The 114,610-nt window shown below is 61.7% G+C and carries 104 protein-coding genes, 2 tRNA genes and 1 pseudogene (1 of these 107 cut by a window edge); 54 read left to right on the top strand and 53 right to left on the bottom strand.

Annotation, left to right across the window (positions count from 1 at the left end; all coding sequences use genetic code 11):
* From PXK01_RS10670 to miaA, 6 genes are all read right to left on the bottom strand, one after another.
* A protein-coding gene (locus PXK01_RS10670) for a dipeptide ABC transporter ATP-binding protein (RefSeq protein WP_274859987.1) crosses the window boundary here: on the bottom strand, positions 1-1,569 show its 5' portion. The gene continues 519 nt to the left of window position 1, outside the view; the window shows 1,569 of its 2,088 coding nt (coding positions 1-1,569); the start codon lies at positions 1,567-1,569; its stop codon lies off the left edge, out of view.
* Positions 1,570-1,573: 4 nt separating this feature from the next.
* Complete coding sequence (locus tag PXK01_RS10665; RefSeq protein WP_274859985.1) at positions 1,574-3,010, bottom strand: ABC transporter permease; 1,437 nt, start codon at positions 3,008-3,010, stop codon at positions 1,574-1,576.
* 15 nt (positions 3,011-3,025) lie between these two features.
* On the bottom strand, positions 3,026-4,111 hold the full coding sequence (locus PXK01_RS10660) for an ABC transporter permease (RefSeq protein ID WP_274859983.1): 1,086 nt from the start codon (positions 4,109-4,111) through the stop codon (positions 3,026-3,028).
* A 156-nt stretch (positions 4,112-4,267) separates the two neighbouring features.
* Positions 4,268-5,938: an ABC transporter substrate-binding protein gene (locus PXK01_RS10655; RefSeq protein ID WP_274859982.1), complete on the bottom strand. Its 1,671-nt coding sequence runs from the start codon at positions 5,936-5,938 to the stop codon at positions 4,268-4,270.
* Between the two features lie 330 nt (positions 5,939-6,268).
* Positions 6,269-7,090, bottom strand: a complete 822-nt coding sequence (locus tag PXK01_RS10650; protein WP_274859981.1) for a helix-turn-helix transcriptional regulator — start codon at positions 7,088-7,090, stop codon at positions 6,269-6,271.
* Positions 7,091-7,231: 141 nt separating this feature from the next.
* Positions 7,232-8,095: a tRNA (adenosine(37)-N6)-dimethylallyltransferase MiaA gene (gene miaA / locus PXK01_RS10645; protein WP_274859980.1), complete on the bottom strand. Its 864-nt coding sequence runs from the start codon at positions 8,093-8,095 to the stop codon at positions 7,232-7,234.
* 131 nt (positions 8,096-8,226) lie between these two features.
* Between miaA and pyrH the strand changes: the two genes are divergently transcribed.
* The 13 genes from pyrH to lpxB all read left to right on the top strand — a co-directional run bounded on the left by pyrH (position 8,227) and on the right by lpxB (position 20,659).
* Positions 8,227-8,973, top strand: a complete 747-nt coding sequence (pyrH, locus tag PXK01_RS10640) for a UMP kinase (protein ID WP_274846302.1) — start codon at positions 8,227-8,229, stop codon at positions 8,971-8,973.
* A 169-nt stretch (positions 8,974-9,142) separates the two neighbouring features.
* Positions 9,143-9,706, top strand: coding sequence for a ribosome recycling factor (gene frr / locus PXK01_RS10635; protein WP_274859979.1), 564 nt, complete (start codon positions 9,143-9,145; stop codon positions 9,704-9,706).
* A gap of 8 nt (positions 9,707-9,714) precedes the next feature.
* On the top strand, positions 9,715-10,473 hold the full coding sequence (locus PXK01_RS10630; protein ID WP_274846300.1) for an isoprenyl transferase: 759 nt from the start codon (positions 9,715-9,717) through the stop codon (positions 10,471-10,473).
* Positions 10,470-11,246, top strand: coding sequence for a phosphatidate cytidylyltransferase (locus tag PXK01_RS10625; RefSeq protein WP_274859978.1), 777 nt, complete (start codon positions 10,470-10,472; stop codon positions 11,244-11,246). Before PXK01_RS10630 ends, PXK01_RS10625 begins: the two co-directional genes overlap by 4 nt.
* Before the next feature lie 17 nt (positions 11,247-11,263).
* On the top strand, positions 11,264-12,433 hold the full coding sequence (dxr, locus tag PXK01_RS10620) for a 1-deoxy-D-xylulose-5-phosphate reductoisomerase (protein WP_274859977.1): 1,170 nt from the start codon (positions 11,264-11,266) through the stop codon (positions 12,431-12,433).
* A gap of 9 nt (positions 12,434-12,442) precedes the next feature.
* A complete protein-coding gene (gene rseP / locus PXK01_RS10615; RefSeq protein WP_274859976.1) occupies positions 12,443-13,792 on the top strand; it encodes an RIP metalloprotease RseP in 1,350 nt (449 codons plus the stop codon).
* A gap of 119 nt (positions 13,793-13,911) precedes the next feature.
* Positions 13,912-14,037: a hypothetical protein gene (locus tag PXK01_RS10610; protein ID WP_274846296.1), complete on the top strand. Its 126-nt coding sequence runs from the start codon at positions 13,912-13,914 to the stop codon at positions 14,035-14,037.
* 211 nt (positions 14,038-14,248) lie between these two features.
* Positions 14,249-16,654: an outer membrane protein assembly factor BamA gene (gene bamA, locus PXK01_RS10605; protein WP_274859974.1), complete on the top strand. Its 2,406-nt coding sequence runs from the start codon at positions 14,249-14,251 to the stop codon at positions 16,652-16,654.
* Between the two features lie 70 nt (positions 16,655-16,724).
* Positions 16,725-17,360 carry an OmpH family outer membrane protein gene (locus PXK01_RS10600; RefSeq protein ID WP_446728442.1) on the top strand — a complete coding sequence of 212 codons (636 nt, stop codon included), beginning with the start codon at positions 16,725-16,727 and terminating at the stop codon, positions 17,358-17,360.
* A gap of 90 nt (positions 17,361-17,450) precedes the next feature.
* On the top strand, positions 17,451-17,915 hold the full coding sequence (gene fabZ, locus PXK01_RS10595; RefSeq protein ID WP_274859972.1) for a 3-hydroxyacyl-ACP dehydratase FabZ: 465 nt from the start codon (positions 17,451-17,453) through the stop codon (positions 17,913-17,915).
* Between the two features lie 5 nt (positions 17,916-17,920).
* Positions 17,921-18,706: an acyl-ACP--UDP-N-acetylglucosamine O-acyltransferase gene (gene lpxA, locus PXK01_RS10590; RefSeq protein WP_274846292.1), complete on the top strand. Its 786-nt coding sequence runs from the start codon at positions 17,921-17,923 to the stop codon at positions 18,704-18,706.
* A 4-nt stretch (positions 18,707-18,710) separates the two neighbouring features.
* Positions 18,711-19,502 (top strand): LpxI family protein, encoded by a 792-nt coding sequence (locus tag PXK01_RS10585; RefSeq protein ID WP_274846291.1) that lies wholly within the window; start codon positions 18,711-18,713, stop codon positions 19,500-19,502.
* Positions 19,499-20,659 (top strand): lipid-A-disaccharide synthase, encoded by a 1,161-nt coding sequence (gene lpxB, locus PXK01_RS10580; RefSeq protein ID WP_274846290.1) that lies wholly within the window; start codon positions 19,499-19,501, stop codon positions 20,657-20,659. Before PXK01_RS10585 ends, lpxB begins: the two co-directional genes overlap by 4 nt.
* On the opposite strand, the gene mnmA is transcribed toward lpxB, so the two are convergent.
* The gene (mnmA, locus tag PXK01_RS10575; RefSeq protein WP_274846289.1) at positions 20,653-21,798 is read right to left on the bottom strand and encodes a tRNA 2-thiouridine(34) synthase MnmA; all 1,146 of its coding nucleotides are present in this window, start codon (positions 21,796-21,798) and stop codon (positions 20,653-20,655) included. The genes lpxB and mnmA overlap by 7 nt on opposite strands.
* A 147-nt stretch (positions 21,799-21,945) precedes the next feature.
* Between mnmA and sciP the strand changes: the two genes are divergently transcribed.
* The 5 genes from sciP (at position 21,946) to PXK01_RS10550 (ending at position 27,880) form a co-directional block, all read left to right on the top strand.
* Positions 21,946-22,224, top strand: a complete 279-nt coding sequence (gene sciP, locus PXK01_RS10570) for a CtrA inhibitor SciP (protein ID WP_274846288.1) — start codon at positions 21,946-21,948, stop codon at positions 22,222-22,224.
* Between the two features lie 174 nt (positions 22,225-22,398).
* Positions 22,399-23,124 (top strand): response regulator transcription factor CtrA, encoded by a 726-nt coding sequence (ctrA, locus tag PXK01_RS10565; RefSeq protein WP_274846287.1) that lies wholly within the window; start codon positions 22,399-22,401, stop codon positions 23,122-23,124.
* Positions 23,125-23,293: 169 nt separating this feature from the next.
* Positions 23,294-25,519, top strand: coding sequence for an NAD-dependent DNA ligase LigA (ligA, locus tag PXK01_RS10560; protein WP_274860037.1), 2,226 nt, complete (start codon positions 23,294-23,296; stop codon positions 25,517-25,519).
* Positions 25,516-27,606, top strand: a complete 2,091-nt coding sequence (gene recG, locus PXK01_RS10555; RefSeq protein ID WP_274859970.1) for an ATP-dependent DNA helicase RecG — start codon at positions 25,516-25,518, stop codon at positions 27,604-27,606. Before ligA ends, recG begins: the two co-directional genes overlap by 4 nt.
* A 145-nt stretch (positions 27,607-27,751) precedes the next feature.
* Positions 27,752-27,880 carry a hypothetical protein gene (locus tag PXK01_RS10550; protein WP_274846448.1) on the top strand — a complete coding sequence of 43 codons (129 nt, stop codon included), beginning with the start codon at positions 27,752-27,754 and terminating at the stop codon, positions 27,878-27,880.
* 254 nt (positions 27,881-28,134) lie between these two features.
* On the opposite strand, the gene PXK01_RS10545 is transcribed toward PXK01_RS10550, so the two are convergent.
* A complete protein-coding gene (locus PXK01_RS10545) occupies positions 28,135-29,430 on the bottom strand; it encodes a methyl-accepting chemotaxis protein (RefSeq protein ID WP_274846285.1) in 1,296 nt (431 codons plus the stop codon).
* A 171-nt stretch (positions 29,431-29,601) separates the two neighbouring features.
* Positions 29,602-30,054, bottom strand: a complete 453-nt coding sequence (locus tag PXK01_RS10540) for an iron-sulfur cluster assembly scaffold protein (protein WP_274846284.1) — start codon at positions 30,052-30,054, stop codon at positions 29,602-29,604.
* Positions 30,055-30,112: 58 nt separating this feature from the next.
* Between PXK01_RS10540 and hisI the strand changes: the two genes are divergently transcribed.
* On the top strand, positions 30,113-30,490 hold the full coding sequence (gene hisI, locus PXK01_RS10535) for a phosphoribosyl-AMP cyclohydrolase (protein ID WP_274846283.1): 378 nt from the start codon (positions 30,113-30,115) through the stop codon (positions 30,488-30,490).
* Between the two features lie 22 nt (positions 30,491-30,512).
* On the opposite strand, the gene gluQRS is transcribed toward hisI, so the two are convergent.
* The 3 genes from gluQRS to PXK01_RS10520 form a co-directional block, all read right to left on the bottom strand.
* Positions 30,513-31,355, bottom strand: a complete 843-nt coding sequence (gluQRS, locus tag PXK01_RS10530) for a tRNA glutamyl-Q(34) synthetase GluQRS (RefSeq protein WP_274859968.1) — start codon at positions 31,353-31,355, stop codon at positions 30,513-30,515.
* A 15-nt stretch (positions 31,356-31,370) separates the two neighbouring features.
* Positions 31,371-32,714 (bottom strand): methylenetetrahydrofolate--tRNA-(uracil(54)-C(5))-methyltransferase (FADH(2)-oxidizing) TrmFO, encoded by a 1,344-nt coding sequence (gene trmFO, locus PXK01_RS10525; protein WP_274859966.1) that lies wholly within the window; start codon positions 32,712-32,714, stop codon positions 31,371-31,373.
* Positions 32,715-33,048: 334 nt separating this feature from the next.
* Positions 33,049-33,837 (bottom strand): enoyl-CoA hydratase, encoded by a 789-nt coding sequence (locus PXK01_RS10520; RefSeq protein WP_274859965.1) that lies wholly within the window; start codon positions 33,835-33,837, stop codon positions 33,049-33,051.
* A gap of 58 nt (positions 33,838-33,895) precedes the next feature.
* On the opposite strand from PXK01_RS10520, the gene PXK01_RS10515 reads away from it, so the two are divergent.
* On the top strand, positions 33,896-34,318 hold the full coding sequence (locus PXK01_RS10515; protein ID WP_274859964.1) for a PaaI family thioesterase: 423 nt from the start codon (positions 33,896-33,898) through the stop codon (positions 34,316-34,318).
* A gap of 3 nt (positions 34,319-34,321) precedes the next feature.
* Here the strand turns inward: PXK01_RS10515 and asd are convergent, their stop codons facing one another.
* Entirely contained in the window at positions 34,322-35,212 is an 891-nt protein-coding gene (asd, locus tag PXK01_RS10510; RefSeq protein WP_274859963.1) for an archaetidylserine decarboxylase, read from the bottom strand.
* Between the two features lie 166 nt (positions 35,213-35,378).
* On the opposite strand from asd, the gene PXK01_RS10505 reads away from it, so the two are divergent.
* The 5 genes from PXK01_RS10505 to PXK01_RS10485 all read left to right on the top strand — a co-directional run bounded on the left by PXK01_RS10505 (position 35,379) and on the right by PXK01_RS10485 (position 39,994).
* Positions 35,379-35,990: a holin-associated N-acetylmuramidase gene (locus PXK01_RS10505; protein ID WP_274859962.1), complete on the top strand. Its 612-nt coding sequence runs from the start codon at positions 35,379-35,381 to the stop codon at positions 35,988-35,990.
* A gap of 10 nt (positions 35,991-36,000) precedes the next feature.
* On the top strand, positions 36,001-36,573 hold the full coding sequence (locus PXK01_RS10500; RefSeq protein ID WP_446728441.1) for a holin family protein: 573 nt from the start codon (positions 36,001-36,003) through the stop codon (positions 36,571-36,573).
* Between the two features lie 79 nt (positions 36,574-36,652).
* Positions 36,653-38,620 (top strand): heme lyase CcmF/NrfE family subunit, encoded by a 1,968-nt coding sequence (locus PXK01_RS10495; protein WP_274859960.1) that lies wholly within the window; start codon positions 36,653-36,655, stop codon positions 38,618-38,620.
* 11 nt (positions 38,621-38,631) lie between these two features.
* Complete coding sequence (locus PXK01_RS10490; protein ID WP_274859959.1) at positions 38,632-39,111, top strand: cytochrome c-type biogenesis protein; 480 nt, start codon at positions 38,632-38,634, stop codon at positions 39,109-39,111.
* 106 nt (positions 39,112-39,217) lie between these two features.
* On the top strand, positions 39,218-39,994 hold the full coding sequence (locus PXK01_RS10485; RefSeq protein ID WP_274846273.1) for an enoyl-CoA hydratase-related protein: 777 nt from the start codon (positions 39,218-39,220) through the stop codon (positions 39,992-39,994).
* Positions 39,995-40,180: 186 nt separating this feature from the next.
* Here the strand turns inward: PXK01_RS10485 and PXK01_RS10480 are convergent, their stop codons facing one another.
* The 3 genes from PXK01_RS10480 to gltX all read right to left on the bottom strand — a co-directional run bounded on the left by PXK01_RS10480 (position 40,181) and on the right by gltX (position 44,164).
* The gene (locus PXK01_RS10480) at positions 40,181-41,092 is read right to left on the bottom strand and encodes a calcium-binding protein (protein WP_274859957.1); all 912 of its coding nucleotides are present in this window, start codon (positions 41,090-41,092) and stop codon (positions 40,181-40,183) included.
* 244 nt (positions 41,093-41,336) lie between these two features.
* Positions 41,337-42,632: a citrate synthase gene (gene gltA, locus PXK01_RS10475; protein WP_274859956.1), complete on the bottom strand. Its 1,296-nt coding sequence runs from the start codon at positions 42,630-42,632 to the stop codon at positions 41,337-41,339.
* 131 nt (positions 42,633-42,763) lie between these two features.
* A complete protein-coding gene (gene gltX, locus PXK01_RS10470) occupies positions 42,764-44,164 on the bottom strand; it encodes a glutamate--tRNA ligase (RefSeq protein ID WP_274859955.1) in 1,401 nt (466 codons plus the stop codon).
* 79 nt (positions 44,165-44,243) lie between these two features.
* Here gltX and PXK01_RS10465 point away from each other — a divergent pair, with 79 nt between their 5' ends.
* Positions 44,244-46,277, top strand: coding sequence for a ComEC/Rec2 family competence protein (locus PXK01_RS10465; protein WP_274859953.1), 2,034 nt, complete (start codon positions 44,244-44,246; stop codon positions 46,275-46,277).
* A 144-nt stretch (positions 46,278-46,421) separates the two neighbouring features.
* Here PXK01_RS10465 and lexA read toward each other — a convergent pair whose 3' ends face one another.
* From lexA to PXK01_RS10430, 7 genes are all read right to left on the bottom strand, one after another.
* Entirely contained in the window at positions 46,422-47,132 is a 711-nt protein-coding gene (gene lexA / locus PXK01_RS10460; RefSeq protein ID WP_274846268.1) for a transcriptional repressor LexA, read from the bottom strand.
* A gap of 122 nt (positions 47,133-47,254) precedes the next feature.
* The gene (locus PXK01_RS10455; protein WP_274846267.1) at positions 47,255-48,430 is read right to left on the bottom strand and encodes a molybdopterin molybdotransferase MoeA; all 1,176 of its coding nucleotides are present in this window, start codon (positions 48,428-48,430) and stop codon (positions 47,255-47,257) included.
* Entirely contained in the window at positions 48,431-48,901 is a 471-nt protein-coding gene (gene moaC / locus PXK01_RS10450) for a cyclic pyranopterin monophosphate synthase MoaC (protein WP_274846266.1), read from the bottom strand. It abuts the gene before it with no gap.
* Complete coding sequence (gene trpC / locus PXK01_RS10445) at positions 48,901-49,713, bottom strand: indole-3-glycerol phosphate synthase TrpC (RefSeq protein WP_274859951.1); 813 nt, start codon at positions 49,711-49,713, stop codon at positions 48,901-48,903. Before trpC ends, moaC begins: the two co-directional genes overlap by 1 nt.
* Before the next feature lie 14 nt (positions 49,714-49,727).
* Positions 49,728-50,378 carry a uracil-DNA glycosylase gene (locus PXK01_RS10440; protein WP_274859950.1) on the bottom strand — a complete coding sequence of 217 codons (651 nt, stop codon included), beginning with the start codon at positions 50,376-50,378 and terminating at the stop codon, positions 49,728-49,730.
* Positions 50,378-51,400 carry an anthranilate phosphoribosyltransferase gene (gene trpD / locus PXK01_RS10435; RefSeq protein ID WP_274859948.1) on the bottom strand — a complete coding sequence of 341 codons (1,023 nt, stop codon included), beginning with the start codon at positions 51,398-51,400 and terminating at the stop codon, positions 50,378-50,380. Before trpD ends, PXK01_RS10440 begins: the two co-directional genes overlap by 1 nt.
* Positions 51,397-51,978, bottom strand: coding sequence for an anthranilate synthase component II (locus tag PXK01_RS10430; protein WP_274859947.1), 582 nt, complete (start codon positions 51,976-51,978; stop codon positions 51,397-51,399). Before PXK01_RS10430 ends, trpD begins: the two co-directional genes overlap by 4 nt.
* 184 nt (positions 51,979-52,162) lie before the next feature.
* Here PXK01_RS10430 and PXK01_RS10425 point away from each other — a divergent pair, with 184 nt between their 5' ends.
* Positions 52,163-53,740 (top strand): divergent polysaccharide deacetylase family protein, encoded by a 1,578-nt coding sequence (locus PXK01_RS10425; protein ID WP_274859946.1) that lies wholly within the window; start codon positions 52,163-52,165, stop codon positions 53,738-53,740.
* 19 nt (positions 53,741-53,759) lie between these two features.
* Here PXK01_RS10425 and trpE read toward each other — a convergent pair whose 3' ends face one another.
* The 5 genes from trpE to fabI all read right to left on the bottom strand — a co-directional run bounded on the left by trpE (position 53,760) and on the right by fabI (position 60,007).
* Entirely contained in the window at positions 53,760-55,271 is a 1,512-nt protein-coding gene (gene trpE, locus PXK01_RS10420; RefSeq protein ID WP_274859944.1) for an anthranilate synthase component I, read from the bottom strand.
* A gap of 30 nt (positions 55,272-55,301) precedes the next feature.
* A complete protein-coding gene (locus PXK01_RS10415; protein ID WP_274859942.1) occupies positions 55,302-57,143 on the bottom strand; it encodes a peptidylprolyl isomerase in 1,842 nt (613 codons plus the stop codon).
* A 135-nt stretch (positions 57,144-57,278) separates the two neighbouring features.
* Positions 57,279-58,487 (bottom strand): aminotransferase, encoded by a 1,209-nt coding sequence (locus PXK01_RS10410; RefSeq protein WP_446728440.1) that lies wholly within the window; start codon positions 58,485-58,487, stop codon positions 57,279-57,281.
* 147 nt (positions 58,488-58,634) lie between these two features.
* A complete protein-coding gene (gpt, locus tag PXK01_RS10405; protein WP_274846258.1) occupies positions 58,635-59,138 on the bottom strand; it encodes a xanthine phosphoribosyltransferase in 504 nt (167 codons plus the stop codon).
* Between the two features lie 65 nt (positions 59,139-59,203).
* Complete coding sequence (fabI, locus tag PXK01_RS10400) at positions 59,204-60,007, bottom strand: enoyl-ACP reductase FabI (RefSeq protein ID WP_274859941.1); 804 nt, start codon at positions 60,005-60,007, stop codon at positions 59,204-59,206.
* 210 nt (positions 60,008-60,217) lie between these two features.
* Here fabI and pdxH point away from each other — a divergent pair.
* The 5 genes and pseudogenes from pdxH to PXK01_RS10375 all read left to right on the top strand — a co-directional run.
* Positions 60,218-60,829: pseudogene (pdxH, locus tag PXK01_RS10395) on the top strand (pyridoxamine 5'-phosphate oxidase); the annotation flags it as partial.
* A 118-nt stretch (positions 60,830-60,947) separates the two neighbouring features.
* Entirely contained in the window at positions 60,948-61,487 is a 540-nt protein-coding gene (locus PXK01_RS10390) for a cold-shock protein (RefSeq protein WP_274846256.1), read from the top strand.
* 25 nt (positions 61,488-61,512) lie between these two features.
* Complete coding sequence (locus PXK01_RS10385; RefSeq protein ID WP_446728439.1) at positions 61,513-61,980, top strand: DUF192 domain-containing protein; 468 nt, start codon at positions 61,513-61,515, stop codon at positions 61,978-61,980.
* A 43-nt stretch (positions 61,981-62,023) separates the two neighbouring features.
* Positions 62,024-62,100 (top strand) — tRNA-Pro (locus PXK01_RS10380).
* Positions 62,101-62,873: 773 nt separating this feature from the next.
* Positions 62,874-66,548, top strand: a complete 3,675-nt coding sequence (locus PXK01_RS10375; protein ID WP_274846254.1) for a vitamin B12-dependent ribonucleotide reductase — start codon at positions 62,874-62,876, stop codon at positions 66,546-66,548.
* Positions 66,549-66,716: 168 nt separating this feature from the next.
* On the opposite strand, the gene PXK01_RS10370 is transcribed toward PXK01_RS10375, so the two are convergent.
* Positions 66,717-67,376 carry an FkbM family methyltransferase gene (locus PXK01_RS10370; protein ID WP_274859939.1) on the bottom strand — a complete coding sequence of 220 codons (660 nt, stop codon included), beginning with the start codon at positions 67,374-67,376 and terminating at the stop codon, positions 66,717-66,719.
* A 115-nt stretch (positions 67,377-67,491) separates the two neighbouring features.
* The gene (locus tag PXK01_RS10365; RefSeq protein WP_274859937.1) at positions 67,492-69,045 is read right to left on the bottom strand and encodes a trimethylamine methyltransferase family protein; all 1,554 of its coding nucleotides are present in this window, start codon (positions 69,043-69,045) and stop codon (positions 67,492-67,494) included.
* Positions 69,046-69,658: 613 nt separating this feature from the next.
* On the opposite strand from PXK01_RS10365, the gene PXK01_RS10360 reads away from it, so the two are divergent.
* The 5 genes from PXK01_RS10360 (at position 69,659) to PXK01_RS10340 (ending at position 75,117) form a co-directional block, all read left to right on the top strand.
* On the top strand, positions 69,659-70,060 hold the full coding sequence (locus tag PXK01_RS10360) for a hypothetical protein (protein ID WP_274859936.1): 402 nt from the start codon (positions 69,659-69,661) through the stop codon (positions 70,058-70,060).
* Between the two features lie 253 nt (positions 70,061-70,313).
* A complete protein-coding gene (gene cysS / locus PXK01_RS10355) occupies positions 70,314-71,693 on the top strand; it encodes a cysteine--tRNA ligase (protein ID WP_274859935.1) in 1,380 nt (459 codons plus the stop codon).
* A gap of 55 nt (positions 71,694-71,748) precedes the next feature.
* A complete protein-coding gene (cimA, locus tag PXK01_RS10350; protein WP_274859934.1) occupies positions 71,749-73,371 on the top strand; it encodes a citramalate synthase in 1,623 nt (540 codons plus the stop codon).
* Positions 73,368-74,351: an alpha/beta hydrolase gene (locus PXK01_RS10345; RefSeq protein WP_274859932.1), complete on the top strand. Its 984-nt coding sequence runs from the start codon at positions 73,368-73,370 to the stop codon at positions 74,349-74,351. Before cimA ends, PXK01_RS10345 begins: the two co-directional genes overlap by 4 nt.
* Positions 74,341-75,117 carry a squalene/phytoene synthase family protein gene (locus tag PXK01_RS10340; protein ID WP_274859930.1) on the top strand — a complete coding sequence of 259 codons (777 nt, stop codon included), beginning with the start codon at positions 74,341-74,343 and terminating at the stop codon, positions 75,115-75,117. The genes PXK01_RS10345 and PXK01_RS10340 overlap by 11 nt, the downstream gene beginning before the upstream one ends.
* A 74-nt stretch (positions 75,118-75,191) precedes the next feature.
* Here the strand turns inward: PXK01_RS10340 and PXK01_RS10335 are convergent, their stop codons facing one another.
* Positions 75,192-76,409, bottom strand: a complete 1,218-nt coding sequence (locus PXK01_RS10335) for an MFS transporter (RefSeq protein WP_274846246.1) — start codon at positions 76,407-76,409, stop codon at positions 75,192-75,194.
* A gap of 106 nt (positions 76,410-76,515) precedes the next feature.
* Between PXK01_RS10335 and PXK01_RS10330 the strand changes: the two genes are divergently transcribed.
* Both PXK01_RS10330 and PXK01_RS10325 read left to right on the top strand, forming a co-directional pair.
* Positions 76,516-77,172 carry a DNA-3-methyladenine glycosylase family protein gene (locus PXK01_RS10330; RefSeq protein WP_274846245.1) on the top strand — a complete coding sequence of 219 codons (657 nt, stop codon included), beginning with the start codon at positions 76,516-76,518 and terminating at the stop codon, positions 77,170-77,172.
* Positions 77,169-77,834, top strand: coding sequence for an alpha/beta hydrolase (locus PXK01_RS10325; RefSeq protein WP_274846244.1), 666 nt, complete (start codon positions 77,169-77,171; stop codon positions 77,832-77,834). Before PXK01_RS10330 ends, PXK01_RS10325 begins: the two co-directional genes overlap by 4 nt.
* Positions 77,835-77,852: 18 nt before the next feature.
* Here the strand turns inward: PXK01_RS10325 and PXK01_RS10320 are convergent, their stop codons facing one another.
* Positions 77,853-78,542 carry an rRNA large subunit pseudouridine synthase E gene (locus PXK01_RS10320; RefSeq protein WP_274859929.1) on the bottom strand — a complete coding sequence of 230 codons (690 nt, stop codon included), beginning with the start codon at positions 78,540-78,542 and terminating at the stop codon, positions 77,853-77,855.
* Between the two features lie 217 nt (positions 78,543-78,759).
* Between PXK01_RS10320 and PXK01_RS10315 the strand changes: the two genes are divergently transcribed.
* Complete coding sequence (locus PXK01_RS10315; protein WP_274859928.1) at positions 78,760-79,344, top strand: HNH endonuclease; 585 nt, start codon at positions 78,760-78,762, stop codon at positions 79,342-79,344.
* A gap of 3 nt (positions 79,345-79,347) precedes the next feature.
* Here the strand turns inward: PXK01_RS10315 and PXK01_RS10310 are convergent, their stop codons facing one another.
* Both PXK01_RS10310 and rocF read right to left on the bottom strand, forming a co-directional pair.
* A complete protein-coding gene (locus PXK01_RS10310; RefSeq protein WP_274859926.1) occupies positions 79,348-80,406 on the bottom strand; it encodes an ornithine cyclodeaminase in 1,059 nt (352 codons plus the stop codon).
* Positions 80,403-81,329, bottom strand: coding sequence for an arginase (rocF, locus tag PXK01_RS10305; RefSeq protein WP_274859925.1), 927 nt, complete (start codon positions 81,327-81,329; stop codon positions 80,403-80,405). The genes PXK01_RS10310 and rocF overlap by 4 nt, the downstream gene beginning before the upstream one ends.
* A 115-nt stretch (positions 81,330-81,444) precedes the next feature.
* Between rocF and PXK01_RS10300 the strand changes: the two genes are divergently transcribed.
* Positions 81,445-81,870, top strand: coding sequence for an Lrp/AsnC family transcriptional regulator (locus tag PXK01_RS10300; protein ID WP_274846239.1), 426 nt, complete (start codon positions 81,445-81,447; stop codon positions 81,868-81,870).
* A 12-nt stretch (positions 81,871-81,882) separates the two neighbouring features.
* Here the strand turns inward: PXK01_RS10300 and PXK01_RS10295 are convergent, their stop codons facing one another.
* Together PXK01_RS10295 and PXK01_RS10290 are read right to left on the bottom strand one after the other, a co-directional pair.
* Positions 81,883-82,347: a disulfide bond formation protein B gene (locus PXK01_RS10295; RefSeq protein ID WP_274859924.1), complete on the bottom strand. Its 465-nt coding sequence runs from the start codon at positions 82,345-82,347 to the stop codon at positions 81,883-81,885.
* The gene (locus PXK01_RS10290) at positions 82,344-82,922 is read right to left on the bottom strand and encodes a YqaA family protein (protein WP_274859923.1); all 579 of its coding nucleotides are present in this window, start codon (positions 82,920-82,922) and stop codon (positions 82,344-82,346) included. The genes PXK01_RS10295 and PXK01_RS10290 overlap by 4 nt, the downstream gene beginning before the upstream one ends.
* A 161-nt stretch (positions 82,923-83,083) precedes the next feature.
* Here PXK01_RS10290 and PXK01_RS10285 point away from each other — a divergent pair.
* Positions 83,084-83,169 (top strand) — tRNA-Leu (locus tag PXK01_RS10285).
* Between the two features lie 187 nt (positions 83,170-83,356).
* Here the strand turns inward: PXK01_RS10285 and tkt are convergent.
* A complete protein-coding gene (gene tkt / locus PXK01_RS10280; RefSeq protein ID WP_274859922.1) occupies positions 83,357-85,378 on the bottom strand; it encodes a transketolase in 2,022 nt (673 codons plus the stop codon).
* A gap of 392 nt (positions 85,379-85,770) precedes the next feature.
* On the opposite strand from tkt, the gene PXK01_RS10275 reads away from it, so the two are divergent.
* Both PXK01_RS10275 and PXK01_RS10270 read left to right on the top strand, forming a co-directional pair.
* Positions 85,771-86,550 (top strand): colicin transporter, encoded by a 780-nt coding sequence (locus PXK01_RS10275; protein WP_274859920.1) that lies wholly within the window; start codon positions 85,771-85,773, stop codon positions 86,548-86,550.
* Positions 86,550-86,972 carry a cell division protein ZapA gene (locus PXK01_RS10270; RefSeq protein ID WP_274846234.1) on the top strand — a complete coding sequence of 141 codons (423 nt, stop codon included), beginning with the start codon at positions 86,550-86,552 and terminating at the stop codon, positions 86,970-86,972. Before PXK01_RS10275 ends, PXK01_RS10270 begins: the two co-directional genes overlap by 1 nt.
* A gap of 110 nt (positions 86,973-87,082) precedes the next feature.
* Here PXK01_RS10270 and grxD read toward each other — a convergent pair whose 3' ends face one another.
* From grxD to PXK01_RS10250, 4 genes are all read right to left on the bottom strand, one after another.
* Positions 87,083-87,445 (bottom strand): Grx4 family monothiol glutaredoxin, encoded by a 363-nt coding sequence (gene grxD / locus PXK01_RS10265; RefSeq protein ID WP_274859918.1) that lies wholly within the window; start codon positions 87,443-87,445, stop codon positions 87,083-87,085.
* 274 nt (positions 87,446-87,719) lie between these two features.
* Positions 87,720-87,956, bottom strand: a complete 237-nt coding sequence (locus PXK01_RS10260) for a BolA/IbaG family iron-sulfur metabolism protein (RefSeq protein WP_274859917.1) — start codon at positions 87,954-87,956, stop codon at positions 87,720-87,722.
* A 223-nt stretch (positions 87,957-88,179) separates the two neighbouring features.
* Positions 88,180-90,345 (bottom strand): phosphoribosylformylglycinamidine synthase subunit PurL, encoded by a 2,166-nt coding sequence (purL, locus tag PXK01_RS10255; protein ID WP_274859916.1) that lies wholly within the window; start codon positions 90,343-90,345, stop codon positions 88,180-88,182.
* Between the two features lie 545 nt (positions 90,346-90,890).
* Positions 90,891-91,796 carry a LysR family transcriptional regulator gene (locus PXK01_RS10250; RefSeq protein ID WP_274846230.1) on the bottom strand — a complete coding sequence of 302 codons (906 nt, stop codon included), beginning with the start codon at positions 91,794-91,796 and terminating at the stop codon, positions 90,891-90,893.
* Positions 91,797-91,972: 176 nt separating this feature from the next.
* Here PXK01_RS10250 and PXK01_RS10245 point away from each other — a divergent pair, with 176 nt between their 5' ends.
* The 5 genes from PXK01_RS10245 (at position 91,973) to ccmE (ending at position 98,927) form a co-directional block, all read left to right on the top strand.
* Positions 91,973-95,395, top strand: a complete 3,423-nt coding sequence (locus PXK01_RS10245) for an indolepyruvate ferredoxin oxidoreductase family protein (protein WP_274859914.1) — start codon at positions 91,973-91,975, stop codon at positions 95,393-95,395.
* A gap of 193 nt (positions 95,396-95,588) precedes the next feature.
* Positions 95,589-96,467, top strand: coding sequence for a lysophospholipid acyltransferase family protein (locus PXK01_RS10240; protein ID WP_274846228.1), 879 nt, complete (start codon positions 95,589-95,591; stop codon positions 96,465-96,467).
* Positions 96,468-96,504: 37 nt separating this feature from the next.
* A complete protein-coding gene (gene murI / locus PXK01_RS10235; RefSeq protein ID WP_274859912.1) occupies positions 96,505-97,314 on the top strand; it encodes a glutamate racemase in 810 nt (269 codons plus the stop codon).
* Positions 97,315-97,419: 105 nt separating this feature from the next.
* On the top strand, positions 97,420-98,448 hold the full coding sequence (argC, locus tag PXK01_RS10230) for an N-acetyl-gamma-glutamyl-phosphate reductase (protein WP_274846226.1): 1,029 nt from the start codon (positions 97,420-97,422) through the stop codon (positions 98,446-98,448).
* 35 nt (positions 98,449-98,483) lie between these two features.
* Positions 98,484-98,927, top strand: coding sequence for a cytochrome c maturation protein CcmE (gene ccmE, locus PXK01_RS10225; protein WP_274846225.1), 444 nt, complete (start codon positions 98,484-98,486; stop codon positions 98,925-98,927).
* A 78-nt stretch (positions 98,928-99,005) separates the two neighbouring features.
* Here ccmE and speE read toward each other — a convergent pair whose 3' ends face one another.
* The 3 genes from speE to PXK01_RS10210 form a co-directional block, all read right to left on the bottom strand.
* Complete coding sequence (gene speE, locus PXK01_RS10220) at positions 99,006-99,857, bottom strand: polyamine aminopropyltransferase (RefSeq protein ID WP_274859910.1); 852 nt, start codon at positions 99,855-99,857, stop codon at positions 99,006-99,008.
* Positions 99,854-100,360 (bottom strand): adenosylmethionine decarboxylase, encoded by a 507-nt coding sequence (speD, locus tag PXK01_RS10215; protein ID WP_274859908.1) that lies wholly within the window; start codon positions 100,358-100,360, stop codon positions 99,854-99,856. Before speD ends, speE begins: the two co-directional genes overlap by 4 nt.
* 211 nt (positions 100,361-100,571) lie before the next feature.
* Positions 100,572-100,805 (bottom strand): DUF1127 domain-containing protein, encoded by a 234-nt coding sequence (locus PXK01_RS10210; RefSeq protein ID WP_274859906.1) that lies wholly within the window; start codon positions 100,803-100,805, stop codon positions 100,572-100,574.
* A gap of 93 nt (positions 100,806-100,898) precedes the next feature.
* On the opposite strand from PXK01_RS10210, the gene PXK01_RS10205 reads away from it, so the two are divergent.
* The 3 genes from PXK01_RS10205 (at position 100,899) to rpsI (ending at position 103,413) form a co-directional block, all read left to right on the top strand.
* Positions 100,899-102,302 (top strand): aminotransferase-like domain-containing protein, encoded by a 1,404-nt coding sequence (locus PXK01_RS10205; protein ID WP_274859905.1) that lies wholly within the window; start codon positions 100,899-100,901, stop codon positions 102,300-102,302.
* 161 nt (positions 102,303-102,463) lie between these two features.
* Positions 102,464-102,922, top strand: a complete 459-nt coding sequence (gene rplM, locus PXK01_RS10200) for a 50S ribosomal protein L13 (protein ID WP_274846220.1) — start codon at positions 102,464-102,466, stop codon at positions 102,920-102,922.
* A 5-nt stretch (positions 102,923-102,927) separates the two neighbouring features.
* A complete protein-coding gene (gene rpsI / locus PXK01_RS10195) occupies positions 102,928-103,413 on the top strand; it encodes a 30S ribosomal protein S9 (protein WP_274846219.1) in 486 nt (161 codons plus the stop codon).
* A gap of 86 nt (positions 103,414-103,499) precedes the next feature.
* Here rpsI and PXK01_RS10190 read toward each other — a convergent pair whose 3' ends face one another.
* From PXK01_RS10190 to guaA, 8 genes are all read right to left on the bottom strand, one after another.
* Positions 103,500-104,117: a TetR/AcrR family transcriptional regulator gene (locus PXK01_RS10190; protein WP_274846218.1), complete on the bottom strand. Its 618-nt coding sequence runs from the start codon at positions 104,115-104,117 to the stop codon at positions 103,500-103,502.
* On the bottom strand, positions 104,110-104,979 hold the full coding sequence (gene ppk2, locus PXK01_RS10185; protein ID WP_274859903.1) for a polyphosphate kinase 2: 870 nt from the start codon (positions 104,977-104,979) through the stop codon (positions 104,110-104,112). The genes PXK01_RS10190 and ppk2 overlap by 8 nt, the downstream gene beginning before the upstream one ends.
* 61 nt (positions 104,980-105,040) lie before the next feature.
* Complete coding sequence (locus PXK01_RS10180) at positions 105,041-105,991, bottom strand: alpha/beta fold hydrolase (RefSeq protein ID WP_274859902.1); 951 nt, start codon at positions 105,989-105,991, stop codon at positions 105,041-105,043.
* 4 nt (positions 105,992-105,995) lie between these two features.
* Positions 105,996-106,913: a homoserine O-acetyltransferase MetA gene (metA, locus tag PXK01_RS10175; RefSeq protein WP_274846215.1), complete on the bottom strand. Its 918-nt coding sequence runs from the start codon at positions 106,911-106,913 to the stop codon at positions 105,996-105,998.
* A gap of 52 nt (positions 106,914-106,965) precedes the next feature.
* Positions 106,966-107,829, bottom strand: coding sequence for an ATPase (locus tag PXK01_RS10170; protein ID WP_274846214.1), 864 nt, complete (start codon positions 107,827-107,829; stop codon positions 106,966-106,968).
* A 59-nt stretch (positions 107,830-107,888) separates the two neighbouring features.
* Complete coding sequence (locus PXK01_RS10165) at positions 107,889-108,803, bottom strand: DMT family transporter (RefSeq protein WP_274859901.1); 915 nt, start codon at positions 108,801-108,803, stop codon at positions 107,889-107,891.
* Between the two features lie 83 nt (positions 108,804-108,886).
* Positions 108,887-109,783: a DMT family transporter gene (locus PXK01_RS10160; RefSeq protein ID WP_274859899.1), complete on the bottom strand. Its 897-nt coding sequence runs from the start codon at positions 109,781-109,783 to the stop codon at positions 108,887-108,889.
* 167 nt (positions 109,784-109,950) lie between these two features.
* Positions 109,951-111,519: a glutamine-hydrolyzing GMP synthase gene (guaA, locus tag PXK01_RS10155; RefSeq protein WP_274859897.1), complete on the bottom strand. Its 1,569-nt coding sequence runs from the start codon at positions 111,517-111,519 to the stop codon at positions 109,951-109,953.
* Between the two features lie 278 nt (positions 111,520-111,797).
* Here guaA and PXK01_RS10150 point away from each other — a divergent pair, with 278 nt between their 5' ends.
* On the top strand, positions 111,798-113,342 hold the full coding sequence (locus PXK01_RS10150; RefSeq protein ID WP_274859896.1) for a trimethylamine methyltransferase family protein: 1,545 nt from the start codon (positions 111,798-111,800) through the stop codon (positions 113,340-113,342).
* Positions 113,343-113,412: 70 nt separating this feature from the next.
* On the opposite strand, the gene PXK01_RS10145 is transcribed toward PXK01_RS10150, so the two are convergent.
* A complete protein-coding gene (locus tag PXK01_RS10145; protein ID WP_274859895.1) occupies positions 113,413-113,703 on the bottom strand; it encodes a DUF6477 family protein in 291 nt (96 codons plus the stop codon).
* A gap of 240 nt (positions 113,704-113,943) precedes the next feature.
* Between PXK01_RS10145 and PXK01_RS10140 the strand changes: the two genes are divergently transcribed.
* Positions 113,944-114,597, top strand: coding sequence for a helix-turn-helix domain-containing protein (locus PXK01_RS10140; RefSeq protein WP_274859894.1), 654 nt, complete (start codon positions 113,944-113,946; stop codon positions 114,595-114,597).
* The last annotated feature ends 13 nt before the right edge of the window (positions 114,598-114,610 follow it).

Raw genomic sequence — 114,610 nt, 5'->3', positions numbered from 1 at the left:
GGCGCGGGCGATCCCGACGCGTTGTTTCTGCCCACCCGACAGTTGCCGTGGCATCCGGTCGGCAAAGGCGCGCGGCAGTTTCACCAGGTCCAGAAGCTCCAGCATGCGGTTCTTGCGCTCGGCGTCGCTGTCACCGATCCCGAAGATCTCCAGCGCACGGGTGATCTGCCGCCCCACGGTCATCGAGGGGTTCAGCGTGTCAAAGGGGTTCTGGAACACCATCTGCACATCGGAAATGGTCTTGGTGTCGCGCGCCTCGATGGGGGTCTGTTCGATGTTCTGCCCATCCAGCAGGATTTCACCATCCGTCGCTGTTTCGAGCCCCATCAGAACCTTGGCAAAGGTGGATTTGCCGCAGCCAGACTCCCCCACGATGGCGAGGGTTTCGGATTCGCGGGCCTCGAACGACAGGGTTTCATTCGCCTTCACCACCTTCCTGGCGCCGCCCCCGAAAAGGGCGTTGGCCGCCACCTCGTAGTATTTCTTCAGCTGATCCATCTTCAGGACCACCTTGCCAGGCGCGGTCTTTTCCTTCTGCTCTCCGACGGTGATTGGCGCGTTCCAGTCGATCTCCTGGAACTTCAGGCAGCGGGTGGCGTGGCGGTCATTGCCGGGCACATCGGCCATCGGGATATCGCCTGCATCGCAGCGCCCGGCCTCGAAGTAATCGCAGCGCGGGCCAAAGTTGCAGCCCGGCGGGCGTTCGTGGGGCAGGGGAAAGTTGCCGGGGATCGCCACCAGCGGGCGCGCGTTCTTGTCCGCACCCGGCAGCGGGATCGAGCGGAACAGCGCCTGCGTATAGGGGTGCTGCATCTCGTCGAAGACATCCTCGATGCTGCCGCGCTCCACCGCCTCGCCGGAATACATCACGCAAAGCCGGTCGCAGGTTTCCAGAACCAGGCCCAGGTTGTGGCTGATGAACAGCATCGAGGTACCGTATTTCTTGCCCAGATCCTTGACCAGTTCGACCACGGCGGCCTCTACCGTCACATCCAGCGCGGTGGTGGGTTCATCCAGGATCAACAGCGCCGGTTTCGACATCAAGGCCATGGCGATCACGATCCGCTGCTGCTGGCCGCCCGACAGCTGGTGCGGGTAGCTGTTCAGCATGCGTTCGGGATCGGGCAGGCGCACGTCGGTCACGACCTCAAGGGCGCGTTTGTAGGCTTCATCCTCGCTGACGCCCTCGTGGATCATCGGCACTTCCATCAGCTGCTTGCCGATCTTCATCGCCGGGTTGAGGCTGGCCATAGGCTCCTGGTAGATCATCGCGATCTCGTTACCGCGAATGTCGCGCAGCTCCTCCACGCTCATCTCGCCCAGGTCGCGGCCCTTGAACTTGATCGAACCGCCCACGATGCGACCGTTCTTGCCCAGATCCTGCATCACCCCAAGGGCAACGGTGGATTTGCCGCAGCCAGACTCGCCGACAAGGCCGACCGCCTCGCCGGGCATGACGGAGACGGAGAAATCCATCACCGCAGGGATTTCGCGCAGCCGCGTGAAGAAGGAGATCGACAGGCGGTCGATTTCCAGGATGGGGCCGTCGGAGTATTCAAGCTTGCTCATGTCATCAATCCCTCAGGCTTTCTTCGCGCAACCCGTCCGCCAGCAGGTTCAGCCCCAGAACGAGGCTCAAGAGCGCAATGGCGGGCGGCAGGGCCGGGTGCAGGTAGACCGACAGAAGCTTGCGCCCCTCGTTGATGGTCGACCCCCAGTCGGGGCTTTCGGGCGGCAGGCCAAGGCCGAAGAAGCCTAATGTGCCCAAAAGGATGGTGGTGTAGCCGATGCGCAGACAGAAATCGACGATCAGCGGCCCGCGTGCATTGGGCAGGACCTCCCACAGCATGATGTACCAGGGGCGCTCACCGCGTGTTTGGGCGGCGGCGACGTAATCGCGCGTCTTGATGTCCATGGTCAGACCCCGCACGATGCGGAACACGGTGGGGGAGTTCACGAAGACCACCGAGACAAAGACCACAAGGATCCCGCCGGGCACGTCAAAGAAATCAAGTGGCCAGACGTCGATCTTGGAGCCCGCCGCGTTGATCAGCGACATGTACATCAGGAACAGCGGCATTAGAACCACGGCGAGGATCATGAGATTCTTCTGTGGCTGTGTGCGATAGCGGGCGTTCAGCAGGACACCGAAGAACACCATCGGAAAGGCAAAGAGCACCACAGCCATGTATTGCGGCAGGCCGGTTGCCACGATTTCGGGCGTCACCAGCAGGTAGAACAACAGGATTACCGGGAAGGCCAGGATCAGGTTGGCAAGGAAGGACAGGAAGGTGTCGAGCTTGCCGCCATAGTATCCTGCAGGCAGGCCAAGGGTGATGCCGACCATGAAGGCGAAGATCGTCGCAAGCGGCGCGATCTTCACCACCTCCCAGGCGCCTTTGACCATGCGGCTGAAGACATCGCGGGCAAGGTTGTCCCCTCCCAACAGATACCAGGCGAAATCGCCTTCCTCGGCGCCGCGCAGCGGCGTGCCGGGGGCCTTGTTCTTCATGCCGGAAGCCTGCGCCAGGGGATCATGGGTGATGATCATGTCAAAGGCGCCGAAGATGCCGGTGAAGACCCAGAACATCACAAGGCCAAAGCCGATCATGCCGATGGGGCTGTCGAACAGCTTGCCATAAAGACCAAGGCGGCGTTTGAAACTGATGGAAAGGGCGAAAAGGACGATCAGCGCGGCCCAGACCGGCAGCATCCGCTGCGCAAGCGCGCCGATGATGCCGGCACCCGTGCCCATGAACAGGCCCAGCACAATATAGGCCAGCAAGATAACGGCCGAGGCCAGGAAGGTGACGCGCACGGCGAGGGCAGCCAGCCCTTGCGGGCCAGCCGACAGGCTGAGCGTGCCGCCGACGTTGGTGATGGAGCGATCCTCTGGCGTCACGGCGCCGATGAGGATCCAAATAAGGATCGAAATGGCCAGCAGTCCCAAGGCCGCAAACAGAAGCGGGTTGAGAAAGGCGATCGATCCGGTCCAGCTGAGGGGGTCCATTGTCTTTCTCCGTCTTCAGGAAATGCGAATGCGCGGGTTGAGGTACACATAGCCGATGTCTGAAATCAGCTGTGTGATCAGCACCACGAGGACGGAGACGACGGACACGCCGAGCAGCAGTTCGATATCGTTGTTGCCCGCCGCCTGCACCAGCGTCCAGCCAAAGCCCTTGTAGTTGAACAGGGTCTCGACGATCACCACGCCGTTCAAAAGCCAGGGAAACTGCAGCATGATCACCGTGAAGGGCGCGATCAGCGCGTTGCGCAGGGCGTGTTTCATCACGATGTTGGGAAAGCTCACACCCTTAAGACGCGCGGTACGGATGTATTGCGCCGTCATCACCTCGGTCATCGAGGCGCGTGTCATCCGCGCGATATAGCCCATGCCATATAGGGCGATGGTCAGCACCGGCAGCAGGAAGTTTTCGAAGGTGGGGTTTTCCATTGCCCCTGTAGCAGTTCCTTTGAAAAGGGTGCGCCCTTCAATTAGACCGCTGTCTTTCAGGAACTGATTGATCGGAGAGGCGGAGGCCGCAAAAAGCGCGATGAACAATACGCCCGAGACATATTCGGGCGTTGCCGTGGTGGTGATGGCAAAGGTCGACAGGGTCCGGTCGGTGGCAGATCCTTCTTTCATCCCGGCCAGAACGCCGAGGATCAGCGCCGACGGCACCATGACCACCATCACCCAGAACATCAGGGTGCCGGTCAGCGACAGGCGGGTGGCGACGATGGAGCTGACCTCATCCTTGAACACGGTGGAATAGCCCCAGTAGCCTTGCAGGATGCCACAAAACCGCGGCGCTTCGGCCGGGTCCATCCCCGGTGTGATGCAGCGCCCGGTGACGGTGCCATCCTCGGCCACATGCTGGTAGGAGGGCGCGACACCGATCCACTCCATGTATTTCTTCGGTGTGGATTGCAGGTAGCCGCCCTTTTCCAGCCAGCTGGCGACCGCCTCGTCCGACATGCGGAAGTTGCCTTGGGTCTTGGCCAGTTTTTCAAGGTTCGGATAGAGGTTCGTCATGAAGAACACGACGAATGTCAGACACAGAGCGGTCAGGATCATGACCCCGACACGTCTGAGGATAAACAGTCCCATGGATGCCCCCGTTGGTGGCTATGCGCCTGGTACGTTGCCATGCGCTTGCTTGCGGGGCGCGGCTGCGCCCAGGTATTGGCTGTGGCCCGGAAGTCGCGGTGGTATGCGTCCAGCAGAAGCGGGCCGCGCGTCATTCGCGCGGCCCGGGTAGGGGGCTTAGGCCTTAAGCGCCCATTTGTAGATCTGCGGCAGATCGGCGATGTGCTTGTCGACACCCACCAGATTGTCCCGGTGGTGACGCATCGCCGTGCGCCAGTAGGGCTGGATGGTGACACCCTCGTCGATCATGATCGCCTGCAGCTTGCCCATCACCGCGCGGCGCTTGTCGGCGTCGGCGATCGAGTTGGCCTCGGCCAGCAGCGCGTCGAACTCGGCATTGGCAAAGCCGCTTTCGTTCCAGGCCTCGCCCGAGCGGTAGGCCAGCGCCAGAACCTGGGTGCCCAGGGGGCGGTGGTTCCAGTTGGTCGAGGAGAACGGATATTTCGCCCAGTCGTTCCAGAAGGTGGAACCCGGCAGGATGGTCCGCTTGACGTTGATGCCGGCATCACGCAGCTGGGCCGCCACCGCATCGGTGGTGTTACGGCGCCAGTCGTCGTCGATCGACAGAAGCTCGTGCTCGTAATCGCCCATGCCCGCTTCATCCATCAGGGCCTTGGCCTTGGCCGGATCAAACGGGATACGGGTGACGCTTGGGTCATGCTCGGGGTGCATCGGACCGACGTGGCAGTTGTCGGCGGGGATGCCGTAGCCGGACATGCCCAGTTCCAGGCAGACGCTGTTGTCCACGGCCATGGCCAGCGCCTGACGCACACGCTTGTCCGCGTAGGGCTTCATACCGTTCACTTCGGCCTGCTGGTTGGGGCGGATCACGATGGTAAAGCCCGAGGGGATTTCCGAGCGGGTCAGGCCGAGACCGTCGAAGATATCGACGTATTCGCCCACCGACTCCCAGTTCATGTCGATCTCTTCGGCCTCAAAGGCGGCCAGGAAGGCAGCCGGGTCGGTGCCGTAGTCGATGAACTCGATCCGGTCCAGATGGCCGCCCTTGCCTGCGGCATAGCCCCACCAGTCATGGCCTTCGTTGCGCACAAGGACGCCCTTGACGCCCACTTCCATGCTTTCGGGCAGCATGTAGCCGGTGCCGATCGGGTTCTCCAGCATGGTGGCCGCATCGTGGCTGGCGTGGGTGATCGCCGCTGGATAGTCGGCCATGCCGGGAATGATGGTGATGTCCGGAGTGTTGGTCTTCAGCAGCACCGTATGGCTGTCCACCACGGTGATGGCGCCATCGGCGGCCTTGCCGGTTTCCGCGTCGATCAACGAGGCCATCCGACCCGCCATCGAGTTACCTTCGACGCTCTTGTCGCACCAGCCGGTGATGTTGCGCGCCACGTCCTCGGCGGTGAAGTCGTCACCGTTGTTCCACTTGACGCCCTTGCGCACATTCAGCGTGTATTCGGTGGCGTCGTCATTGGCGCTCCAGCTTTCCAGCAGCATCGGGCCGAAGGAGCCGTCGCTGTTGTACTCGACCAGATATTCCAGCCAGCCTGCGGTGAAGGTCGCAATCTGGGTCCAGTCAAAGGTCCGCGGGTCCTTCAGCGCCCGCACTTCCATCTGCATGCGCAGGGTACCGCCCTTTTGCGCGTGGCCGTCGGCACGGGCCGGGCTGGACATGCCAATCAAACCGTAGGCCGCCGCGGCGCTGACGCCCAGGGCCGTGGTGCGCGCCAGAAACTCACGCCGGTCCAGCTTGCCGGATTTCACTTCCTCAGCGTGCATCTGGGCCGCCCAATGGAGCGGCGCTGCTGTGGTGGTTTTGGTAGTCATGCGGATCTCCCTATTGCACCGGTCGAGGCTTAAGCCTGCTTTGCGTTGGCGATTATTGGGCCCGGAATTTCGTCCGGAATGGTGCTTAGCTATGTATATCGCCGTTTAACGCATCCATTCGGCATCATATCCCCTGTCAGGTCAATGCACAGATTCGGCGGAATGTGGTCAAAAAGCGACGTTTTTGGCGTCGCATTCCGATCTTGGCGTGATCCTCGCCGACAGAACTGGGCAGAAGTGCCCAGTATTGCGAGATAACACATTTCCATAACCCGTATCCGGCGGCGGGATAACGCGCTGGCGCGCGGGAGTTAGAGCTGATTCTATGTGCTACCCGGGCAGGTCTGCCAGCCGCGCCGCCTTGCGCAGTTTGCTAGGGGTCTCACCGGTGTGCTGGGTGATGAAGCGGGTGAAATAGGCGGCACTGCCAAAGCCGAGTTGCACCGCGATGTCCCGCATCGGCAGATCGCTTGAGATCAGAAGGGTGCGGGCCGCGTGCAGCTGGCGTTCGGTCAGCAGAGCGGCGGCGGTCTTGCCGGTTTCCGATTTGCAGACACGGGTAAGATGGGTCGGCGTCACCTGCAGCGCGGCAGCATGGTCGGCCATATTGGTGGGCTCATCGAAAAACGAGACAACACGTTTGCAATAGGCCTGTGACAGACGCCGTGCCGCGCTTAGTTTCGGCGGCGGCAGCGGACCCGAGGGGGGCTGGCGACGCAGGTGGATGCTGATCAGATCGGTCTGCGCCTGCATGGCACGCCGCCAGAGTGCCGGATGCGTGGTCTGCTCTACCGAGATTTCTTCAAGAAGACTGTTGAGGCGGGCCTGATCACGGGCTTCCTTGACCTTCACATGCATGGGATCGGAGGGCATCGAGACCGGAGTGTTTGCCGGAACCATCAACGCCTGGCCAAGACAGTGGCGCCCGAATTCAACCGACCACAAGTGACCGGCCGGAAAAAACAGAGCGTTGTGGGCGCCAAATCCGCGTTGATGGCCGTCCATCAGGCAGCGTCCCTGACCGCGCGTGATCCAGATGAGCACGTGTTCCTTGCGGTCATGCGCCAATTCGGTCTGCCAAGTGCCGTCCACAGCAAGGCGCGCAAGCGGAGAAACGCAGAGGTCCTCGGATGGTGTGGGATCGAAGGGCATTGAGGTGCCAGTTATTGAAAATTTTATGATCACAACTGTCCAACATGATTGCGATTCGTTCAAGTGCCGACAGAATCACGATAAAGACAGAAGTGCTAAGGGTTGAGCCTATCGCCTTGTTAAGAAAAATAGAAAAGCTGCTCAGCCTTGGGGGGTAATGGCCTGCCAGGCGGACATCCGGGCGCGGAACCAGGTGCGCTGCCTCTTTGCGAAACGGCGTGTGGCGATCGCAGCCTGCTCCTTGGCCTGCTCCAGCGACATCTGTCCCTCCACATGGGCCATCAGCTCGGGAACGCCGATGGCCTTGCAGGATGGTAGCGCGGGATCATAGCGGTCGCGCATGGCCTCCACCTCGTCCAGCGCGCCCTCGGCGATCATCAGGTCGAAGCGTCGCCGGATCCGCGCCTCCAGCCAGGCCTTGTCACTGTTCAGCACCAGGGCCGTGCAGGCGCTGAGCGGCAGCGGCGGGGGCGGGGTGTCGTCCTGCCATTCGGCAAGCGGACGCCCGGTTGCAACCAGGACCTCCCAGGCCCGCTGCACCCGTGCGCGATTGTTGAGGTCGATCCGCGCTGCGGTGGCCGGATCCAGGGCCCCTGTCAGGGCTGCAAGAGACAGGGAATCGCCTTGCGCGCGCACCTCGGACGGGGTTGCCGGGATCTCGGCCATGCCTTCGGTCAGGGCAGCAAAGTACAGCCCGGTGCCGCCGACGATAATGGGGCGTTCCGGGCCTTTCAGCAGCGGCAGCACCTCGCGCAGCCAATGACCGGCGGAATAACTCTGATCATAGGCCACATGCCCATAAAGCCGGTGTGGCGCGCGGGCCTCCTCCTCTACGGAGGGGCGCGCGGTGATGATACGCCAGCAATCGAACACCTGGCTGGCATCCGCATTCACCACAACTCCGCCCTGTTTTTCAGCGATTTCAAGCGCCAAGGCGGATTTGCCGGAGGCCGTCGGGCCTGCGATCAGGACCGGCTTGTCGGGGTCAATGGTCAGTTCTGTCATGCGTCCCGGATCCCGGCCTTGAGGATTTGTTGTATTCCGGGGAAGAAAAGGCGCCTGGCCTGCATTGATCCTGCCGGTGATTTGCTTCATTTTGCGCCGCAAACTAACCCCGTCATATTCCGGAGCGCAACATGCCCCTAGAAAACGATACACCGGCCGCCCCTTCGGCCGTGGCCTATAAACGTGTCATGCTGAAGATCTCGGGAGAGGCCCTGATGGGGGATCAGGGGTTCGGTCTGCACCCGCCCACGGTTCAGCGCATCGCCCAGGAGGTGAAGTCGGTCCACGACATGGGCGTGGAGATCTGCATGGTCATCGGCGGCGGCAATATCTTCCGCGGCCTGTCCGGTGCTGCCCAGGGCATGGAACGCACCACCGCCGATTACATGGGGATGCTGGCCACCGTGATGAATGCCCTCGGCATGCAGGCAGCCCTCGAAGGCCTGGGCGTCTATACCCGGGTGATCTCGGCCATTCCGATGGACCAGGTCTGTGAGCCCTATATCCGTCGCCGCGCCGTGCGCCACCTGGAAAAGAAACGGGTCTGCATCTTTGCCGCGGGCACCGGCAACCCCTATTTCACCACCGACACCGCCGCCACCCTGCGCGCCAATGAAATGGGCTGCGAGGCGATCTTCAAGGGTACCAAGGTGGATGGTGTCTATGACAAGGATCCGGTCAAGTTCGAGGATGCCAAACGCTATGACACCGTCAGCTACGACGATGTGCTGGCCAATCGCCTGGGCGTGATGGATGCCTCGGCGATTGCGCTGGCGCGCGACAACAGCCTGCCGATCATCGTCTTCTCGCTGGACGAACCGGGCGGCTTCCGCGGCATCCTTGCCGGTGAGGGCACCTACACCAAGGTTCAGGGCTGATCGGCACCGGTTGAGATTGGTAGAATGGTCGGCGCGCTCCTGCATGGGGGCGCGCTTTTCCTTTGCAGGGCAGACCTATCGGCGGTTTCGAGCCAAGATTGCTATACAATCTTGCGCCAATCGCTTATGAGCGGTGTAAAGACCGCCTCAAGTCAGGGGAGAGAGCAGAATGTCTGATGATTTTGAACTGGATACCGATGATCTGAAACGCCGTATGGATGGCGCCATGACCAACCTGCGCTCGGAATTTGCCTCCTTGCGCACCGGGCGTGGCTCCGCCTCGATGCTGGAGCCGGTGATGGTGGATGCCTATGGCTCGATGACACCGATCAACCAGGTGGGCACCGTCAACGTACCGGAACCGCGCATGGTCACCATCAACGTCTGGGACAAGTCGCTGGTGGGCAAGGTGGAAAAGGCGATCCGGGAATCCGGCCTTGGCATCAACCCGCAGCTCAATGGCACCATCATCATGCTGCCGATCCCCGAGCTGAACGAAGAACGCCGCCGCGAGCTGAGCAAGGTCGCCGGTCAATACGCCGAACATGCCCGCGTATCGGTGCGCAACGTGCGCCGCGATGGCATGGACCAGATCAAGAAAGCCAAGGCAGACGGCATGTCCGAGGACGACCAGAAGTTCTGGGAAAGCGAAGTGCAGGATCTGACCGACAAGATGATCAAGGCGGTTGATGACGCGCTGGAAACGAAGCAAGCCGAAATCATGCAGGTCTGACCAAAGACATGGCCGAACAGACGGACACGGCGCCCGACGGGAGCGCTTTGGGACAGGGCGCACATCAGGGCCCGCGCCATGTCGCCATCATCATGGATGGCAATGGTCGCTGGGCGCAGTCGCGCGGGCGTCCGCGTCTGTTTGGCCATCACGCGGGGGCCAAACGCGTCCGTGAAATCGTCGAATGCTGCCCCAGCCTTGGGATCAAGTATCTGACGATATTCGCCTTTTCGACCGAGAACTGGAAACGGACCCAGGTCGAGGTCGCGGGCCTCATGAGCCTGTTTCGCCGCTATATCTCAAAAGAGATGAAGGCCCTTGCCGCCAAGAATGTGCGGGTGCGCTTCATCGGGGACCGGGTGCGTCTGGATGCCAAGCTGATCCAGCTGATGGATCAGCTGGAAACCGAGACGGCTCAGAATGACGGCACCCATCTGACCATCGCGCTGAACTATGGCGGCCGTGACGAGGTCGCCCGCGCCACCAAGCGCCTGGCGCAGGATGTGGCAGCGGGCAAGCTGTCGCCCGATGATGTGGACGAGGAAACCCTGCCGAAATACCTCGATACCCATGTGCTGCCGGATCCCGATCTTGTGATCCGCACCAGTGGCGAGGCACGGATTTCCAACTTTCTGCTCTGGCAGTCTGCCTATGCGGAATATGAATTCATCGACACGCTCTGGCCCGATTTCACAGCCGAGGAACTGGGCCGGTTGTGCCGACAGTATGGAACCCGGGATCGCCGGTTTGGCGCGGTGAAGACATGAGCGCGGGACGCTGGTCTGATCTGTTGCCGCGCCTGTTGTCGGCCATCGTCATGCTGGTTGTTGGCGCTGTCGAGATCTGGTTGGGCGGAATCTGGTTCGCGGTCCTGATCGCGGCGGCCTCTGGCGGGATGGTCTGGGAGCTGGTTCGGATGCTGCGCCCCGATGAGCCCGCTCAGGCCATGCAATTGGGTGTCATGTCGGCCGTTGCGGTGCTTGTCGCGACGCAGCTGCCACCGGTCTGGATCGGGCCGGTGTTGGTCTCTCCGGTCCTGTCGGGGCTGTTTCAGATGCCTGCTGCGGCGCGGGTGCGATACGGGCTGTTCTCGCTCTGGGTTCTCTGTGCTGGGTTTGCCTTTGTGTGGTTGCGCAACGAAATGGGACTGGCCTGGATCCTGTGGGTGATCGGTGTGGTGGTGGTGACCGATATCGCCGGCTACTTCGCGGGCAAGATCATCGGCGGGCCAAAACTGTGGCCGCGCGTCAGCCCCAAGAAAACCTGGTCGGGCAGTTCCGCGGGCTGGGTGGCGGCGGCCGTGACCGGCGGGTTGTTTGCCGCGTCGCTGGGATTGGCCCCGCTGGTGGCGGTGCTCCTGTCGGTTGCGATCTCTATGGCCAGTCAGGCCGGAGACATTGCCGAAAGCGCCCTGAAGCGGCAGGTCGGCGTGAAAGATTCCAGCGCGTTGATCCCCGGCCATGGCGGCTTGCTGGACCGTTTCGACGGGATGCTCGGGGCGGCTGCGGCCTTCCTGATCTATGTGACTTTTCTGGGATAGCCTTGTAGGGCAGGACCATGCGTAAAATCTCTATCTTCGGGGCCACCGGCTCGATCGGTCAGAACACGATTGACCTTATCCGGCGTGATCTGCGCCACTATGATGTTGTGGCCCTGACAGGGGGCGCCAATATCGCGCAACTGGCCAGGGATGCCATTGCGCTGAAGGCCGATGTGGCGGTCACCGCCTATGAGGACCGGCTGGAGGATCTGCGCACGGCGCTTGAGGGCAGCGGGGTCGAAGCCGCCGCAGGCGAGCCGGCCCTGATCGAGGCCGCAGCCCGCCCGGCAGACTGGGTGATGTCGGCGATTGTCGGGGCGGCCGGGCTGGCGCCGGGGCTGACCGCGCTGGAGCAGGGGGCGACGCTGGCGCTGGCCAACAAGGAATCGCTGGTCTGCGCCGGGGAACTCTTGATGCGCACGGCGCTGAAACACGGCGCGCGGCTATTGCCCGTGGACAGCGAGCATTCGGCGATCTTCCAGGCGCTGGTCGGGGAAGAGACATCGGCTGTTGAACGGATTGTGATCACCGCGTCAGGTGGCGCCTTTCGCGACTGGCCGGTGGAGGATCTGGCGAAGGCGACCCTGGCCGAGGCCTCATCGCATCCCAATTGGGACATGGGGCAGAGGATCACCATCGACAGCGCCTCGATGTTCAACAAGGCGCTGGAGGTGATCGAGGTGAAGGAGTTCTTCGGCGTCACCCCCGATCAGATCGAGGTGCTGGTGCATCCGCAATCGCTGGTGCATGCGCTGGTGGGCTTTCGCGATGGCGCGCTGATGGCCCATCTTGGCGCGCCGGATATGCGCCATGCCATTGGTTATGCACTGAATTGGCCAAGCCGCAAGGAGCTGCCGGTGGCGCGTCTCGATCTGGCCGAGATCGGCCAGCTGGAGTTTCGCAGCCCCGATCCGATCCGCTATCCGGCCTTGACGCAGGCCTATGCGGTGATGGAGCGCGGCGGGCTGATGGGAGCGGTCTTCAACGGGGCCAAGGAACGGGCGCTGGATCTCTTCATCGAGGGGCGGATCGGATTCACGCAAATGGCCGAGATCACCGAGACGGTTCTGGAGCGGTTGGGGGCACAAAACGGCCTTATTGAATCCGCAATGACCCTTGATAACGTCACCGAGGTTGACCATCTCGCCCGTCAAGAGGCCACGCGCGCCGCAGCAGAACGTACATAAGGAAAGACCTTGGATATCGTATCACTTCTCCCGCAGTTTGGCGGCTTTCTCTATGTTGTGGCCAGTTTCGTGGTGGCGCTGTCGGTGATCGTGGCGGTGCATGAATACGGCCACTACATCGTTGGCCGCTGGTCGGGCATCCATGCGGAGGTCTTCTCGCTTGGCTTCGGGCCGGTGCTGTGGAGCCGGGTCGACAAACGCGGTACCCGCTGGCAGATCGCACTCTTGCCCTTTGGGGGCTACGTGAAATTCCTGGGCGATGCGGATGCGGCTTCGGGGAAGGACACCGCCGCGATGGCCGCGGCGGCGGAGGATCCCGCGCACCTGCGTCAGACCATGCATGGGGCTCCGCTATGGGCGCGCGCCGGAACTGTCGCTGCGGGCCCAGTGTTCAATTTCGTGATGTCCGTGGTGATCTTCTCGGCTCTGGCGATGACTGCGGGAACGGTCCGCGATCCGCTGACCATCGGGAAGCTGGTAAAGCTGCCCGGGATTGAGAACGGGCTGCGCGAAGGCGACGAGTTGATCGCCATCGAAGGGGTCGAAATCCCCTCCGACAGCGCCAGCATGTCCTGGAACGCCTTCCGCGAACAGCTGCCCGCCGTGCAGCCGATGTCCTATGAGGTGCGCCGCGACGGCAAGCTCATGACGGTTGAGGGGCCGTTCCTGTCGCCGCCCCATGTTCTGGCCGTGGCGCCGCGCAGTGCGGCCTCTGATGCCGGGCTGGAACCGGGGGATGTGATCACGGCAGTGGATGATGCGCCGATTTTCTCCTTTGACCAGTTGAAGGTTGCGGTGGAGCAGGCCGATGGTCGCGCGCTGTCGCTTGATGTGTGGCGGTCGGGCCAGCAGCTGGAACTGACGCTGGCACCGCGCCGTACCGATGAACCCCAGGCCGATGGCAGCTTTGCAAGCCGCTGGCGGATCGGTGTGGTTGGCGGCCAGGCCTTTGAACCGGCGACCGAGGTTGCCGGGCTGGCAGAGTCCCTTGGGGCCGGTGTGTCGCAGGTCTGGTCGGTGATCGACATGTCGATCTCGGGTCTGACCCATATGATCACCGGGGCGATCAGCACCTGTAACCTGTCCGGACCGATCGGCATTGCGGAAACCTCGGGGGCGATGGCCAGCCAGGGCGCCGAGAGCTTCATCCGCTTCATCGCGGTGTTGTCAACCGCCGTGGGGCTGCTGAACCTGTTTCCCGTGCCTGCGCTGGATGGCGGTCATCTGGTGTTCTACGCCTATGAGGCCGTATCGGGGCGCCCGCCGAGCGATGCGGTGATGCGGATCCTGATGACGGTTGGCATTGCTGTGATTCTGTCCCTGATGCTGTTTGCCCTGGGTAATGATATCTTCTGTTAAGTTTTAGCTAATCGGTTTGGCGGAGCTGTGGCGCTGCCAAACTGTTGCCGCATTCCCGGGTTAACTCTTTCGCAATACGGGACGTCAGCGCTGCTGACAGGAGTGGAAAGGGAAACCCAATGCACGGCATTCTGACAATGGACCATGGTCTGGGTCTTCTGATGCGGTTGAACTGGGACCGACTGTTGTCGGTGGTGGCGATCTTCCTGGCGCTGACTGTCGGAGCCTGGCTCGGCTCCCTGTGAGGAAGCCGCCTGTTCGGCATTTCAATTCCGGCTCGGTGTTCCATTTCCGGCTGTATCACGGCCAATGGCAAGTGGGGCTTGCCAGAATGACCTCTGACTTTCCTTACCTTTTGGCCGGTTCACGCCTCAGGATGCTTTCTACGTTTTGACAATGGCCTGCAAACCCGATACGCACGATTGAAAGCTGCTTATAAAAATCGGGTTAAGACTGATGGTTCGGGGGAAAGTCGCAGGCACATCCTGCGGTGTGCGCACAAAGCGCACCAATATACTGTATAGAAGCGTTTCTGCAGCCGTTCTGGCTGTTGCCGTCGGGTTTGCCCTGACACCCACCTTTGCTGCGGCTCAGAGCTATCGGTTCAATGCCGTCCAGGTGGAGGGAAATCAGCGCATTCAAACCGACACGATTGTGGCCTATGCCGGGCTGGAGCGCGGCAAGGCCGTGAGCGCCGGGCAGTTGAACGATGCCTATCAGCGCATTCTGGCCAGCGGCGTGTTCGAGTCGGTGGATCTGGTGCCGCGCGGCAATACCCTGGTCATCAAGGTCACGGAATTCCCGACCATCAGCCGGATCAGTTTCGAGGGCAACCGCCGGATCAAGGATGAGCAGCTGGAAGAGCTGATCGAATCCGCGCCGCGTCGGGTCTTCAGTGCTGCTCAGGCAGAGGCCGATGCGGAAGTGATTGCCGCCGCCTATGGCGCCCAGGGTCGTCTGGCCTCTCGGGTGACGCCCCGGATCATCCGCCGCAGCGACAACCGTGTCGATCTGGTATTCGAGATTACAGAAGGCGATACCATCGAGGTGGAGCGGGTCTCCTTTGTTGGCAACAAGGTCTATTCGGATCGCCGCCTGCGTCGGGTTCTCGAGACCAAGCAGGCGGGGCTGCTGCGCACCTTCATCAACAAGGATACATTGATTGAGGACCGCCTTCAGTTCGACCGCCAGGTGCTGCGTGATTTCTACCTGTCCCGTGGATATGTGGATTTCAACATCAACAGCACCAATGCCGAAGTGACCCAGGAACGGGATGCTGTCTATCTGGTGGTGGATATCACCGAGGGCCAGCAGTTCCGGTTCGGGAACATCACGGTCACCAGCGAGATTGCCGAAGCGGATCCGGATCTGTATTTCTCGGTCCTCAAGATCAAGCCAGGGGTGATCTATTCGCCGTTGCATATGGAGCGTGCGATCGAGAAGATGGAAACACTGGCAACGCGCCAAGGGGTGGATTTCCTTAGGGTCGAGCCGCGGATTTCCCGCAACGACCGCGACCTGACGCTGGACGTCGAATTTGCCCTGGTGCGCGGTCCGCGTGTCTTTGTCGAACGGATCGACATCGAAGGCAACACCACGACCCTGGACCGTGTGATCCGGAAAATGTTCCGCGCCGTCGAAGGCGATCCGTTCAACCCTCGGGAAATCCGGGAATCGGCGGAACGGATCAAGGCCCTGGGCTTCTTCGCGCAAACCGATGTGGACGTGCGCGAAGGCAGCTCGGACAGCCAGGTGATTGTGGACGTCAACGTCGAGGAAAAACCGACGGGTTCATTGAGCCTGGGCGGCGCCTATTCGGTCAACGACGGCTTTGGTGTTAACATCGGGCTGACGGAAAACAACTTCCTCGGCCGCGGTCAACGCCTGTCCTTCTCGATCGCCACTGCACAGGAATCCGAGGAATATGTGCTTGGCTTCACCGAGCCGCACCTGCTGGGGCGTGATCTCAAGTTCGATCTGGATCTGGGTCTCTCCGAGACGGATTCGAGCTATGCCGAATACGATACCTCGCGCAAGTTCTTCCGCCCGGCGCTGACGTTCAATCTCAATGAAAACACCTCCTTCCAGATGCGCTATGAATGGGCGGCAAGCGAAATGGTCGGGCGGGCTGATGCGACCTATACCGGCGGCACCTATCCCGTGGCCGGGCCGATGGTGCGCAGCGAAATCAACCAGGGCGAAAAGAGCACGAGCCTGATCGGCTTTACCTATACCTACGACAGCCGACTGACCGGCCTTGATCCCAACAAGGGGTTCGTGGTCCAGACCGGCATCGATTACGCGGGGCTGGGGGGAGACAGCGAGTTCATCAGAACCTCGGCCAAGATCGTCGCGCAAAGGAAGATCCTGAACGAAGAGGTGACCCTGCGGGCCACTTTTGAAACCGGGGCGTTGAACTGGCTGGGCAATGACGACAGCCGCTCGATTGACCGCTTTGTCCTGGCACCCAGCATCATGCGTGGTTTTGAGCCTGGCGGGATCGGACCTCGGGATAGATCGCCGCGCGCCGATGGCGGGACCTATGACGATTTCCTGGGCGGCAACCTCTATGCGGTGGCGCGGTTCGATGCCGAATTCCCACTTGGCCTTCCCGAGGAGCTCGGCCTGCGTGGCGGGATCTTCTATGATGTTGGTAACCTCTGGGGACTGCAGGATTCGAATACGGCGGCCAGTGCGGGCAGCATCGTGGGGCAGAACGGCTCCTGGCGTCACGTTGTTGGCCTGTCGATCCTTTGGACCACGGCCTTTGGGCCGCTGCGGTTCAATTTCTCCAATGCCATCAAGAAAGAAGACTTTGACGAAGAGCAGAGCTTCGACCTCACACTGCAGGCACGGTTCTGATCTGTTGGGCTGGGTGACAGTCCGGCGGATCTGTGCCTGGGCGTTGGCCGAAAGGTCGGCGCCCTTTGCTATGTCGCAAGGGCGCTATCGCCGGGTGGCGGCCATGGCGCTTGCGATCAGTGCTTGCGTGTTGGTCCTCGATCCGGGCCAGGCCCAGGCGCAAGGCACAGCGGCCAATCGCAGCCTGGGCATCACCATGGGGCAGGAGCTGGACATCGGTGTGCCGCTCAGTGGCATCCTCACCATCCAGCCGGACCGGTTGTTCTCAGAAAGCGCCTTTGGTCAACGCATCAATCGCGAGCTGGAGGCAGAGGGCGCGGTGCTCACTGCCGAGAACAGGCGGGTGGAGGCCGAACTCAGGGCCGAGGAGCTGGAGCTCACCGAGCGCAGGCCGTCGATGGAGCCGGAGGCGTTCCGCGCCCTGGCCGATGCCTTTGATCAAAAGGTTCAGGAAACCCGCCGCACTCAGGTGCAAAAACTGCAGAAGATCAACCAGATGGGAGAAACGGCCCGGCGGGAGTTCTTCGTCGCCTCGCTGCCCATCCTGCAAGCTATCATGCGCGATAGCGGCGCCGGCGCCATTCTGGATCATTCCTCGGTCTTCCTGAGTTCCGAGGCCGCGGATGTGACGGAACTGGCGATCACGCGGATCGATGCGGTGCTGGGGGATGGCAGCGATATGGATCGCGAGACCACCGACCCCTGAGCGCAAGCGCATCGCAAACAGTCCTGCATGCTTGCCCAGACGGACCTGGCTTGATAGGGACGCAAAACGAAAACCAACGGGATACCCGCCATGAACGCCGATTTAAAAAGTGCCGATATTCACATGATCCAGCGGATCTTGCCGCACCGTTATCCGTTCCTTCTGGTGGATAAGGTGGTTGATATCGACGGCTATGCGTCGGCACGCGGGATCAAGAACGTGACCATGAACGAGCCGCATTTCCAGGGGCATTTCCCCGGTACTCCGATCATGCCCGGCGTGACCATCGTCGAAGCCATGGCGCAGACCGCCGGCGTGATGCTGGGCGTGGGCATGGATATGGTGGATACGGATCTGCTGATCTATTTCATGAACATCGACAAGTGCAAATTCCGTCGCAAGGTGGTGCCCGGTGACGTGCTGGAAATGAAGGTCGAAACCCTGCGCGGCAAGAAGGGCGGCAAGATCTTCAAATTCAAGGGGATTGCCTCGGTTGATGGGGAAACTGCCGCTGAGGCAGAGTTTTCCGCCATGGTCGATATTCAAAAGGATTGAGCCAGATGAGCCTGATCCATCCTTCCGCGGTGATCGAAGAGGGCGCCAAGATCGGCGAAGGCTGCGAGATCGGCCCCTTCTGCATCATTGGCGCGGGTGTGACACTTGCGGACCGGGTGGTGCTGAAGTCGCATGTGGTGGTCACCGGGGATACCGAGATCGGTGAAGACACCACCGTGTTTTCCTTCGCCGTGATCGGAGAAATCCCGCAGGATCTGAAATTCAAGGGCGAGAAAAGCCGCACCGTCATCGGGAAGCGTAACCGCATCCGTGAACATGTCACCGTGAATGCCGGCACCGAAGGCGGCGGCGGTGTGACCCGCATCGGCGATGACGGGCTGTTCATGGCGGGCTGTCACATCGCTCATGATGCGCAGGTCGGGGACCGTGTGATCGTGGTGAATTCGGCCGCCGTGGCCGGGCATTGCGTGCTTGAGGACGATGTGATCATCGGCGGTCTGTCCGGCATCCATCAATGGGTGCGGATCGGACGTGGCGCCATCATAGGCGCGGTGACCATGGTGACCAATGACGTCATTCCCTACGGTCTGGTACAGGCGCCGCGCGGCGAGCTGGACGGTCTGAACCTGGTCGGGCTCAAGCGTAAGGGCGTTGCGCGCTCTGACATCACCGCGCTGCGGGCCGCCTTTCAGATGCTGGCCCAGGGGGAAGGCACCTTTCAGGAACGCGCCCGGCGGCTGGGCGAGGAAACCGACAGCGCCTATGTGGAGGAGATCATCACCTTCATCAGCGGCGCAAGCGACCGTTCCTTCCTGACGCCCGGAGGATAAGTCCATGATCGCATTGATTGCCGGGCAGGGGGCGCTGCCTCTGGAACTCTGCAACCGTCTGGCAGAGCGTCCGCTGATCTGTGCCATGGCAGGCTCCGAACCCGATGCGCTGGATCCAGAAATCACCTTCCGGCTGGAACAGTTCGGCAGCTTCCTGGAGCGGCTGAAATCGGCCGGTGTGCAGGAGATCTGTCTGGCTGGTGCCGTGACACGGCCCTCAATCGACCCTAGCGCCATCGATGCGGCAACCCTTCCTATGGTGCCGGTGCTGCAGGGCGCGCTGACGGCGGGCGACGATGGCGCCCTGCGGGCGGTCATGCAGTTGATCGAGGCTTCGGGGTTCACCGTCCGCGCCGCCCATGAGGTGGCGCCGGATCTGCTGATGGCCCCGGGCGTGCCGACGCGGGTGCAGCCGGGCGAATTGGACAAGGCGGATGCCCTGCGCGGCGCAGAGATCGTCGCCGCCATGAGCGCTGCGGATATCGGCCAGGCCTGCGCGGTGCGCGCAGGGCAGGCCATCGCGGTCGAGACCCTCTTTGGCACCGACTGGATGCTGGAGACCTTGGCGCGTCGGCCCGACGGGCAGGGCGGCGTTCTGGTCAAGGCGCCGAAACTCGGCCAGGACCGGCGCGCGGATCTGCCCACCATCGGTCCGGAAACCGCGAGAAAGGCCGCCGCCGCGGGCCTTTCGGGCCTCGTGCTGGAGGCGGGCGGCGTGATCGTCCTGGATCAGGAGGCGGTGATCGAGACCTGCGACGCCTTGGGCCTGTTCCTGTGGCTGCGCGCGCCGGAATGAGCCTTCGGGTCTTCATCCTCGCCGGGGAACCCTCGGGGGACCGGCTGGGGGCCGCGCTGATGGCCGGTTTGAAGACCCTGGTCCCGGGTGTGTCCTTCGACGGGATCGGCGGCACCTTGATGGCAGAGCAGGGGCTCAGCTCCCGCTTTCCCATGAAGGAACTCTCGGTGATGGGGCTGGCAGAGGTGCTGCCGAAATATCGCCACCTGAAACGGCGTATCCGGGAAACGGCCGAGGCCGTTCTTGCGATGCAGCCCGATGTGCTGATCACCATCGACAGCCCGGATTTCTGCCTGCGCGTGGCAGGATTGGTGAAAGCGCAGAGCAACATCCGCACCGTCCATTATGTGGCGCCCTCGGTCTGGGCCTGGCGTCCGGGTCGGGCTGCGAAGATGGCGCGCTCTATCGATCACGTGCTGGCGCTGCTGCCATTCGAGCCTCCCTATATGGAGGCGGCAGGCATGCGGTGCGATTTCGTCGGCCATCCGGTGGTGGCGGAACCAAAAGCGACAGAGGCGGAGATCGCGGCGCTGCGGGCAGAGCTGGACCTTGGCGAGGCCCCGGTGATTCTGGCGCTGCCGGGATCGCGGCGATCCGAAGTGTCGCGGCTGGCGCCGGTCTTTGGCGAAGCACTGAAAGACTTTGTCGCCGCCCATCCTGCGTATCAGATCGTGGTGCCGACCGCGGGACCCGTTGCGGACTTGGTGCGAGAGCAGGTGGCGGATTGGCCCAAGGGCGTGCGCCTGCTCGATCCAACCGGTCTGGAACCGGCCAGGGCAGAGGCGCGCAAACGGGCGGCCTTTGCCATGGCGGATCTGGCGCTTGCGGCCTCTGGCACGGTTTCACTGGAACTGGCGGCGGCGCGTACGCCGATGGTCATCGCCTACAGGTTCCAGTGGCTCACCTGGCAGATTATGAAGCGCATGGCGCTGATCGACACGGTGACACTGGTCAACCTGGTCAGCGACAGCCGCGTGGTTCCCGAATGCCTCGGCCCGGATTGCACGCCTCACCGGATTGCCGGTGCCCTTTCGGATCTGTGCCGCAATCCCGAGGCGCAGGCCGCCGCCATGGCGCTCACCATGGAGCGCTTGGGCGAGGGGGGCGAAGCGCCCGGCCTCAGGGCGGCGCGGGCAGTCTTGGCGGGGCTTCAGTAGCCGCGCCAGATCCAGCCGCCGCCGAAGATCCGGCTGCTTTCGGTATCATAGAACACGCAGGCCTGGCCGGGAGAGACGCCTTCTTCCGGGGTCAGCAGCTCGACCTCGGCGGTGGTGTCCGACAGGGGGCGGATGATCGCCTCGCGCGGGGGGCGGGTGGAGCGCACCTTGACCGCCACATGCCATTCCTTTTGGCTGGTGAAGGGTTCGTCTCCCAGCCAGTTGATTTCCCGCACGGGAATGATGCGGGTGGCCAGCATCTCCTTGGGACCGACAACCACCTGTTTCTTGTCAACATCCAGCCGCACCACATAGAGGGGCTCGCTGAGACCGCCGATGCCCAGGCCCCGGCGTTGCCCGATGGTATAATGGATTACGCCGGTATGCTGGCCCAGGACCCGCCCGTCCGCATGAACGATCTCTCCGGGGTCAGCGGCACCGGGGCGCAGTTTCTCGATCACGCTGGCATAGTTGCCATCGGGCACGAAACAGATGTCCTGGCTGTCGGGCTTGTCCGCCACCGCCAGACCGTATTCAGCCGCCATTTCGCGGGTGGCATCCTTCGAAGGCAGATGGCCCAGGGGAAAACGCAGGAAATCCAGCTGTTCCGGTGTTGTTGAGAAAAGGAAATAACTCTGGTCCCGGTTGGCGTCTTCGGCGCAGTGGAGTTCGGCGCCCTTGGGGCCCATCTTGCGCTGGATGTAATGACCGGTGGCCATGCAGTCGGCCTCCAGATCCTTGGCGGTTTCCAGAAGATCCTTGAACTTGACCCGTTCGTTGCAGCGGATGCAAGGCACCGGTGTCGCCCCGGCAAGGTAGCTGTCGGCGAACTCATCGATAACGGCATCCTTAAAAATGTTCTCATAATCCAGAACGTAATGAGGGAAGCCGCGCTCTTCGGCGACGCGCCGTGCGTCGTGGATATCGATCCCTGCGCAGCAGGCGCCCTTTTTCGCAAGTGCCGCACCATGGTCGTAAAGCTGCAGCGTCACGCCGACCACATCATAGCCCTGATCGGCCAGATATGCTGCCACAACAGAGCTATCCACGCCGCCGGACATGGCAACCACCACTCGCGTTTCCGAGGGCGGTTTGGCAAAGCCAAGCGAATTCAGCGGTGCGTCATTGTCCAGCGCCATGGGGCGACTCCTTGGATCAAGGGAAAGGCGTTGCAGAATATAGGAAAATCCTAACGATCCTCAAGGGCGTGGTTCACGTGCCGTTAAGGACAATCGGCCAAACCTGCTTGGGCACCTAAATACGCAAATCCGCACAAGGATAAAGTGATGTTCTTGAAGAAAGTTGATGGACCCCGCGCCGTGACATTGCCGGATGGCACCATCATGACACGGGCGGATCTTCCGCCGAAGACCACCAAGCGTTGGGTCGCCTCGCGCAAGGCTTCGGTGGTCAGGGGGGTTCTCTATGGATTGCTTCCCCAGAACGAGGCGCTGAGTCTATATAGTCTGAGCGAAGAAGAGTTCCGCAGTTGGGTTGCGGCGGTGGCCGATCATGGTGAAGAGGCGCTGAAAACTACCCAATTGAAGAAGTACCGTAAGCCTTAGTGTGCGTTAGTATCCAAAAGATACCCCTCCACCAATCACTCATCCTGTGGTAGTATGTGTTAACCAGGTTGCTTTGTAGTTGAGATTTAACGATTATGGTAACGGGCCATTAACTATTTTCCAGCAAGGTTAACGCGACCTGAGGGAAACAGGATACAGGCGGAGATAAAAAACATGCGCATTCTTCTTGTCGAAGATGATCCAACCACTGCGAAAAGCATTGAATTGATGCTCACCCATGCTAACCTGAACGTCTACACGACGGATCTGGGGGAAGAAGGCATCGATCTGGCCAAACTTTACGACTACGACCTGATCCTGCTGGATCTGGGTCTGCCGGATATGAATGGCCACGAAGTGCTGCGTCAGCTGCGCATGGCGCGCATCGAAACACCGATTCTGATCCTTTCCGGTGCCGATGACACCGACAACAAGATCAAGGGATTCGGCTTTGGCGCGGACGATTATCTGACCAAGCCCTTCCACCGCGAAGAGTTGGTGGCCCGGATTCATGCGATTATTCGCCGCTCCAAGGGGCATTCGCAATCGATCATCAAGACCGGCAAGATCTCGGTTAACCTGGATGCCAAGACGGTGGAGGTCGAAGGCAAGGCCGTGCATCTGACGGGCAAGGAATACCAGATGCTGGAACTTCTGAGCCTGCGCAAGGGCACCACCCTGACCAAGGAAATGTTCCTGAACCATCTTTATGGTGGCATGGATGAGCCCGAGCTGAAGATCATCGACGTGTTCATTTGCAAGCTGCGGAAGAAACTCAGCACTGCGACCGGCGGCGAGAACTACATCGAAACCGTCTGGGGCCGTGGCTATGTGCTGCGCGATCCGCAGGACGATCAGCTGGGCAATAGCGGCGAACAGCGCATGGCAGTTGGCGCATAACGCAGCCGAAAGTGCGACGTAGGATGAAACCCGCTTCGGCGGGTTTTTTCTATGCGCTGCAGCACCAAAAAGGCTGCGCGGATTACTGGACCTGCAGGCTGTTGCGCCCTATCACCTAGGACAAAGCACAATGGGGGCCGGTGTGACGCAAGACCAACAAGCCGCAGCAATGGACATCACCGAAGCCGAAGCACGGGCGGAGTTCCTGTCCTTGCAGGAAAAACTGCGCGCGGCCGATCTGGCCTATCATCAGGACGATTCGCCGGTGATTTCGGATGCGGAATATGATGCGTCGAAGCACAGGTATATTGCCTTGGTCGAGGCCTTTCCTGAGCTGCAAAAGGACGCGACCCAGCTCAATTCGGTGGGCGCGCCTGCGGCCTCGGGCTTTGGCAAGATAACCCATTCGATCCCGATGCTGTCGCTCGGCAATGCCTTCGAGGACGAAGACGTTGCGGATTTCGTGCGCAGTATCCGGAAATACCTGGGCCTTTCGCCGGATGCGCCGCTGTCCTTCACGGCGGAGCCTAAGATCGACGGGCTGTCGCTGTCGCTGCGCTATGAAGGCGGTCGTTTGGTGCAGGCGGCAACCCGGGGCGATGGCAGTGTCGGTGAAAACGTGACCGAAAACGCCCGTACCATCGCTGATATTCCCCAAGTCCTCGAAGGCGCGCCCGAGGTTTTAGAGGTGCGGGGCGAAGTCTACATGAGCCACGAGGCCTTTGCTGACTTGAATGCGCGACAGGCCGAAAGGGGCGGCAAGAGCTTTGCCAACCCGCGCAACGCCGCTGCCGGATCGCTGAGGCAACTGGATCCAGAGATCACACGGGCGCGGCCCTTGCAGTTCTTCGCCTATAGCTGGGGTGATCTATCTGCCCCTCTGGCAGAGATGCAAATTGACGCCATAAACAGACTGCGATCCTTAGGCTTTTCCACCAATCCCCTGACCCAGCTGTGTGAAACGGTCGAGGAGATGATCGCCCATTACCGGAGTATCGAGGCGCAGCGGGCAACGCTTGGCTATGATATCGACGGGGTCGTCTACAAGGTGAACGATCTTGCGCTGCAGGGGCGGCTGGGGTTCCGCTCCACCACGCCGCGATGGGCGATTGCCCATAAGTTTCCGGCAGAACTGGCCTGGACCCGGCTGGAGGCCATCGACATTCAGGTGGGGCGCACCGGGGCGCTCAGCCCGGTTGCGCGCCTCTCGCCGGTGACCGTGGGCGGGGTCGTGGTGTCCAATGCGACGCTGCATAACGAGGATTATATCGCCGGACGCGATTCCAAGGGTGCTGAAATCCGGGGCGGCAAGGACATCCGGGTCGGGGACTGGGTGCAGATCTATCGCGCCGGGGATGTGATCCCGAAAGTGGCCGATGTGGATCTCGGTAAACGTCCCGAAGACGCGGTGCCGTTTGAGTTTCCCCATGTCTGCCCGGAATGCGGCTCATCCGCGATCCGCGAAGAAGGCGATGCCGTGCGCCGATGTTCTGGTGGTTTGATCTGCCCCGCGCAGGCCGTTGAAAAGATGAAGCATTTCGTCTCTCGTAGCGCCTTTGACATCGAAGGGCTCGGCAACAAGCAGGTGGAACAATTCTACGGCGACAGCTGGATCAGGGAGCCTGCCGACATCTTCACCCTGCGTGAGCGGTTCGGCTCCGGCATGCAGCAATTGAAGAACCGCGAAGGCTGGGGAGAGAAATCGGCCAGCAACCTGTTCGATGCGATCGATGAAAAGCGCAATATCCCGCTGGCCAAGCTGATCTTTGCCTTGGGCATTCGTCATGTCGGTGAGGTGGCCGGTCGCGATCTGGCGCTGCACTATATGGGCTGGACCGCGTTGGTGGACGCGGCGGATGCGGCCCGTCCCGCCGCCTTGGCGCATCGGGCTGCCGATGAGGCAGAAGAGGCAGAGCGGATCGCAGCACAAGACGCGGGCCGCCGGGCCCGGATTTCGGAAACGCGGGCGGCGGCGATCACGGCCTGCGCGGTGCCGGCAGAGGCCCAATCTGCCTGGGATGATCTGGTTGGAACCGACGGTATCGGCCCCATCCTCGCGCTGTCGCTCTCCGATGCGCTGGCCAACGCGGAGGAACGGGCGGCGATTGACCGTCTGGTCGCGCATCTGTCCGTCATCGCCCCGGACGCCCCCGCCGCCGAAAGCCCGGTTTCTGGCAAAACGGTTGTCTTCACCGGAACCCTGGAAAAAATGACCCGGGCCGAGGCGAAGGCGCGGGCAGAGTCCTTAGGGGCCAAGGTCTCCGGCTCGGTCTCAAAGAAGACCGATATCCTGGTGGCAGGCCCCGGCGCCGGGTCCAAGGCGACGAAGGCCGCTGAACTGGGCATCAAGGTCTTGGACGAGGATAGCTGGCTGGAGTTGATCGAACAGTCATGAGCGGGCGCCCCGAGATCCTGTTTCCCCTGTTTGGTGCGCTGGATACGCTGCCGGGGATCGGTCCCAAGACCGCGCAGCATCTGGCGCAACTGGATGTGGAGACTCCGCGTGACCTGTTGTTTTCACTGCCATATTCCGTGCAGGACAGGCGCAGGCGTGACACCATCCAGGGGCTGGATCTGCCATCGGTTGCCACGGTTGAAGTCACCATCGGTAGCCATCGCCCGGCACGCAACAAGGGCGGGGCCTATCGGATCACGGTGCGCGATGCCCAGACGGATTTCCAGCTGGTCTTCTTTCATGGCCGCAGCCGCTACCTGACCGCGCAATGCCCCGAAGGGGCGCGGCGGCTGGTGTCGGGCAAGCTGGAACTGTTCGACGGCATCGCGCAGATGGTGCATCCCGATCATATTCTGCCGCTGGACGAGGCTGCGGATATCCCCGATTTCGAACCGGTCTACCATCTGACCCATGGGGTGACCCAGAAGACCATGTTCAAGGCCGCGCGCGGTGCCCTGAAACTGCTGACGGATCTGCCGGAATGGATCGATCCGGGTCAGGTCGCCAAAGAAGACTGGCCTGGCTGGAAACAGGCAATGAACCAGGCTCATGAACCCAAGGGGCTGGAGGATCTGGCCGCCGATGCGCCCGCGCGGGCGCGGTTGGCCTATGACGAGCTCTTTGCCCATCAGTTGACGCTGGCCCTGGCGCGGCAGTCGGAACGCAAATCGCGCGGCATCCAGAGTCGGGCTACCGGAAAGCTGCAATCGCGGGTTCTTGCCGCCTTGCCCTATCGGCCCACGGGGGCGCAGCAGCGCGCGATCGAGGAAATCACCGCCGACATGGCATCCGACCAGCGGATGAACCGCCTGCTTCAGGGCGACGTTGGCGCGGGCAAGACTCTTGTCGGGCTGATGGCGCTGTTGGTCGCGGTAGAGGCAGGCGGGCAGGGGGTTATGATGGCGCCCACCAGCATCCTGGCCCAGCAGCACTATGAAGGGCTGCGCCCCTTGGCCGATGAGGCGGGCGTGGTCCTGGAACTGCTGACCGGCCGCGACAAGGGGGCAGAGCGCAAGGCCAAGCTTGCTGCCCTGGAACGTGGCGATATCCAGATCCTGGTCGGCACCCATGCGGTGTTCCAACAGGACGTTCATTTTGCAGATTTACGCCTAGCAATTATCGATGAGCAGCATCGGTTTGGCGTTCGTCAACGTATGGAACTGGCCGAAAAAGGGATCGGCGCCGATGTTCTGGTGATGACCGCGACCCCGATCCCGCGCTCACTGGCATTGGCCCAATATGGCGATATGGATGTCTCGGTGCTGGACGAGAAACCGCCGGGGCGCAAACCGGTGAAAACGGCGGTGATCAGCACCGAACGCATGGAGGAGGTGGTCAGCCACCTGCGTCACGCGATTGACGAGGGGCGGCAATGCTACTGGGTCTGCCCCTTGGTGGGCGAATCCGAGGTAATGGACCTGACCGCCGCCGAGGAACGCTTCAAACACTTGCGCGCGGTGCTGGGTGAGGGCGTGGTCGGCCTGGTGCATGGCCAGATGCCTCCGGCAGAGAAGGACGCCGCCATGGCCGCCTTCCAGAGTGGCGAGACCAAGGTTCTGGTGGCGACCACGGTGATCGAGGTCGGCGTGAACGTTCCCAATGCCACGATCATGGTGATCGAGCGGGCCGAGATCTTTGGCCTGGCGCAACTGCATCAGCTGCGCGGGCGGGTGGGGCGTGGCAGTGCCCAATCCACCTGCCTTTTGATGTATCAACCGCCTTTGAGTGATGGCGGACGGCGGCGATTGGAGGTCCTGCGGGAATCCGAAGATGGCTTTTGCATTGCCGAAACCGATCTGCAGATGCGCGGGGCCGGGGATATGATCGGCACCGCCCAATCCGGCCTGCCACGGTTCAGAATCGCTGATCTAGAGCGCCAGGCCCCGTTGATGGCTGTCGCGCAAAGCGATGCTCGGGCCTTGCTTGCCCAGGATCCCGGCCTGACCGGCGCCCGTGGACGTGCAGCGCGCGTGCTCTTGTGGCTGATGAAGCAGGATCAGGCATTCCGATTGATTTCAGTGGGTTAGCGCCCGATCTGAACAGTGGGAACGTCTTTTGTTCTCAAAAGTTCGCAAATGTTCTCAAAAAGTTCTTTACCTGTCGTCTCGTGTGTGAGAACAAAGTGGCAACAAGAGGGCGCAACAGCGTCTCACCCCAGACAGAGCCGGAGGAATGACCATGATCGCACAGTTGAAAACAACGCTGCAAAACGCGCAATCGACCCTTTTGCAAGATGCCATTGGTGTTGGTGCGCTGGCTGTGATGCTGGTGGCCGCGCTGCACCTGCCTGGTCTGCTTTGATCTGAGCCCCGAGAATTTCCTGCCTGAGCTGTTCATGGGGCCGCGCTTGCATCCTGTCCCGTATTGATGAGGGAGCACCTGCCTGTATCGCTACCCTTCCGGCGCATCCCGATTGCCGGAAAGCGCGTCCCACCCCCGCATGAAGAGCTTTTCTGCCGCCGCCATCTGCCCGGATGTGCGGCGGTTTTTTTGCGTGCCTCTGGGGGCGAGGTGTGGGGGCGGGGCAATGCCACTTGCGGAAAGGATTGTGCCGATCAGATGGTAAAGGCCATTCGCAAGCCGCCCCAGTGGCGCCCCTTCACGGTGATGGGGGAGGAGAGATCCTTCATCATGACAAACTCGCCACCGCCCATGTCGCGGCGATAGACCTGCATCAGGAAGGGGCCGGTGTTGCGTCCGGCCTTCAGGCCGACGCGGTCGTCAAAGATCCGGCGATTGCGGCAATTGCCCATGTTCCACTCCGGATCGGGCCCTTGCGGATGAGAGAACTTCTTGTTGTGGGTTGGCAGATAGCCATTGTTGTCAACCGCCGCCGAGAAGACCACCCGTGGATCGAGATCGAGCGCGGACTCCAAAAGGGGGGGCAACAGGCTGTCGGTCAGCTGCGTGAAACGGCTCATCACCTGTTGCGGGTTGGTGTTCGGGATCGGAACATAGGTGCGGTCAAACAGATCCGCCTCGGTAATACGTCCGCTTTCCAGAGCTTTTTCGAACAGCGTGCTAATGTTTGCAGCCATGTCGGTCACAAAGGTAATGAACTTCTTGTCGGTCGATTGACCGCCTGCGGCGATTGTGCCCTGCACCAGACGTTCAGAGGAAACCACCAGCTTTTCAATGCGTTCATGGGCGTTTTGAATGCCGCCTGTGGTTTCCTGAACCGAGACTTTGATCCGGTTGATATTGGGAAAGCAGGCCTCCATGGCATCACGGACGGTGGTGGCATCACCTAGGATGCGGCCTGTCTCGCTGTTCACGTGCTGGGCGTCTTTCTCAATGCTGGCCAGGGAGGCATCGGTGTCGCGGGCCTGATCCAGAATTGCGCTGGCAGATTTGGAAATGGTCTCCGTCTCTTTGTCCAGGGATTTGATCCAGGCGTAGAGGGCCTCGATGTTCTTGCTGATCTCGCTGGCCGCAACGGTGGTCCGCTTGGACAGATCGTTGATCGCCTCGGCGACGACGGCAAAGCCGCGCCCGGCATCACCCGCGCGCCCGGCCTCGATTTTCGCATTGATCGCCAGGATATTCACCTGGGCCGCGATGGCGGTGATCTTTTCGTTGTCCTTGCGCATCGCGTCGACCGTATCGGCGACGGCCTCGGTTCTGCTGTTGAGGTCCTGGACCCATTCGGCAACTTCCTGACCGCGGCCACTGCTTTCGCGCACCAGGGTGACAGAGTTCCGGACCGAATCCAGCGTTTGCTGGGCGGAAACCGTAACCGCGCCGACCGTGTCCATCACCTGAGCGTTGGCTTTGACAACCCGTTCCGCGCCCAAATCCAGTTGTTGCAAATCGTCAAGCTGGGCTTTGGATTTGCTTTCGATGGAATCCATAAATCCTGCAATATCAACGATTTCAAAGCCAAGTTGGGATGAAATCTCGGCAAGTTCGTTTAGATTGCTGTCGATTTTGGAGGTGGATTCTTGGGCGCAATGGGGCTGCTGCATTGGAACTCCGGGTACTCGCTACAGAATCCGAATACGCCGCACACAGTGAATTTTCCGTTAAGCGCAGCTTTCCTCGCTTTGCTGTTGCAGGGCTTCGAGGGTGGCATCCAGGGCCAGCATGATCGAGGCGTGGCGGTTCTTGAACTCACGCGCCGGGATCAGGACTTCCAACTCCTCAAAGGGGGCATCGGGGGTGGGGCCGCCTTCGGTCAGCATGGATTTGAGCTGGTCGCGGGCGGTCTTGATCGTCTCCAGGGAACAGCCAATGACGTGTTCCCCCACCACCGCAGCAGCGGCCTGACCCAGAGCGCAGGCTTTGACGTCCTGACCGAAGTCGGTGATCTTCCCATCCTCTACCTTCAGATCCACGGTCACCGTCGACCCACACAGGGGAGATCGCTTTTTCACGCTCACATCGGGGGTGTCCAGCCGGTCCAGATGCGGGATATCGGCGGCCAGGGCCAGGATCCTGGAGGAGTAGAGCTTGATCAGATCGGTTTCGCTGGACATGCGGGCCTCGGGCTTTCCCTTTGCTGGACTTCCTCATACATAGGGAGCGAACACCCAGATGCAAAAGGTTTTTGCCATGACTTTCGATCCTCAGACCCTGCGTTACGATGCCAACGGGCTCATTCCCTGCATCGCCCAGGACCATGACGGCGGCGAGGTTCTGATGATGGCCTGGATGAATGCGGAAAGCGTGGCGCGCACGCTGGAGACGGGCAAGGTCACCTATTGGTCCCGCTCGCGGCAGTCGTTCTGGGTCAAGGGCGAAAGCTCGGGCCATGTGCAGGAATTGGTGGATCTGCGGCTGGATTGCGACCGGGATTGCCTTTTGGCCGTGGTGCGCCAGACAGGTCCGGCCTGTCACACCAACCGCCGCAGCTGCTTCTATACCGCTGTGCGTGAAGGCGAAGAAGTGGAACTGATGAAACCCATGGTTTGAGGGGGTTCAGGCCAGTCCCACCTCAGACCAGTCCCACCATGCGACGGATATCCTGCGGGGTTGCACCTTCGGCGCGGTATTTGGAGATTGCGCGGGCATCGTCGCGCTTGGCCAGCCTTTTTCCCGCCTCATCCCGGATCAGCCGATGATGGTGGTAGACGGGCACGGGCAGATCCAGCAGCGTCAGCAGCAGCACCTGCAGCTGGGTGAAGTCGAACAGATCCTCGCCCCGCACCACATGGGTGATGCCCTGGTGCACATCATCCAGCGCCGAGGCCAGGAAATAGGCGATGATCTCTTCGCCCTTGCGGCACAGAACCACATCGCCGATCTCCTGCAGAGCACGCTGCGGGTCAAGATGATGGGTGCCCCTGTGGGCCTCGCCGGTTTCCTCAAAGGCTACGCTTTGGCCACTCAGGCGGGCAAGGGCGCGATCCAGATGCAGGCGCAGCGCATCGCCGGGTTTGCGGCTCTCCATTGGGCGGCCCTTGCAGGTTCCGGGATAGACATCATGCGCAACGCCTTCCTGGGGGGCGGCAAGGGCGGCCCGGATATCGGAGCGGCTACAGGAGCAGGGGTATAAAAGCCCCATACTCTCAAAGGTTTCCAGGTATTTGTTGTAACCGTTCAGATGTTCCGACTGGCGCAGGATGGGGCCGTCCCAGCTGAGGCCGATCCAGCTCAGATCCTCGATCACCGCCGCATCCCATTCGGGCTTGGCCCGTTGCAGGTCGGTGTCTTCCATCCGCAACAGGAATTCACCACCGGCGGCGCGGGCCATGTCATGGGCGACAATGGCGGAATAGGCATGGCCCAGATGAAGCGGGCCGGTGGGCGAGGGCGCAAAGCGGGTCCGAAATGTCATCGCGCCCCTCGCATATCACGCAAACTGCTGCAGCCAGTCGCTCCAGGCGGCCTTGGCGCGGTCGGTATAGGCCTTGTAGCGGTCCTTGCGACCCCGGCGCCCGCCTTTGAGACCATCGACCGGGCGGAACAGGCCAAAGTTCACGTTCATCGGCTGAAAGGTCTTGGCCTCGGCGCCGCCGGTGATGTGGTGGATCAGGGCGCCCATGGCGCTGTCCTGCGGCACCTCGGTCAGGGGCTTGTCGAGGATTTCCGCGGCGGCCATGCGGCCCGCCAGCAGACCCATGGCAGCACTTTCCACATAGCCTTCCACCCCGGTGATCTGCCCGGCAAAGCGGATATGGGGTTTGGATTTCAGCCGCATCTGGCTGTCGAGCAGCGTGGGCGAGTTCAGGAAGGTATTGCGGTGAATGCCGCCCAGGCGGGCAAAGCTGGCATTCTCCAGCCCCGGAATCATCCGGAAAACCTCGGTCTGGGCGCCGTATTTCATCTTGGTCTGGAAGCCGACGATGTTGAACAGCGTTCCCAGCGCATTGTCGCGGCGCAGCTGCACCACCGCATGGGCCTTTACCTCAGGCTGATGCGGGTTGGTGAGGCCCACGGGTTTCATCGGCCCATGGCGCAGGGTCTCGCGGCCCCGTTCAGCCATCACCTCGATCGGCAGGCAGCCGTCGAAATAGCCGGCCGTCTCGCCTTCGTGAAACTCGGTCTTGTCGGCGGCGAGCAGCGCGTCGATGAAGGCCTCGTACTGGTCCTTGTCCATCGGGCAGTTGAGGTAGGCGGTGCGCTCTTCCTCGGTTTCGCCCTTGTCATAGCGCGACTGCATCCAGGCCTTGGACATGTCGATGCTCTCGGCATAGACGATCGGGGCGATGGCATCGAAAAAGGCCAGCGCCTCGGCCCCGGTTTCCGCCTGGATCGCCTTGCCCAGCGTCGGAGAGGTCAGCGGGCCAGTCGCAAAGATCCACTGGCCGTCGCTGGGCAGGTCGGTGACTTCTTCATAGGACACAGTCACATTCGGGTGGCTCTTCAACTTGGCCGTAATGGTTTCGGCAAAGGGATCACGGTCAACGGCCAGAGCGCCACCCGCGGGCAGGCGGTGGGCATCGGCCGTGGTCATGATCAACCCACCCGCGGCGCGCATCTCCCAATGCAACAGGCCGACAGCGTTCTGCTCGTCATCGTCCGAGCGGAAGGAGTTGGAACAGACCATCTCCCCGAGGTTGCCGGTTTGATGGGCAAAGGTTTCCACCTTGGGCCGCATTTCATGCAGCACCACCTTGACGCCCATGTTCGCCGCCTGCCAGGCGGCCTCGGACCCGGCCATGCCGCCGCCCACGATATGCAAGTCTTGTGTCATGAGGTGCCACATAGGGCAGGGAGGGGCCTTGCGCAATATGACATGCGCGGGTGCAGTATCCCAAGGAAGACAGAACTGGATGCAAACCTCAGGGCACCACGCGCGTTCTTTGATCTGCAGGAGGAGATTTTGGGGTCGCTGCGGCGGGAATGTCAGCCGGGGAGAGAGACCCGGATCGGAGGGACCTTCCGACGCAGCGACCCAAAATTGTGACCGGCTTGCGACCGGTGCCCAATCTTTGCCATGATCCTGCCTTTATTGAAAGACCGGATATGGAAACAATATCCTGTCAATCGTAAACAAAGACTGAACTTGGCTCAAATTTTCGGAAAAATCAGTCGGTGTCCCAGTTGGGCGGGCGTTTTTCGATAAAGGCATTGAGCCCTTCGATGGTGTCACGGTGCATCAGGTTTTCCACGATGACATCGCTGGTATAGGCATAGGCCTCCTCCAGCGGCATTTCCAATTGCCGGTAATAGGCTTCCTTGCCGATCTTGACGGCGGAGACCAGCTTGCCGGCGATGGTTTCCGCCAGCTTCAGGGTTTCACCCTCCAGATCGCTCCCCGGAACCGCGCGGTTGATCAGGCCCAGTTCGGCTGCGCGGGTGGCGGTCATGAATTCGCCGGTGGTCAGCAGCTCAAACGCATGTTTGCGCGGGATATTGCGCGACAGGGCCACCATCGGGGTGGAGCAGAACAGCCCGATATTGACACCATTGACGCCAAACCGCGTGTCATCCGCGGCCACGGCCAGATCGCAGGAGGCGACCAGCTGACAGCCCGCTGCCGTGGCAATGCCATGCACCTGGGCAATCACCGGCTGGGGCAGGCGCTGCAGGCCCAGCATGACAGAGGTGCAGCGGGCAAAGAGATCCTGGAAATAGGATTTGCCGCCATCCGCCGCTTCGCGCCCTGCTGTCATCTGGCGAATGTCGTGACCAGCGCAAAAGGCCTTGCCCGCGCCGGACAGCACCACCGCCTTGATGCTGCTGTCACCTTGCAGCGCATCAATCTGCTCTTGCAGGGCGGCTAGCATCTCATCCGAGAGCGCATTCAGCCGTTCGGGCGCGTTCATGCGCAGGTGTGCGATCGCATTTGCGTCGCGACGTTCCAGAATTGTCATCTTGTCCTCCTGACCCTGTTTGGGGCAACTCTATGTTGGACAAGGGAGAAGGAAAAGCATGGGCTTGGCTTTTGATGCGGCGGGGTTGTCCGCCTATATGGCAGAGATTTTTCCGCAGGTGGCGGATGATTTCGCGGTGGATGAGTTGACCGAGGCGGGGATCACCATGCGCCTGTTGACGGCCGAGCGGCACCTGCGCCCCGGCGGCACCGTCTCGGGCCCGTCCATGTTCGCGCTGGCCGATGTGACCGTTTACGGGCTGGTGTTGTCGCGGCTGGGGCGCAAGGCGTTGGCGGTCACCACGAACTGCTCGCTCGATTTCATGCGCAAACCCGAGGCGGGCGTTGACCTGATTGCCAAGGGCACCCTGTTGAAACTGGGGCGCTCGCTGGCGGTGGGCGATGTGCACATGTTCTCGGCCGGGTCGGACAAGATGGTGGCGCGCTCCACCATGACTTATTCCATCCCGCCCGAGAAATAGCTTTTACAGGGCTGTTGCCAGCGGTTGCCCGACCTTAACGAGGGTTTCCAAGCCCTTGGCGCTGTTGGCAATCAGGTCGTCTGAAAAGCGTATCTTGCCGGGTTCGAAGACAATCACGACAGTGGATCCGCCGAACTTGAAGTAACCCTTTTCCTGCATCTTGGTGACGGTTCCGCTGGTCGTCGTATTGACGATGGAGCCGACACCAAAGGCGCCCACTTCGACGAAACACAGGGTGCCAGCGGTTTCGGTTTCGATCAGGGTGAGGCTGCGCTTGTTGTCGCCAAAAACGTCTGGCCCGGCCCCAAGGGCGATGGGGTTCACCGAATGCAGTGCGCCGGGGATGTCGCGGCTGTCGATGATCCGGCCCGCCATCGGGAAGTGGTAGCGATGGTAATCCGCAGGGCATAGACGTACGATCGCCAGGGCACCGCCCATGAACCGCTCATGCAGGCCGGGCAGCATGGTTCGGATCGACATAGGGTGGCCTTTCACCGGAATGAAGGTATCGCCGTCCAGTTCGGGGAACACCAGCACGCGGCCATCCGCAGGTGATACCACCTCTTCAGTATCGTCGCTGTAGGGGCGGCTTTCCGGGGTCAGGTGACGGATGAAGAAATCGTTGAAACATCTATAGCTTTCAACTGGATCGCGCGCCTCTTCCATGTCAATCGAAAGCTCTTCGATCACCGATGTGATCTTGCCCTTCGACAGAGACGAGTCGAACCAGGCGCCAAACAGCCGACTGACGACGGAGGAGCGGAACAACAGCCGTTCAAGCAGGCTGGAGCCTGAGTCCTGATAGGCCCAGCGGATCCATTTCTCGCCCAGGATCACCTCGTTGAAGATCTCGCCGGTCGCGCGGTCGACCACCTGGATGGAGTTCTGCGTCATAGTCCTGTCCTGCCTGTTGTGGCCCGTTGCTGGCCAAAGCGCCTAGCAGACCGCGTTCAAGGGGCACAAGCACAGAATGATCCGTTGCCCGGGCGGCGGCCGCTGGCGCAACAGGACATGAGCTGTTTTGTGTGAGGCTTTGCAGTGAGCAAGAAAGAGAAAGCCCATGCAAGTCACGCAGATTGCAGAAGAAATCGTAGATCGGGAGGGTGACTATGTGAATGACCCCGACGATCCTGGCGGCGCAACCAAATTTGGCGTTACCATCCACACCCTGCGCCGCCTGGGCCTTGATCTGACCGGAGACGGGCAGGTGGGTCTTGCCGATGTGAAGGCGTTGAGCCGGGAGCAGGCGGTGGAGATCTTCGTCAAAGAGTATTTCGAGCGCCCGGGCCTGCACCGCCTGCCGCATTCTCTGCAAGACAGCGTCTTTGACATGTATGTGAACGCGGGCGGTAATGCGATCCGTATCCTGCAGCGGCTTCTGGTGCAGATGGGTTTTGACGTGGCCGTCGATGGCGTCATGGGGCCGCAGACGGCGGCTGCGGCGCATCGTGCGGCACGTGTCGATGCCTCTGCCTTGCGCGATGCCTATGGGATCGCGCGCCGCAGCTATTACTTCGACCTCGCCGACCGACGCCCCGCCAGCCGCAAATATGCCCGCACCCGTGCAGGCAACAAAGGCGGCTGGATCCGCCGGGCAGAGGCGTTCATGTCAGACAGGTACCACATGGATGCGGCCCAGTTTCGGGCGCGGGTCGCGGATTGGGAGAGGTAAGGCGATGATCATGGCGCTGCTCAAGTCCTTATTTGGAAATGATCGCAACCTGTTACGCGAGACCGTTGAGGTGTTCCGCGAAAATGCCGAGGGCGGGGCACAGCGTGCGCATCTGGATCGCAGCGCCGCCCTGCGGCAATTCGCAGCCGAGTTCGACCGTGCCGAGCGCAGTGGTTTTGACAGGGTGATGGATGGGCTGAACCGCCTGCCGCGCCCTTTGATGGCCTTTGCCACCCTGGCGCTCTTGGCGAGCGCAATGATCGAACCGATCTGGTTCGCACAAAGGATGCGGGGGCTTGCTCTGGTGCCGGAGCCGCTGTGGTGGCTGTTGGGCGTGATCGTCTCCTTCTATTTCGGAGCACGTCATCAGGCCAAGAGCCAGGACTTTCAACGCAGCCTCGCACGTGCTTTCAATCGGTTGCCGGTGGGAGTTCAGCTGCAGGAAACAGGCGGGCAACAGACAGACACACAGAAGGAAGGCGCACAGGAGGCCGAGACGCGCCTGGCAGAGGCCGAGAACGCAGCCCTGCGCGCCTGGCGGCGCAGCGAAGAAGAGAGTGCTTCCCAATCTCTCAATGGTTGATCACGAAATCGTGTACTGCGGCGGCTGGACGCGCCGAATGTCATTGGCGCGGCTTCTGCAAAATATTATAGACTGAGGCATGATTACAGAACTCGGTCACTTCGCCCTCGTCCTCGCCTTCATGGTGGCCATCGTCCAGATGGTTGTCCCCATGGTGGGTGCCCATAAACGCTGGCCCGGCTGGATGGCCGTTGCCGAACCGGCTGCGCAGGCGCAGTTCTTCTTTACCGCCTTTGCCTTTGCGGCGCTGGTCTGGGCCTTTGTCACCTCGGATTTCTCGCTGCGGCTGGTGACGCTGAACAGCCATTCGGCGAAACCGATGCTCTACAAGATCTCCGGCACCTGGGGGAACCACGAAGGCTCCATGCTGCTTTGGGTGCTGATCGTCAGCCTGTTCGGCGCGCTGGCCTCGATCTTTGGCGGCGGCCTGCCGCAAACCCTGAAGGCGCGGGTATTGGCGGTTCAGGCGGCCATCGGGGTTGCCTTCTTTGCCTTCATCCTGTTCACCTCCAACCCCTTTCTGCGCCTGGCGGTGCCGCCCTTTGACGGGCAGGATCTGAACCCGCTGCTTCAGGATCCGGGTCTCGCCTTCCATCCGCCGTTTCTGTACCTCGGCTATGTCGGGCTTTCGATGGCGTTTTCCTTTGCCGTGGCGGCCCTGATCGAAGGGCGGATCGATGCGGCCTGGGGACGCTGGGTGCGGCCCTGGACGCTGGCGGCCTGGATCTTCCTGACCATCGGCATCGCGCTGGGATCCTGGTGGGCTTACTACGAGCTTGGCTGGGGCGGGTTCTGGTTCTGGGACCCGGTGGAGAACGCCTCCTTCATGCCCTGGCTCTTGGCGGCGGCACTGCTGCATTCGGCCATCGTTGTCGAAAAACGCGAGGCGCTGAAAAGCTGGACCATCCTCCTGGCGATCCTGGCCTTCGGCTTCTCGCTGATCGGGACCTTCATTGTGCGGTCCGGTCTTCTGACCTCGGTGCATGCCTTTGCCAATGATCCCGAACGCGGTGTTTTCATCCTGTTCATCCTGGCCTTCTTCACCGGTGGTGCGCTGACACTGTTCGCCGCCCGGTCACAGGAAATGCAGGCCAAGGGTGTTTTTGGCATTGTCAGCCGCGAAGGCGCGCTGGTGGCCAACAACATCCTGCTGGCGGTCAGCTGCTTTGTCGTCTTCTTCGGCACGCTCTGGCCCGTGGTGGCCGAAATGGCCTTTGATCGTAAGCTGAGCGTCGGTCCGCCCTTCTTCAACGCGGCCTTTACCCCCTTCATGGTGGTGCTGGGTGCGATCCTGCCTATCGGCGCCATGATGCCCTGGAAACGGGGGCGGATCGGGCAGACCGTCTGGTATCTGCGCTATGTTCTGGTGCTGTCGCTGGCCCTGGCGGTTCTCGCCTGGGCGATGCAGACGGGGCGTTCGGCGCTGGGGCCTGTGGGTCTGTTCCTGGGCGCCTGGATGGTCTTTGGTGCGGCGGCGGATCTGTGGTCGCGCACCGGGCAGGGTGGTCGTGCGGGGCGTTTGCTGCGCCTGCCGCGCGCCGACTGGGGCAAGTCCGTGGCCCATTCGGGTCTTGGCATCACCATCTTTGCGATTGCAGGCCTCACGGCCTGGCAGGAAGAGGACATTCGCGTCGCGCAGATCGGGGAGCCGTTCACGGTTGGCTCCTATGAACTGGTGCTGGATTCGGTCGATCGGGCGCGGGGCCCCAATTACTTCACCACCATGGCGACGGTCAGCGTTTTCCAGAGTGGGGATGAGGTCGCGGTGCTGCATCCGGAAAAACGGGACTACCCGGTTGCCAAGATGCCCACCACCGAAGCGGCGATCGATTACCAGATCCTGCGTGACATCTACGTGGTGATTGGCGACCAGCAGGACAGCGGCGGCTGGACCGTGCGGACCTATATCAAACCGCTGGCGAACTGGATCTGGGGCGGCTGTATCCTGATGGCTTTGGGCGGCCTTCTCAGCCTCAGCGACAGGCGGTTCCGGGTGGCGGCTGGCGCGCGAAAAAGCGCAGGCGGAGCAAAGGTTCCGGCAGAATGAGGGGCGCGGGAATGTTCAAGGTTGCCGTCACATCTTTGGCGCTGTTCGTGGGTGCACTGGGGGTAACGCTCCCCGGAGCCGCATGGGCGGTGCAGCCGGATGAAGTCCTGGCGGATCCGGTTCTGGAAGGGCGCGCGCGGGAATTGTCAAAGGATCTGCGTTGCCTGGTCTGCCGGAACGAGAATATCGACGAATCCAATGCCGATCTGGCCCGCGATCTGCGCCTGCTGGTGCGGGAACGGCTGGTGGCGGGGGACAGCGACGGTGAGGTCATCGATTTCGTGGTGGATCGCTACGGTGAATATGTGCTGCTGCGCCCCACCACCTCGGGGGCCAATTGGATGCTGTGGGCCGCGGGGCCGTTGATGATGCTCCTGGCGCTGGGACTGGCTGCCGCCTATCTGCGCGGCCGTGCGCGGGCGCCGAAGACGGCCGAGGCAGGGCTGAGCCACGAGGAAGAGGCCCGTCTGCGGCAAATTCTGGACGAGTGACGCCGGGTCCATCTTTCCCGGCCCCTGGCTTTGCGCCACCATGGCGCAAAGCAAAGTGCGTGCGCGATCTGCACCGCGCGCCCGAAATGACAGATGAGGCCCCGTGATGGACTACAAAGAGATCCTCTATTCCAACGATGACGGTCTGGCGATCGTGACCCTGAACCGGCCATCGAAGATGAACGCCCTGACAGGCCAGATGCGGGCCGAGATCACCCATGCGCTGAAACGCGCCGCTGGCGAGGCACGGGCGGTTGTGCTGACCGGGGCCGGGGGCGCCTTCTGCTCGGGTCAGGATCTGAGCGATGCGTCGGGCTCGGCGGCTCTGGATATGGAGCGGACCCTCAGGGATGAATATACGCCCATGCTGGAGGCGCTCTATGACTGCCCCGTACCCACCATGTCGGTGGTCAACGGTCCCGTGGCCGGGGCCGGGGCGAACCTTGCCTTGGCCGCAGATGTGGTGATTGCCACCGAAAGCGCCTATTTCATGCAGGCCTTTGCCCGGATCGGCCTGATGCCCGATGCCGGCGGCACCTGGTTCCTGCCCCGTCAGATGGGGCTGGCCAAGGCAATGGGCGCGGCGCTTTTTGCCGACAAGATCACCGCCCGGCAGGCCAGCGATTGGGGCATGATCTGGGAAGCGGTCCCCGATGCAGAGTTTGATGCCCATTGGCGGGCGCGGGCGGCCTATCTGGCCAACGGTCCGACCAAGGCCTTTGGCGCCATCAAGACCGCGATCCGCGGCAGCTATGGCAAGAGCCTGCCGGAACAGCTGTCGGCGGAGGCGCATCTGCAGGGCGAATGCGGCAAGACCCGCGATTTCCTCGAAGGGGTCACCGCCTTCATGGAGAAACGCCCTGCGAAGTTCGAAGGTCGCTGAAATCGCGCCCCGTGGGGCGAACTGTGGGTCGGGCTGGCTTGAGGTCGACACCCGGAGCGTATTCTGCCGCCTCACAGCGCCTTGATATGCGCGCCCCGGCAACCCTCGCCATGGCAAACATGGGCGCGCCAAACCCCGGTAACTCTGGGGTTTGGCGTCAGTTACGTAGGATAGCCTGAACCCTGATCAGCCGACACCGACCGGATAGGGGAGCAGGCGAATGTCCAGGGCCGGATCGAACTGGCCGTCCTGTGCCAGAATACGCAGAACCTCGACTCCATCGGCATAGACGATGGCATCGCTGCCTCCGGATCCATTGGCTGCATTTTCGACCGTCAGTTCCGGCTCCCCGCCAGCGGCTGGATCATAGGTGTAGACCAGTTGATCCTCTCCGAGCTGGAAATCGGTGATGGTGGCAGCTTCCTGACCTTCGAGCCAGGAGCCGGTGATAAAGCGATCTGCGCCATCGCCGCCAGTGACCGTGTCATCCACGCCAAAGAGCAGGGTGTCGTCCCCCTGACCGCCATCGACGCTGTCACCGTTGCGATCCGGATCGTCGGTCATGTCGATCCCCAATTGGCGCAGCAGATCCTGGGGGCCGTTTTCTGGCCCGGAGGCCTGCAGTTGCGCCTGTAGCAGTCCGGGCGGCAGCTGCCCGCTGGATATGATCAGATCCTGCCCCAAGTCGCCGTTCATGGTGTCAGAGCCGAGGCGATCGATCAGCACATCATGATCAGCGCCGCCGCGAATGAGATCGTCACCGCGCCCGCCGTTCAGGAAATCATCGCCATCGCCGCCAAAGACACTGTCGTTGCCGTCGCCGCCAAAAAGCGTATCCATGCCGTCATCGCCGAACAGCCGGTCGCCCCCGATGCGACCTTCCAGAGAGTCGTCGCCCTCCCGCCCCAGCAGGCTGTTGTCCTGCTGATTTCCGATCAGGATATCGTTGCCGTCGGTGCCCGCGAAGGTGTTTGGCGGCAGATCCGGGTCTTCCTGGCCGGGTGGCTCTTCCTGACCAGTGGATGCCTGATCATCATCGTCGTCCAATATAATGAAACCGGCCACAAGGCTCAGTCCCAGCAAACCAATCCAAAGCACAATTCTTCCCCCAATAATGACGATTCTACTTAAAGTTTAATTGCTCGCAATTTGGGGGCAAGGCGAATTCGATATTCTTCGTTTTCTGTCTATGCCCTGAGAACAATATAAATATTGAGTCTCAATTGTTCTTATTAAGGATACAGTGTCGTGTATCGCGGGTGTTTCTGAAACGAAATCCCGCTTAAAAAGAAACCGCCCCGCAACCAGAGGTGCAGGGCGGTTGTGTTCGAAATAGGGGCGATCAGCGGTTTTCGATATCCACGTAATCGCGCGCGGTCTGGCCGAGGTACAGCTGACGCGGACGGCCGATCTTGTTCTGTGGGTCTGCGATCATCTCTTTCCACTGCGAGATCCAGCCGACGGTACGCGACAGGGCGAAGATCGGCGTGAACATGGAGGTCGGGAAGCCCATCGCCTCCAGGATGATGCCCGAGTAGAAGTCCACGTTCGGGAACAGTTTCTTCTCGATGAAGTACGGATCGTTAAGCGCGGTCTGCTCCAGTTCCTTGGCGACCTGCAGCAGCGGGTTGTCTTCGACGCCCAGCAGCTCCAGCACCTCATCGGCGGATTGCTTCAGCACCTTGGCGCGCGGGTCGGTGTTCTTGTAGACCCGGTGACCAAAACCCATCAGGCGGAACGGATCGTTCTTGTCCTTGGCGCGGGCCAGGAATTCCGGAATGCGGTCAACGGTGCCGATTTCCTTCAGCATCTCCAGGCAGGCCTGGTTGGCGCCGCCATGGGCCGGACCCCAGAGACAGGCGATACCGGCAGCGATACAGGCAAAGGGGTTGGCGCCCGAAGAGGAGGCCAGACGCACGGTCGAGGTCGAGGCGTTCTGCTCGTGATCGGCGTGCAGGATGAAGATCCGGTCCATGGCGCGGGCGAGGATCGGGTCGACGTGGTATTCCTCGGCCGGAACCGAGAAGCACATGTGCAGGAAGTTCGCCGCGTAATCCAGATCGTTGCGCGGATAAACGAAGGGCTGGCCGATCGAATACTTGTAGGCCATGGCTGCGATGGTGGGCAGTTTGGCGATCAGGCGGATCGCGGCCACTTCACGCTGCCAGGGATCGTTGATGTCGGTGGAATCGTGATAGAAGGCGGACATGGCGCCGACCACACCCACCAGGGTCGCCATCGGATGCGCGTCACGGCGGAAGCCGCGGAAGAAGTTGTGCATCTGCTCATGCACCATGGTGTGACGGGTCACACGGGTTTCAAAGTCTTCCAGCTGCGCGGCGGTGGGCAGCTCACCATAAAGCAGCAGGTAGCAGACTTCGAGGTGATGCGACTGCGAGGCCAGCTGGTCGATCGGATAGCCACGGTGCAGCAGCTCGCCCTTGCCACCGTCGATGAAGGTGATGGTGCTGTCGCAGCTCGCGGTGGAGGTGAAACCGGGATCATAGGTAAAGACACCGGCCTGGGCGTAGAGTTTGCGGATGTCCAGGACATCGGGCCCAGCGGTCGGAGAGAAGATGGGCAGCTCATAGGTTTCGCCATTGAGGCTGAGCTGGGCTGTCTTATTGGTATCGGTCATAGATGTCCCTTCCTGTTACAGGCGCAAAAAGCCCGGATTTCATCCGGGTCTTGCGCAGGCAGCACCCACGCGATGCATCGCGCAGGTGAGGTCGTATCGGAACAGGCTTACCCAAGCGTTAAGGTAAGGGGTCAGCCTGCTGCTTCGGTCAAACGGGCCAGCGTTTCCTCGCGGCCCAGAATTAGCATCATATCGAACACCGAAGGCGTTACCGCCCGGCCCGCAAGAGCTGCCCGCAAGGGGCCTGCCAGCTTGCCGAACTTGGTATCATGTGCTTCCGCAAATGCGTTCAGAAGCGCCTCCAGATCGTCACGGGTCCAGCTAGCACTTTGCAACTGCGGCGTCAATTCTTTCAGTATACTATCGGATACAGATGACAGGGCTTTTGCCGCCTTCGCATCCGGCTCGATGGGGCGCGAAACAAGGACAAAATGCGCCTTCTCAAGAAGTTCCGGGAAAGTCTTGGCCCGGTCCTTCAAACAGTACATGGCGCGTTCAAGATCATTTGACTGAACGTCAGTCAGGGCTGCTTCGCCCGCCGCCGCCAGATAGGCGGTGATTTCCTGCCGCAATGCGGCGTCATCGCTAACGGCGATATGCTGGCCGCAGAGGTTTTCCAGTTTCTTGGTGTCGAACCGCGCCGGGCTTTTGCCGATACCATCCAGATCGAACCAGTCGCGCGCCTGGGCGTCGGTGAAGAACTCGTCATCGCCATGGCTCCAGCCAAGCCGCGCCAGGTAGTTGCGCATGCCGGCCGCCGGATAGCCCATCGACTGGTACTCCTGCGCGCCCAGGGCGCCGTGGCGTTTGGAGAGTTTCTTGCCATCGGGGCCATGGATCAGCGGGATATGGGCCCAGACCGGAATATCCCAGCCCATGGCCTGGTAGATCATCATCTGCCGGGCGGCGTTGTTCAGGTGGTCATCGCCGCGGATCACATGGGTCACGCCCATATCGTGATCGTCCACCACCACGGCCAGCATGTAGACCGGTGTGCCATCCGAGCGCAGCAGAATCATGTCGTCCAGCTGGTCGTTGCGAATGGTTACATCGCCCTGGACCTCGTCGTGAATGACGGTTGTGCCCTCCTGCGGTGCCTTGATGCGCACCACATAGGGCGCATCCGGATGAGTCGCGGGATCCGCATCGCGCCAGGGTGAACGATACAGGGTGGATTTGCCCTCGGCCCGCGCCGCATCGCGGAAGGCCGCGATTTCATCCTGGCTGGCAAAACACTTGTAGGCCTTGCCCTCGGCCAATAGCTGGTGGGCAACCTCGGCATGGCGGTCGGCGCGGGCAAACTGGCTGATCACATCGCCATCGTGATCCAGCCCCAGCCACTCCAGCCCCTGCAGGATCGCTGCCGTTGCTTCGGGGGTCGAGCGTTCACGGTCGGTGTCTTCGATCCGCAGCAGGAATTTGCCGCCGCGCCCGCGCGCATAAAGCCAGTTGAACAGCGCGGTACGCGCGCCACCGATGTGCAGAAAGCCGGTGGGCGAGGGGGCGAAACGGGTGACGACCGGTTTGGACATGGAAGTGATTTACCTTTTGGTAACCATAGGGGGATTAGCGTTTTAGCCTGTCTACCCACCCGAAGGGTCAGGAGCAAGCATGGGAATGATGCGCATCCTGGACCAGCTGCTACAGGTTCAAAGGGGACATCTGCTGGCTTGGGGGCCAGTGTTTCTTGGGCTTGGAATAGGGGTCTATTTCGCTGTGCCGGTCGAACCGGGCGCACTGACCTATCTGAGCGTCGCGACCCTGGTCGGGGTAAGCGGCCTGTCGGTGCTGCATGCCAGTGCCATAGGATTGCTGGGCCGTGCCCTCCTGATCGCATTGATCGGATTTTCTGTTGCCGGGCTGCGCAGCCACTGGCTGGAGGCGCCGGTTCTGTCCTTTCGCTATTATGGCCCGGTGGAGGGGCGTCTTGTTCAGATCGATCGATCGGCTCGCGACCTGATGCGACTGACCCTGGATCAGCTGCGTCTCACGGATGTGCCTGGCCCCAAAACGCCTGAACGGGTGCGGATCACGCTTCTGACCGATGCCACCTTGCCGCCGGTGGGCGCACGGGTTGCAACGACGGCGCATCTGATGCCGCCTCAGGGACCGGTCGAGCCGGGGGGCTTTGATTTCCGGAGATATGCCTGGTTCATGCAGCTGGGGGCAAGCGGCTACACGCGGGTGCCCGTCCTGATGGTTGATGCGCCGCCCCCGGAGATGAGCCTGGAGGGCCTGCGCCGGGACATCGCCCTGGGCCTGCGGCAGCGGCTGCCCGGTCCGAGCGGTGCGATTGCCGCGGCCATCACCACCGGTGACCGAAGCGGGGTCAGCCAGGAGACGCTGCAGGACCTGCGGGCAAGCAACCTTGCCCATCTTCTGGCGATTTCGGGCCTGCATATGGGGCTGGTCGCCGGATTCGTCTTTGCCGTCTTGCGGTTCGGTCTATGTCTGGTTCCGGCCCTTGCCCTGCGGATCAACGTCAAGAAATGGGCAGCTGCGGTGGCGCTTCTGGCGGCCTTTGGATACCTGGCCTTGTCCGGAGGCAATGTGGCCACCGAACGTGCCTTTATCATGGTGCTCGTGATGCTTGGCGCCGTGCTGATCGATCGGCGTGCGATTTCCCTACGGGCGGTTGCAGTTGCCGCCGTCCTTGTCTTGCTGAGGCGCCCGGAAGCCCTGCTCAGCCCGGGCTTTCAGATGAGCTTTGCCGCGACTGCCGCTTTGGTTGGCGTCTTTTCCGGGATCCGGGACCGCGGCTATTCCCTGGGGCCGACTTGGCTGCGCCCCATTGTCGGCCTGTGCCTGTCCTCGCTTGTGGCGGGGCTGGCAACCGCGCCATTTGGGGCGGCCCATTTCAACACCCTGTCTCACTACGGGCTGCTGGCCAATCTGCTGGCGGTGCCGGTGATGGGGCTGATCGTCGTGCCCGCGGCTGTTGCTGCCCTGATGTTGCTGCCGCTGGGGGCGGAGGAGCTGGCGCTGACGGTGATGGCCGCTGGATTGGACTGGATCTTGGCTGTGGCCAGCCATGTGGCGGCCTTGCCGGGGGCCGATCGCAGTATTCTGCAGCCCGATCCTTTGGTGCTGCCGCTGATCGCGGGCGGTGGGCTGTTCCTGTTGATCTGGCAGGGCCTGCTTCGTGTGGCGGGGGGGGTGCCCATCCTTGTGGCAGGTCTCCTGTGGTCGCAGAGCCACCGCCCCGCCGCCCTGATTTCTCCGGAGGCCGGTTTGGTCGGGGTTCTGGGTCCGGACGGAAGGATGCTATCGCGCGAGAAGGCCAAAGGATTTGCCGCAAAGGTCTGGTTGGAGAATGACGGGGATCGCAGCAGCCAGAAAGCCGCCCATGCGCGCACGCCGACCGAGCCGTCACGGCCATGGCAGGCCTCTGTCGGGTCATTCCGGATGTATCACCTGGTGGGCAAGGGCGCAGCCGCTCAGGTGGTGGGGTGCACCGCGGACGAGATCCTGGTGTCGACTGTCGATCTAAAGATTGACGGTCCCTGTCTGGTGCTGGATCCACAGAAGATGCGCGAAACTGGCAGTATCAGGATCGAAGCCGATGGAACCCTGGTCACCGCAGCCGATCTTGCCGGGCGGCGACTTTGGACAGGCCCACAGGCCAGCGCAAATGCGCGAAACTGAAGGCAAGCTTCCCTTTGCTCCAAGGTCGAGACATGTAAGCTGACGCCCCGATCACACCGGGCCTCGTATCACACGGACACCCGTATTGCGGCACTGAGATCAACGGGTTGCAATAGACGAGGAGCGCCAGGGGCGTGCCACCGATCAATAGCTTCGGATAAGCCCCACCAGGCGACCTTGAACCTTGACCTGATCCGCGGGGTAGCAGCGTGTCTTGTAGGCGGGGTTCGCGGCTTCCAGCTCAACCGTGTTGTTGTGGCGGCGGTAGATCTTCTTCAGGGTTGCCTCATGTCCTTCGACCAGGGCGACCACGATGTCGCCATCGTCGGCAGTGTCGGATTCGCGGATCACCACGATATCGCCATCGTTGATCCCGGCCTCGATCATGGAATCGCCGCGCACCTCCAGCGCGTAATGGGCGCCATTGGCAGAAAGCATGGAACTGGGCACGCTCACCCTGTTGGAGATCTGGCTGATCGCCTCTATCGGAACGCCGGCAGCGATCCGCCCCATCACCGGCAGTTCCATCGCAGCTGCGGCCTGGGCAGCCATCGGCGCGGCGCCCTGGGCCGAGTGGTCATTGTCATCGGCACCACCTGCAATCACCCTAGGCGAAAACCCTGCGCCACCGCCCGCGATGCTGTCGGGGAGGCGGAGGATTTCAATCGCACGCGCCCGGTGCGCCAGGCGGCGGATAAACCCGCGTTCCTCAAGCGCTGTGATCAGCCGGTGAATGCCGGATTTGGAGCGCAGATCCAGCGCGACCTTCATTTCGTCAAAGCTGGGGGGCACACCATCCCGTTGCAGGCGTGTGTGAATGAACTCCAACAGATCCAACTGCTTTTGCGTCAGCATAACCGCCCCTTTGCGCCGTTGTGTTTTGTTTTGTTCTATTCATGTTCACGTTTTGTGTCAATAGAATGCGCGGCGGCTTTGGTGATTTTGCTCTCATTTTGCAATCAGAGGGTGATTTGCGGTCACAATTGCAGGTAGGAAACCCTGTCACCAACCGCGCGGGCCGGATCATGCGGCGGGCGGATCAACAGGGCGTTTGCCTCAGCCAGGATAGAGAGCAGAGAGCTGTCCTGCCGTTCAAACGCCTCGATCTGTCCCTGCTCCGTCAGAGTGGCCCGCATATAGTGTTCGCGCGGCCCGTTCCGGCTAAGCGGCGCTGCAAGGGTGGCAGTTTGGATCGCATCCTGCTGCGGCGGCAGCCCCAGCATGGCCCGCACCATCGGGGCCAGAAAGATATGGCCGCAGACCATGGCAGAGACCGGATTGCCTGGCAGGCCTGCCATTGCGGCACCATCCAAGCGTCCCGCCATCAGCGGTTTGCCGGGGCGCATCGCCACCTTGTAAAAGGACCGCTCCATTCCAAGGTCAGCGGCAACATCGGCAACGAGGTCGTGATCGCCAACCGAGGCGCCGCCGATGGTCACCACCAGATCGGCGCCTTTGGCCAGGGAAAAGGCCGTGCGCAGGGAACTGTGGGTGTCGCGGGCGATCGGCAGGATGCGCACATGGGCGCCCAATCCTTCGAGCAGCGCCTTCAGGCCAAAGGTATTGGAGGCAATGATCTGATCCGGGCCGGGGGTGCTGCCGGGCATGACCAATTCGTCACCGGTAGAGATCAACGCAATTTCGGGCCGCCGGGTGACGGGCACTTCGGCGATGTTCATCGCCGCGAGCAGGGCTATGTCAGAAGCGGTCAGGCGGCGGGGCGCCGCTACGGTCTGTCCGGCGCAAAAGTCGCCGCCACGGGGGCGGATGTTGTCGCCATCGCCGGGCTCATCGGTGATGGTGATTAGGTCGCCCTTGCGGGTGACATCTTCCTGGATGACCACGAAACCGGCGCCTTCGGGGATCGGGGCGCCGGTGAAGATCCGCACCGCTTGGCCTGCACCGACCACGCCTTCAAAGCGATGCCCGGCGGCGGCCTCGCCGATCACCTTGAACATGGCGTGCAGCTCGACTTCGGCGCCTTTGACGGCGTAACCGTCCATGGCCGACGCGGAAAAAGGCGGCTGATCCCGCCGGGCAGAAACTTCACGTGCCAATACCCGGCCCGATGCCTCTGCGAGGGGAACCATCTCGGTCTCCAGTGGAGACACCAGTTTCAACAGATGCGCGCGGGCTTCGCTGACTGAGATCATCTATGCCTCGTACCGGCCTGATTTACCGCCGTCTTTCAACGTGACGCGAATGCCGCCGATCTCCATCGCCTTATCCACGGCCTTGGCCATGTCATAGACGGTGAGTGCTGCGACAGAGACCGCTGTCAGGGCCTCCATTTCAACACCGGTCTGGCCGGTGGTCTTGACCGTGCCTTCGATCCGCACGCCGGGCAGGTCCGGATCCAGGGTCAGCTCCACCGCGACCTTGGTCACCGGCAGGGGATGGCACAGGGGGATCAGATCCGGCGTCTTCTTGGCCCCCATGATGCCGGCCAACCGGGCAACGCTGAGAACGTCCCCCTTTTTGGCGCGCCCTTCGGATATGATATCAAAGGTTTCCCGGGCCATCTTGATGTGGCCTTCGGCGGTGGCGATACGAGAGGTCACCGCCTTGTCCGAGACATCCACCATGTGGGCATCGCCCTTGCCGTCAAAATGCGTGAGCGCCATCACATCGCCCCCGGCGTGAGAGGGTTGGCCAGCAGTTTCCGGGTCGCGGCGGCGACATCGTCCTGCCGCATCAGCGCCTCACCGATCAGGAAGGTGCGGGCACCGTAGCGCGCCATATCGGCCAGATCCTGCGGGGTGAACAAGCCGCTTTCGCAGACGATGGTCCGATCCGCGGGAACCTTGCGGGAGAGCTCTCGCGTGGTATCAAGCGTGGTCTCGAAGGTCTTGAGATTGCGGTTGTTTATTCCCATCAGCGGGGATTTCAGGGCGCAGGCGCGCTCCAGTTCTTCGGCATTGTGCACCTCCAGGAGGACGTCCATGTCCCAGGCCATGGCGCAGTCTTCCAGCTCTGCGGCTTGCGCGTCTGAGACCGAGGCTAGGATGATCAGGATGCAATCGGCGCCAAGGGCACGGGCTTCGGCCACCTGATAGGGGTCATACATGAAATCCTTGCGCAGGGCGGGCAGGGTGCAGGCGTCCCGCGCTTCGGTCAGGAAGGATTTTGCGCCTTGAAAACTCGGGGTGTCAGTGAGCACTGACAGGCAGGTGGCGCCGCCCTGCTCATAGGCCTGCGCCAGCGCGACCGGGTCGAAATCCTCGCGAATCAGACCCTTGGAGGGGCTGGCCTTCTTGATTTCGGCGATAAGCCCGTAGCCCTGGCGACCGGCACCGATCAACGCCTCGGCAAAACCGCGCACAGGTGAGGCCTCGCGGGCGGCGGCTTCCACCTCAGCCATGGGAACGGCGGCCTTGTCAGCGGCCACTTCTTCGAGCTTGTAGGCCTTGATCTTGTCGAGCACGTTTTCTGTCATAAGCTTGCCTCCCGTCAGGCGGCCCAGTCGATGGGCGCATGGCCGCGTTCTTGCAGCCAGGTGTTGATTGCCGAAAACGGCCGCGATCCGAAGAAGCCGCGTCGCGCCGATAGCGGCGAGGGATGCGCAGTCTTCAGGATCAGGTGATCGCCCGGATGAAGGTGTTTTTCAAGCCTTTGCGCCTGTTTTCCCCAAAACACATAGGCAGTAGGGCGCCCGGATGTGCGTTCCAGAACCTCGCGGACCAGTTGATCCCAGCCCAGATCCTTGTGCCCGTTGGCATCGCCCGCAGGCACGCTAAGGGCGGTGTTGAGCAACAACACCCCCTGGCGCGCCCAGGCGCGCAGATCGCCGTTGGGGCGTGAACTGTGAGCATCGCTCTGCAATTCCTTGAAAATATTGGAAAGCGATCGCGGCAGGGGCGTCACACCCGGTTCCACCGAGAAGGCCAGCCCATGGGCATGGCCGGGGGTCGGATAGGGATCCTGACCCAGGATGACCACCCGGGTGTCCTCGGGTTGGGTCAGTTCCAGGGCCGCGAACCGCTGTGATGCGGGGGGCAGGATCTCGCGCCTGTCCTGCTGCAAGGCGGTATCGATTTCGGGCCAACGGGTTTCGAAGAAGGGCAAATCGGTCCAGGCGCCAAGTCCGGTCGGCAGCGCCATCAGGTGGCCTCGGTGGTGATCCGGGCGACCGCTGCGATCTTCTCCTTGGCGGCGCCGCTGTCGATGCTCTCGCGCGCCTTTGTGACGCCTTCGCGCAGATCACCTGCAGCGCCCGCCACCACCAGGGCGGCGGCGCTGTTCAGCAGGACCGCATCGCGATAGGCCGAGGGCGCGCCGTCCAGCAGGGCGCGGAAGGCGGTTGCGTTTTCCTCGGGCGTGCCGCCGATGATGTCCTCGAAGGGATGCACCGGAAGGCCTGCGTCTTCGGGGTGGAGTTCCACGTCGCGGATGCTGCCATCCTCTTCCAGCGCCGCAACCCAGCTGACGCCGGTAATGGTCAGCTCATCAGTGCCGTCAGAGCCGTGCACCAGCCAGGCGCGCTCCGATCCCAACTGGCCCAGCGTTTCCGCCATGGGCCGGATCAGGTCGCGGGAAAAGGCGCCGGTCAGTTGCCGTTTCACACCTGCGGGGTTTGTGAGCGGCCCCAGAATATTGAAGATCGTGCGAGTGCCGAGTTCTTGCCGCGTGGGCATCACATGGGCAATGGCCGGGTGGTGCATGGGCGCCATCATGAAGCCGATTCCAGCCTCTTTCAGTGATTTTTCAACCACCTGCGGGCCGACCATCACCTGGATTCCCATCTGCCCCAGGGCATCCGCCGCGCCGGATTTGGAGCTGAGGTTGCGGTTGCCATGCTTGGCCACCACCGTGCCTGCGCCTGCAACCACAAAGGCGGTCGCAGTCGATATGTTGAGCGTGCCCTTACCATCTCCGCCGGTGCCGACAATATCGATTGCCCCTTCGGGCGCGCGGACCGCATTGCATTTGGACCGCATCACCGCAGCAGCGGCGGCATATTCGTCCACGGTTTCACCACGGGTGCGCAGCGCCATCAACAGCCCGCCCATCTGGCTGGGCGTCGCTTCCCCCTCGAACAGCATGGCAAAGGCTTCTTCGGCTTCCGCACGGGTTAGCGGGCGATCGGCAGCGGCATCGATCAGCGGCTTCATCTGGTCGCTCATGCGGGCACCTTCATGTCATTGAGGAAGTTCTGGAGCAGGGCGTGACCATGTTCCGAGGCGATGGATTCCGGGTGGAACTGAACCCCATGGATCGGCAGATCGCGGTGCTGCAGCCCCATGATGGTGCCATCCTCCAGTTCGGCCGTGACCTCCAGGCAGGCGGGCAGGCTGTCGCGCTCCACGATCAGCGAATGATAGCGGGTCGCCTGGAACGGCGAGGGCAGCCCGGCAAACAGGCCTTTGCCCTGATGGTGAACCTGACCCATCTTGCCGTGGACGATCTCGTGGCAGCGCACCACCTTGCCGCCAAAGGCCTGGCCGATGGTCTGGTGCCCCAGGCAGACACCCATCAGGGGAATGCCCGCCTCGGCGGCCGCCAGTGTCAGGGGGAGGCAGATCCCAGCCTGATCGGGATCGCAGGGGCCGGGGCTGAGGAGAATGCCAGAGGGACGCAAGGACAGCGCTTCTTCGACAGATAGCGCATCGTTGCGGCGCACCTCCATCTCGGCGCCCAGCTCACCCAGATAGTGCACGAGGTTGTAGGTGAAGGAGTCGTAGTTGTCGATCAGCAGCAACATCTTGGCAGGCTCTTTTAAGGGTGGCGGGCAGGGCTTGCACCGCAGTATAGTTGTTGCGACATACATGTTCAGGCTTGCCCGGCAGCGTCAAGGGTGCGGCGCGTTTTTGATGTGAGCGATCGGTCGCATCGACATTGCGCCGACCGGAGGGCAGGCCGGAAAGAAAACGAGAGGCGGAACGGGCATGCGGGGCTTTCTGGGCGGCGTTAGTATCGGAGCATTGGTGGCAGCCTGTGTTGCCGCAATGTGGTCGCTGTCGACCCCGTTGCCGCAGCAGATCGACGTCAGCGCGACCGGGCCAATTACCGGCACTGCCCCGGCAGAGAGCGGACCTGCGCCGATGGGTACGCCGCAGGCGGATGCGGATCTGGTCGAGGCCGCACCGGCGGCGTTGGAAAACGCACCATCGGATGATCTGAGCGCAATCGAACCCGCGGATACGGAACCCTCCGAACGCCCCGAAGTTGGTAGTGCGGGCACTGTCGAGGGCACGGACAGCGCCGCGGTTCCCGTTGTGCCAGAGGCTCCGAAGGAACTCGACACCGCAAGCGGCAGTCAAGAGCCTGGTGCGCTGGCACAGAGCGCGACGGGCGAGGATCCGGTCGATGTCTCAACCGCGACAGCGCCCACACCGGCCCCTTCGGTGTCTTCCCAGACAGGGGCAGAGCCGCCGCAAGGGGATCAACAGCCGGTTCCCGGACCTGAAATTGCCGCACAACAGCCGCCTGTTACGGATCCCGGCCTGTCCGTTTCGCCGTCGATTACCATGCCGCAACTGGGGAGCGCCCCGGCGCCGACCGCGCCGCCGGTGATTGGTATTACGCCGCCCGCGCCGCCGTCCTCCACCGAGGAAACGTCGGCCGAGGAAAAGATGGCCGAGGATGCGGGAATGTCCGAGGAGGATCAGGAGAGTGCCAAGGCAGAGGCACAGCCGGAGGAGGGGCGCGCGAACCGCATTGCAGCCCTGCCCACGGCGGATGCGCCGGACCGCGCCGGGACGCCGCGCATTGGCACCCCCGTTGTGCCCCTGACAGAGCGTGACGAAGCCGCTGATAGCCTCGAGGATAATACGGCGCAAACCCCGTTTGAGGCCAATTCGGAGCCCTTTGATCTCAGCGATGATCGTCCGCTGATGTCGATTGTGCTGATTGATGACGCGCAATCTGTCGGCGCCGAGGCGCTTGCAGAGTTTCCTTATCCGATCAGCTTTGCCATCGATCCGCAAGATCCGCGCGCGGCCGAAAAGATGGCCGAACGGCGCGCCGCCGGGTTTGAGGTCTTGATCCTCTCCGATCTGCCCCGCGAAGCGCAGCCGCAGGATGCCGAAACCGCGCTGGCCGTCTGGTTTGACCTCCTGCCGCAGGCGGTTGGCGTGCTGGAAGGCGTTGTCAGCGGCGTGCAGGGCAATCGTCCGCTGGCCGATCAGGTGGCTGACGCGGTGCGCGCGGGCGGTTACGGGCTGGTGCTGCAGAACAATGGGCTCAATACGGTACAGAAACTCGCCCTGCGCGACGGCGTGCCCGCTGGCGTGGTGTTCCGTGATTTCGATGGAGCCGGGCAGAACCCGCGCGCCATGCGCCGTTTCCTGGATCAGGCGGCGTTCCGGGCGGGCCAGGAGGGTGCCGTGATCATGCTGGGACGGCTGCAGCCCGACACGATTTCGGCGCTGCTCTTGTGGGGATTGCAGGACCGCGCCAGCCGCGTTGCTCTGGCGCCGATCTCAGCCAGCCTGCGGTCCAATCTGGCCGGGACCGGCCAGTAAACACCCAAGCGAGTAGTTTTTAGCGGTTGCGGCTGCCGGTAAAACGGGCCGCATCTGCGGCAGCGCGGCGGATCGCATTGGATTTATGCACCGTCTCCATATATTCCGCCTCGGGGTCGCTGTCATAGACAACACCGCCGCCCGCCTGAATGTAGAGCGTCTGATCCTGCACGATGGCGGTGCGCAGGGCGATACACATGTCCATGTCGCCGCCTGCCGAGAAATAGCCGACCCCACCGCCGTAGACGCCGCGTTTTTCAGGCTCCAGCTCGTCGATGATCTCCATCGCGCGTACCTTTGGCGCGCCGGAGACCGTGCCGGCGGGCATGCCTGCAAAGAAGGCATCCAGGGCGTCCTTGTCCGCGTCCAGCTCCCCGACCACGTTGGAGACGATATGCATCACGTGGCTGTAGCGTTCGATGATGAACTTCTCGGTCGGCCGCACGGTGCCGATCTTGGACACGCGGCCGGTATCGTTGCGGCCCAGATCCAGCAGCATCAGATGCTCTGCCAGCTCCTTCTTGTCGGCCAGAAGGTCGGCCTCCAGCGCCTTGTCCTCTTCCGGGGTGGCGCCGCGCGGACGGGTGCCTGCGATGGGACGGATGGTGACCTCATTGCCAAAGACCCGCACCAGGATTTCCGGGCTGGCGCCGATGACCTGAAAGCCGCCGAAGTTGAAATAGAACATGAAGGGCGAGGGGTTGGTGCGCCGCAGCGAGCGGTAGAGCGCAAAGGGCGGCAGCGGGAAGTCCTGTTTCCACCGCTGTGCCGGCACCACCTGAAAGATATCGCCGGCGCGGATATAGTCCTTGGCCTTCTCAACGGCTTCCATGTAGCCGGATTTGGTGAAGTTGCTGACCGGTGGTGCGATTTCATCCGCATCGCCCAGATCGCGGGTCTCGGCGGGCATGGCGCGTTCCAGATCGCGGACCGCGTCCATCACCCGCTCGGCAGCCTGGGCATAGGCGGCCTTGGCGGATTGCCCGCCTCCCACCCAGGCGGGGGAGACCACGGTGACCTCACCCTTGACGCCATCCAGCACCGCAACCACCGAGGGGCGCATCATGATGGCATCGGGCAGGCCCAGAGGATCGGGGTTCACATCGGGCAGATGTTCCACCAGACGCACCATATCGTAGCCAAGATAGCCAAACAGCCCGGCGGCGGCCTGGGGCAGGTCGTCGGGCAGGTCAATCCGGCTTTCGGCCAGCAGAGCGCGCAGGTTGTCCAGAGGATCGCCGTCCTGCGCCTCAAACCCTTCGGCATCAAAACGGGCCGAGCGGTTGATCTCGGACTGCGTGCCGCGACACCGCCAGACCAGATCCGGCTTCATGCCGATGATCGAGTAACGCCCGCGCACCTCTCCGCCGGTCACCGATTCCAGCATGAAGGCGTCTTTCTGGGCGCCGGTCAGCTTCAGCATCAGCGAGACGGGGGTGTCCAGATCTGCCGCCAGCCGGGTATAGACCAGCTGGTTTTCTCCGGCATCATAGGCGGCGGCAAATGTGTCGAAATCGGGTATCAGAGCCATCTTGAGCTGCCTTGATCTGGGTCTGTGTCTTTACTGGAAGCTGGACTGAACCGCGTTCAATGCCTGCTGGTCGACGCGGGGGGCGGCGCGCAGCTGTGCATCCTCGGCAAAGGCTTCGAACAGCGCCTGAGACAGCGCCTGATCCAACTGGGCGCCCATGGCCTCGGCCAGCATCTGCATTTCGGGGCTGTCCTCGGCGGTCAGCACCTCATCGAGCCGCAGCACGACGGTGCTGTCCTCACCGCTGACAAGGCGCAGGTCACCCGGCTCCATTTCAAAGGCGGCCAGCATCATGTTGACCGGGGTGCCATCGATATAGGCGGTGCGGGTCTGGCCGGTCTCGGTCTTGACCTCCAGGCCTTCGGGGAAGGCACCGTTTTCTTGCGCGTGTTTCAGGATCTCTTCGGCCTGGGCTGCCACGGCATCTGCCGCGCGGCTGGCGTTCCAGGCTTGGAATATGTTTTCGCGTGCCTCTTCAAAGGGTTGCGGGCGCGGCGGCAGGATCTCGTCCAGGCGCAGGGCGAAGAGGCTGCCGTCGTCGAGGAAGGCGATGGAGGGGAAATCATCGATGGTGACCGCCTCGGCTGCCTCGCGGAAGCCATCGTAGCCCGCGATATCCTCGTCATTGCTGCCAGTCCAGTTGAGCGTTCCGATCTGCATGTCACTTTCGCCCGGCAGTTCCTCCAGGGTGACGCCACCGGCCAGCATGTCCTCGATGGGTTCTGCCTGCTGTTCGATCACCCGGCGGGCGCGGTCGGCGGCCAGTTCAGCGCGCAGCTCTTCCTTGGCTTGATCAAAGGTGGTTTCGCGTGCTTCCAGCTGGCCGTTTACCCGGAACAGGGCAGGGCCCAGGTTGGAGGGCAGGGGGCCAACCACGGATCCCACCTCGGCCGCAAAGATATCGGCGCCAGCCTCGGCCAGCTCTTCCACGGTCACATCGCCAAGATCGATATCCGCCAGGGAGAGGCCGCGATCCTGAACCAAAACCTCAAACGTCGTGCCGCCCACATCTAGCTGAGCGCGAGCGCTGGCGGCGCTGTCCGCATCGGCAAAGACCAGACGTTCCACCAGGCGCCGCTCGGGGACCAGGTAATCTGCGGCGCGGTCCTGATAGAGGCTCTGCAGGGCATCGTTGTCCACCTCGACCTGATCCAGGATCATCTCGGGGCTGAGGTGCACATAGGTCAGAACCTTGGTCTCGGGCAGGGTGAACTGGTCGATATTTGCCTCATAAAAGGCGGTCAGCTCTTCGTCGCCGGGCATCTGCATGGTGAGCGGCACCGCGTCATTCGACAGGCTCACGTAGGAAAAGCTGCGGCGCTCTCCGATATAGGCGACCAGGGTATCGCCCAGCACGGCGGGCATCTTGGCACCGGACATGATGGCGCCCTGCACCAGGGTGCGGGCGGCTTCACGGCGCAGGTCGTCCTCGAACTCGGCCTCGGTGAAACCGGCGTTATCAAGGGTAAAGCGATAGGTCTCCCGGTCGAACTCCCCGCTGGCATTCTGGAAGGCAGGCACCTGGGTCAGCTCTTTCAGCAGGTTCTCATCGCCGATGGAGATGCCAAGGCTGTCCACCTCGTTGTCGATGGCGGCCAGGGTGATCAGACGGCCAAGCACAACGCGATCCAGCCCCATCGCCGTAAGTTGCGACATGGGCATTGCCTGGCCGGTCTGCGCCTGCAGCGCGTTCTGTTCGCGCTGCAACTCGCGCATGTATGCGTCGACCGTGACTTCCCGCTCTCCCACCAGGGCGACAGAGCTGAGCGAGCTCGAGAAATTGACCGCGCCAAACCCGGCAAGACCTACTATCAGCATCCCCATCAGGATCCAAACAAAGGTACGGGATAGATTCTTCATGCCTGCGGCCATTGTGCCCTCATTTCTGCCTGCTACCCGCTGCAGGTGCATGCGGGCAGGGTGCCATGTGATTTCTCGGGGTTCTGCATACGCTGCCGCCCCATTGGGGGCAAGAACTACTGGTCGGATTGGCGGGACGGAACCGGATCAACCCGGCTCGAACGCGGCCAGCCTGTCGAACAGCTCGGCGATGCCCGCAGGGTCCACATTGGCAAAGGCGATGCGGAATTGACGGTGCCCCGCCGGATCGCCTTCGGGCATGAACATGGTGCCCGGCAACATCAGCACGGAGGCCTGCTGCACCAGCTGTTGGGCAATCGCGTCAGAGGACTGCGAAAACGGGTGCTCGACATAGGCGAAATAGGCGCCGCAGCCCAGCAGAGACCAGCCTTTCGCGGCCAGCTTGGGAAAGCCCTCCTCGATGGCGGCCTTGCGATCGAGGATGTCCTGACGTTCCCCGGCCAGCCAGTCCTGCAGGTTTTGCAGCCCCCAAAGAGCACCGATCTGACCCAGCTGCGCCGGGCAGATCGTGACAGTATCCAGGAATTTTTCCATCTCGAACAACCGCTTGGCCGAGGTCGCAATGGCGCCCACCCGGTGCCCGGTCAGCCGGTAGGCCTTGGAAAAGGAGTAAAGATGGATCAGCGTGTCGTCCCAGGCGGGATCCTGAAACAGGGCATGGGGCGGGCCGCTGCGGCTGTCGAAATCCCGGTAGGTTTCATCCAGGATCAAGGCAAGCCCGCGATCGCGCGCCAGATCGAAGAAGGCCTGTACCAGCCCCGCCGGGTATTCAACACCGCAGGGATTGTTGGGCGTGACCAGCACGATGGCACGGGTTTTGGGTGTGATCAGCTGTGCGGCCTGCGCGGGCTCCGGGGTCATATCCGCGCCAACCTGCAGCGGCACGGCCCGGACACCGGCCATATCGAGCCACATTTTGTGGTTGAAATACCAGGGCACCGGGATGATCACCTCATCCCCTTCGGCGCAAAGGCTGGCAATGCTGGCGGCAAAGGCCTGGTTGCAGCCGGAGGTGATGCCGACCTGTGCGGGCTGGACCGCCGCGCCATAGTGGCTGTTGATTTGCTGGGCGAGTGCTGCGCGCAGGTCGTCCCGTCCCAGCACCGGCCCGTACAGATGCGCTTCGGTCTGGGTCATCGCCGCCTCGGCAATGGCCTGGCGCAGACCCTCCGGCGGGGCTTCGGCCGGGGCCGCCTGGCTGACGTTGATCAGCGGGCGCGTTGCCGGGAAGGTCACACCCTGCAGCCAGCGCCGGGATTCGACGATCGGAGAGCAGAAGGTCGCTTCGGTGCGAGAGGCATGACGTGGCATGGCCGACCGGCTGGAGGTGTTCATGTGCAATTTCCTGTATTCAAAGCGCCGGGTCCAGGGCGCAAGTCAGAAACCATCTGTGGCATGCAACAGAGGGGCGCTCAAGAAAAAGCGCGCCCACTGGGCGCGCCTTTGGTGATCTTCATTGCGGCCCTAGCGGCTGCCATTTGATCAGTCGTTTCCGCGATAGGGTTCGACATATTGCAAGGCCATGTCCCAGGGGAAGAAGATCCAGGTGTCCTGGCTCACCTCGGTGATGAAGGTATCGACCATGGGGCGGCCCTTGGGTTTGGCATAGACGGTGGCGAAATGCGCCTTGGGGTACATCTGGCGCACCAGTTCCAGAGTCTTGCCGCTGTCCACCAGATCATCGACGATCAGGATGCCTTCACCGTTGCCCATCAGGCCTGCATCGGGCGCCTTCAGAACCTGTGCCTCGCCCTGGGCCTGGTGGTGGTAGGATTTGACCGAAATCGTATCGACGGTGCGGATGTCCAGCTCGCGGCTGACGATCATCGCCGGCGCCATGCCGCCGCGGGTGATTGCGACCACGGCCCGCCAGGCGCCATCGTCCGGCCCCTGACCATCCAGACGCCAGGCCAGCGCCCGGCTGTCCCTGTGGATCTGGTCCCAACTGATGTGAAACCCTTTTTCGTGTGGCAGGCGATCTGTCATCTTGCGTCTTGCTCCGATGGGATTGCGTCAGGTGTGGCGGTGTGGCTGGACGGATGGACCTGCGATCACTTGCTGATGTCAGGGGCGTCGACCGCCTTCATGCCCACCACGTGATAGCCCGCATCGACATGAAGGTTCTCACCGGTCACGCCCGAGCTGAGATCCGACAGCAGGTAAAGCGCGGATTTGCCAACGTCATCGATCGTCACGTTGCGGCGCAGGGGCGAGTTATACTCGTTCCACTTCATGATATAGCGGAAATCGCCGATGCCGCTGGCGGCCAGGGTCTTGATCGGTCCGGCAGAGATTGCGTTCACGCGGATGCCGTCCTTGCCCAGATCCTCGGCCAGGTATTTCACCGAGGCCTCCAGGGCCGCCTTGGCGACGCCCATGACATTGTAATGCGGCATCACCTGTTCGGCGCCGTAATAGGTCAGCGTCAGCATCGAGCCGCCGTCGGTCATCATCTTCTCTGCGCGGCGGGCCACGGCGGTGAAGGAATAGACCGAGATATCCATGGTCATCTGGAAATTGTCGCGGCTGGTATCCACGTAGCGGCCGCGCAATTCGTTCTTGTCGGAAAATCCGATGGCGTGAACGACAAAATCCAGCTTGCCCCATTTTTCCTGCAGGGTCTCGAACAGCGCGTCCACCGAGGCCTCGTCCGAGACATCGCAGGGCAGAACGATGTCGCTGCCCAATTGCGCGGCGAGCGGATCCACACGTTTCTTCAACGCCTCTCCCTGATAGGAAAAGGCAAGCTCGGCTCCGGCATCGGCGCAGGCCCGCGCTATCCCCCAAGCGATGGACTTGTCGTTGGCCAGACCCATGATGAGGCCACGTTTTCCGGACAGCAGTTGACTGGGCATGCAGGTTCTCCGCCTGAAAATTTGAACTTTGGGACGTGTAATATGCCCGCGCGCCTGCATCAAGAGAGGATTAATAGGCGCCAAGCCCGGGGTCTTCCGACTGAAAAGCGTGCTTTTGATTGGCCGCATTGACGCAGGCGCTTACAGAGCCGTGCCTGCGCTTGTGCGCCCAATAGATGCCGCGTAGGGTGGCGCGCAAACAGGAATGAGGTTTCCATGTCAGAGCGGACCGGGCTATTTGCGGGCGACGACCCGTTTGAGATTGCGCGAAACTGGCTTTCAGAGGCCGAGGCCACAGAGATCAACGATCCCAATGCGATTGCCTTGTCGACGGTGGATCAAGATGGCCTGCCAAATGCGCGTATGGTCCTGTTGAAGGACATCGAAAAGGACGGTTTCGTTTTTTACACCAATTACGAAAGCGCGAAGGGCCAGGAGTTGGCGCATTCCGGCAAGGCGGCCTTTGTCATGCATTGGAAAAGCCTGCGACGCCAGATTCGGGTGCGCGGGGATGTGAGCCGGGAAGAGGGACCGCAGGCCGATGATTACTATCGGTCACGATCGCTCAAAAGCCGCCTTGGCGCCTGGGCCTCGCGTCAGTCGCAACCGCTGAGCAGCCGTGCGGCTTTGATGGCCGAGGTGGCCAAAGTGACTGCAATCAAGGGGCCTGATCCGGATCGTCCGCCGTTCTGGGGCGGTTTTCGAATTGTGCCAAGAGAAATCGAATTCTGGGCCGATGGTGCATTCCGGCTTCATGATCGCTTTGTCTGGCGTCGAAATTCGCCGGAAGATCAATGGAATGTCGAGCGATTAAATCCGTAAGTGTTTTTTCGCGGAGCATTAAATTCTCAACAAAGGGGAATTTTTTTATCTTGAACTCATATGCGGAAATCGCGCATCAAGCATCGAGAAAACCAATACGACGCGGCGGACGAGACTAGTGGCAGACGATCAAAGCAGCCTACGGCAAATCCAGGGTACGGTGAAATGGTTCGATCCGACAAAGGGCTACGGCTTTGTGGTGTCGGATGACGGCGGTCCGGACATTCTTCTGCACGTGAATGTCCTTCGAAATTTTGGACAGAGCTCCATTGCCGACGGGGCCGGTATTTCGATCCTGACCCATGCGACCGAACGCGGCGTGCAGGCGGTCGAGGTTCTTTCGATCGTGCCCCCAGCACGGGATGATGCGCCGGTGCTGAGCGATTTCATGGAACTCGACAGCGAGGAACTGCGCTCCCGTCCGCTGGAACCTGCACGGGTGAAATGGTTCGACAAGGGCAAGGGGTTTGGTTTTGCAAATCTGTTTGGCCGTGGCGATGACGTCTTCCTGCATGTGGAGGTGCTGCGGCAATCCGGGTTGGCGGATCTGCAACCGGGAGAAGCCCTGGCGCTGCGGGTGATCGAAGGCAAACGCGGCTGCATGGCCGTCGAGGTGCTGGCCTGGGAAGCCGCCATCACCAGCGATCTCGGGCTATAGCGCCATGAGGGGGCGGTCCAACGGCATGCTCCGCTGGGTCGCCGTTTGGCTGCTGTGCACCATGGCAGCCCCTGCATTGGCGGCGCAAAACTGCGTGCGGCACCGGGTGGATCTGCGCGGCGACTGGGGACAGGCGGCCTTTACCGTTGAAATCGCCGATACCGAGCAAAGCCGGGCGCAGGGGCTGATGTTTCGCGACAGCCTGGCGCGCGGTGCCGGCATGCTGTTTGTCTATGAACGTCCCGCCCGCGCCGCCTTCTGGATGAAAAACACCCTCATTCCCCTGGATATCCTGTTTCTGGATGAAACCGGCCGGGTCACCTCGGTGCATGCCAATGCGATACCGCATGATGAGACGCCGATTCCAGGTGGGGATCGGGTCTTTGCGGTGTTGGAAATCAACGCCGGATTGGCGCAGCGCTATGGCATCGGACCGGGCAGCGAGATGCGCCACGAAGTTTTTTCCAACAACACGCCGGTTTGGCCCTGTTAGGGCTTTTCAAACCTGATCCACATCGCTAGGAAAGCGCACGGTCCGGGGCGTGGCGCAGTCTGGTAGCGCACCTGTTTTGGGTACAGGGGGTCGTGAGTTCGAATCTCGCCGCCCCGACCACTTCTTCCTACATGTTTGGTGATGATCCGCTGATCCCAGCTCCGCCTGGGGCAGGGGAGCGGCGTTTGCGTGGTCCGCCCAAAGGTCCACCAAACGGGAATCACTTTGATCTTGGTGCTGGGTGCTTTGCGGATACCAGATCTTGTGTTAACCTTGTGTTAACCATGTGGCGCGAACTGGCGCCAAATGGTTACCCGTTTTGCTTTTATGGGGTCAGGTGTGCTGATGAAACGATGTGCATTTGGGCCACGGGTCGGCCAGGAGTAGGCCGCTTGCGAAAGTGACAGGCCAGGGAGGGCCGGTTACGTGCATGACGGGGTCGCAGTGTAGGTGGTGTAGGATGATCGTATTAGGTGCTTGCGGCAAACCATTAGGGTTTCGCAACAAATTCTAGGCAAGGCCTTCGGGTCTTGGCCGGTCGGCGTGTCAGCAAGTTTGCGCGGGTGAATCACTTCGGGTTTCCGCGGCATTTTTTGAGTCCTCCGGTCAACTGAAAAATTGGTAAGTAATAGGTAAATTTTGCGTTGACCCTGTGGGCGCGAATACGTCAGATTGTGGAAGCTGCTTGTAGCGCCACAAGATCTGGTGGGGATCCTCGGCGCCGCAACAAGACTAAACATTTATAGAGATCCGAAGTTCGGGGCAGGTGTGGGGCCTTCGCGGCATGCTGTGAATGAGCGCATGCAGCGATTTCTATTGTGTTTGGCTGTGGCAAAGGCGGGCGGATGGCCGCTGACAAAAAGACGGACAGAGCGAACTCAAAGGGGCAGAGCATGAAAATCGAACGCAAGTTTACCAAGGCCGGGCAGGACGCCTATTCAGAGCTGGATTTCATCTCTGCCACGTCTGAGATTCGCAACCCGGATGGCACCATCGTCTTCCGCCTGGAGAACATCGAAGTTCCGGCGGACTGGAGCCAGGTTGCAAGCGACGTGATCGCGCAGAAATACTTCCGCAAAGCCGGTGTGCCGAGCCGCCTGAAGAAGGTGCGCGAAAAGGGGGTGCCGGAATTCCTGTGGCGCTCGGTTGCGGATGGGGATGATGTCGAAGTCGGCGGAGAAACCTCTTCAAAACAAGTGTTTGACCGTCTTGCCGGCGGCTGGACCTACTGGGGCTGGAAGGGCGGCTATTTCTCCTCCGAGGAAGACGCGCGCGCCTATTACGACGAGATGCGCTACATGCTGGCGACCCAGCGCGCCGCGCCGAATTCGCCGCAGTGGTTCAACACCGGCCTGCATTGGGCTTATGGCATCGACGGCCCGGCGCAGGGTCACCACTATGTGGATTACAAGACCGGCAAGCTGACCAAATCCGACAGCGCCTATGAACACCCCCAGCCGCATGCCTGCTTCATCCAGTCGGTCTCCGACGATCTGGTCAATGACGGCGGTATCATGGATCTTTGGGTGCGTGAGGCGCGCCTGTTCAAATACGGCTCCGGCACCGGCACCAACTTCAGCCACCTGCGTGGCGAGGGCGAGCCCCTGTCGGGCGGCGGCAAATCCTCGGGCCTGATGGGTTTCCTCAAGATCGGTGACCGGGCGGCCGGCGCGATCAAATCCGGCGGTACCACCCGGCGCGCGGCCAAGATGGTGATCGTCGATGCGGACCACCCGGATATCGAGGATTTCATCCAGTGGAAGGTGATCGAAGAGCAGAAGGTTGCCTCGATCGTCGCGGGGTCGAAAATGCACGAGCAGATGCTGAACGGCATCTTTGCCGCGATCCGCGAATGGGACGGGCTTGAGGCGGATGCCTATGAACCGGCCAAGAACGACGGGTTGAAGAAGGCCATTCGCGAAGCCAAGAAGGTCGCGATCCCTGAGACCTATATCAAGCGGGTCCTAGATTATGCCAAGCAGGGCCACACCTCGATCGAATTCCCGACCTATGACACCGACTGGGACAGCGACGCCTATTCCTCGGTTTCGGGTCAGAACTCCAACAACTCGATCCGGGTCACCAATGCCTTCCTGCATGCGGTGGAAAAGGACGCCGACTGGGAACTGATCAACCGCACCGATGGCCGTGTTGCCAAGACCGTCAAGGCGCGCGATCTGTGGGAGAAGGTCGGCCACGCCGCCTGGGCCTGCGCCGATCCGGGCATCCAGTTCCACGACACCGTGAACGACTGGCATACCTGCCCCGAAGACGGTGAGATCCGCGGCTCAAACCCCTGTTCGGAATACATGTTCCTGGACGATACCGCCTGCAACCTGGCCTCGCTGAACCTGTTGACCTTCCTCAAGGACGGGCAGTTCCAGGCCGGTGACTACATGCACGCCTGCCGGTTGTGGACACTGACGCTGGAAGTCAGCGTGATGATGGCGCAATTTCCGTCCAAAGAGATCGCCCAACGGTCCTATGACTACCGCACCCTGGGGCTGGGCTATGCCAATATCGGCGGATTGCTGATGAACATGGGCTATGGCTATGACAGCGACGAGGGGCGCGCGCTTTGTGGCTCGCTCACCGCGATCATGACCGGCGTTGCCTATGCCACCTCGGCTGAAATCGCATCGGAACTGGGCCCGTTCCCCGGGTTTGACAAGAACCGCGACCACATGCTGCGGGTGATGCGCAACCACCGCACCGCCGCCTATGGCAAGACCACGGGCTATGATGGCCTGTCGGTGCCGCCGGTGCCGCTGGACCTGAAGAACTGCCCGGATGCACGGCTGACCGATCTGGCCGCAGGTGCCTGGGACGAAGCGCTGGAGCTGGGCGAAAAACACGGCTACCGCAACGCCCAGGCCACGGTGATCGCGCCGACCGGCACCATTGGCCTGGTGATGGACTGCGACACCACCGGGATCGAGCCAGACTTTGCCCTGGTGAAGTTCAAGAAACTGGCCGGGGGCGGCTACTTCAAGATCATCAACCGCTCGGTTCCCGCCGCTTTGGAAGGGCTGGGCTATACCTCGGCTCAGATCGAAGAGATCGTCTCTTATGCGGTGGGCCATGGCACCATCGGCAATGCGCCGGGGATCAACCACACCTCGCTGACCGGTCATGGCTTTGGCCCCAATGAGCTGGCCAAGATCGACGCGGCGCTGGAATCGGCCTTTGATGTGCGTTTCGTCTTCAATCAGTGGACGCTGGGCGAAGAATTCTGCACCGGTGTGCTGGGGATCCCGGCGACCAAGCTCAACGATCCGACCTTTGACCTTCTGCGTCACCTTGGCTTTACCAAGGCAGATATTGACGCTGCCAATGACCATGTCTGCGGCACCATGACCCTGGAAGGGGCGCCGCACCTGAAGGAAGAGCACTATCATATCTTCGATTGCGCCAACCCCTGTGGGAAGAAAGGCAAGCGTTATCTGAGCGTTGACAGCCATATCCGCATGATGGCGGCGGCGCAGAGCTTTATTTCGGGGGCGATCTCCAAGACGATCAACATGCCCAATGACGCCACCATCGAGGATTGTCAGAAGGCTTACGAGCTGTCCTGGTCGCTCGGCGTCAAGGCGAATGCGCTCTATCGTGACGGCTCCAAGCTGAGCCAGCCGCTGGCGGCGGCCCTGGTCGAGGACGATGACGAGGCGGCAGAGATCCTGGAAAGCGGCAGCCAGCAGGAGAAGGCCGTCACCCTGGCCGAGAAGATCGTCGAGAAGGTGGTGATCAAGGAGGTGGTGAAATCCCACCGCACCAAGATGCCTCATCGCCGCAAGGGCTATACCCAGAAGGCCGTCGTGGGTGGCCACAAGGTCTACCTGCGTACCGGTGAATACGAGGATGGCAACCTCGGTGAGATCTTCATCGATATGCATAAAGAGGGCGCCGGCTTCCGGGCGATGATGAACAACTTTGCCATCGCGGTATCGGTCGGCCTGCAATACGGTGTGCCGCTGGAAGAGTTCGTCGATGCCTTCACCTTCACCAAGTTCGAACCGGCCGGCATGGTGCAGGGCAACGACAGCATCAAGAATGCGACCTCGATCCTGGATTATGTCTTCCGCGAACTGGCGGTGAGCTATCTGGACCGCACCGATCTGGCCCATGTGAAACCCGAAGGCCCCGCCTTTGACGACATCGGCCGTGGCGAGGAAGAAGGCGTCTCCAACCTGACCGAGCTGAGCGAAAGCGCCGCGACCCGGTCGCTGGAGGTTCTGAAACAGATCTCCTCCACCGGCTATCTGCGCAAGCGTCTGCCGCAGGAATTGGTGGTGCTGAACGGCGGTCAGACCGCGCTGGACGGGATCACACCGCTGGGTGGCGCTGCCGACCCGGTCACCGCGCTGCAAACGCTGGTGCCAGAGGTGACAGAAACCGCTTCGGTGACCGAAACCACCTCGGTCACGGTCAGCGGCATGGATGCGCGCACCAAGGCCAAGATGCAGGGCTACGAGGGCGAAGCCTGCGGCGAATGCGGCAACTACACCCTGGTGCGCAATGGCACCTGCATGAAATGCAACACCTGCGGCGCCACTTCGGGCTGCAGCTGATCCGGCATCCGGGGCGAGTGCGCTTGCCCTGAACGCCAAGAAGGCCCAGGCAATAAACTCGGGCGGTAGACGTAACGAGCCTGATTGGCGAAACTCGCCCCTTCCGGAAACGGGAGGGGCTTTTTCAATTTCGCGGGCTGTTCAGGAGGATTGCGAGCGGGGCTGAGCCTAGCGTTTTGCGTGCCACTCTTCCCAGACGAAGGCATAGCTCCATGCCGCCTTGTGGGTCTCGCCAAGCTGCGCGATAATCCTGTCGCGGGCGTCGATCAGCGATGGTTCAAACAGGTGGAACTGAACCTGGAGGCGGTCGATACGCCCGATCAGATCGGCATCAATCAGCGCCGGAAGCAAATCATACTCCCCGCCTTCGATGTTGATCTTGGCGAGGGCGATGCGTTGATCGGAAAGGTGGTCGTCAAAAAACTGTTGAACGGGAACAATTCTGGCGCTGAAGCTGCGCTGGTGATCGGCAACGGAGGAAGACGCGTCTCCCTCGTCCGACAGGTTCAACGTCCCCTCTGCCGCGCCTATCGCATAGTCTTGGACATGCACACGATCATCACCGGCAAATTTCTGGCGCAGGTTTTCGGCAAAGGTCGGATGGGGCTCGAAGATATAGACCGTGCAATCGGGTTGCGAGGCCAGAACCGTATCGGTCCATTCCCCTTTGAAGCCGCCGATATCCAGGACAACGGAACCGGCTGGCAGGTCGGGGTAGGTGGCAAGAAACCTGACGGCCTTGTCCTTGCGGAATTGTTTGAGCGCATCATAGAACACCCCCTTCCAGGGGTTGCGACGACGATCCAGCCACTTCTTCAAGGATGCCACGGTCTGCCTCCGATACCTGCTTCCCCTCCCGTGTATGCCGGGAGGGGGCGTTGCACAAGAATGATGCCGGGAAATGCCGGATTTCGCTGCATTCGGGCAGGGATATCCCTGGTGTTCAGGTGGTGGGGAGGTGGATCTTGAACCTGTTGCGCAGCGTGCGATCCAGATCGGGGGCAAATCGCGCGGGGCTTTGCCGCGACAGGAGCTCTTCCTTGCGTCTGCGCGCCTTGTCGATCAGCTCCGGCTTGTCGTTCTCGGCCCATTCTTTCGGGGAGGTTCGATCGCCAAGGCTGGGATAGACATGGTCGCGCTGCATCCGCGAAAGGGTCTGATCGGTACCAAGGTAGTGACCGCTGCCGCCCAGACAGACCTCGGCGATCTGATCCAGGGCAAGGGTTTCGTCAGTGACTTCGATCCCGCGCACGCAGCGCAGCGCCTGACCGATAAGATCGTCGCCCAGGATCAGCGATTCATGGCAAAACCCCAGCAGGGAGGCATGCATGCCTGCTGCTTCGTAGATCATGTTGACGCCCGAAAGACCGGCCATGACATTGGAGCACATCTGCTCCCATCCGGCTTGCATATCCGGCAGCTTGCTATCGGCGATGCCCCCCGCCGCGCCGCCGGGAAGGCCGTAAAACCGGTGCATCTGCCCGCAGCCGGCACTCAACAGCGCCTGTTCTCCGGAACCGCCGGTCATGGCGCCGGTGCGCAGGTCCAACCCAAAGGGCCAGGTGCCAAAAATCGCAGGATAACCCGGGCTTATGGCGTTTACGTAAACCAATCCGGCCAGGCATTCCGCCACTGCCTGAACGATCGCCCCGGCAATGGTCGAGGGGGCCGTGGCGCCGGCCATACCGGCTGACAGCAACAGCACCGGCATGCCGTGGCGAATGCATTCCTCCATCACCAGGCAGCTTTCCGTGGCGAACTTCATCGGTGGCACCACGAAACAGTTGCTGTTGGAGACAAAGGGCCGTTCGCGCCATTTGTCTTCGCCGCCTGCAATCATGTGCAGCATCTCCATGGCGGGGGCGACGTGGCTGGGATCGGTGAAGGAGGTGCCCACATGTTTGAAGGTGCCGGAACAGCAGGCATAGATGGTGTTGAGGTCCATCTCCTGATTGTCGGCGATGTCGCGGCAGACCATGGGGCGTTGGACAAAATGGATATTGTCCAGCGCATCGCAGATCCGGGCGGCGTCATGCAGATCCTGAACCGTGGAGTCGCGATAGAACCGCCCCTCCACATCGACCATATGGACCGCGGCACCTGCGGTGCCGTAATGGACACGGGTGCCGGACAGGTCGAGGTCGGTTTCCCCGTTGCGGCTGCACAGGGTGACCGAACGGTTGGCGATGGCCAGGGTGTCTTCCACCAAGGTGCGGGGGAACCGCAGGCGCCCGTCGCTGCCAAGCGTGCAGCCCGCTGCGGTCAGGTAGTCGATCCCGCTTTGCGGCGCGTCGGCAAGACCGATCCGTTCCAATGCGTCCAAGGCGGCGTGGTGAATCCGTTCGACCTCGGCCTGCGTCATCGGAGAATAGGTGCCGCCGGTCAGGCCGGGGTGGATGGGCCGCAGATCCTGGGCAAGCGGTGCGCGTCGGGCCGCGCGTCGGGCGGCGCGTCCACCGCTGCGGGTTGTGGTGCGGGTAGGTGAGAGTTCTGTCATGTGGAGCCTGTAAATGCGAGTGAGGGGGCAGATTTGAACGACGGCGGTTCAACGCCGTTCCGGCCGACCTCGCGCAGCACGTCCCCGGCTGGCGCCGATGGTGCGCCAGACGAGGTTGATACGGCTGCGTTCTGCCTGCATCACATGCTCCTTTCTGTGAGCTTCAGTGTTGCAGGCCATTCGGGAAAAACTATCGCGTTTGCGACGGCTGTGAAAAAAGCGTCATCTTTTTCAGCCTCCGGGCGCGCGACACCCTTCCGTTTGGGGTTGGAGGTCGGATCCGGTCGACTGAGTTTTCGAAAATTGAACACATATTACCGGCCTGATCCCCTGTCTTGAATGCTAGGATAGGTTGCATCCCGGACATGGTGTGGAACAATCTCTTCACCATTATTGGCTATAGAAATTGGGGGGCGCAAAATCGCGCTGGCCCGGGCACAGGATCGGGGTCGATAGGATGTCTGCCGTGTTATCACGTGGTTTCAAATCTCTTAATCTGAGCGCCTGCGCGGTGGGTGTCAGCCTTGGACTTGCGATTGCGGTGCCTGCGGGGTCCGCGGATTGGTCCAGATCCTTTGTTCACACGCCTGCAGCGCGGGATCACTCCGAATTGGTGAGGTCTTTTGCACCTCTGAACGAACCGGTGTCGACACGGGGCGCCACGGGGTTTCAGGCCGGGTTTGATCGGGATTACGGCGATCTGGTTCTTGGCGGATCCTTCCAACAGGGGCGTGTGCCGGACAGTTTTGGCCCCGGCTTGCAGGACGACAGCCAGATGCTGCAGCTGCGGGCGGGGATCGATCTTGGCCGTACGCTTGGCTATGTGACCTTTGGCGAGCGACAGCAGGGATCCGACCAGGAGCGCAATCAGGTCATCGGGCTGGGCGTGCGGGTGTCGGTCAATCGGATCCTGCAGATGAGCGGTGAATTCTTGCATCATGCGCCTGGCTCTTCGCCGAATGGAGCGACCTTGGGCGACGAAACCCTGTCTTTTCGCGCCGCCTTTCGATTCTGACCGTCCGCTCTGTCTCATTGGGTCCGTGATCGGCGCATGGCCTTTGATTTTCCTTGGCCTGGTTCAACTGACGTGCTAACCGGACTGCATGACCACGTCTGCAACCCTCATTATCTGCTGCTGCATTACCTGCTGAAATCCACAGCGGGCTGGTTTCGTCGTTCCCTTCCAAGTGACAAATTGCTAAGCCCGCGCTGCGCGCCCTGCGCATTGGCTTGATGCCTGCATGCCCGTGCCCGTCCTAGGAGCTGTCATGACGACCGATACCGTAATCAAACTGCACAACACCAAGACCCGCAAGAAAGAGGTCTTTACCCCGATCGATCCGGAAAACGTGCGGATGTATGTCTGTGGTCCGACGGTCTATGACCGGGCGCATCTGGGCAATGCCCGCCCCGTTGTGGTCTTTGACGTGCTCTACCGGCTGTTGCGCCACGTCTATGGTGCGGATCACGTGACCTATGCGCGCAATTTCACCGACGTGGATGACAAGATCAACGCCCGCGCTGCCGAAAGCGGCCGCCCCATCGGGGAGATCACCGCCGAGACAACCCAGTGGTTCCTCGATGACATGGGCGCCCTTGGCGCGCTGGAGCCGAACCACATGCCGCGGGCGACCGAGTATATCCCCCAGATGATCGCGATGATCGAGGATCTGATCGCCAAGGGCCACGCCTATGCCGCCGAGGGGCATGTGCTTTTCGCCGTGGACAGCTGGCGCGAGGGCTACGGCAAACTCTCGGGCCGGTCGGTGGATGACATGATCGCGGGCGCACGGGTGGAGGTTGCGCCCTACAAGAAGAACCCGATGGATTTCGTGCTGTGGAAGCCGTCAAGCGAGGATCTGCCCGGCTGGGACAGCCCCTGGGGGCGCGGTCGGCCCGGCTGGCATATCGAATGCTCGGCTATGTCCTATGAGCTATTGGGCGACACCTTCGATATTCACGGCGGCGGCAACGACCTGATGTTTCCTCACCATGAAAACGAGATCGCCCAAAGCTGCTGCGCCCATCCCGAAGGGGAATTCGCGCACTACTGGCTGCACAACGAGATGCTGCAGGTCGAAGGCAAGAAGATGTCGAAATCGCTCGGCAATTTCTTCACCGTGCATGATCTGTTGGAGCAGGGCATTCCCGGCGAGGTGATCCGCTTCGTCTTCCTGTCGACACATTATCGCAAGCCGATGGACTGGACCGAGAAGAAGGCGAAGGAAGCAGAGAAGACGCTGCGCAAGTGGTACGCGCAAGCGGCAGAGGCCCTTCCGGGCGGGCAGCCGGAATCGCACGTCGTTGATCTCGTAGCGGATGATATTAACACGCATGGCGTTTTGGCAGAGTGCCACCAATTCTCACAGGCCGGAGACTTGGTTGCGCTCAGGTCCAGCATGGAACTGCTTGGATTGCTGGGCGAGGATATTCCGGATTGGGTGAAGGCGCCAGACGTGGACCTTTCCTCCCACGAGGCGCGGCTGTTCAAGGCGCGTCAGGCGGCCATGGAAAGCAAGGACTTTTCCGAAGTGGATCGTTTGAAGACGGCCTATACGGAGGCCGGGCTTGAGGTCCGCATGAGCAAGACCGGTGTTGAACTGGTGCCGGGGGCAGGGTTTGATCCGGCCAAGCTGGACAACCTTTGACCCACAGACGCCCACCCCGGGCCGGGCGCTGCCCGGCAAACAGAATGAGGCAGGAATGACCAAGGAACGTCTTTACCTTTATGACACCACCCTGCGGGACGGGCAGCAGACCCAGGGCGTGCAGTTCTCCACCGCCGAGAAACAGCAGATCGCCAAGGCGCTGGATGATCTCGGCATCGACTATATCGAGGGCGGCTGGCCCGGTGCCAATCCCACCGACAGCGCCTTTTTCGAGGTAGCGCCCAAGACCCGGGCGCGGCTTGCTGCCTTTGGCATGACCAAACGGGCAGGGCGCTCGGCCGCAAATGACGATGTGCTGGCAGCGGTGATGAATGCAGGCACCGATACGGTCTGCCTGGTGGGCAAGGCGCATGATTACCATGTGACGGCGGCCCTTGGCATCAGCCTTGAGGAAAACCTCGAAAACATCGGCGCTTCCATTGCGCATATCGTCGCCGAGGGGCGTGAGGCGCTTTATGATGCCGAGCATTTCTTCGATGGCTACAAGGACAACCCGGACTATGCCCTGGCGGCCTGTCGCGCGGCGCTGGAGGCTGGCGCGCGTTGGGTGGTGCTCTGCGATACCAATGGCGGCTGCATGCCCGCCGAGGTGCACCGGATCGTCACCGAGGTGATCGCCTCCGGCATCCCTGGGGAGCGCCTGGGCATCCACACCCATAACGACACCGAAAACGCCGTGGCCTGTTCGCTGGCGGCGGTGGATGCGGGCGTGCGGCAGGTTCAGGGGACGCTCAACGGGCTGGGGGAGCGTTGCGGAAATGCAAACCTGACCACGCTGATCCCCTCCTTGCTGCTCAAAGAACCCTATGCGAGCAGCTTTGAGACGGGCGTTTCGCGCAAGGCTCTGAAAGGTCTGACGCGGTTGAGCCGGATGCTGGATGACATCCTGAACCGGGTGCCGATGAAACAGGCGCCTTACGTGGGGGCCTCTGCCTTTGCTCATAAGGCGGGGCTGCATGCCAGCGCGATCCTGAAGGATCCCTCCACCTATGAGCATATCCAGCCCGAACTGGTGGGCAATGCGCGCATCATTCCGATGTCGAACCAGGCGGGCCAGTCCAACCTGCGCAAGCGGCTGACCGATGCGGGGCTGAGTGTCGCAAAGGGAGATCCCGCGCTGGCGCGAATCCTGGAGCGGATCAAGGCGCGCGAGGATGAGGGATATTCCTACGACACTGCCCAGGCCTCGTTCGAGCTGTTGGCGCGCGAGGAATTGGGCCAGCTCCCGAGCTTCTTCGAGGTGAAACGCTACAAGGTCACGGTCGAGCGGCGCAAGAACAAGTATAACAAGATGATAAGCCTCTCAGAGGCGGTCGTGGTCGTGAAGGTGGACGGCGAAAAGCGCCTGTCGGTCAGCGAATCCATGGATGAAACCGGCAGTGATCGCGGCCCGGTGAACGCGTTGGCCAAGGCGCTGGCCAAGGATCTGGGGCGCTATTCCGAGGTGATCGACGATATGCGCCTGGTGGATTTCAAGGTGCGCATCACCCAAGGCGGCACCGAGGCGGTGACGCGCGTAGTGATCGACAGTGCCGACAACCAGGGCCGCCGCTGGTCCACGGTCGGCGTCAGCCCCAACATAATCGACGCCTCATTCGAGGCGCTGCTGGACGCAATCCGCTGGAAACTGATCCGCGATTGCGCGAGCGAGGCATGATTTCTGCGCTGGTCAGGATGGCCATCATCGGGGCCGGCGTGATGACGGCGCTGCCCTTTGTGCTGATCCTGTCCGACCGGCCCGCAGGGGGGCGGCCCGCCGATCCGCAGGCGGGGCTGGATTTCTCGGGCCTGTCTGCGGGCCAGTCTTCGGGGTCACAGATGCCCGATCCCACATCAGTTGCCATGCGGGATGGCTATGATCTTCAGGTCCGCAGCTATCGCAACGGGCCGGGGCCGCTGGTGGTACTGGTGCATGGGTCCGGCTGGAACGGCTTGCAATACGCCAGCCTTGCCCCGCAGATCGCGGGGCATGTGCTGGTACCCGATTTGCGCGGACACGGGGGCGCTCCTGGGCGGCGCGGTGATGTCGCATATATCGGCCAGCTGGAGGACGATCTGGCGGATCTGATTGCGGCCAGGGTTGAACCCGGCCAGAAGGTTGTCCTGCTTGGGCATTCCTCGGGCGGCGGGTTGGTGGTGCGCTTTGCCGGGGGAGATCACGGCGCGATGATCGATCGCGCGGTCCTGCTAGCCCCGTTTCTGAAGCACAATGCGCCGACAACGCGCAAGAATTCAGGTGGTTGGGCGAGGCCGTTAACGCGAAGGATTGTCGGCCTGTCGATGCTGAATGCCGTCGGGATCACCCGGTTCAACCATCTGTCCGCGATCGAGTTCAACATGCCGCAAGAGGTCCTGGACGGTCCGTTTGGGCATCTGGCGACGACCAGCTACTCCTTCAGGCTCAACACCTCATACGCGCCGCGTGGCGACTACTTGCAGGACATCAAGTCCTTGCCGGACTTCCTTGTGATCGCAGGGGAAAAGGACGAAGCCTTTGTGGCGGAGGGATACGAAGCCCTGATGACACCGGTCAACCCACGGGGCCGCTATGTCACCGTACCGAATGTCGGGCATCTTGCTATTGTAGATGCGCCCGCAACCGCACTGGCCGTAAAGGAGTTCCTGGGTGGAATTTGACGACGATCTGAAGGGATGCGCGGATCTGCTGCACCAGGGAGACCCGGATCGCTTCATGGCCACAATGGCCGCTCCGCTGGCGGCGCGTCCGCTGCTTTTTGCACTCTATGCCTTCAACCTGGAACTGTCGCGGGCGCCCTGGGCCAGCCAGGAAAGCATGATTGCGGAGATGCGCGTGCAATGGTGGCGCGATGTGGGAGCAGAGCTTGCAAGCGGAGGGGCGGTCCGCCGTCACTATGTGGCGACACCGCTGGCGCGCCTGCTACGGCCTGACTTGGCGCAGCACATCGATGCCATGGCAGAGGCGCGGCGCTGGGATATCTACCGTGACCCTTTCGAGGATGAAGCCGCTTTCGAGCGCTATATTGATGCAACCTCGGGCAGCCTGATGTGGATGGCGGCGGCGTCGCTTGGCGAAGCCGAGGAAGCCACGGTTCGTGCCTTCGGGCGCGGGGTCGGGATTGCCAATTGGCTGCGCGCCATCCCCGAGCTGGAGAAACAGAAACGCGTCCCACTGCTGGATGGTACCAGTGAAGGGGTGCGGCGCCTGGCCGAACAGGGGTATCAGCACATCCTGGATGCAACCCGGACGCGGGCCTCTGTGTCGAAGGAGGCAGGTGTCGCCCTGCTGGCGGGATGGCAGGCGCGGGAGATCCTGAAGCAGGCAATCAGGGAACCGGAACGGGTGGCGGCGGGTCGGCTTGGAACCAGTGAATTCCGCCGCCGCGTTGGGCTGATGGGGCGAACCGCATTGGGGCGTTGGTAGCCCCTTTTAGGACGTGCAAAAAGCCGCCCTCGAGAGGCGGCTTTTCTATTTTTGCCAAATGCTTGCGCGGCGATTTAGATCTGCTTGGGGCGCAGGATCAGCCACAGAAGCGCACCGCCGGCCAGAACCAGGAAGGGGGCCATGGCCATGTTGACGGCACTCCAGCCGTCCACCGGATTGCCGCCCGAGCAGTTCATCAACCCACCCGATGCAAGAGAGGCCATGGTGACACCGCCAAAGACCAAGAGATCGTTGAGCCCCTGCATCCGGCCGCGCTCATGCGGCTCATGGGCGCCGGCCAGCATGGTGGTGGCGCCGATAAAGCCGAAGTTCCAGCCAATCCCCAGGAGAACCAGCGCGACAAAGAAGTTTTCGAGATCGACGCCGTTCAGGGCAACGGCTCCGGCACCGGCAAGGATGAACAGGCCCGCCGCGACGATTTTATGCACGCCGAACCGCGCGATCAGATGGCCGGTAAAGAAGGAGGGCACATACATGGCCAGCACGTGGGCTGTCACCACATCCGCGGCGTTGCCCTCGGTAAAGCCGCAGCCCACGACCGCAAGCGGGGTCGAGGTCATCACCAGGTTCATCAGCGCGTAAGAGACCATGGCGCAGATCACGGAGACAGCGATCACCGGCGTTTTGAGCAGTTCAATGCGGCTGCGTCCCTTGGGGGCGTCCTGGCTTGGCACGGGCGGTTTCGGGATGTTGAGAAACAGGAACAGCCCGGCGCCAAGGATATTGACCGCGATCACCGCCATATAGGTGCCCATGAAAGGCACCACAAAGGCCTGGCTGGTGGCCTTGACCAGCTGCGGGCCGATAATGGCAGACAACAGCCCGCCCGCCATCACGTAGGAAATCGCCTTGGGGCGGAATTCTTCTGATGCCGTGTCGGCGGCGGCAAAGCGGTAAAAGCCATGCGCGCTCATGTAGACGCCGGTCAACAGGCTGCCCAGAAGGAAGATCGGGAAGGACCCCAGATAGAGCCCATAGGCCCCGACCACACCGCCCAGCGCGCCAAACATCGCCCCGGTAAAGAACCCGGCGCGACGGCCCCAACGCTGCATGATGGCAGAAATCGGCGTCGCCGCCATCATCGAGCCGGCAACGATCAGGGAGATCGGCAGCGTCGCAAAACAGGGGTTGGAGGCGAGAGACTGTCCCGCCAGCCCGCCAATGGTGAAGATCATCGGCATCTGTGCGCCGAGGAAGGCCTGCGCCATCACCAGGATGGCAACGTTCTTCTTGGCGACTCTGTCGTCGGGGGTGGTCATGCTATGCGTCATGTGGGATGCGTAACCTTGAATGTGTGCCGGAACAAGCCGCCTTGCGCTGCTGATGCACAACGCACAGGTCTATGTGCATTAGATAACAGGTGAAGGAACAGGCGACGTGTCGTCACAAGGGGATCTAAACTCCGGCATTGGCCGCATCATCCACAGCGATGCCTGCGTCGCTGAGGGGGCCGCTTGGCTGTCGGATCACGATCCGCGCTTTGCCCAGGCGCTTGAGCAGACCGGACCACTGCCGCTCAGGCGCAAGCCGGATGGCTTTGCCGAACTTCTGAGCGCCATTGTCAGCCAGCAGGTGAGCGTGGCGTCGGCGCGGGCCATATGGGCGCGGATGGAAGACGCGCAATTGACCGCGCCCGAGATGATCATGCGCGTCTCTGATGATGAATTGCGCGCAGCGGGTCTGAGCCGACAAAAGATCCGCTATGCTCGCGCACTCTCCGAGGCGGATATAGATTTCAATGATTTGCGGGGGAAACCTGATGCAGAGGTCGTCAGCATTCTGACCCAGGTCTCCGGTATCGGCGTCTGGACGGCCGAGATCTACGCGATGTTCTCGCTGGGGCGAGCGGACGTCTTTGCGCCCGGCGATCTGGCCCTGCAAGAGGGTGCGCGGATCCTATTCGACCTGCCCGAGCGCCCCAAGGAACGTGCCCTACGCCAGATGGCGCAAGGCTGGTCACCCTGGCGCTCGGTTGCGGCGCGGCTGCTCTGGGCCTATTACCATGTGGCAAAGGACAGGGAAGGGATCCGATGACACGTGTTTTGACTGCAGGCCGCAAAGAGCCGCTTTCCGGCTCAACCCGCTCGGTTGTGGTGTTTCTGCATGGCTATGGCGCCAATGGTGCCGATCTTCTGGGGTTGGCAGACCCCTTGGGTGAACATCTGCCCGACACATTGTTCGTGGCGCCCGATGCGCCCGAGAACTGCGCCGGGGCGCCCTTTGGCTATCAGTGGTTCCCGATCCCCTGGATCGATGGCTCTTCTGAGGAGGAAAGCATGCGCGGCATGCAGGCGGCGGTGGAAGATCTCAATGCCTTCCTTGACGCGCTGATGGTGGATGAGGATGTGCTGCCCGAACAGGTGGTGCTGTTTGGGTTCTCGCAAGGCACCATGATGAGCCTGCATGTGGCGCCGCGCCGCGAAGACCCGATTGCCGGGATCGTCGCCTTTTCGGGCCGTCTCTTGGGGCCGGATACTTTCAAGGACGAGGTCGTCAGCCGCATGCCGGTGCTTCTGGTGCATGGCGATGCCGATGACGTGGTGCCGGTGCAATCTCTGCCCGAGGCCGCCGAGGCGCTGCAGGAGGCCGGTTTCCAGGATGTCTTTGCCCATATTCAAAAGGGCACCGGCCATGGCATTGCTCCGGATGGGTTGAGCGTGGCGCTGGCCTTCATGCGGGACAAGCTGAGCCTCTGATCGGCTATTATGCGGAGTTCAGGACGGGCGGCGGGGCTTTCGGCTCTTGCCGCCCTTTCTGTTTTGTCCTGCCTCAATGGCCTTTTCCTCGGCCCGCCTGGCCTGTGCCTTGCGGTTTGGCACATGCGCGGGTTTTGGCCGTCCGGGCACCTTGGGTGGGTCAAGATCAGCCCATGCGCCCTGCGCCAGCCCGTCCAGGCTCCAGGCGCCAATGGCAGAGCGGATCAGTCGCAGGGTGGGGTGGCCCACCGCGGCGGTCATCCGGCGCACCTGGCGGTTGCGCCCTTCGGTGATCGTCAGTTCCAGCCAGCTGTCGGGCACCGATTTGCGCACCCGGATCGGCGGTGTGCGCGCCCAAAGGCCGGGCGGCTCGTCAATCAGGCGCGCCTTGGCGGGCCGGGTCATACCGTCCTTCAGCTCGATCCCCTTGCGCAGGGCCTCCAGCGCGGCGTCATCCGGGGTGCCTTCCACCTGAACCCAATAGGTTTTTGCCATCTTGTTGCGCGGATCGCTGATCCAGGCCTGCAGGCGGCCGTTGTCCGTCAACAGCATCAACCCCTCGCTGTCGCGGTCCAGCCGACCGGCAGGATAGACGCCTGGGCAGTCGATGAAATCGCTGAGCGTTTTGCGCGGGGTGCCTTCGGTGCTGCGGTCGGTGAATTGCGGCAGCACGTCATAGGGTTTGTTGAAACGAATGAGCCGGGTCATGTGGCCCGCAATAGGCCCGGCTTGCGCGGGGCGCAAGGATCTTGGGCAGATCCGTTACCGCAGTGTCATGGAATCGCTTTATCCACAGCCCCGAGATGTTGTGGCGCGCAAAGGGCTTGCCAGCTTTCAAACGCGATATATAGTCATTCATAGACTGGGGCGGGTTCCCCGCTCTGGTGCCAGGAAACCGGCAGACAGGGTGAGGAAGACGTTTAGAATGGACGGCGATTTCAGAAACGAGTTTGTACGCGATCCGGGTGCCTTGAAGCATCATCCGGCACTGGTGCTCAATGCGGATTACCGGCCCTTGTCCTACTATCCCCTATCGCTTTGGCCCTGGCAGGACGCGGTCAAGGCAGCCTGGCTGGATCGGGTGGCGATTGTGGCGGAGTATGACACCGTCGTGCACAGCCCCAGCACCGAAATCCGAATACCTTCGGTCGTTGTCCTGAAAGACTATGTGAAACCTCAAAAGCGCGTGGCCTTCACGCGCTTTAATTTGTTTCTGAGGGATGAATTCTGCTGCCAATACTGCGGCGCAAGGGGGGATCTGACCTTTGACCACGTGGTGCCGCGCGCCGCTGGAGGCGTGACCAGCTGGGAAAATGTTGTGGCGGCCTGTTCCAAGTGCAATCTGCGCAAAGGGTCCAAGTCCTTGCACCGGGCAGGCATGCATCTGCGCAAAGCCCCGAAACGCCCCGGCGCCGAGGAGCTGCGCAATATCGGTCGTAAGTTTCCACCCAACCATCTGCATGACAGTTGGATGGATTTCCTTTACTGGGACAGCGAGCTGGAGGCCTGATCCTCAGGCGGGCTGGGCCGCGCCTGAGCGTTGCAGCATCCCGAACAGGTCCCTCGGATCATCCGGGTCGGCCAGCATGTCCAGCTCGATGTAAAAGGCACTGTCCTTGATCCGGTCGCGGATATAGCGCAACGCGCTGAAATCCTCGATCGCAAAGCCGACACTGTCGAACAGGGTGATTTGCCGCGCATCGCGCCGCCCGGGCCGCGCGTCGGTGATCACTTGCCACAGCTCTGTCACCGGGAAATCATCGGGCATCTGCTGGATCTCGCCTTCGATCCGGGTTTGCGGCGGAAATTCCACAAAAACCTCGGATCGGTCGAGGATGCCCGGCGCAAGTTCCGTCTTGCCGGGGCAATCGCCGCCGATGGCGTTGATGTGCACGCCGGGGCCAACCATGTTGTCACTCAGGATCGTGGCGTTCTGCTTGTCGGCGGTACAGGTGGTCAGGATCTGGGCGCCTTCAATGGCCTCCTCGGCGCTGCGACAGCGGATGACCTCCAGGCCGGACCCCGCCAGATTGCGGGCGCATTTCTCGGTGGCCTTGGGATCCTGATCGTAAAGACGGACAGACTTCAGCCCGCAGATCGCCTTCATCGCAAGGCTCTGAAACTCCGACTGGGCCCCGTTGCCGATCATCGCCATGGTATCAGCGCCCCTTGGCGCCAGATACTTGGCGGCCATGGCTGATGTCGCCGCCGTGCGCAGGGCGGTCAGCAGGGTCATTTCGGTCAGTAGCACCGGATAGCCGGTGTAGACATCCGCCAAGAGGCCGAATGCGGTCACCGTCTGCAGGCCCTCGGCGGTGTTCTTGGGGTGACCGTTGACGTATTTGAACCCGTAGGCCTCCCCATCCGAGGTGGGCATCAACTCGATCACGCCGACGTCTGAATGGCTGGCCACGCGCGGGGTCTTGTCGAACAGTTCCCAGCGGCGGAAATCCTCTTCCACGTAAGTGGCCAGATCGCGCAGCATCTGCTCGATCCCGACGTGATGAACAAGGCGCATCATGTTGTCGACGCTGACAAAAGGCACCAGGGCTTTGTGGGAAGGCTGGGTCATTGGTAGCTCCGTGTGGGGCGGTCGAAAACGCGGCGGCCGAGCGCCGAGGCACAGAGATCGACCATCAGATGCGCGGTACGCCCGCGTTCATCAAGGAAGGGGTTGAGTTCGACAAGATCGAGGGAGGTCATCAGGCCGGAATCATGCAGCATTTCGCAGACCAGATGTGCTTCGCGCACTGTCGCGCCACCGGGAACCGTGGTGCCAACGGCGGGCGCGATGGAAGGATCAAGGAAGTCCACATCCAGCGACACATGCAGCATACCGTTTTGGGCGGCCACCTGATCAAGGAATGCGGTCAAAGGCCCCTTGATGCCGTTTTCATCGATATCGCGCATGTCATGGCGGCGGATCCGGCTGCTTTCCAACGCCTGTCGCTCGGCCGGGTCGACCGAGCGAAGACCGATCATGCAGACATTCTCCTCCGGGACCGGGTGCTCTACCGGCGGGAAGCCATCAAAACCACCTTGCCCGGTGACATATCCGACCGGCGTGCCATGCAGATTGCCGCTGCCGGTGGTCTGCGGCGTGTGGAAATCCGTATGGGCATCGAGCCAGAGCACGAACAGTGGGCGCCCGGCGCGGGCGGCGTGGTTGGCCGCCCCCAGAACAGAGCCAAGCGACAGCGCATGATCGCCGCCAAGGAAAATGGGCAGGCCATTGGGCAGGCTCTCTTCTGCGGCGCGTGCCAGGGCAGTGGTCCATGCAATCGTGCGATTGAGACCGTAAAGCCGCGCCGCGTCGTCATCCGGGGTATGAGGATCGGGCGCCAGGTTGCCCAGGTCGGTGACACTGTGGCCAAGCTCCGATAGCGCCCCGGGCAGGCCCGCAGTGCGAAAGGCATCGGGTCCCATCAGGCAGCCGGCGCGACGCTTGCCGCTGTCGACGGGCGCTCCGATGAGAATACAGTTTTGAGTGGACACGAGGTCTGGCTCCCGCTGAAAATTGTCATGGGGGCCAGAAAATATCCGTTTTGGGGTGGATGTAAGTCCATTAATTGACCATATTGATCGTCGAATGATTGTTTTGGAGGTCCAAGTGGACAAAACGGATGAGCGCCTGATCTCTGCGCTGCGCCACAATGCGCGGGCGTCCCTGTCTGATCTGGCGTTGCAGTTGAACCTGTCTCGGACCACGGTGCGCGCCCGGATCGAGCGGCTGCAATCGCGCGGTGATATCCTCGGTTTCTCCGTGGTGCTGAAAGAGGACGTGTTGCGCGACCCGGTGCGGGGGTTGATGATGATCGGGATCGAAGGGCGCGGCGCCAGCCGGATCATCCGTCAGCTGCAGGGCCTGCCAGAGGTGCGCGCCATTCACACCACGAACGGGCGCTGGGACCTGATCGTGGAGCTGGGCACGGAAACGCTGGAAACGCTGGATCTGGCCTTGACGAAGATCCGCAACTTCGAAGGCATTGCCAATAGCGAGACCAACCTCCTGCTGGCCACCAAGAAGGACAGCTGAACTCGGGCAGGATTAGCGGCTGTGGCGGGCGGCGGCGATCCAGATCAGCGCCAACCCAAAAGAGATTACCGCATTCCATCCAGCCATCGACAGGCCGAACATCTCCCAGGGGATCTCATCGCAGCGCACCAGGGGGGCGGCCATGATCTGCTCCATCAGCTGTTCCGGCGTCAGGCCGGAGACAGGACCGGAGGTGCAGGTGCTTGGCCCTTCCCACCAGCCTTGCTCGACCCCGGCATGAAAACCGCCGATGGCAGAGGTCGCCAGGGCGGCCAGCGCGCCAAGATAGGGCAGGGCGGCCCCGGACAGGATCAGGGCGAGGGCACCAATCGCAACAGCGGCCCCATGGGGATACCGCTGCCAGTAGCACATTTTGCAGGGCGGCATGTCGCCGATGTATTGAAACCCGAATGCGCCCAGCAGCAGTGCTGCCGAGCCTCCAGCCGCCAGAAGGATCAGGAAGGATCTGAGTGTCATAGGTATCTCACAACAAGGAAGCCGCCGAACAGAAGCACAAGAAACAGGGTGAACACAAACCCCAACCGCCGTTCGATAAAGCTGCGCACGGGGTCGCCGAACAGGCGCAACAGGGCGGCGACCGCAAAGAAGCGCAGGGCCCGCGCCAGGATGGAGGTGGCCAGGAAGGTAGCCAGCGGCATGCCGGTCCAGCCCGACATGATGGTGATCACCTTATAGGGGAAGGGTGTGATCCCCGCCGTCAGAACGGCCCAGAAGCCAAAATCATTGAACCGGGTGTTGAAGGCCTCCATCGCATCCGCCTTGCCCATGGCCTGCAGGATCGGCTGACCGATGCCTTCGTAGAAGAAGGCTCCGATGGCATAGCCCAGAAGCCCCCCCAGAACCGAAGAGACCAGCGCAACCAGGGCAATCAGCCAGGCGCGCGATGGGCGTGCCAGGATCATCGGGATCATCAGCACATCCGGTGGAATCGGAAAGACCGAGCTTTCCACGAAAGACACCGCCGCCAGCCACCACAGCGCTTGAGGGTGATCCGCCAATGCCATCGTGCGATCATATAGGCTGCGCAGCATGTCTCTACCCGCTTGTTTCCGCTCTGAGGGCCGAGGTTGCATGGCCCCGCGGCAAGGTCAACACGCAGCTGGCCTGCCGTTGGAATTCCGCAGATTTCTGCTGCCGTTTCGATCTTTGTCTCTGGACCTATCCTGCTGCCTTGGGTAACAACAGCTCCGAGGCCCAAGTGGCGGAATGGTAGACGCAGGGGATTCAAAATCCCCCGCCTTTGCGGGCGTGCCGGTTCGAGTCCGGCCTTGGGTACCAGCCTCAACTCCCACCTAGATTATCGAATGCATGCGCATTGGCCCTGTGGATCTGCGCGCCATCGTGCGATGTATTTATCCGTAATATCAGAGAAATAGCTGGGTGCGATTGGATCTTTGCCCGAAAATGAAAGAGGCGCCCGGGTGGGGCGCCTCTGATGTGTCTGAACTGCCGAGCGGCCCGATGCTTAGCCAAGCAGCTCTTTCGCTTTGGCAGCGGCGGCCTCTGCGGTGATGCCGAATTTCTCGAACAATTCACCTGCCGGAGCCGAAGCGCCAAAGCGGTCCATGCCGACGAAGGCGGCTTTCTTCTCCTGACCACGTTCGCCCAGCAGCCAACGGTCCCAGCCTCCGGCACGCACGGCGGCTTCGATGCCGACGCGTACCGGGCCTGCGGGCAGGACCTTGCGGCGGTAGGCCTCGTCCTGCTGTGCGAACAGCTCCATGCAGGGCATGGAGACGACGCGGGTGCCGATTCCTTCGGCTTCCAGCTTGGCCTTGGCTTCCATCGCGAGGGAGACCTCGGAGCCGGTGGCGATCAGGATCACCTGGCGCTTGCCTTCCGCCTCGGCCAGGACATAGGCGCCCTTTTCGGTGAGGTTGCTCAGCTTGTGCTCGGTCCGGACGGTGGGCAGGTTCTGACGGGTCAGCACCATCACCGAAGGGGTTTCCTTGGCGGTGACGGCGATTTCCCAGGCCTCTGCCGCCTCAACCGTGTCGGCGGGGCGGAACACATAGGTGTTCGGGGTCGCGCGGCAGATCGCCAAGTGCTCCACCGGCTGGTGGGTCGGGCCATCTTCGCCGACGCCGATCGAATCGTGGGTCATCACAAAGACGGTCGGGATCTTCATCAGCGCCGCCAGGCGCATCGAGGGGCGCGCATAATCGGTGAAGCAGAAGAAGGTGCCGCCATAGGGGCGCATACCGCCGTGCAGGGCCATGCCGTTCATTGCCGCGGCCATGCCGTGCTCACGAATGCCCCAGTAGACATAGCGACCCTTGCGGTTGTCGGTGTCAAAGACGCCCAGATCGCCGGTCTTGGTGTTGTTGGACCCGGTCAGGTCGGCCGAGCCACCCACGGTTTCCGGCATCAGCGGGTTGATCACCGCCAGGGCCATTTCGCTGGCCTTGCGGGTGGCAACCTTCGGCTGCTCTTCGCTGACCTGCTTTTTCAGCGCCTTGATGGCGGCAGACAGCTTCTTGGGGGCCTCCAGCGCATAGGCACGGTTGAACCGATCCTGTTTCTGCTTGGAGATCTCGGCAAAGCGGGCCTCCCAGGCGGCGCGGTCGGCTGCGCCACGAGCGCCGATGGCTTCCCATTGTGCCTTGATATCAGCGGGCACTTCGAAGTCACCCAGCGGCGCGCCATAGGCTTCCTTGGCGGCCTTCAGCTGCTCCTTGTCGGTCAGTGCGCCGTGCCCCTTGGAGGTGTCCTGCGCCGCGTGGCCCAGGGCGATATGGGTCTTGCAGGCAATCATCGACGGTTTCTTGGTCTTCTTGGCGGCGGTGATGGCCGCATCGATGGCCTCGGGATCGTGACCGTCGATTTCCAACACCTGCCAGCCCGACGCCTTGAAGCGCTGCACCTGGTTGGTGCGGTCCGACAGCTCGACGGTGCCGTCGATGGTGATGTTGTTGTTGTCCCAAAGGACGATCAGCTTGCCCAGCTGCTGGCGTCCGGCGATGCCGATGGCCTCCTGGCTGATGCCCTCCATCAGGCAGCCGTCGCCGGCGACCACATAGGTGTAATGGTCAACGATCTTCTTGCCGTACTGGGCGCGCTGCATTTCCTCGGCCATGGCAAAGCCCACGGCATTGGCAATCCCCTGACCCAACGGGCCGGTCGTGGTTTCCACCGCGTCGATCAGGAAGTTTTCCGGGTGGCCCGCCGTCAAGGCGCCCATCTGGCGGAAGTTCTTGATCTGCTCCAGCGTGACCTGTGCGTCCCCCATGAGATAGAGAAGCGAATAGATCAGCATCGAGCCATGGCCCGCAGACAGGATGAACCGGTCCCGGTCGGCCCATTTGGGTGCGGATACGTCGAATTTGAGATGTTTTTCAAACAGGACGGTGGCCACATCGGCCATGCCGATCGGCATGCCGGAATGGCCGGAGTTGGCGGCAGTAACGGCATCGAGGGTCAGGGCACGGATGGCCGCAGCCTTGTTCCAATGATCGGGATTCGCGTTGCGCAGGGCTGTCAGATCCACTGGACTGTTCCTTTAGGTTGGCAGGCAGATTGCGCGCTGAATACCAGTGATGCGGCAAAGATCAAGCATTCGCAGGGCTTTCTGTGAACAGAACGCGAAGGTTCGCCTGCAAGTGCTTGAAAGCAAACAGGGGGTGTTTTACTCCTGCATTGGCTAAGGTGAGTATGGTTTCGCGTCTTTGGTGTGATTCGCAGTGAGATGCAGCGAAGCCGTGAACGCTGGCGCATTTGAAACGGGTGCGTTTTGACTGGGACGGGGCAACTGAGACAGTTTTGCTGGGGCAGTCCAACCGGGGGCAGCCTGCCTGGGACGGTGGCAGGGGCTCAGTCGAAACGGCGCAATTGGAAAATGCGTGCGGGCGCGCCAGCGATGTGGACGGGTGAGGAACAGGCATGAACCAGATCGAAGATTTGCAGGGGCGTATCCTGGCCGCGATGGAGCGGATTGGCGCCGGTGTCGGAGCGCTTGAAGAGGCTAGGTCCTCGGCCGAGGCACGGGCGGTTGCGGCGGCTGATACCAGCGCTCTGGAAGAGGCTTTGGACGAGGAGCGTATCGCCAACGCCCAGTTGACCGAACGGGTCAAGGTTCTGCGCGCCCGCCAGAAGGAGCTGGAGCAGCAGGCGCCCGGCGGTACGGGCGACGAGGATATCGCCGCCCTGAAGGCCGAGCTGGAGCTTCTGCGCAATGAGGCGGGCAACTCCCCCGAAGCAGCAGCCCTGAAACAGGAGGTGTCCCGGCTGAAGTCGCAGTTGGAGGTCACAGCCAATTCCGCCGCGACCGACAAGGAAGCGCTGGAAGATCAGATTGAAGAGTTGCAGGCCGCAAATGCGGCGCTGACCGCGCGTCTGGAAGGTGGGGAGGCGCCCGCTGCGGCGCCGACGGGCGCCCCGGTCGACACCGAAGGTGCCGATCAGATGCTGGTGCGGCTCGACACCGAATTGCAGCAGCTGCGCCTCGCCAATGAACAATTGCGCACCTCAAATGCGGCCCTGCGCGAAGCCAATGCCGAGGGACTGGGCGATCCGGGGCTGATCAACGCGGCCATGGCGGCTGAAATCGACGGTCTGCGGGCCGCTCAAGCCAGTGACAAGGCGCAGGTCAATGCGGTGCTGGCGCGGCTTGAGCCTTTGCTTGCCGGTGCGCCCAACCTGCCCGAAGGAGAGGAAGTCTGATGCCCGAAGTGACCATTCATATTGGCGGCCGTGGATTCGAGGTCTCCTGCCAGGAGGGTGAGGAAAGCTACCTGCACTCGGCGGCAAAGATGCTGGATGACGAGGCGCAGGTGCTCTCGGATCAGATCGGGCGCATGCCCGAAGCCCGGATGCTTCTGATGGCGGGCCTGATGCTGGCGGATAAGACCGCCGCCGTCGAGGATCGGATCAAAGAGGTCGAAGCGGTTCTGGCTGAACGCGACGCTGAACTGGCCCAACGTACCGCTGAATTGGAAGAGCTGCGCAATGCGCCGCCGCCCGAACCCGAACGCGTCGAGGTGCCCGTGGTGCCGCCGCAGGTGGAGGAAGGCCTGGCAGAGGTTGCCGCCCGCGCCGAGGCGCTGGCCCAGCAGATCGAGGAAAAGGCCGCCGCCGCGCAGTAGTCGATCTCTATGAACAGAGTCTGCATGCGGGCATGTATTGCCTGAAAGAAAAAGGCCTGTCGCGCGATCTGCGGACAGGCCTTCTTCATGTCGTATTGCGTGCGCCCGCCTCAGCCGTTGGCTTCGCGGATCTTGTCTGCGGCGGCCTTGTCGAAGCTGACGCCGTTTTCCTCGAACATGCCATCGAGTTCACCCGACAGGGTCATCTCGGTGATGATGTCACAGCCGCCCACGAACTCACCTTTGACATAGAGCTGCGGAATGGTGGGCCAGTCGGAGTAGTCCTTGATGCCCTGGCGGATTTCCTCGTCGGCCAGAACGTTCACATCGGTGTACTCCACGCCGATGTAGTTCAAAACGCCCGCCACGCGAGAGGAAAAGCCACACTGCGGCATTTCCTTGGTGCCTTTCATGTAGAGCACCACGTCGTGGCTTTTGACAGTTTCGTCGATACGGGTCTTTGCGTCACTCATTGGGATCTTCCTTGAATGTCTGGCGTGTCTAGTTTCGGTGCAGGAAGCGCCGATTGATTTCCGAATTGGCTTCTTTCAGCCTTTGGTCTTCTCGCTTTACGCGTTCCACAAGATCAAAATCGGTGGCCTCCATTCCGAGTTCAGGAACTCGCTCGTGTTGGCCTGATTTTGGTTGCGCATGGGACAGGGGGCGCCGTTTACCGCGTTTTGCAAAACTCTGGACGACTAAAACCAAAACGAGCAGCGCCGCCCATGAGCATCCAGAGTTGCGTTGTCATTCCGGCGCCTTGGTGGTCAGGGCCAGGGCATGCAGCTCACCATTGGAACCGTCCATCTTGCCCTTCAAGGCCGCATAGACGGCTCGCTGCTGCTGCACGCGGTTCTTACCGCGAAAGCTCTCGTCGATGACCATGGCGGACATGTGCACGCCGTCGCTGCCGCCGACCTGGATCTGTGCGTCAGGAAAGGATGCGCGCAGAAGTTCTTCGATTTCATGGGCCTGCATGGGCATTGCGTTGGGTCCTCGTGTCTCTGTTCGCTGAAAATGTAAGGCTGTCGGGGGGGCAGTTCAAGCCGGGAGATGCTCCCGCCCCGCAAGCCCGGATTGACCACCCGCACTTGCGAGTTGGGCCCGGCAGCGCGCGTCGCGCGCTGCCGGGCCCAAGGCCGCTAAGGGGATCTTGCCATGGGCAAGGCACATGCGGGCGCGGGAGAGCGCCCCTGTTCGGTCTGAATCAGGCGACAGCCGCGGCAAAGCTGCTGCGGAAGATCTGCGACAGCTCGTCCAGCGGTGCTTCGCTGCCGCCGAGTTTCACGGTCTCGCCGGTAAACTTGCCAACAGTCGTGACGGCAACACCGGCCTGACCAGCGGCCAGCATCAGCGCCTCGGCCTGGTCGAAGTTGCAGGCGACCAGATAACGTGCCTGATCCTCGCCAAAGAGGCTGGGCGTGTCGCCCGCATCGATCTGAACGCCGACGCCTGCCGCTTCGGCCAGTTCAAAGGCCGCCAGCGCAAGGCCGCCATCGCCCAGGTCGGTACAGGCCTTGATCAGCTCACGGTTGGCACGGATGAAGGCGCCATTGCGTTTCTCGGTGTCCAGATCCACCGCCGGGGCATCGCCCTCTTCACGGTTGAAGACTTCCGCCAGAAGCGCCGATTGACCCAGGTGGCCGGTGGTTTCCCCGATCAGCAGGGCGATGTGCCCTTCGCGCGCCTCTCCGATGATGGCCTCTTCGCCCTCGGCGATCAGGCCCACGGCACCGATGGTGGGGGTGGGCAGGATGCCCTGACCGTCGGTTTCATTATAGAGCGAGACGTTGCCCGAGACGATCGGCATGTCGAGCGCTGCAACCGCCTCGCCGATGCCCTTGATGGCGCCGACGAACTGACCCATGATCTCGGGTTTTTCGGGGTTGCCGAAGTTGAGGTTATCGGTTGTCGCCAAGGGCAGGGCGCCCACAGCACAGAGGTTGCGATAGGCTTCGGCCACCGCCTGTTTGCCGCCCTCAACCGGGTTCGCCTTCACATAGCGCGGGGTCACGTCCGAGGTGAACGCCAGCTGCTTGCCGGTGCCATGCACACGCACGATGCCCGATCCCGCACCGGGGCGGCGGGCGGTGTCGCCCATCACGGTGGTGTCATATTGTTCGTAGACCCACTGTTTGCCGGCATAGTTGGGCGAGGAAATCAGCGCCTTCAGCCCGTCGATGGGATCGATGGTCGGCACATCCTCGTCGCTGAGAGTCTCTGCCGCCGGGGTTGGCACCCAGGGGCGGTCGTATTCGGGCGCCGAGGAGGAGAGTTTCGACAGCGGCAGATCCGCTTTGACCTCATTGTTGTGCATGATCAGGAAGCGGTCTTCGGCGATGGTTTCGCCGACGATGGCGAAATCCAGGTCCCATTTCTCGAACACCGCCTTGGCTTCGTCCTCTTTTTCGGGCTTCAGCACCATCAGCATCCGCTCCTGGGATTCCGACAGCATCATTTCATAGGCGGTCATGCCCACTTCGCGCTGCGGTACGCATTCCAGGTTCAGCTTGATGCCCAGCTCGCCCTTGTCGCCCATTTCCACGGCCGAACAGGTCAGGCCCGCGGCGCCCATGTCCTGGATCGAGATCACCGCGCCGGTCTGCATCAGCTCCAGCGTGGCTTCCATCAGGCGTTTCTCGGTGAAGGGGTCGCCAACCTGAACGGTGGGGCGTTTTTCCTCGATGGTGTCGTCAAATTCCGCCGAGGCCATGGTGGCGCCGCCAACGCCATCGCGGCCGGTCTTGGCGCCGAGGTAAACCACCGGCATGCCAACGCCCGAGGCGGCCGAATAGAAGATGCTGTCGGTCTTCACCAGGCCCGCAGCAAAGGCATTCACCAGGCAGTTGCTGTTATAGGCGGGGTGGAAACGGACTTCGCCGCCCGCGCAAGGCACCCCGAAACAGTTGCCATAGCCGCCGATACCCTCGACCACGCCGTTGACCAGCTGGCGGGTCTTGGGGTGGGAGGGTTCACCGAAGGAGAGCGAGTTCATCGAGGCAATCGGCCGTGCCCCCATGGTGAAGACATCGCGCAGGATGCCGCCGACACCGGTTGCCGCGCCCTGGTAGGGTTCGATGTAGGAGGGGTGATTGTGGCTTTCCATCTTGAAGACCACCGCATCGCCATCGCCGATATCGACAATGCCTGCGTTCTCACCGGGGCCGCAGATTACCTGCGGGCCAGAGGTGGGCAGGGTGCGCAGCCATTTCTTGGAGGATTTATACGAGCAATGCTCGTTCCACATGGCGGAAAAGATGCCGAGCTCGGTAAATGTCGGCTCGCGGCCAATGATCTCGAGGATCAGATCGTATTCCTCGGGTTTCAGTCCGTGGCTCTCAATCAGTTCCGGCGTGATGGCTGGTTCCTGCATCCGTGTCTATCCCCAGTGGCTGCGATTGCGCGCCTTTTAGGCCAAGCGGAGGCGCGGGGGAAGGGCAAAGCGTTGCCAAGAGGCACGGCAGGGCGTTTGGTCGCGAAAAGAGCGACAAAACCTGCTGATCCCGATCCAGGGTGGCTGACCAAGGTAGCCGAGAGCGCGTTCGGCTGACCCGCAGTATGCTGTCTGCTTCATTTTCGGGCACAGATGTGTTGGCGGCACATGAAACCGGCCATTAATCGTGCAGTCATGAAATCCGATTAATGCGTGGCGTCAGGTGGCTTGCCAAGCGCAGCGTTGGACGCTTCAGTGATGTTCAGATTGGAAGGCCGGTCGTATTCGTGAAGCCGATGCGCCAAAAAAAAGGCCGAGCACTAAGCTCGGCCGAAGTCCAACAGGGAGGTATGAAGCGCGCCGAGGCGCCGTCTTCATGAGGGTCATTTAGGGATTGCCACCTGCCGCATCAAGAATTTTCCGTCTCGAATTGAGTCATTCCTGCTATGCAGTTTTTGCATGGCTTTTGACCGAAGGGAAATTGCCTAGAGTTTCCCCAACTCTTTCATATGTTTACGATGTGCCATGATCTCGGTCTGGACAAAATCGCGGAAAGCGGAAACCCGCTGCGAGTGACGCAATTCTTCCGGATAGGCAAGGTAAACCGGTACGCCGCTGGTGTCCTCATGGGGCAGAACCTGCACCAAATCGGGGAAATCTTCGGTGACATAGTCCGGAAGAATGCCGATTCCGAGATCATGCAGCACCCCCTGCAGCACGCCGAAATAGTTGTTCACCGACAGCATGGACGCCGGGCTATGGGTGATCAGTTTCTGCACCAGGACGGCTGCCGATCCCACCTGGGCAGAGTTCTGGTTCTGGCAGATCAGCCGGTGGTCCTTGATGTCCTCGACGGTTTCAGGCGTGCCGTTACGGTCGAGATATGCGCGGGATGCATAAAGGCGCATCTGGACGGTCATCAGCCGCTTGCGCACCAGATCGGCTTGGCTCGGTTCCTTCATGCGGATGGCGACATCGGCTTCGCGCATCGGCAGATCCAACACCCGCTCTTCCAGCATCAGGTCGATCTTGAGGTTGGGGTATTGTTCAAAGAGTTTCGTCAGGCGCGGCGCCAGCCACAGGGTGCCAAAGCCAAAGGTGGTGGTCACGCGCAGCTCGCCAAAGACCTCTTCCTCGCTGTCCCGGATTCGGGCCGAGGCGGCTTCGAGCCGCTTCGACATGGATTTGGTAGCGTCGAACAGCAGCTCACCCTGTTCGGTCAGGATCAGCCCGCGGGCGTGGCGGTGAAATAACGTGACGTTCAGGCTTTCTTCCAACGCGCGGATCTGGCGGCTGACGGCGGATTGCGACAGGTTCAGCTTGTCACCGGCATGGGTCAGGCTGCCAACGTCGGCAACGGCGTGAAAAATTCTAAGCTTGTCCCAATCCATATTCGTTACTTTCGCTTTGGTACTATTACACTACATGAAACTCTACATCGGGATCAATTTCCGATCGTAGGCGTACCTTACGGAAAGGATATTGACAAAGATCTCGATACAGGTCAGCATTTGTGACCTAATATCGATCGAACAGATTGCAAGCCACTTTTGGTTGGGAGGACCGGATGAGCACGCAAAAGATCTCGCTGAATGACAAATATGATCTGAGCAAATCGCCCGTGATGCTGAACGGCACCCAGGCTCTGGTGCGTCTGATGCTGATGCAAAAGGCACGGGATGAAGCGGCCGGATTGAACACCGCCGGGCTTGTGACCGGCTATCGCGGATCGCCCCTGGGCGCCGTCGACATGCAGATGAGCCGCGCCGAAAAGCAGCTGAAAGAGGCTGATGTCACCTTTCAATACGGGCTGAACGAAGACCTGGCGGTCACGGCGCTTTGGGGGGCGCAGCAGGCCGAGATTCGCGGTGAAGGTAAATTCGACGGTGTCTTTGGTCTTTGGTATGGCAAGGGGCCGGGCGTGGACCGGGCCGGGGATGCCTTCCGCCATGCCAATATGGCGGGCACTTCGAAGAACGGCGGCGTGCTGGTTGCCATGGGCGATGATCACACCGGCGAAAGCTCGACCGTGCTGCATCAGTCCGAATGGGCGCTGATGGATGCCTATCTGCCGATCCTGAGCCCGGCCGGCGTGCAGGAGATCTTGGATTACGGTCTCTATGGCTATGCACTCAGCCGCTATTCGGGGCTTTGGGTGGGGCTAAAGACCATGAAGGACACCATCGAGGTCACATCCGTGGTGGATGCCAGCCCCGATCGCGTGAAACTGGTGCTGCCGAAGTTCGACATGCCTGCCGATGGCTTGAACATCCGCCTGGTGGATGACCGGTTCCAGCAGGAAGACCGGATCATCGATCAAAAACGCTTTGCCGCCGAAGCCTTCAGCCATGCAAACAAGATGGACAAGCGCGTCTGGGGCAAGCCCGGCGCCAAGATCGGCTTTGTCGCGGCGGGCAAGAACTGGCTGGATCTGGTGCACGCGCTGTCGCTGCTGAATATCGACGAAGCCATGGCCGAACGGCTAGGGATCACCACCTATAAGGTCGGGCAGGTCTGGCCGCTCGACATGAAAGGGTTCCACGACTGGGCGGATGATCTGGATCTGATCGTGGTCGTCGAGGAAAAGCGCAAGCTCATTGAAATTCAGATCAAGGAAGCCTTGTTCGAAGACCGTCACAGCCGGGTCTATGGCTGGCACAAGGGCGGCGGCGCAGGCTCGATGCACGGGCCGGAGCTGTTCCCGACCCGCTATGCGCTGGACCCGATCATGATCGCCGAGAAACTGGGCGAGATCCTGATTGAAGAGGGGCGTGACACCGAAGCGATCCGTGCAGGGCTGGCCAGCCTGGACGAGGCCCGCCGCGCCGACAACGCCGAGGAAATCGCAGCGCGCCTGCCGTATTTCTGCTCGGGCTGCCCGCATAACTCCTCGACCAAGGTGCCGGATGGCAGCCGTGCCTATGCGGGCATCGGCTGTCACTTCATGGTGCAGTGGATGGACCGCAATACGCTGGGCTTTACCCATATGGGCGGCGAGGGTGCCAACTGGATCGGCGAGGCGCCGTTTTCCAAGCGCCAGCACGTGTTCCAGAACCTGGGTGATGGCACCTACAACCATTCGGGCGTGCAGGCGATCCGCGCGGCACTCGCCGAAGGCACCACCATGACCTACAAGATCCTCTACAATGATGCGGTGGCCATGACCGGTGGCCAGGGCAACGAAGGGGGGCTCAGCGCCTATCGCATCGCGCATGAGTTGAAGGCCATGGGGGTCAAGCGCCTCGCCATCGTCTATGACGAGAAAGAAGAGATTGATTTCAAACAGTTCCCGGCCGGTGTGACCACCCATGAGCGGGCCGAACTGATGAGTGTGCAAAAGGAGCTGGAAAAGGTCGAGGGCGTGTCCGCGATCATCTATATCCAGACCTGCGCCGCTGAGAAACGCCGCCGCCGCAAGCGGGGCCGGTTCCCCGATCCCGACCAGCGTGTCTTCATCAACTCGGATGTCTGCGAAGGCTGCGGCGATTGCGGGGTGCACTCGAACTGTGTCTCTATCGTGCCTAAGGAAACCGAGCTGGGCCGCAAGCGGGCGATCGATCAATCCTCCTGCAACAAGGATTTCTCGTGCCTCAACGGCTTCTGCCCCTCCTTCCTGACCGTGGAGGGCGCCAAGATCCGCAAGGAAGCGACGGCCGAGTTGAAGCTGCCCGACCTGCCGCAGCCCGATCTGCCTAAGATCGACGGCACCCATAACGTGGTGATCACCGGTGTCGGCGGTACCGGCGTTGTCACCATCGGCGCGGTGCTGGCGCAGGCGGCCCAGATCGATGGCAAGGGGGCCGGCATGATGGAAATGGCAGGCCTCGCGCAGAAGGGCGGTGCAGTGCATATCCACTGCCGGATTGCCGAACGCCCCGATGATATCAGCGCCATTCGCGTGGCCACTGGCGAGGCCCATGCCCTCATTGGCGGTGATCTGGTGGTGAGCGCAGGCGCCAAGACCATCGGTCTGATGCGCACGGGGCAGACCGGTGGTGTGGTGAACAGCCATGAGATCATCACCGGCGATTTCACCCGCGATACCAACTTCCAGCTGCCCACCGACCGCTTGGAGGTGGCGTTGGAGGCGCGTCTGCGCGAGCGGCTTGATCTGTTTGATGCCTCCGAACTGGCGCGGGTCACCATGGGAGACTCGATCTTCTCCAACATGATGGTCTTTGGCGGCGCCTTCCAGCGCGGGCTGATCCCGGTGAGCCATGAGGCGATCACCCAGGCAATCGAGCTGAACGGGGCTGCGGTGGAAAAGAACCTGCGGGCCTTTGAAATCGGTCGCTGGGCGGTGCTGCATGCGGAAGATGTCGCCAAGCTGATCAAGCCTGCCAATGTGGTGGAACTGCCGAAATCGCTGGACGAGAAGATCGCCTTCCGCGTCGAACACCTGGTGGCCTACCAGGGCAAGGGGCTGGCGAAACGCTACATGAAGATGCTGGACGGCATTGCCGATGCACGGCTGAAGGAAGCGGTTGCCAAGGGCTATCACAAGCTTTTGTCTTACAAGGATGAATATGAGGTCGCCCGGCTGCTGCTGAGCAGTCGTGAAAAAGCGGAGGAGCAGTTCGAGGGTGATCTGAAGATCTCTTACAACCTCGCGCCGCCGATCCTGGGCGGCAAAGATGCCAACGGTCGCCCGAAAAAGCGCCGCTTTGGTCCTGGCATGGAGCGCGGGCTGAAACTGCTGGCCAAGTTCAAGGGGCTGCGCGGCACGCCGCTTGATATCTTCGGCTACACGGATGAGCGCAAGATGGAGCGCGCGCTGATCAAACAGTATGAGCGCGACATGAAGGACTGGCTGGCAAAGGCCGCGCCGGAGAACATGGATCCGCTTGTTGCGCTGGCTGAACTGCCGCTGCAGATCCGCGGCTTTGGCCCGGTGAAGATGGAGAATGAGCAGAAGGCGGCCAAGCGGCGCGAAGAGCTGCTTGCCGTGCTACGCCAGGGTGGAGATCCAGTGAAAAAGGCTGCGGAATAACGCGGTAGGGCGCTCCCGCCCGTCGCTGGGCGCATGCGACATGCGCCGCTCCCGTTGGGCCCGGCGCCGCGCTACTGCGCGGCGCTGTTGCGTCTGGAATGGGAGAGAGGGTCACAGGATTGTTACGCTGGGCGGATAAGGTGATATCCCGATCCGGTCACCACCAGTGATCGTGTGAAGAAAGACCTGCCCCATGCCCAGCCCGCGACAGATCGCCCGTGAGATTTCCTACGCCCATTCGGCGCAGACCCGGCCCGGACGGATGGTGATCCGGCTGATGGAGAACAGCACCGGCCGGCTGGGCCTTATCCGCCGCGCGCGCGGGTACGAGCAGGAGGTCGCCAATGGCCGCAGCTTCTGGAGCGTGATCGCGGAGCGCTACGGTCTGTCACTGGAGGTGATTGGCGGGGCGCTGAGCAATATCCCGCGCGACAGGCCTGTCGTCCTGATCGCCAATCACCCCTACGGAATCCTCGACGGGTTGATGATGGGGCATATCCTGGCCGAAACCCGCGGTGATTTCCGGATCATGGCGCATCAGGTCTTTGGCAAGGCAGAGGATCTGAACCGGGTGATCCTGCCGATCGATTTTGCCGAAACCAAGGAGGCGCTGCGTACCAACCTTGAAACCCGCAAGCTGGCGCTGGACTATCTGGGGCAGGGCGGTGCCATCGGGATCTTCCCGGGGGGCACGGTTTCGACGGCGGCGACCCCCTTTGCCCATCCGATGGATCCGGGCTGGCGCAGCTTCACCGCCCGCATGATCGCCAAATCCGATGCGGTGGTGGTGCCGCTCTATTTCGAGGGCCACACCTCGCGGCTGTTCCAGATCGCCAGTCACCTGCATGCGACCTTGCGGATGGGGCTGTTGATCAAGGAGTTCCGCCGCCGCGTGGATACGCCGGTGCGCGTGGTGATCGGCGAGGCCATTACCCGTGACAAACTGAACCCATTGGCCACAAATGCCAAAGCAATGATGGATTTCCTGCGCAAAGCCACGTATGAGCTGTCTCCAACTCCTGTGGATCCGGGCCTGCACGGTTTTGAATTCGAAGAAAAACACCGCGCCTGACCGGGCTTCCACCTCAATTGCGTCGCGAAAGTGAAACATGGCGGTAGGTATCTTTGATTCTGGTCTGGGTGGTCTCACGGTGCTGAATGCCGTGCAGAAACGCCTGCCGGAGGTTGAGCTGATCTATTACGGCGACAATGCCCACGCGCCCTATGGTGTGCGGGATGCGGAGGACGTGTATCAGCTGACCAAGGCCGCCGTTGAAAACATGTGGGCAAAGGGCTGTGATCTGGTGATCCTGGCCTGCAACACCGCCTCGGCCGCCGCATTGCGGCGCCTGCAGGAGGGCGGCCTGCCGCCGGGCAAGCGGATCCTTGGCGTCTTTGTGCCGCTGATCGAGGCGCTGACCGAACGGCAATGGGGCGACAACTCTCCGCCGCGTGAAGTCGCCGTAAAGCACGTTGCGCTGTTTGCGACCCCTGCAACCGTGTCCAGCCGGGCCTTTCAGCGGGAACTTGCCTTTCGCGCCATTGGCGTCGATGTGGAGGCGCAGGCCTGTGGCGGTGTCGTCGATGCCATCGAGGATGGCGACATGATCCTGGCCGAGGCGCTGGTGCGCAGCCATGTGGAGGCCCTGCAGCGCAAGATGCCCAAGCCCGAGGCCGCGATCCTTGGCTGCACCCATTACCCCTTGATGGAAAAGACCTTTCAGGAGGCGCTTGGCCCCGAGGTGAAGGTGTTCAGCCAGGGCGATCTGGTGGCCGACAGCCTGGCCGACTACCTGCAGCGGCATCCGGACATGTATGGGTCCGGCAAGGCGGGGTTCTATACCACCGGTGATCCGGGCCGCGTCAGCGCCCGGGCGACGCAGTTCTTGCGACGACAAATCACCTTTGAAGCGGCCTGAGCGCCCGCACGCCCCCGATCCGTGTTCGCGCGCGTGACTTTTTCCTATCCTTGCCGCGATTTGCTGCGGTAAACATCCTTCATAATTCAAGACATGAGGTCTGACATGACCCACAAAGTGGCTATCCTTGGCGCCAGCGGTTACACCGGCGCGGAATTGGTGCGGCTAATTGCCCAGCACCCCAGCATTGAAATCGCGGCACTTGCGGCGGAACGCAAAGCGGGCATGACCATGGCAGAGGTGTTTCCGCATCTGCGCCACATGGATCTGCCGGCCCTGTGCAAGATCGAAGAGATCGACTTCTCGGCCATTGACCTGTGCTTCTGCGCCCTGCCGCATAAGACCAGCCAGGAAGTGATCGCGGCCCTGCCGAGCGATCTGAAGATCGTCGACCTGTCCGCCGACTTCCGGCTGCGGGATCCGGCGGACTATGAGAAATGGTACGGAAACCCCCATGCGGCGATCAAGCAGCAGGAAGAGGCGGTCTATGGCCTGACCGAGTTCTACCGGGACGAGATCCGTGCGGCACGGCTGGTCGCAGGCACCGGCTGCAATGCGGCCACCGGCCAGTTTGCGCTGCGGCCCCTGATCTCGGCCGGGGTGATTGATCTGGATGAGATCATCCTGGATCTGAAATGCGGGGTCTCCGGTGCCGGGCGGGCTTTGAAGGAAAACCTGCTGCATGCGGAGCTCAGCGAAGGCTACAATGCTTACGCCCTGGGGAGCACCCACCGGCATCTGGGCGAATTCGATCAGGAGTTTTCCAAACTCGCCGGGCGTCCGGTGAAGGTGCAGTTCACGCCGCATCTGCTGCCGGTGAACCGGGGGATTCTCGCCACGGTCTATGTAAAGGGCGATGCGGAGGCGATTAATGCAGCCTTCATGGCGGCCTATGCGGATGAACCTTTCATCGAGGTCCTGCCCTTTGGTACCGCCCCCAGCACCCACCATGTGCGCGGCTCGAACTTCTGCCACATCGGCGTTGCGGCGGACCGGATCCCAGGGCGGGCCATCGTCTTTGCGGCGCTGGATAACCTGACAAAAGGTAGCAGTGGCCAAGCCTTGCAGAATGCCAATCTGATGTTAGGTGTGGAAGAGACTGCGGGCCTGATGATGGCACCGCTGTTCCCCTAAGCGACGGACCCAGCCAAAGATAGGGAGCTAAGGTCATGAAAAACCTCAAGAAGCAGCGCCGCATTCAGGTTATTGCGCTTGCCACTGTGGCCTTGATCGTTTCCACCGGCTTGATCGGCTACGCGATGCGGGATGGGATCAACTATTTCCGCTCGCCCAGTCAGGTGGTCGCCGAGCCGCCCACCGGCGACGAGGTGTTCCGCATTGGCGGCCTGGTCGAAGAGGGCAGCATCGTGCGCGGGCAGGGCGAAAGCATCCGCTTTTCCGTGACCGATGGCGGCGCCACGGTGCCTGTGGTTTACACCGGCGTACTGCCGGATCTGTTCGAGGAGAACCAGGGCATGGTGGGCACCGGCCGCTATGTGAACGGCGTTTTTGAGGCCTCTGAAATCCTGGCCAAACATGATGAGACCTATATGCCCAAGGAAGTTGTGGACGCGCTGAAAGAGCAGGGTGTCTATCAGGAGCCAGAAGCCTGATCGCGTCCACAGATGGATCAAGGAAATGCGGGGGCCAATGGCCCCCGTTGTTCTTTCTACAGTCGCTGTGTGACGCTCTTACGGGAAGAGCTTTTTCACGTAACCCGGCAGGGCAAAGGCGGCCTTGTGGACCTCGGGCGTGTAGTAGTCGGTTTGAATCCCGGCCGCGGCAAAGCGGTTTTCCAGATCCGCCAGCGTGACATCGCGTGCCGCCTTGGAATGGCTGCCCCAGCCAAAGGCCATCGGTCCGCCCGCATAGGTGGGGATGGTGGCCAGATAGCAGCTGTGATCGGCAAAGAGCGCCTTGAAGGCCCGCAGGGTGCCGGTCAGCTCATCCCCTTGCATGAAGGGTACGCCGTTCTGGGTGACGATGATGCCATCCTCGGTCAGCGCGCGGGCGGCATGACCGTAGAATGTATCGGTGAACAGCACCTCGCCCGGGCCAATCGGATCGGTGGAATCGACCACGATCACGTCGAACTTCTGGTCGGTTTCGCGCATGAAGGCCGCGCCATCGTTGATCACCAGGTTGAGGCGCGGATCATCAAAGGCGCCCTGGCTCAGCATCGGCAGGTATTCCTTGGAGAAATCCACCACACCGGCGTCGATCTCGACCATGGTGACATGCTCGACCGAGGCGTGGCGCAGGGCCTCGCGGGCCATGCCGCCATCACCGCCGCCAATGATCAGCACGCGTTTGGCGGCCCCATGCGCCAGGATCGGCACATGGGTCAGCATCTCGTGGTAGATGAAGTTGTCGCCTTCGGTGGTCTGCACCACGTCATCCAGGGTCAGGATGCGGCCGAATGTGCCGTTCTGAAAGACTTTCAGGCGCTGATGCTCGGTCTTGCTGTCATAGAGCATTTCCTCCACGCGCAAGGATTGCGCGTAGTGGTCGTGCAGGCGTTCGGTGATCCAGGTCTCGCTCATGCCGCGACCTCCTTGGCGATCAGCTCCTCCCCGCGCAACAGCTCGCGGACCTCGACATGGGCGGTCTCGAACGCCTCTTTCAGCACATCAACCGCGCGCCAGGGATCCGCATCGCCGCACATGAAGACGTCGAATGCGCCATAGCCGATTTCCGGCCAGGTGTGCACCGAGATATGGCTTTCGGCCAGAACGGCGACGCCGGACACGCCCTGGGGCGAGAATTTATGGGTATGGATGTGCAGCAGGGTGGCGCCGCAGACCTCGACACATTTGCGGAAGGCGTTCTGGATGCGCGCCTCGCAATCCAGGCCAGTGCCCTTCATCACTTCGATGATCAGATGGGTTCCGGCAAACACCTTTCCATCGCGGCGGATGAAATGGTCTTCGCGGTCGCTGTCCATAACGGTTTCTAGCTTCGCAGCGGTGACACTGCGGGCGGTATCTTCCTCTTGGGCGCCTGTCTCCAGACCGATCCCCAGTTGGAAGAGGTTGGCGTCTGTCATGACACTCCCCTTCGTTCCAGTAGATGACAATCCAGCCGGTCCTTAGCGCCCCCCCGGATAAGAGTCCGGGGTTGGGATCGGTACCGAAAGTGAGGGGCATCTAGGCGCCATGCGGGATTCGATCAAGGGTAAATTTCCGGTGATTGGGACGGGGAAAGAAAAAAGGCCGGGGAACAAGCCCCGGCCGTCAGGTGGTTCCGTGCCCCGGGGATCAGGGGCGCCAGAACGGAAGAGTGGCTTCATAATGGGCTTCTGCGCGCGTCAGGCCGATGTCCTGGAGCTGTTCCTGGCTCAAACCGCGCAGCTGTTTTCGGCTGCGATGGCGCAGCGACCATTTGGTGACCAGAACAGCGACCTCTACCGCAACCTGCGCCAGCACCGGCAGGGTGGGCTGGGTGTTCAGGAATGTGAAGTTCGGATGGGCGGTGGGTGCGTGCTGTGTCATGGTCTGATCCTCAATTGTATTGATACAATCCTGTGTTGTTGCTACGATTGTCTGATACAAAACCCCGACTCACCTGTCCAAGGAAGCATTGTAATGGGTACAATTTGGGCGCCGTCCCTGGGTGACAAACCTGGGCCAAAGTACCAGCGTGTCGCCGATACAATCCGCACAGCGGTGGAAAACGATACATTGCGTATTGGTACAAAGCTGCCGCCGGTGCGGGAGCTGGCCTATCAGCTGGGGATCACGCCGGGCACGGTTGCACGGGCCTATACCTTGCTGACGGACGAGGGGCTGCTGCAGGCCGAGGTGGGGCGGGGCACCTTCGTGGCCGAGCGGCAGACCAAGGTGATGGATGACGTGTGGTCGCGGGAATTGCATCTGATGGAACGGCGCGACCCCAATCACGTCAGCCTGTTCAGTCCGCGCCTCGCCGATGTGGGGCAGGTGGCGGCCATTCGCGCCGCCATGAAAAAGGTTGCCATGGCCGATCCCCTGACCTTTTTGAACTACCCGACCCGCGATGCCTATCGCCCGGTGCGTGAGGCGGTGGTGCAATGGCTTTCGGACCAGCCTCTTGGCCCGCTGGACGAAAGCCAGGTGGTGCTGACCCATGGTGGCCAGAACGGCATTCTGACGGTGATGCAATCGGTGTTGAAGGAGGCTCAGCCGACGCTTCTGGTCGAAGACCTCTCCTACGCGGGATTTCGCCGCGCGTCAGAACTGCTGCGGGCCAAGGTGGTTGGGGTCGGCATGGATGAACATGGGATCCGGCCGGATGCGCTTGAACTTGCGATTCGGAAGACAGGCGCCACGGTTCTGTGCACCAGTCCCGAAGTGCATAATCCCACCGGCCTGTTCACGCCGCTGGAGCGACGCAAGGAGCTGATCAAGGTCGCGCGCCGCCATGATCTGCAGATCATCGAGGATGACTGTTACCGGATGGGAGATGCGCGGGCGCCCAGCTATCGCGCCCTGGCACCCGATATCACCTGGCATGTATGCTCGATTTCCAAGATCCTGACCCCGGCTCTGCGCGTGGGCTTTGCCCTGGCGCCCAAGGGACACGCGCATGAGCTGCGCCGGGCGGCTGAATACAGCTATTTCGGCCTGTCGCAACCGCTTGCGGAGCTGACCCGGATTCTGCTGTCGGATCCGCGCAGCAAGGATCTGGCCAGGGAGGTGCGCAGGGAAATGGCGAAATACGTCCGCGTGGCGGTGAACGCGCTGGGGGCCTTTGAGATCAACTGGAACGATGAGGTGCCCTTCCTCTGGCTGAAACTACCATCCGGCTGGCGATCTGCGGCCTTTACCCGTGCCAGCGAAGCGGCGGGGGTGCAGATCCGGTCGGCGGATGAATTCGCCCTGCGGGACGGGCGGGCGCCCAATGCCGTGCGCATTGCCATCAATGGGCAGGTGTCGCTGGCACGGTTTGAGGATGCAATGCTGCGTCTGCGCGCGCTTTTGGACAATCCGCTTGAACAAATCAGCGTTTGATGTGGGGTATTTTGATACCTATTTTTTAAACCACTGAAAGTGAACGATAAATACTTGTTATGGGTGGTTGACCTGTCGCCTTTGTCCCCGTAAACCCCGTCCATCGAATTCAGGCCGGCGCGCCCGCGCTGTGTCTTCACGACAAACAGGATAGACCTGCCATGAAAACCTTCTCTGCTACACCGGCAGATATCGAGAAGAAGTGGATCCTGATCGACGCCGAGGGCGTTGTTCTGGGTCGTCTTGCCTCGATCGTTGCCATGCGCCTGCGTGGCAAGCACAAAGCCTCGTTCACGCCCAACATGGATATGGGCGACAACGTCATCATCATCAACGCCGACAAGGTGCAGATGACCGGCAAGAAGCGCGAAGAGCACTTCTACTGGCACACCGGCCACCCGGGCGGCATCAAGTCCCGCACCAAGCAGCAGATCCTGGAAGGCGCGCACCCCGAGCGTGTTGTCTACCAGGCCGTCAAGCGCATGCTGCCGGGCAACCGCCTGTCGCGCCAGCAGATGACCAACCTGCGCATCTATGCCGGTGCCGCGCACCCGCATGAGGCCCAGGCCCCCGAGGTTCTGGATGTCAAATCCATGAACAAGAAAAACACGCGGAGCTGAGACCGATGGCTGATCAGATCAACACTCTCGAAGAGCTGGGCGCCGTTGCAGGCGTGGAAGCTGTCGCTGAAGAAACCATTTCCCGTGAGCCCGTCCGTGACGAGCTGGGCCGCTCCTACGCCACCGGCAAGCGGAAAGACGCGGTTGCCCGTGTCTGGATCAAGCCGGGTTCCGGCAAGGTCGAAGTGAACGGCAAAGAGCTGAACAAATACTTCGCCCGTCCGGTGCTGCAGATGATCCTGCGCCAGCCCTTCACCGTTGCCGGCGTCGAAGACCAGTTCGACGTCTACGCAACCGTCAAAGGCGGTGGCCTTTCCGGTCAGGCCGGTGCTGTCAAGCACGGCATCTCCAAAGCGCTGCAGCTTTATGATCCGGCCCTGCGCGGTGCGCTGAAGGCCGCAGGCTTCCTGACCCGCGACAGCCGTGTCGTTGAACGTAAGAAGTTCGGCCGCCGCAAGGCCCGTCGCTCCTTCCAGTTCTCCAAGCGTTAATCGCTGGACGACAAAGATCGAAAAGGCCGCAGTTCACGCTGCGGCCTTTTTCTTTTGTGCACCTTCAAGACTGTGTTGGGCAGGACCTATTGATCCGGCTCGATCAGCCCCAGGCCACGCAGGTAGATCATGATGCCGCTCTCCAGCAGATCTTCGGGCGAAAACGGCGACGTGGAGCCGGGGGCGTTGCGGGCATAAAGCTCCACCACCCCATGGCTCAGCGCCATGATATGCGCCGAGAACATCGAGGCGGGCGGGCGTTTCTCTGCCGGGATATGTTTGCCAAGGTCGTCCGCGGCCTGCTCCAGAATGCGACGCGCCCGTGCGGCGGCATCGGCCAGTTCCGGCGTGCGGTTCACCGAAATCCCGCTTTCGAACATGGCGATGTAATGGCCGGGGTGTTTGCGGGCAAAGGCCAGATAGGCGCGCCCGGTGGCCTCGAAGGCCGCCAGCGCCGAAGGTTGGTATTTCTCATAGGCGTGCTGCATCAGGTCGGCGAACATCTGGAAACCCTGTTTCGCGGCCTCGGCGATCAGATCCTCGCGCCCTTCGAAATGGCGATAGACCGCAGCCGGGGTGACCCCGGCCTGTTTGGCCGCTTGCGACAGGGTGAAGCCGGTAGGGCCCTTTTCCTCGATCAGGCCAAGGGCCGCCTCCACCAGGGCCTGGCGCAGGTTGCCGTGGTGGTAGCCCCGTTTACGCATGCCAGATGTCCGGACCGCCGCAGATCAGCGGATCGACCGCGCCCAGGGCCTTGGGGTCCTTGTTGTCGTAGTCGATCTGATGCAGGACCGCGCGGATCGCCGCCAGCCGACCGCGGCGTTTGTCATCGCTGCGCACCACCGTCCAGGGCGCAATCGCGCTGTGGCTGCGCGACAGCGTCTCTCCGATGGCATCGGTATATTGATCCCAGCGCGCCAGACCTTTGACGTCGATCGAACTCAGCTTCCACTGTTTCAAGGGGTCGCTTTCGCGCGACAGGAAGCGGTGCAGCTGTTCGGCGCGTCCCACGTTGAGCCAAAGCTTGAACAGGTGAATGCCGTCCTCCACCAGCGCCTCTTCGAAGCTGGTGACCTGGTGAAAGAAGCGCTCGCGCTGCTCATGGTCACAAAAGCCAAAGACATGCTCCACCACGCCGCGATTGTACCAGCTGCGATCAAAGAAGGTGATTTCGCCGCCAGATGGCAAATGGTCGATATAGCGTTGGAAATACCACTGGCTCTGCTCGGCCTCGGTGGGTTTTGACAGCGCGACAACCCGCGCACCACGTGGATTAAGGTTTTCCCGAAAGCGTTTGATTGTACCGCCTTTTCCGGCTGCGTCACGGCCTTCGAAGAGGATGCAGATACGGGCACCTGTGGATTTGACCCAGGATTGCAGCTTGACCAGTTCGATCTGCAGTGCGGCGATGTCGGCCTCATAGCGCTTGCGCTTGAGCCGCGCGTCATGCGGATAGCCCGGATCCAGCACATCGTCTTTCTTTGCTGTCGCAATCGCGTTGCGGATCTGGTCCGGGGCACCGGTCTGGTAATAGGCACTGATGGCGCCGTCAAAGGGCAGTGTCATTGGCAAGCCTTCCTCTATCCCCTTCTATATAGGCGATTATGCGGGGAAATGTGAGCCCGATTCACAGCAAACCGGCGCGTTGTGCCGCTCGGTCCACGGCGGCCGCGACCTCTTCGGTGGCCACGTGATGGGGCATATGACCGATGCCCGGCAGCAGGGTCAGCCGTGCATTGGGCAGATCCTGAACCAGCCGATCCGCATGAATCTGGTGGCCGACCGTGGTGTCGGCATCGCCGTGCAGCAGCTCTGCCGGGGCGGTGATCCGGTGATACTGCGGCGCCTGCGCCTGGATATCGCGAAAGAGATTTGCCCGCTGCCGCGCATTGGCGCGCAAGGAGCCGCGTCTGAGTGTCAGATCGGTGCCGAAATGGGCGGCATAGCCTTCGGGAACGCCTTGCGGGGCAAAGACCTCCTCCAAGGCCCGCGCCATCGTGCGTTGCGGCACAAAGGCCGACAGCAGCGGCACCAAAAGGCGGCTGCCCAGCGGCGATGAGGTCACACGATAGAAGGGATCAAGCGATCCGTCCCAAGGGTGCGACACCCCCGAGATAGACACCAAGGCGGCCAGGCTGTCCGGGTGGTGCACCCCCCAGGCCAGGGCCACGCCGGCGCCATAGCTTTGGCCCAGAACGATAGGGCGCGTGGCCCCGAGTGTCGTGGCGGCCTGCTGCAGAACCTCGGCCTGTTCGCGCAGGCTGGCGCCCCTGTGGTGCAAGGGATCGGAGTAGCCAAGACCGGGCCGGTCGAACATCAGCACCCGATAGCGATCCGCAAGCGCAGGGGCGAGGCGAAAGCTCATGTCGCGGGTGCTGCCGTTGGAGCCGTGGATCAGCACCACATCTGGCGCCCTGCCTGCGGGTTGGCCCATCTCGACCGCATGCACCCGGGCGTCTCCCAGCTGGAGAAACTGCCCTTCGGGTGGATGTGATCTGTGGGCACGATAGCTGCGGCGCGCGCCTTGCAAGGCCGTCGCGCCGACCCCCGCAGCCAAGGCAAAACCGAGGGATAGCAAGGGGTTATTGCCCGATGTTGTTCAGATCGAACGGCGTGCTCTGGTAGATCTGGTTGATCCAGTTGCCGTAAAGCAGATGCGCATGGCTGCGCCAGCGGTTCTGCGGCGCGCGGCTTGGATCATCATTGGGGTAGTAGTTCATCGGCACGTTGATCTCGGTACCGTTCTCCACATCCCTGTCGTACTCCTGCTTCAGCGTGTCGCTGTCATATTCGAAGTGGTTGAAGATGTAGAGCGCGCGATGGCCGGGGTCCTCTACCAGGCAGGGGCCGACCTCATCGCTGCCCAGGAGCGTGATCAGCTCCGGGTGGCTGTCGATCTCATCCTGCTTCATCTCGGTCCAGCGCGAGACCGGAATGACGCAATCGTCCGAAAAGCCCCGCAAATAAGGCGAGGCGGGAACCAGGTTCTGGTGCCGGAAACAGCCAAAGGCCTTGTGGTCCAGCAGGTGTTTCTTGACCCCGTGGAAATAGTTGATCATCGCCATGCCACCCCAGCACACGCCGAAGGTTGAGTGCACATTGGTCTGGGTCCACTCAAAAACCTCGCACAGCTCGTCCCAATAGGTGACATCGGTGAAGTCCAGATGCTCGATCGGTGCGCCGGTGATGATCAGCCCATCGAAGCGTTCGTCCTTCATCTCCTGGAAGGGACGATAGAATTCGGCCATATGTTCGGCCGCCGTGTTGCGGGTTTGGTGTTCCGTCATGCGGATCAGAGACAGTTCGATCTGCAGGGGCGTGGCGCCAATCAGCCGGGCAAACTGGTTCTCGGTCTGGATCTTCTTCGGCATCAGGTTGAGCAGGCCGATACGCAGGGGGCGGATATCCTGACGCGCCGCCTGATCCGGCGACATGACCATCACGCCTTCGTTCGTCAGAACGTCATAGGCGGGCAGGTCAGAAGGGATCTTGATGGGCATGTCGGGTCCTTGAAGGTCAGTATCGTGGTAAAGAGGGATTGAGATAGGGCGCTTAGGCGGCGGCCTCAAGAGTGGCGGCGATCAACTCTATGAAACCGGCCTCGTCCTTGACGGCGCTGATCTGGTCGGCGGTGACGGTGATGCCCCAGTTCTGCGCCATCGCCTGATAGCGCGGCTGGCGGTGGGCCAGCGCCTGGGCATAGGTCCAGCGGATGAAGGCATCGGGATCAACATCTGCCTCTGATAGACTGTTTTTGCTAAGATAGTCTTCCCAGACACGGGTCAGGAATTCCGGCTGGTAGGACATTGGTTTCGGGGCGCGGTCAAAGCGGCGCACCAGTTCTTCTGTATGTGCATCGTCGCCCTTGATCCAGACCATCAGCGTGTGTTTAGCAAGTTCTGACAGGACCGGATCATTCGGGTCCTCGGGATCCACCCATTCACAGATGGAACCGCCCGTGTCGCAGATGAAATGCGGATAGTCATAAAGCCGCCCGGCCCGGTCGATGAAGTATTCGGTGTCCAAGAGCGCGTGGATTTCGGCCTGGCGGAACTGGTCCTGGCGGCGGCGGTATTCCTCCATCGCAAGGCCGCCCTTGGCGGGGTCTCCGGGTTTACCAAGGTAGGAGGAAACCGGCGTCAGGTTGTCGAAGGTGATGTTTGAGCCGATGTAGATGGAATCCGACAGCAGCAGATCGCGCAGGAAGGGGACCTTCATCGCTTCGGCCTTGGCATTGTCGGCGATGTACTCGCCCATGTAGCGGGTGCCGATACGGTAATCGATCGAATAGTGGAACCAGCCCCCGGCGCCGCGCAGGATATTGCTGACATAGGTCTTGCCGAGACCTGACATGCCAAAGAACAATACGCGCTTGTTGGGGGCGTCGCGCCAGGCCTGGGCGGAAGAATAGAGCATCGGTGGTCCGGATCTGAAATTAAGTCGTCGCGCCTTGCTAGCCAGTGCGGGCCTCCGGGTCAATTCCGCCCGCGCAAGCGGGGCAGGGGAATACGCCCGTTGAGAAGGAGAAGGCCCAAGGACAGCAGGCCAAAGCCAGCAAAGGCCTGCGGGTAAAGCACCTCACCCAGCACCAGGGCGCCCAGCAGGATTGCAACCGGCGGAATGATCAGCGTCACCAGCATCAGGTTGCCACTGCCCGCCATGGCCAGAACCCGGTAATAGAGCAGATAGGCCCCGGCGGTGGCAAAGACGGCGTAGTAGAAGATCGCCCCCCAGGTCACCGGGGCCAGATCCAGGCTTGGTACACCATCGACCAGCAGGGTAAGCGGCAGCAGGGTCAGCGCCGAGGTGGTCAGCATGCCGGCGGCGGCTACTTGCGGCGCCATGCCGGACAGGCGTTTGCGGGCCCAGACGGCGGCCAGGGCATAAGAGAGCGTGCCCGCAAGAACCGCCACTTGCGCGGTGCTTCGTAGGTCAAGACTCGCAAAGCTATCAAGCCCGATCGCCATGGAGACGCCCAGAAACCCAAAGCCCACCCCCAGGACGCGCCGCAGGCTCAGCCGCTCATCCGCAAAGAACAGCGCGGCCATCAAGACGCCAAAGATTGCGGTCGTCGCATTGAGAATCGAGGTCAGGCCGCTTTCGATATGGAGTTGCCCCCAGGCCATCAGGGCGAAGGGCAGGACATTGTTTAACAGCCCCATCACAAGGAAATCCCCCCAGATCCGCGGAGCGCGGGGAAGCGGCAGGCGCATGAGCAGAATAGCAATCCACAGGACCAGGGCACCCCAGCCGCAGCGGTGCAGCACCGAGGTAAGGACCGGAACCTCGTTCAGGGCCAGTCGGATCGACAGGAAGGAGGCGCCCCAGATCAGGCCCAGAAGCAGCAGTTCGGCCCAGGCGCGCGGGGAGATATGTGTTTGATCGGTCATGACCTGCACTGTGGCGAACCCCACCCGCCAGAGCGACCCGTTTCTTGCGGATCTCTTCCGTCGGCTTGGAGCCGGCTTGATCCCTAGCCTAGGTTCGCCTTGCGGGGGCGCAGCTTGCCCGCCGCATCCAGGATATTGATGTAATTGGCGGCAAAGATCACGGCGGCGCCCAGCAGGGTCCAGATCACCAGCTCTTCGCCATAGATGACCATGGCGAGGATGGCGATGGCGGGCAGGCGGGTGAAATCGATCGGCATCACAACGGTTGCGGGCGCCAGCGACAGGGCGGTGGTCAAGCAGAAATGCGCGGCAAGGCCGGCAAGACCAATCAGCACCAGCCAGGGCAGGGTCGCCAAATCCGGCAGGGCGATGTCTCCGTTCCAGCCGCACGTCACCAGGCCAAAGACCAGCTGCATCGAGGTCAACCAGAACAGGATGGAGGCGATACTTTCGTGGCGGGTGAGTCGTTTGGTGAAGATCGCGGTCAGGGCAAAGAAGATTGCACAGGCCGCCGCCATGGCGATGCCGGGGGTGAGCGTTTCGGGAGAGGGTCTTGCAACGATCAGGATGCCGATGAAGCCCAGCAGCGCCGCACCGGCGCGAACCCTGGTCATCCGTTCACCCAGCATCAGGGGGGACAGCAGGATGACCCAGATCGGGGAGGTGAACTCCAGCGCAAAGACCTGCGCCAGCGGAACGACGGTCACCGCATAAAACCAGAGGTTCTGACCGGTGAAATGGGCCAGATTGCGCATTGCGTGCAGTCCCATTCGATCCTGTCTGACCTGATGCCATTTTCCGGTCAGCGTCAGCACCAGGGTCACGACGACAACACCCACAAGGCTGCGGTAGGTCATGATTTCGAAGGTATCTAGGGTGAGCCCCGCTTCACGGCCCGCAATGGCCATCGAGGAAAACGAGACGATCGCCCCTGTCATCCAAAGGGCAGCCTTGGCGATCTCTCTGGGGGGCGTGTGCATTTCTGTGCTTCCTTGGTGACTGCTGCGCAAAAAAGTGGCAATTCACCCGGAAGGTCAAGCGGGAATGTGGCAGCCGCGAGAGCAGGCAGAGGGGATATCGCGTCGATCAAACGACGATCTGCCGGGCCGCTGATCAAAATCGAGTCGCGGCCCGGGCAGGGGCGGGATTACTCCCACTCGATGGTGCCGGGCGGTTTCGAGGTGATGTCATAGGTGCAGCGGTTGATGCCCTTGACTTCGTTGATGATCCGGGTGGCGGTTTCGCCCAGGAATTCGTGGCTGAAGGGGTAGTAATCCGCTGTCATGCCATCGACCGAGGTCACCGCCCGCAGGGCACAAGCGTAATCATAGGTGCGTCCATCGCCCATCACGCCGACGGTACGGACCGGCAGGATCGCCACGAAGGCCTGCCAGATCTCGTCATAAAGCCCATGCTTGCGGATCTGGTCGATATAGACGGCATCGGCCTCGCGCAGGATCTCCAGCTTTTCACGAGTGATTTCGCCAGGGCAGCGGATCGCCAGTCCTGGCCCCGGGAAGGGGTGGCGGCCAATGAAGCTGTCGGGCAGGCCCAGCTCACGGCCCAGCGCGCGGACCTCGTCCTTGAACAATTCGCGCAGGGGTTCGACCAGCTTCAGGCCCATCTTTTCCGGCAGGCCACCCACATTGTGGTGCGATTTGATCGTCACCGATGGGCCGCCAGAGAAGGAGACGCTTTCGATCACATCCGGATAAAGCGTGCCCTGCGCCAGGAACTCGGCGCCCTCGATGGTGTCGGCGTGTTTCTGGAACACGTCGATGAACAGCTTGCCGATGATCTTGCGCTTGGTCTCGGGGTCGCTTTGCCCGTCCAATTCGCCGAGGAACAGTTCCTGCTCATCCGCGTGGATCAGACGCATGTTGTAATGGTCGCGGAACATGGTCACGACCTCTTCGGCCTCTCCCTTGCGCAGCAGGCCATGATCCACGAAGACGCAGGTCAGCTGATCGCCGATCGCCTCGTGGATCAGCACGGCAGCAACCGAGCTGTCGACGCCGCCGGACAGTCCGCAGATCACCTGCTTGTCGCCGACCTGATCGCGGATCGCCTGGATCGCCTGTTCGCGGTAGGCGCCCATGGTCCAATCACCGGTGAACCCGGCCAGTTTCACGAAGTTCTCATAGAGCTTCGCCCCGTTGGGGGTGTGGTGCACCTCGGGGTGGAACTGTACCGCATAGAAGTTGCGACCCACATCCGCGGTGATGGCAAAGGGCGCATTGGGGGAGGTGCCGTAGACCTCGAACCCCGGTGCGATCTCGCTGACGTGGTCACCGTGGGACATCCAGACCTGTTCGCGGTCGCTGTCATCCTGGAACCAACCCTCCAGCAGAGCCAGGGAGTTTACCGTAGGCGTTACATAGGCGCGTCCGAATTCGGCGGTGCCGTGGCCGGATTGTACCTTGCCACCCAGCTGGTGCATCATCACTTGCTGACCGTAGCAGATGCCGAGGATCGGAACGCCGTAGTCGAAAATCTCTTGCGGCGCACGGGGGGATCCGTCGCGGGTGACGCTGTCGGGTCCGCCGGAGAAGATCACCGCCTTGGGCGCCATCTCGCGCACAAAGTCCATGGTGACATTCTGATAGGGGTGGATTTCGCAATAGACGTTCAGCTCACGCAGGCGGCGCGCAATCAGCTGCGTGACCTGGCTGCCGAAGTCGATGATCAGGAGGCTGTCGTGTGATGTCTGGCTCATGTCTGGCTCTTAGGGCGAGACAGACCGGCTGGCAAGGGGCAGAACGACCCATGGCGCGGTTTTGCTGCCACCCGGCCGGAGTTTTGAACGCAATCTGGCCAAGTTCGGCTGGATCGGCGGGGCGCAGCGGGTCAGCGCGCAGTATTGGACATCTATGCCTAGAGATTTTTGACGCTTTGATGTCGGTTTTCAACCGGATTGGCCGTTATCCTTCGGCGTCGGCTGCGGGCAAGCGGATAACTAGGGGCTCAACAACACGCCTGTGATGAGGAATTAAAATGGCTGAAGCAGCGCCGCGTCGACGCAGCCGCGGGGGCGGGGGTGCCGCCCGCCGCGCCGAACGTTCAAGCATCAAGATCGAAACCGCCAAATACATCGAGCGGAACATCCCGAATTTCGAGGTGCTGAGCCAAGAAGCCATCGAGATCATCGAGGCAAACGCCGAAACCATCCTCGAAGAGGTCGGCGTCAATTTCGTGGACAATCCCGCCGCCTTGGAGCTTTGGCGCGAGGCCGGGGCAGATATCCAGGGCGAACGGGTACGCATCCCGCGCGGTCTTGCCCGTAAACTCTGTGCGACCGCGCCCTCCAGCTTTACCCAGCATGCCCGAAACCCCGAAAAGAACGTGGAAATCGGCGGCCGCAATCTGGTGTTGGCCCCGGTCTATGGCCCGCCCTTCGTGCGCGACGCCAAGGGGGGCCGCCGCTATGCGACGCTGGAGGATTTCCAGAAGTTCGTGAAACTCGCCTATATGTCCAAATGGCTGCACCATTCGGGCGGCACGGTCTGCGAACCGACGGATGTGCCGGTGAACAAGCGCCATTTCGACATGCTGCTGGCCCATATGACGCTGAGCGACAAGCCCTTCATGGGGTCGGTCACCGAACCCAGTCGCGCCCAGGATTCGGTCGATATGTGCGGCATCCTGTTCGGCAAGGACTTCGTGCAGGACAACACGGTGATGACCTCGCTCATCAACATCAACTCGCCGATGACCTTTGACGACGTGATGATGGGCGCGCTTGAGGTTTACGCCAAGAACAATCAGGCCTGCATCATCTCGCCCTTCATCGTGGGCGGTGCCATGGCGCCGGTATCCGTTGCGGGCACGCTGACACAGGTCCTGGCCGAGGTTCTGGCCGGTGTCGCCTATAGCCAGCTGATCCGCCCCGGTGCGCCGGTGATCTTTGGCGCTTTTGTCTCTTCCATCGACATGAATTCCGGAGCACCCACCTTTGGCACGCCCGAAGCCTCGCTGGTGACCTATGGCGCCGGGCAGTTGGCGCGTCGGCTGGGGCTGCCGTTCCGCTCGGCCGGGTCGTTCTGCGGCTCCAAGCTGCCGGATGCGCAGGCGGCTTATGAGACAGCCAATAGCCTCAACATGGGGTTGCTGTCCGGCGTGAACTTCATGCTGCACGCCTGTGGCTGGCTTGAAGGCGGTCTGGTCGCCGATTTCGAGAAATTCGTCATGGATGCCGATCAACTTGGCGCGCTACACGGTCTGGCGCGGGGGATTGGCGTCACCGAGGAGGACCAGGCGATGGATGCGATCCGCGAAGTGGGCCCGGGCGGGCACTACCTTGGCTGCGCGCATACCCAGGCCAATTTCAAGAGCGCCTTCTGGAAATCCGACCTGTTGGATTACAAGCCCTTCGAGACCTGGGAGGAAGAAGGCGCGCGCGACACCTATGCGCTGGCGACATCCCGCGTTGATCGCCTGCTGGCCACCTATCAGCCCCCGGCGATGGATCCGGCAATCAAGGAAGCGCTTGAAGCCTATGTTCTGGAGAAGAAGGCCTCCATGCCGGATTCCTTCCTCTGATCCCGCACAGGGTAGACAGGTCAAATCGGGCGGTGGTCTTAGGACCATCGCCTTTTTTCAGGGCTTCAGCCTAGGCAGCCTTGCTGTGGCGCAGCAGGTTCGCCTCTCCCATCAGGGCGATCAGCACGTCGATATGGCGTGCCATCGTATAGGCCGCATCCCCCGACAGGCGCCGGTCGTTCAGATCGTATTCCAGATCCAGAAGTTTCAGAATCGCCGCCGTTGAGTTGGGCAGCGACCCGTAGCCGAGCAAACGGTGCAGGCTTTGGCTGCGAGCATAGGTGCTGGCGCCGATCCTGGCGGTTCTGACCAGCAGGCGCGGGCGGCGCAGGGCCGCGAGACGGCTGAGAACATCTTGCATCGGAAAGCTCCTTTCCCAATGGGCAATGATGCTCGTCATAACACAACCTGAGCGGGTGTTGCCGTGCCGTGGCTTTCGGCGCGCGCTCTATTGTCAGTTGATTGAACCAAAATTGGAAACAATGATGGGGAGTCGCGAAGTTTTGTTCAAAAACAGGCGAGTAGGCTGCCATGTCTCTGTGGGTAACTGCGGGGACGATATGTGGACTATTCCTCTGAGTGACGATTGGGGATCTTACTCATGTGCACACTATCTGTTTCCAAATTACCGGATTGGGTTCCCGAAGACGCCTTGCGCTATCTGGAGCATACGGAATCCGGGCAATCCATCAGGCAATTGGCCCGCCGTGCCGGCTGCCATCCGTCAACGGTGCTGCGCCAGGTGCGGCGGATTGAAAATCGCCGCGATGATCCATTGGTGGATGGTGCCTTGTCGCAACTGGCCCGCTGGAATGTCAAAACCGGGGAGGGTTCAAACGGAGGGGCAGCACGGGCCGTCGAACTTGAGACCCATTCGGCAGAGGTGCTGACGCGCCTGGGCCAGCCGGGCGCCGTGCTGGCGGTTGCGGAGGGGATGGAAAACGCGGTGGTCCTGCGAGAGGGCGACCCGGTTGAGGCCAAACTGCCGGTGCCCCGGGCGCTGGCCGGTGCCATGGCCCTGCTGGGGTGGATCTCTTGCACCCGCCCCGGCCGGTTGAGCCGATATCAGATCACCCAGAATGGCCGCAATGCGCTGACCCGCATCGTCGCCCAGAACGAAAACAAGGCCCGCACACGGGCAGAGCATGCGGAGGGACGAAAAGCGCGGTCGGGACCGGCGCCGACACCGGGTGTGAACGGCGGAGCAATACTCGGCCACGGTAGCGACGGCATAGTGTTGTCGCGGGCGGCGTAAAAGTCGTCCACTT

The sequence above is a fragment of the Phaeobacter sp. PT47_59 genome, from assembly GCF_028890025.1.
Lineage (GTDB): Bacteria > Pseudomonadota > Alphaproteobacteria > Rhodobacterales > Rhodobacteraceae > Phycobacter.
This window is presented reverse-complemented; position numbering and strand designations above follow the sequence as displayed.

Coding starts and splice junctions, on each gene's coding strand:
- PXK01_RS10665 (WP_274859985.1), bottom strand. CDS start 3,010: ATGGACCCCCTCAGCTGGACCGGATCGATCGCCTTTCTCAACCCGCTT.
- PXK01_RS10660 (WP_274859983.1), bottom strand. CDS start 4,111: ATGGGACTGTTTATCCTCAGACGTGTCGGGGTCATGATCCTGACCGCT.
- PXK01_RS10655 (WP_274859982.1), bottom strand. CDS start 5,938: ATGACTACCAAAACCACCACAGCAGCGCCGCTCCATTGGGCGGCCCAG.
- PXK01_RS10650 (WP_274859981.1), bottom strand. CDS start 7,090: ATGCCCTTCGATCCCACACCATCCGAGGACCTCTGCGTTTCTCCGCTT.
- miaA (WP_274859980.1), bottom strand. CDS start 8,095: ATGACAGAACTGACCATTGACCCCGACAAGCCGGTCCTGATCGCAGGC.
- pyrH (WP_274846302.1), top strand. CDS start 8,227: ATGCCCCTAGAAAACGATACACCGGCCGCCCCTTCGGCCGTGGCCTAT.
- frr (WP_274859979.1), top strand. CDS start 9,143: ATGTCTGATGATTTTGAACTGGATACCGATGATCTGAAACGCCGTATG.
- PXK01_RS10630 (WP_274846300.1), top strand. CDS start 9,715: ATGGCCGAACAGACGGACACGGCGCCCGACGGGAGCGCTTTGGGACAG.
- PXK01_RS10625 (WP_274859978.1), top strand. CDS start 10,470: ATGAGCGCGGGACGCTGGTCTGATCTGTTGCCGCGCCTGTTGTCGGCC.
- dxr (WP_274859977.1), top strand. CDS start 11,264: ATGCGTAAAATCTCTATCTTCGGGGCCACCGGCTCGATCGGTCAGAAC.
- PXK01_RS10610 (WP_274846296.1), top strand. CDS start 13,912: ATGCACGGCATTCTGACAATGGACCATGGTCTGGGTCTTCTGATGCGG.
- bamA (WP_274859974.1), top strand. CDS start 14,249: ATGGTTCGGGGGAAAGTCGCAGGCACATCCTGCGGTGTGCGCACAAAG.
- PXK01_RS10600 (WP_446728442.1), top strand. CDS start 16,725: ATGTCGCAAGGGCGCTATCGCCGGGTGGCGGCCATGGCGCTTGCGATC.
- fabZ (WP_274859972.1), top strand. CDS start 17,451: ATGAACGCCGATTTAAAAAGTGCCGATATTCACATGATCCAGCGGATC.
- lpxA (WP_274846292.1), top strand. CDS start 17,921: ATGAGCCTGATCCATCCTTCCGCGGTGATCGAAGAGGGCGCCAAGATC.
- PXK01_RS10585 (WP_274846291.1), top strand. CDS start 18,711: ATGATCGCATTGATTGCCGGGCAGGGGGCGCTGCCTCTGGAACTCTGC.
- lpxB (WP_274846290.1), top strand. CDS start 19,499: ATGAGCCTTCGGGTCTTCATCCTCGCCGGGGAACCCTCGGGGGACCGG.
- mnmA (WP_274846289.1), bottom strand. CDS start 21,798: ATGGCGCTGGACAATGACGCACCGCTGAATTCGCTTGGCTTTGCCAAA.
- sciP (WP_274846288.1), top strand. CDS start 21,946: ATGTTCTTGAAGAAAGTTGATGGACCCCGCGCCGTGACATTGCCGGAT.
- ctrA (WP_274846287.1), top strand. CDS start 22,399: ATGCGCATTCTTCTTGTCGAAGATGATCCAACCACTGCGAAAAGCATT.
- ligA (WP_274860037.1), top strand. CDS start 23,294: ATGGACATCACCGAAGCCGAAGCACGGGCGGAGTTCCTGTCCTTGCAG.
- recG (WP_274859970.1), top strand. CDS start 25,516: ATGAGCGGGCGCCCCGAGATCCTGTTTCCCCTGTTTGGTGCGCTGGAT.
- PXK01_RS10550 (WP_274846448.1), top strand. CDS start 27,752: ATGACCATGATCGCACAGTTGAAAACAACGCTGCAAAACGCGCAATCG.
- PXK01_RS10545 (WP_274846285.1), bottom strand. CDS start 29,430: ATGGATTCCATCGAAAGCAAATCCAAAGCCCAGCTTGACGATTTGCAA.
- PXK01_RS10540 (WP_274846284.1), bottom strand. CDS start 30,054: ATGTCCAGCGAAACCGATCTGATCAAGCTCTACTCCTCCAGGATCCTG.
- hisI (WP_274846283.1), top strand. CDS start 30,113: ATGCAAAAGGTTTTTGCCATGACTTTCGATCCTCAGACCCTGCGTTAC.
- gluQRS (WP_274859968.1), bottom strand. CDS start 31,355: ATGACATTTCGGACCCGCTTTGCGCCCTCGCCCACCGGCCCGCTTCAT.
- trmFO (WP_274859966.1), bottom strand. CDS start 32,714: ATGACACAAGACTTGCATATCGTGGGCGGCGGCATGGCCGGGTCCGAG.
- PXK01_RS10520 (WP_274859965.1), bottom strand. CDS start 33,837: ATGACAATTCTGGAACGTCGCGACGCAAATGCGATCGCACACCTGCGC.
- PXK01_RS10515 (WP_274859964.1), top strand. CDS start 33,896: ATGGGCTTGGCTTTTGATGCGGCGGGGTTGTCCGCCTATATGGCAGAG.
- asd (WP_274859963.1), bottom strand. CDS start 35,212: ATGACGCAGAACTCCATCCAGGTGGTCGACCGCGCGACCGGCGAGATC.
- PXK01_RS10505 (WP_274859962.1), top strand. CDS start 35,379: ATGCAAGTCACGCAGATTGCAGAAGAAATCGTAGATCGGGAGGGTGAC.
- PXK01_RS10500 (WP_446728441.1), top strand. CDS start 36,001: ATGGCGCTGCTCAAGTCCTTATTTGGAAATGATCGCAACCTGTTACGC.
- PXK01_RS10495 (WP_274859960.1), top strand. CDS start 36,653: ATGATTACAGAACTCGGTCACTTCGCCCTCGTCCTCGCCTTCATGGTG.
- PXK01_RS10490 (WP_274859959.1), top strand. CDS start 38,632: ATGTTCAAGGTTGCCGTCACATCTTTGGCGCTGTTCGTGGGTGCACTG.
- PXK01_RS10485 (WP_274846273.1), top strand. CDS start 39,218: ATGGACTACAAAGAGATCCTCTATTCCAACGATGACGGTCTGGCGATC.
- gltA (WP_274859956.1), bottom strand. CDS start 42,632: ATGACCGATACCAATAAGACAGCCCAGCTCAGCCTCAATGGCGAAACC.
- gltX (WP_274859955.1), bottom strand. CDS start 44,164: ATGTCCAAACCGGTCGTCACCCGTTTCGCCCCCTCGCCCACCGGCTTT.
- PXK01_RS10465 (WP_274859953.1), top strand. CDS start 44,244: ATGGGAATGATGCGCATCCTGGACCAGCTGCTACAGGTTCAAAGGGGA.
- lexA (WP_274846268.1), bottom strand. CDS start 47,132: ATGCTGACGCAAAAGCAGTTGGATCTGTTGGAGTTCATTCACACACGC.
- PXK01_RS10455 (WP_274846267.1), bottom strand. CDS start 48,430: ATGATCTCAGTCAGCGAAGCCCGCGCGCATCTGTTGAAACTGGTGTCT.
- moaC (WP_274846266.1), bottom strand. CDS start 48,901: ATGGCGCTCACGCATTTTGACGGCAAGGGCGATGCCCACATGGTGGAT.
- trpC (WP_274859951.1), bottom strand. CDS start 49,713: ATGACAGAAAACGTGCTCGACAAGATCAAGGCCTACAAGCTCGAAGAA.
- PXK01_RS10440 (WP_274859950.1), bottom strand. CDS start 50,378: ATGGCGCTGCCGACCGGACTTGGCGCCTGGACCGATTTGCCCTTCTTC.
- trpD (WP_274859948.1), bottom strand. CDS start 51,400: ATGAGCGACCAGATGAAGCCGCTGATCGATGCCGCTGCCGATCGCCCG.
- PXK01_RS10430 (WP_274859947.1), bottom strand. CDS start 51,978: ATGTTGCTGCTGATCGACAACTACGACTCCTTCACCTACAACCTCGTG.
- PXK01_RS10425 (WP_274859946.1), top strand. CDS start 52,163: ATGCGGGGCTTTCTGGGCGGCGTTAGTATCGGAGCATTGGTGGCAGCC.
- trpE (WP_274859944.1), bottom strand. CDS start 55,271: ATGGCTCTGATACCCGATTTCGACACATTTGCCGCCGCCTATGATGCC.
- PXK01_RS10415 (WP_274859942.1), bottom strand. CDS start 57,143: ATGGCCGCAGGCATGAAGAATCTATCCCGTACCTTTGTTTGGATCCTG.
- PXK01_RS10410 (WP_446728440.1), bottom strand. CDS start 58,487: ATGAACACCTCCAGCCGGTCGGCCATGCCACGTCATGCCTCTCGCACC.
- gpt (WP_274846258.1), bottom strand. CDS start 59,138: ATGACAGATCGCCTGCCACACGAAAAAGGGTTTCACATCAGTTGGGAC.
- fabI (WP_274859941.1), bottom strand. CDS start 60,007: ATGCCCAGTCAACTGCTGTCCGGAAAACGTGGCCTCATCATGGGTCTG.
- PXK01_RS10385 (WP_446728439.1), top strand. CDS start 61,513: ATGCTCCGCTGGGTCGCCGTTTGGCTGCTGTGCACCATGGCAGCCCCT.
- PXK01_RS10375 (WP_274846254.1), top strand. CDS start 62,874: ATGAAAATCGAACGCAAGTTTACCAAGGCCGGGCAGGACGCCTATTCA.
- PXK01_RS10365 (WP_274859937.1), bottom strand. CDS start 69,045: ATGACAGAACTCTCACCTACCCGCACCACAACCCGCAGCGGTGGACGC.
- cysS (WP_274859935.1), top strand. CDS start 70,314: ATGACGACCGATACCGTAATCAAACTGCACAACACCAAGACCCGCAAG.
- cimA (WP_274859934.1), top strand. CDS start 71,749: ATGACCAAGGAACGTCTTTACCTTTATGACACCACCCTGCGGGACGGG.
- PXK01_RS10345 (WP_274859932.1), top strand. CDS start 73,368: ATGATTTCTGCGCTGGTCAGGATGGCCATCATCGGGGCCGGCGTGATG.
- PXK01_RS10335 (WP_274846246.1), bottom strand. CDS start 76,409: ATGACGCATAGCATGACCACCCCCGACGACAGAGTCGCCAAGAAGAAC.
- PXK01_RS10325 (WP_274846244.1), top strand. CDS start 77,169: ATGACACGTGTTTTGACTGCAGGCCGCAAAGAGCCGCTTTCCGGCTCA.
- PXK01_RS10320 (WP_274859929.1), bottom strand. CDS start 78,542: ATGACCCGGCTCATTCGTTTCAACAAACCCTATGACGTGCTGCCGCAA.
- PXK01_RS10315 (WP_274859928.1), top strand. CDS start 78,760: ATGGACGGCGATTTCAGAAACGAGTTTGTACGCGATCCGGGTGCCTTG.
- PXK01_RS10310 (WP_274859926.1), bottom strand. CDS start 80,406: ATGACCCAGCCTTCCCACAAAGCCCTGGTGCCTTTTGTCAGCGTCGAC.
- PXK01_RS10295 (WP_274859924.1), bottom strand. CDS start 82,347: ATGACACTCAGATCCTTCCTGATCCTTCTGGCGGCTGGAGGCTCGGCA.
- PXK01_RS10290 (WP_274859923.1), bottom strand. CDS start 82,922: ATGCTGCGCAGCCTATATGATCGCACGATGGCATTGGCGGATCACCCT.
- PXK01_RS10275 (WP_274859920.1), top strand. CDS start 85,771: ATGAACCAGATCGAAGATTTGCAGGGGCGTATCCTGGCCGCGATGGAG.
- PXK01_RS10270 (WP_274846234.1), top strand. CDS start 86,550: ATGCCCGAAGTGACCATTCATATTGGCGGCCGTGGATTCGAGGTCTCC.
- grxD (WP_274859918.1), bottom strand. CDS start 87,445: ATGAGTGACGCAAAGACCCGTATCGACGAAACTGTCAAAAGCCACGAC.
- PXK01_RS10260 (WP_274859917.1), bottom strand. CDS start 87,956: ATGCCCATGCAGGCCCATGAAATCGAAGAACTTCTGCGCGCATCCTTT.
- purL (WP_274859916.1), bottom strand. CDS start 90,345: ATGCAGGAACCAGCCATCACGCCGGAACTGATTGAGAGCCACGGACTG.
- PXK01_RS10250 (WP_274846230.1), bottom strand. CDS start 91,796: ATGGATTGGGACAAGCTTAGAATTTTTCACGCCGTTGCCGACGTTGGC.
- PXK01_RS10245 (WP_274859914.1), top strand. CDS start 91,973: ATGAGCACGCAAAAGATCTCGCTGAATGACAAATATGATCTGAGCAAA.
- PXK01_RS10240 (WP_274846228.1), top strand. CDS start 95,589: ATGCCCAGCCCGCGACAGATCGCCCGTGAGATTTCCTACGCCCATTCG.
- murI (WP_274859912.1), top strand. CDS start 96,505: ATGGCGGTAGGTATCTTTGATTCTGGTCTGGGTGGTCTCACGGTGCTG.
- argC (WP_274846226.1), top strand. CDS start 97,420: ATGACCCACAAAGTGGCTATCCTTGGCGCCAGCGGTTACACCGGCGCG.
- ccmE (WP_274846225.1), top strand. CDS start 98,484: ATGAAAAACCTCAAGAAGCAGCGCCGCATTCAGGTTATTGCGCTTGCC.
- speE (WP_274859910.1), bottom strand. CDS start 99,857: ATGAGCGAGACCTGGATCACCGAACGCCTGCACGACCACTACGCGCAA.
- speD (WP_274859908.1), bottom strand. CDS start 100,360: ATGACAGACGCCAACCTCTTCCAACTGGGGATCGGTCTGGAGACAGGC.
- PXK01_RS10210 (WP_274859906.1), bottom strand. CDS start 100,805: ATGACACAGCACGCACCCACCGCCCATCCGAACTTCACATTCCTGAAC.
- PXK01_RS10205 (WP_274859905.1), top strand. CDS start 100,899: ATGGGTACAATTTGGGCGCCGTCCCTGGGTGACAAACCTGGGCCAAAG.
- rplM (WP_274846220.1), top strand. CDS start 102,464: ATGAAAACCTTCTCTGCTACACCGGCAGATATCGAGAAGAAGTGGATC.
- rpsI (WP_274846219.1), top strand. CDS start 102,928: ATGGCTGATCAGATCAACACTCTCGAAGAGCTGGGCGCCGTTGCAGGC.
- PXK01_RS10190 (WP_274846218.1), bottom strand. CDS start 104,117: ATGCGTAAACGGGGCTACCACCACGGCAACCTGCGCCAGGCCCTGGTG.
- ppk2 (WP_274859903.1), bottom strand. CDS start 104,979: ATGACACTGCCCTTTGACGGCGCCATCAGTGCCTATTACCAGACCGGT.
- metA (WP_274846215.1), bottom strand. CDS start 106,913: ATGCCCATCAAGATCCCTTCTGACCTGCCCGCCTATGACGTTCTGACG.
- PXK01_RS10170 (WP_274846214.1), bottom strand. CDS start 107,829: ATGCTCTATTCTTCCGCCCAGGCCTGGCGCGACGCCCCCAACAAGCGC.
- PXK01_RS10165 (WP_274859901.1), bottom strand. CDS start 108,803: ATGACCGATCAAACACATATCTCCCCGCGCGCCTGGGCCGAACTGCTG.
- PXK01_RS10160 (WP_274859899.1), bottom strand. CDS start 109,783: ATGCACACGCCCCCCAGAGAGATCGCCAAGGCTGCCCTTTGGATGACA.
- guaA (WP_274859897.1), bottom strand. CDS start 111,519: ATGAGCCAGACATCACACGACAGCCTCCTGATCATCGACTTCGGCAGC.
- PXK01_RS10150 (WP_274859896.1), top strand. CDS start 111,798: ATGGCTGAAGCAGCGCCGCGTCGACGCAGCCGCGGGGGCGGGGGTGCC.
- PXK01_RS10145 (WP_274859895.1), bottom strand. CDS start 113,703: ATGCAAGATGTTCTCAGCCGTCTCGCGGCCCTGCGCCGCCCGCGCCTG.
- PXK01_RS10140 (WP_274859894.1), top strand. CDS start 113,944: ATGTGCACACTATCTGTTTCCAAATTACCGGATTGGGTTCCCGAAGAC.